Origin of the sequence: Burkholderia seminalis DSM 23518, assembly GCF_902832885.1 — a bacterium.
Taxonomy (GTDB): domain Bacteria; phylum Pseudomonadota; class Gammaproteobacteria; order Burkholderiales; family Burkholderiaceae; genus Burkholderia; species Burkholderia seminalis.
Genome location: NZ_CADFDK010000004.1, coordinates 210998 through 325139 on the forward strand (window position 1 = coordinate 210998; position 114142 = coordinate 325139).

Consider the following 114142-nt stretch of genomic DNA (forward strand, 5'->3'; position numbering starts at 1 on the left):
GGATTCCGAAAAGATGACGCAATGCGAGGGAAAATTTCCACTTCCTGTGCATTACAAAACGAAAGAGTGTCGAAATATGTAAGATTATTCGCAATGTGAAATCGTCAATTCGGATCGTGAATACGTGCAGCTTTCATGAAACCGTTTTAATCAGGCGATTAAAACATATTATGTATTTGAATTAAAACAAGAATATCGATTTTTCGAGCGCTTCTCCGGATTGCTCGCAAACGATTGCGTCCGCCCGCGTGGAGAATCCGCATACCATAGAAATTGACGAAAAAATTTGAATCATGGGCATTTTCTAACAGAGTAGAGGGGATCGTTGGAATGACTTGAGTAAGTAATATCGACCGTATTAGTATGGCGCCGCACCATCAGGAATCAATGAGCGCCGCCGGCATTTGCCGCGGTGCGTCGGCAATGGGCGCGATGACGGATCGCGCACGGGGCCGTCACCTGTCATTGCGCACCTGCAGCATGCCGCGACGTCGAGACGCCGCATCCACCGGAGAACGACGATGCCGACCGAAAAACACGTAGTCCCGCTACCGAATGGCCTGAAGGTCTACGTCGAACGGAACGTGTTCGACCCGGCGTTCGACACCGCGATGCTCGTCAACGGCGCGCTCGCGACGACGGCGTCGTTCGGGCAGACCGTCCAGTACCTCGGCGAGCGGATGAACACGATCTGCTTCGACCTGCCGTATGCGGGCCAGTCGCGTCAGTACAACCCGGGTTGCTGCATCCTGACCAAGGACGACGAAGCCGCGATTCTCCAGTACCTGGTCGAGCATTTCGCGCCGGCGTTCCTCGTGTCGGTGTCGTGGGGCGGCGTCGCGTCGCTGTTCGCGCTCGCGCGCGGCTGCCCGAGCGTGCGTCGCGCGGCGATCTGCTCGTTCTCGCCGTTCCTGAACGACGCGATGGTCGACTACGTGACGCGTGCCCGCGATCACATCGCGGCCGGCGAGAACCTGAAGGCCGCGCAGCTGCTGAACGACACCGTCGGCCGCTACCTGCCGCGCATCATGAAGCTGTACAACTACCGGTATCTCACGCGCCTGCCGCGCGACGAGCAGGACCAGGTCGCGTTCCACGTCGACCAGATCCTGTCGCTGCGGCCCGAGCGCTACTTCAGCGAGTTTTCGAACATCGGCTGCGAGCTGCTGTTCCTGAACGGCGAGCGCGACGAATACACGACGCCGGCCGACGTGCGCCAGCTCGGCGCGCACGTGTCGCGCGCACGGTTCGCGACGGTGCCGGACGCCGGCCATTTCCTCGACATCGAAGGCCGCGCGCAGCGCGAATGCACGCGCACGGCGCTGCTCGAGTTCTTCTGCGGCGATGCGAGCGTCGCGGCCGGCATGGCGCGCGCCGCCGCGCATGCGTGCGTGCCCGCGCCGATGCACGCGCTGTCGTCGTGACGCCAACCGTCGTGCACCGGGTTCGCCCCGCACATCCGAATTCCCATCCCAACGAGGCAGGCCAGCCGTGAATATCGTTCAGACCATCGCCATCGTCGTTCCGTGGGCCGCATGGCTCGCTTACTGGATCGCCACGTCGCAGGGCGTGAAGACGACCGTGCGCAAGGAAGCGTCGCGCTCGCGTACGCTGCAGTCGATTCCGCTGATCGTCGGCGGCGCGCTGATCATCCTGCCCGATCCGTCGTGGCAGGCGCTCGTGCCCGACTGGCAGCGCTTCGGGCTGCAGGCGCAGTGCGGGCTTGCGGTGCTGGCGGCCGGTCTGTTGTTCTCGGTGTGGGCGCGGTTGCATCTCGGCACCAACTGGAGCGTGTCGGTCACGCTGAAGGAGAACCACGAGCTCGTCCGCACGGGGCCGTACGCGTTGGTGCGCCACCCGATCTATACGGGCTGCCTGGTCGCGCTCGCCGGCGCCGCGCTGATCGGCGGCGAATGGCGCGGTGCGGTCGGCGTGCTGCTCGTGTTCGCGTCGCTCGCGTACAAGGTGCGCGTCGAGGAGAGCTGGCTCACCGGTCATTTCGGGCCGGCGTACACGCAGTACCGCCGCGAAGTGGCGGCGCTGATCCCCGGTTTCTACTGACCTCCGCGAGGCGCGCGATGGCGAAGATGATCGTGACCGCGATCGGCTCGGCGGGCGACGTGCATCCGCTGCTCGGTGTCGCGCGCACGCTCGCGGCGCGCGGTCACGACGTGGTGTTCTGCACGCACGCGCCGTTCGAGGCGGCCGTGCGCCGCTGCGGCTTCGCGTTCGTGCCGGTCGGTACCGCGGCCGAATACGACGCCGCGATGGAGAACCCGGCACTGTGGGATCCGCGCGCGTCGTTCCGCACGCTGTGGCAGGTGATCGCGCCGACGCTGCGCCCGCATTACGACGCGCTGCATGCGCTGACCGATGCCGACACGGTGCTCGTCGGCACGCTGTGGGCGTTCTCCGCGCGCTTCATGCAGGAACTGCATGGCACGCCTTACGTGTCGGTGCAGGTGTCGCCGTCGACGCTGCTGTCCGCGCATGCGCCGCCGACGCACCCGCGCCTGACGATTCCCGCGCGCTGGCCGCTGCCGGTGAAATCGGCGCTGATGACGCTGATCGAGCGCCAGGTGCTCGATCGTGTGTGCGGCCCGGCGCTCGACGCGGTGCGCCGCGAGCTCGGGCTCGCGCCCGCGCGGCGCGTGCTCGGCCGCTGGCTGCATTCCACCGACGGCGTGCTGTGCCTGTTTCCCGCCTGGTTCGCGCCGCCGCAGCCCGATTGGCCGTCGAACCATCTGCAGAGCGGTTTTCCGCTGTTCAACGATATTGCGACGCCCGACGATGATGTGGCACTCGATGCGTTTCTCGCGGCCGGCGAGCCCCCGGTCGTGTTCACGGCCGGTTCGACACGCGTCGATCACGCGGCCTACGCGCGCGCGGTGGCGGACGCGCTGCGCGCGACCGGCGCGCGCGGGATCCTGCTGACGCCGCACGATGCGGCGCCGGGCGACGAGCGGCTGCTCGTGCGCCGCTTCGTGCCGATGCGTACGCTGCTGCCGCGTTGCCGCGCGCTCGTGCATCACGGCGGGATCGGCACCGCGGCGCTCGCGTGCGAGGCGGGGATCGTGCAGGTCGTCACGCCGTTCGCGCACGACCAGTTCGACAACGCGCAACGCGTCGTCGCGAACGGCTGCGGCGTGCGCGTCGACGGCCCGGTCGACGGTGCGCGGCTCGGCGCGGCGCTCGCGCGCGCGCTCGACGAACCGGCGTTCGCGGTGCATGCGAAGCGCACGCGCGCGCTGCTCGCGGCCGCGCCGGACGGTTGCGAGGCGGCTGCCGATTTCATCGAACGATTCGTGCCGAAGCGCGGCCGGCTGGCCGCGCGGGCCGATCTCGCGGCGGCCGGCGCATGAGCACCGCGTCGCCGCTTCACGACGGGCCGGTCGCGCCGTCCGCGTTCGACACGCCCGCGCCCGCGCCGGCCGCGCAGCCGGTGCGCGGCATCCGCCTCGCGCTGCTGACGTTCGCGCTGTCGCTCGCGACCTTCATCGAGGTGCTCGATTCGACCGTGACGAACGTCGCGGTGCCGGCGATCTCCGGCAGTCTCGGCGTATCGAACAGCCAGGGTACGTGGGTGATCAGCTCGTACTCGGTCGCGGCGGCGATCGCGGTGCCGCTGACGGGCTGGCTCGCGCGCCGCGTCGGCGAGCTGCGGCTGTTCGTCGGCGCGGTGCTGCTGTTCACGCTCACGTCCCTGCTGTGCGGGCTGGCGCGCGACCTGCACGTGCTGGTGATCTGCCGCGCGCTGCAGGGGCTGTGTTCCGGGCCGATGGTGCCGCTGTCGCAGACGATCCTGCTGCGCACGTTCCCGCCGGACAAGCGCACGATCGCGCTCGCGCTGTGGGCGATGACCGTGCTGCTCGCGCCGATCTTCGGGCCGGTGGTCGGCGGCTGGATCGTCGACAACTTCTCGTGGCCGTGGATCTTCCTGATCAACCTGCCGATCGGGCTGTTCTCGTTCGCGGTGTGCACCGCGATGCTGCGCCCCGATGCGCAACGCGGCGCGGCCGGTCCGATCGACGTGCCGGGCATCGTGCTGCTCGTGATCGGCGTCGGTTCGCTGCAGGCGATGCTCGACCTCGGCCACGACCGCGGCTGGTTCGATTCGCCGCTGATCGTCACGCTGGCGGTGGTCGCGACGCTCGCGATCGTGTCGCTGCTGATCTGGGAAGCGGGCGAGGCGCACCCCGTCGTCGATCTCAGCCTGTTTCGCGACCGCACGTTCTCGTTCTGCGTGCTGATCATCTCGCTGGGGATGATGAGCTTCTCGGTGGTCGGTGTCGTGTTCCCGCTGTGGATGCAGGCCGTGATGGGCTACAACGCGTTTCATGCGGGGCTCGCGACCGCGTCGCTCGGCGTGCTCGCGCTCGTGTTCTCGATTCTCGTCGGGATTCACGCGCACCGCTTCGACGCGCGCGTGCTCGCGACCTTCGGCTTCCTCGTGTTCGCGGCCGTACTCGCGTGGGATGCGCACTTCACGCTGAAGATGACGTTCGCGCAGATCGCGGCGCCGGGGCTGATCCAGGGGATCGGGCTGCCGTGCTTCTTCATTCCGCTGACCGCGGCGACGCTGTCGCGCATTCCGGACGACCGGCTCGCCGCCGCGTCGAGCCTGTCGAACTTCCTGCGCACGCTGTCCGCCGCGTTCGGCACCGCGATGAGCGTCACGCTGTGGGAAAACCGCGCGACCTATCACTACGACACCGTGTCGCAATCGGTCACGCACGCGTCGGCGAACACGCAGCGCTTCGTGCACGCGCTGAACGCGATGGGCGTGGACGGCGTGCGCGAGTTGTCCACGCTGCACCACGTCGTGATGCAGCAGGCGTACATGATGGCGACCAACGACATGTTCTGGATGGCGAGCATGACGTGTCTCGCACTCGCGGCGATGATGTGGCTGACGCGGCCGAAGCGCGGCGCGGCCGCGTCGTTCGGGCATTGAGGAGAAGACCATGACGACACTCGGCGCACTCGTGATCCTGTATCACCCGAGCGATGCGCAGCTCGACGCGCTTCGCGCGTGGCGGCACGCGTGCGATGCGCTGCTCGTCGTCGACAACACGCCGCGGCCCGATGCGCGGGCGCGCGCGCTGTGCGACAGGGAAGGCATCGCGCTGCTGCATCACGGCAATCGCGGCGGGATCGCGGGCGCTTACAACGCGGGGCTCGCGGCGCTGTTTCGCGATCGCATCGACGCCGTCGCGCTGTTCGACCAGGATTCGTCGGTGCCGGCCGCCTATTTCCCGGCGATGCGCGACGTCTGTGCGGGGCTCGCGGGGCGCGCGTTCCTGGCCGGCCCGCGCATCTTCGACGAAAACGCGCGCAGCTTCCTGCCCGAACTCGCGACGAACGGCATCGGCCTGCGCCGCCTGCGCATCGAGCCAGGCGCGCCGCTGCAGCGCTGCGCGTTCCTGATCTCGTCGGGCTGCGTCGTGTCGCGCGACGCGTTCGACCTGCTCGGCCGCTTCGACGAGACGCTGTTCATCGATCACGTCGACACCGAATACAGTTTCCGCGCGCTGTCGCGCAACGTGCCGCTCTATGTCGTGCCGTCGCTGGTGCTGCCGCACCGGATCGGCGCGAAGCAGCGGCACGCGATCGGCCCTTTTGAAATGACGTCGATGAATCATTCGTGGCAACGGCGCTACTACAGCGCACGCAATGCGGTGCAGCTCGGGATGCAGTACGGGCTGCGCTTTCCGGTGGCGATCGTGCCGAACCTGCTGACCGTGTGGCAGGTCGTGCAGATCGCGCTCGTCGAGCGCGACAAGCGCGCGAAGCTGGCCGGCATCCTGTTCGGCGTCGCGGACGGCCTGTTCGGCCGGCTCGGCCCGCTCGAACGCACGCGGCCGCGTCTGGCCGCGCGTGCGCAGCGCGTTCGGCAGGGGTGACGATGCGGCGTTCGAGGAAAGCGGCGGGACCGGCGCGCGGCGTGAGGGGCGGCGCGACGATCGCGGCGGCCGCCGCGCTGCTCGCGTTGAGCGGATGCGTGCCGTCGGGGTTCCTGCCTTCGCTGTCGCTGCGTGCGCCGGCCGACGACGCGCTCGCGCATACGGCCGGGCCCGGTGCGAACGGCGCATGGCCGGCACCGGACTGGGTGAAGCAGCTCCAGGATCCGCAGCTCGACGAGCTGGTGGCCGAGGCGTCGCGGAACAGTCCCGATGTGCAGGTCGCACAGGCGCGGTTGCGGATCGCACAGGCACAGCTTCAGCAATTCGATTCGCTGACCGGGTTGACGGGCACGGCCGGCGCCACGATCAGCCGCGCGCGGATGCCGAAGCCGGGCGACATCGCCGACGTGACGGCCGGCGGCTATCGCGTGCCGGTGCAGATCTTCGGCGATCCGAACGTATCGCCGTCGTCGATCTTCGTCGGGCTGAACTACCAGCTCGACCTGTGGGGCAAGAACCGCGCGGCGACCAGGAGCCTGATGTCGCTGCGCGACGCGGCTGGCGTCGAAGCGGAGCAGGTGCGGCTGACGCTCGCCGTCGCGATCGTCACCGTGTACTGCCAGCTCGACCAGGCGTACGCGGTGCGCGACCTGTTGCAGCAGAAGCTCGCGATCAGCCAGCGCGTGACGGCCGTGCTGCGCGAGCGCACCGCGCGCGGCCTCGACAACGCGTACGACGCGAGCGACGCGTCGATCAAGCGCAGCCGCCTGCTCGAACAGATCGCGCTGAACGACGAGCAGATCAAGCTCGCGCAACTGCAGCTCGGCGTGTTGTCGGGTCGCGGCCCGGAGCGCGGGCTCGCGCTGCAGCGGCCGCGCGTCGGCGCGTTCGCGGGCGGCGCCGTGCCCGCCAAGCTGCCGGCCGATCTGCTCGGCCGCCGGCCCGACATCGTCGCCGCGCGGCTGCGCGTCGAAGCCGCGTTCGCGAATGCCGATTCGACGCGCGCGCAGTTCTATCCAGACGTGAACCTCGTCGCGCTCGGCGGCGTGTTCGCGCTGACGCCCGCGTCGCTGTTCTCGCGCGATTCGCTCGCGGGCTCCGTCGGCCCGGCGATCTCGCTGCCGATCTTCGATCGCGGCCGGCTGAAGGCGAAGCTTGGCGCGGACGTCGCGCAGGCCGACGTCGCGATCGGGCTGTACAACAAGACCGTCGACGACGCGCTCGGGCAGGTCGCGCAGCTCGTCACGTCGTTGCAGACGTCGCAGACGCTCGTCGCGCAGCAACAGGACGCGGTCGCGGCCGCGCAGAAGATCGTGCAGATCGCGGCCGACCGCCACCGGCGCGGCGTGCTGATGCAGAAGGACGTCGATGTCGCGGATCTCACGCTGATCGACGAGCGCACGCAGATGATCGCGTTGCTCGGCCGGCAGCGGGCGTTGCGCGTCGGTCTGATCGGCGCGCTCGGCGGCGGGTTCGATGCGGGCGCAACGGTGGCGCAGGCGCCGGCCGTGCATCGGGCGCGCAGCGGGGCGGCCAGGCGCGGGGCGCCGGCTCCGGTGGCGTCTGCCGCGGCGGGCGCACCGTCGAGCGATGCGCGTACGGGGAGCGCGTCCCCGTCGCCGGCCGCTACCGTCGCAAGTGTCGCAAGTGTCGCGGCCGTGCCTGCAACCGCACCCGTGCGGCGTGACGACGCGGCGTTGCGCGGCACGCCGGTTCTGGCGCGCACGGCAGCGACGAACTCGGCGCCGGCCCCGTCGGTTACCCAGCCGATCCCCTTGTTCCAGCACGATCGACTGATCGTTACGCAAAGCGACTGATGCACCACGACAACCTTCATACCGCCGCGCCGCCGGCCGCACCGACCGATCCGGCCCTCGATGCGCGCCGCGCGACGCGCCGCAAGCGCTTCACGGTGTTCTTCGCGATCGTGCTGCTGGCCGCGATCGCGTGGATCGCTTACTGGCTGTTGAGCGACCGCTACTACGAAGACACCGACGACGCATACGTCGCGGGCAGCATCGTGCAGGTTGCCGCGCAGATCCCGGGCGCGGTGACCGACGTGCTGGTGGCCGATACGCAGGCCGTGCGTGCCGGGCAGACGCTCGTGAAGCTCGACGACACCGAAGCGTCCGTCGCGTTCGCGCAGGCGAAGGCGCAGCTCGCGCAGGCCGTGCGGCAGGTTGCGAACGCGAGGATTTCGAACACGATGTACGTCGAGGCCGTGAATGCGCGGCGCGCCGATCTGTCGCTCGCGCAGCGCGCGCTTGCCGCCCGCTCGGGCGCGTCGGTCGAGATCGTTGCGCCCGAGGAACTCGCGCGTGCGCGCGCGGCGGTGGCCGGCGCGCAGGCGAACCTCGCGGCCGCGCAGGCCCAGCTCGACGCGGCGCGCGCGCTCGGCAGCAAGCTGCCCGTCGACGAAAGCCCGGCCGTCGTGCAGGCGGCCGCGCAGTTCAAGCTCGCGTACCGCAACCTGAAGCGCACGACGATCGTCGCGCCCGTCGACGGTACGATCGGGCAGCGCTCGGTACAGGTCGGCCAGCAGGTCGGGCCCGGCGTGCCGCTGATGTCGATTGTGCAACTCAACCGGCTGTGGATCGAGGCGAATTTCAAGGAAGGGCAGATCCGCCACATGCGCGTTGGCCAGCCGGTCGAGGTCGTGTCGGATCTCTACGGCTCGCGGATCACTTATCGCGGCCGCGTGCAGGGCTTCTCGGCCGGTACGGGCAGCGCTTTCTCGATGCTGCCGTCGCAGAACGCGGCCGGCAACTGGATCAAGGTCGTGCAGCGCGTGCCGGTCGTGATCGCGCTCGATGCCCGCGATCTCGCCGCGCATCCGCTGCGCGTCGGGCTGTCGATGCGTGCGACGGTCGACACGCACGACCGCAACGGCCATGCGCTCGACAGCGAGCCGCCGACGCCGGCCGTCAGCACGCGCGTGCACGATGGCGTCGCGAGCGACGCGGAGGCGGCGGCCGCTTCGATCGTCCGCGAGAATCTGGGCGGGTAGCGCCCGTCGCGGAAAGGGGTAGAGCCGGCCGCGAGGGCCGGTCCGACCCCCGCGCGTCTGGTCCGGATCCTGCCCGGCGGTTCCCGTCCGACTTTCGTATTTCCGCCATCGATGTCGGCGTCGATCAAACGCATGTCGCGTTTGAGACATCGGCGCCCCTGCCTCCGGGACTACTCTCGAACAGCACGTCGCGCGTGCGCCGCACGAGCCGGCGCGCCGCGGCGTCATCCAACGAGACATGGAGACAATACGATGAGCAGCAATCGAGGTGTCGTCTATCTTGGACCGGGCCAGGTCGAAGTCCAGAAAATCGATTATCCGAAAATGGTCGACCCGAGCGGCCGCGCGATCGGCCACGGCGTGATCCTGAAAGTCGTCAGCACGAACATCTGCGGCTCCGACCAGCACATGGTGCGCGGCCGCACGACCGCACCGGTCGGCCTCGTGCTCGGTCACGAGATCACCGGCGAAGTGGTCGAGGTGGGCCGCGACGTCGAGACGCTGAAGCTCGGCGATCTCGTGTCGGTGCCGTTCAACGTGGCCTGCGGCCGCTGCGCGATGTGCAAGGACACGCATACGGGCGTGTGCCTGAACGTGAACCCGTCGCGCGCCGGCGGCGCTTACGGCTACGTCGACATGGGCGGCTGGATCGGCGGCCAGGCCGAGTACGTGCTCGTGCCGTACGCCGATTTCAACCTGCTGAAATTCCCGGACCGCGACCAGGCGATGGCGAAGATCCGCGACCTGACCTGCCTGTCCGACATTCTGCCGACCGGTTATCACGGTGCGGTGAGCGCGGGCGTGAAGCCGGGCTCGACGGTCTATATCGCGGGCGCGGGCCCGGTCGGCATGGCCGCTGCGGCGTCGGCCCGCCTGCTCGGCGCGGCCGTCACGATCGTCGGCGACATGAACGCGGAACGGCTCGCGCATGCGCGCGCGATGGGCTTCGAGACGGTCGACCTGTCGAAGGACGCATCGCTCGGCGAGCAGATCGAGCAGATCCTCGGCGTGCCCGAGATCGACTGCGCGGTCGACTGCGTCGGCTTCGAGGCGCACGGCCACGGTTCGTCGGGCCACGCGGAGGAAGCGCCCGCGACGGTGCTGAACTCGCTGATGGAAATCACGCGGCCGGCCGGCGCGATCGGCATCCCGGGCCTGTACGTGACGGACGATCCGGGCGCGAAGGACAAGGCCGCGCAGCACGGCAGCCTGAGCATCCGTTTCGGCCTCGGCTGGGCGAAGTCGCACTCGTTCTTCACGGGCCAGACGCCGGTGCTGAAGTACAACCGCAACCTGATGCAGGCGATCCTGTTCGACCGGCTGCCGATCGCGAAGATCGTCAACGTCGAGGTGATTTCGCTCGACCAGGCGCCGGAAGGCTACAAGAAGTTCGACGGCGGCGCGCCGCGCAAATTCGTCATCGACCCGCACGGGTTGCTGGCGGCCTGATGCGCTAGCGTTCGTTCGCTGCGCATCGAAGGAAACGGGCGGCTCCGGAAACGGGCCGCCCGTTTTTGTTGCGGGCCCGAGGCGATCGAGGGGGGCGGAAGATCGGTTCGGAACGCGAATCGTCCAGCGCGAGCGACGAGGCCCGCGCTCAGTGGCCGCGATAGAGTTTCGCGATCTCGGCGTGGCCGGATGCGGTGTACCGCCGGTGGCGAACAGGCAGGCTCACGCGACGCATCGGATGCGTGCGATGCGCGGCATCGCGGCTGCTTTTCCAGTCCGCCACGCGAACCGTGTCGGCGCGTTTCCGGTCGGGGGCGCGCATCGACGGCGCGGCTTGTGCAACCTGCATCTTGCTTGCCGGCGGAGTGGCGTTCGCATCGCCGCGGGGCGGAATGGCCGCCTGCTGCGCGCCGTCAGTCGAATGAAACGGATAGGCCGGCGCCGGCAACACGGGCAGCACCGGATCGTTCGCCGCAAGCGGATGCGTCTCGGTCGCCGACGCGGACGGTGCGCCGGATCCTTTACAGACGGGATCGGTCTTGCAGGTGCGGTCGACCATCACATAACCGCCGACCAGCAGCACGAGTGTCACGATGCTCAGGATCGGTGCGCTCGACGCGCTCGGCTGCCGGAAGGCCGCGTCGCGCAACGTACGCGCGATGCGCGACGGCCACGTGTGTAAGGATCGCCGCGCATGCATCGCGTGTGCGTGGCGGGGCGTGCGGCGAACCGGATCGAACGGCCAGTCCCATTGGCCGCAGACGGGGCAATGCTCGAGTGCGTGGAGAGCCACGAAACCGCATTCCCTGCAGCGGCAAGCGGTGCACGGTCGCGATTCGACGCGCGCATTCAGCACGGCGCGCCACGCATCGCGCGCGCGAACGTGCCGGTTGGGCAGGACGCGCATCGTCAGCGGCGGGCGGGCGCCGCCGCCGGAGCACATGCTGGCCGTCGCTCGCAGTCGGTGTTCATGCGATTCTCCATAACATCGGACTTGTGGAACCCGTTCGTCCGCGGCTGCCCGACGTTCATTCTTGGCCGGTTGCACGCGAAACGCAAGGGCGATGTCGGTCGTCGCGGGCCGCATGTTTCGCGCTAACCGTCGTGTCGTTGCCGGGCCGCGAGCGTTCCGACGGTCTCCATCGCGCGCTCGACGGCCGGCGTCCACGGCCGGCCGTAGTTGAGCCGCAGGTAGCGGCGGAATCCGCCGGTCGCGGAAAAGATCGGCCCCGGCGCGATGCTGACGCCGCTTTCCATGGCAGCGTCGAACAGGTGCATCGCATCGACGTGCGGCGGCAGTTCGATCCATAGAAAATACCCGCCGCGCGGCGCGAACACTTCGGTGTCCGCCGGAAAATAGGCCCGTACGGCCGAGAGCATCTGCGCCTGGTGCGCGGCGAGATTGCGTCGCAGCTTGCGCAGGAAGCGGTCGTATGCGCCGTCGCGCAGGTAGCTCGAAATCGCCAGTTGCGCAGGGACGTCGGCAGCCGGCGCGCGCGTGATCTGGGCCTGCCGGATCTGCTGCGCGAAGCGTCCCGCCGCGACCCAGCCGATCCGGAACCCGGGCGCGAGGCACTTCGAGAACGACCCGCAATGCAGCACGAGCCCGCTGTCGTCATACAGTTTCGCGGGCCGCGTCGGCGACGGGCCGAAATGCAGCTCGCCATACACGTCGTCCTCGATCAGCGGCACGCCGCGCGACGCGAGCAGGTCGATCAGCGCGCGTTTGCGTTCGTCGGTCAACGTCGCGCCGGTCGGGTTGTGGAACGACGTCATGAACCAGCACGCGCGTACCGGATGCGCGTCGAGCGCCGCGGCAAGCGCATCGAGGTCGAGGCCCGCGCGCGGGTCGACCGGAATCTCGACGGCCTTCAGGTGCAGGCGCTGCACGGTCTGCAGCACCGCGTGGAACGCGGGCCGTTCGATCGCGACGAGGTCGCCGGGGCGCGTCAGCGCCTGCAGGCTGAGCGTCAGCGCTTCGAGCGCGCCGGTCGTGATGACGATTTCGTCCATCGGCAATGCGGCGCCCGCGTTCAAGTAACGCAGGGCAATCTGTCGTCGCAATGCATCGTTGCCGGGCGGCAATCCCGACAGCAGTTTCGTGAGGTCCATGTTGCGGGCCGCGGACGCGACGTGACGCCACAGGCTGCTCATCGGGAACAGCGAATAGCTGGCGAACGCCGAGCCGAGCGGCACGACGTCCTCGCGTCGGAGGGAGTCGAGCAGGCGGAACAGCACGTCTTTTTCGCCGGTTGGCGCGGTGCCCGGCTTGCGCGGCGGATCGTGGCCGAACCGCACGTGCTTGTCGTCGAGGTCCGCCACGAAATAGCCGGACCGTGCCCGCGCGACGATCAGACCCTCGCTTTCGAGCGCGTAGTACGCGCGAAACACGGTGGATGGACTGACCCGATGCGCGCGGCATGCCGCGCGCACGGTGGGGATACGCTCGCCGGCTGCCAGGTCGCCGCGCCGGATCGCGTCGGCGATCGTCTGTGCCAGCGCCGCATATCGCTTCATGCCTGCCCCCCGGCCGCTCGAAGCCTCGCTGAAAAACAGAGTAGGGCACGGCACCCGTCGCGTGCAAGCGCGCCCCCAATCGCTGATCCGCATGTTTTTTGAGTGCTCTGATGCTGTTCTTTCGTCTGATAAACGGGCATTCTCCAGCACGTTCCATTCCCGATGACCGACCGAGACGGAATCCACGCCGTACGGCCGTGGCTCCATGACCCAGTGGCGTGCGCGGGTTCTCGTCCGCGGCATCCTGACCCTACTCGGAAGCATCCAGCGTGAAATTGAAAACTCTCGTCGCCGGTCTCGTGGCCGGCCTCGCCCTCAACCTGTTCAGCGGCGCCGCAGCCGCAACCTGTACCAGCAATCCCGCCGCCCAGCCGAACGCGACGTTTCCCGCCGCGTTGACCGGCAAGCTTGTCTATCACAGCTATGTCAAGTACGGAGACGGCACGAGCCAGCTGTTCCTCTACGATTTTTCGGCGCATACGCTGACGCAGTTGAGCAAGAGCACGTGGGGCATCACCGATCCGATGAACGGCGTGTTCAGCCCCGACGGCAAGTGGCTCGCGTTCATGGGCATCAGCAACGGCGCATGGAACGTCTTCATGCTGCAGCTCGGCGCCGGCACGCCGCCCGTCAACATGACGAACAGCACGGGCGCCACGCGCAACGAAGACCCGAAGTTCAGCGCGGACGGCAAGACGCTCGTGTTCAAGCAGAACGGCGACATCAAGCAGGCGACGCTGTCGTATACGAGCGCGGGCCCGGCGTTCACGTCGGTGGTGAGCCTGACGAACGCGCTGGCCGGCGCCGAGTATTCGATGCCGTTCCTCGCGCCGGACGCGAGCGCCGTGTACTACGCGACCGGCACCGGCTCGAGCATGGGGCTGATGAAGCGCACGATCGCGACCGGCGCGACCGCCGTGTTCGATCATCCGGCCGGGCTGCAGACGTACTACCCGATCGTGCGTGCGGACGGCATGGTGTACTACGCGCGCTGGAAGGACAGCGGCGGGGCCGACCAGATCTATGCGAAGACGGCCGACCCGGCGTCGGTGCCGAATGCGCTGGCGCTCAACGACTGCATGAGCAACAACTCGGATCCGGCGCCGGCGAGCGGCACGAACTACCTGTTCTTCTCGTCGACGACCGCGGGCGGCTATCAGCTTTATGTGGGCGACGTGACGACCGGCCAGCGCTGGAGCCTGTCGCAGTTCGGCGTGAATGCCGACACGACGAAGGCGAAGCTCGGGTCGAGCTATTACGGCGGGCCGTCCACCGCCCAGATGACGCTGCTGTCGCAGGGCCGTCCGGCCGCGGCGTCGGCGAGCTACAACGCGTCGTTCACGGCGGACAAGGCGTTCGACGGCAACGCGACGGGCACGCGCTGGGATTCGCCGGAAGGCGCGGGCGTCGATCCGCAATGGATCTCGGTCGATCTCGGCGCGACGAAGCACATCGATCACGTCGACCTGTACTGGGATGCGGGCGCGCTTGTCTATCAGATCCAGACATCGAACGACAACGTCAACTGGACGACGCTCTATTCGACGAGCAACGGCGGTTCATATAACCACGTCACGCTGCCGAATCTCAACGGAAGCGGTCGTTACGTGCGGATGCTCGGCACGAAGCGCGCGACGCAGTGGGGCTATTCGCTCTACGAAATGCAGGTGTGGGGATCGTAAGCGCGGGAAGAAATCAGTCTGGCAAACCGGATGCCGTTCAGTTGATGAAACTGAACGGCATTTTTGTTTTTTGAGATCGTGACCTGCGGTGAAGACCCGCGCAGGATTCGCGTAAAAACGCCGCCCGACACTTTGCGATCCTGCGTCGCATCTGCCGGAACCTGTTCGAAGCGGATACGACGACCAGGTCCGGCATCAAGAACCGACGGCCCGAAGCGGGTGCGGGCGACGGTTACCGTGCTCCGTTTATAACGTTTCACGTAATGGCTCGGGAGTGCAGCCGGAAATTTCAAATATCGTACTTGTACTATTTATTTTCAAGAAAATATAGTTCGAGTTCCATAGATCGCAGATAGAGCGATCCCTAAAATTGCATACAAGAAATCGATATCGCTGTGCGACGTCTTCCGGAAAGCGGGACGACGATGGGGGATGGGGTTTGACGCAAGCTGTACGAATGTAATCAGGGCGTTTCCGTGCTCGCCACCAACGAGAACGGATGATCGTTCGCTCAACGCTTTCTCGGGGCCTGTCGAGCATCATCAGCAAGTTCGACGGCATCGGCCACATCGTCACGACGATTCACTGGAGTGATGGGTCGACAATTATTTGTCGACGGTAATCACACGCGTGTTCGATGACGAGATCGAGCCGCGCGGCGCTCGGCACGTTCGACATCCGCGAGTTGTACGTTCGCGGCGGGGCCCTGTCAGACGGGTAGGGATTCCATTCACTCATTTTCAGCCGGTGGAGGAAACGAAGGAATTGTAAATCTTCATGAAGTTAGTTGTACATATGATTGAGCGACGCGTATCCGATCGGAACGAGGCCGCTCAAGATTCTCATTTAACGATTGAGTGAACCAGAAATGAAAAAGATTGCAATGATGATGTCGGCAGCGGGGTTGGCATTCGCGGCGATGAACGCGGCTCACGCGGCGGACGGCACGATCAACTTCACGGGCGAGATCGTGGCCGCATCGTGCGGCATCACGGGTGGCAACGGCACGTCGGTGACCGGCGGCAAGGGCGAGCAGTCGATCGACGTCAAGCTGGGCAAGGTCAGCACCGACGCGCTGGGCGGCACGGCCGGCGGCGGCATCGCGGCCGGCACCGCGATCAACCTCGTCCTCGATTGCGGCTCGACCGCGAAGGGCCTGACCACGGTGAAGGTGCGTTTCGACCCGGCCAGCGGTTCGGGCGTCGACAGCACCAACAACAAGCTGCTGAAGACCACCGGCACGGCCGCGGGCGTCGGCATCGGTATTTACAACACCGCCGGCACGCTGCTGAACCTGAACGCCAACGAGACGTTCGACGCACCGCTGGTGAAGGGCGGGACGGATGCGGCGCCGACTTACACGGCGAACCTGGCGATGCGCGCCGGCTACGTGAAGAACGGCGTCGACATCGTGGCCGGCACCGCAAACGGCACGCTGCCGTTCACGCTGACCTACGAGTAATCCACCTCCGGGCGGGGAGGCGCTGCTTTCCCGCCCGATCAACGACTTTCTGTTCGACATGAAACGATTCCACTTTGCAGGACTGGCGCTGGCCGGCTCCCTGCTGTTGTCTTCGGCGGCTTCGCTCGCCGGCGTGACGCTCGACGGAACCCGCGTCGTGCTGGCCGCGCCGAGCAAGGAGGCGTCGATTCTGGTTCGCAACCGCGCGTCGGCCGACGTCATGATCCAGTCGTGGATGGACACGAGCGACGGCAAAGGGGACGTGCCTTTCGCGATCACGCCGGCATTGAACCGCCTCGGCGGCGAAAAGCAGCAGACGCTGCGCGTCCTTTACTACGGTCAGGGCCTGCCCGGCGATCGCGAGTCGGTGTTCTGGCTCAACGTGCAGGAGATTCCGCAGAAAGCGAGGGACGACAACACTTTGCAGATTGCGGTGCGTCAGCGCATCAAGTTCTTCTACCGGCCCGCCGGACTGCCCGGCAAGGTCGAGGAAGCGCCCGCGCAACTGCGCTGGAAGGTGGTTCAACGCGACGGCCAGACACAACTCGAAGTCAACAATCCGTCGCCCTTCTTCGTGTCGCTGGCATCGGTCAAGGTGCAGAGCGGCGGTCGTGACTATGACGCGCAAGCCGAGATGGTGCCGCCTTCCGCCACGCGTCATTTCGCCGTCAAGGGCCTGCCGGCCTCCGCCGCGGAAACCGGCGTCAAGGTCCACTTCGAATCGATCAACGACTACGGTGCCGTCGAAGCCCATGACGGCACTGCCGGCTGACATCGCCGGTTCCGCAGGTCGTATTGCTCCTCAACTTCGTCATCCCCGGGCCCTTGCCGTGGGGAGTGGACCGTTCGCGCCTGCGATGCCACTCGGGAGGTGAATCAACATAGAGAAAGGGTATGGAGAACGTCAGGAAGGAAGTCGATGTCAGGACCGCCGCGCAAATCGGCGCGCCGTGCCTTGCATTGATCGGTTTGGTACTGCCTGCGACCGGCCACGCGGTCGAGTTCAACGAGTCCTTTCTGCGCAAGGGCGAAGGGCCGGTCGAGCTGAGCTACTTCGAGAAGGGCAGCGCGGTGTCGCCCGGCCGCTACGACGTCGACATCTACCTGAATCACACGCTGGCCAAGCGCCAGGACGTCGCGTTCCGCGCGGACGCCGACGGCACCGTCAAGCCGATGGTGACGCTCGGGTTGTTGCGCACGGCCGGCGTCAACATCGCGAGGCTGGAAAAGGACGGGCGTATCGCTGCAGGCGCGGACGACGAGACGATCGTCGACTTGCCCGCCGTGGCGGATGGCGCTTCGGTGGAGTTCGAGTCCAATACGCTCTCGCTGAACATCAGCTTTCCGCAGCTCTACGTGTCGCGCACGTCGCGCGGCTACGTCGACCAGTCGCTGTGGGACGACGGCATCCCCGCGCTGTACACCGACTACCAGGCCAACTACAGCCGCAACGATGGCAGCGGCTACGGCAACGAGTCTTACTTCGTCGGTTTGCGCAGCGGCTTCAATGCCGGCGGCTGGCGCTTCCGCAACGAATCGACGCTTACCGGCACCAAGGGCGCGAAGAGCAGCTTCACCAGCAACCGTACCTACGTCGAGCGCGACATCCGGCGTCTGCGCAGCAAGGTGGCGGCCGGCGAACTGTATACGTCGGGCGACATCTTCGACAGCGTGCGCTTCGTCGGTGCGCAGGCCGGCACCGATCTCGGCATGTTGCCGGACAGCGAAGTCGGCTTTGCGCCGATCGTGCGCGGGATCGCCGAGAGCAACGCGGTCGTGGAGGTGCGGCAGAACGGCTACGTGATCTATTCGACGCCCGTGCCGCCTGGCGCGTTCGAAATCACAGATATCTATCCGAGCGGTTCGAACGGCGACCTCGAGATCCGGATTACCGAAGCCGACGGCCGCGTGCGCCGGTTCACCCAGCCGTACTCGTACCTGCCGGTGATGGTTCGGCGCGGCAGCCTGCGGTACGCGTTTTCCGCCGGTCAGTATCGCGTCCAGGGCCAGTCGAGCCCGAAGTTCACGCAGGGCACGCTGGTGTACGGCATGTCCGACAACTTCACCGGTTATGGCGGCATCATCGCCGCGGAAAACTATGTGGCGGCCGCTCTCGGTATCGGCGTGAATACGCGCATCGGCGGCATGTCGCTGGATGTCACGACGAGCCGGTCGCGCACGTCGTCGGGCACCCGGCAAGGGCAGAGCTTGCGGTTCCTGTATTCGAAGACGCTCCATTCGACCAACACGACGTTCACGATGGTCGGCTACCGCTATTCGACGGATGGCTACCGCACGCTGAGCCAGCACGTCGAAGACACGGATCGCACCTACGGGCCGCGCATCGCGCGTCAGAAAAGCCGGCTGGACGTGAACGTCAACCAGCCGCTCGGCAGTGGCTCGATGTTCGCCGGCATCGGCGACACGACCTACTGGAACGGTGAAGGACACAGTCGGCGCCTGCAGGTCGGCTACAGCAACAGCTACAAGAACGTCAGCTACAGCGTGTCGGCGTCGCACATCCAGGAGTCGGGGCCGTTCGGGCGCCCGGACACGCAGTTCAACGTGTCGGTGAGCATTCCGCTGGGCAAGGCGTCGAGTTCGCATCGCCTGTACGCGAACGCGGTGTCGTCGACGCGCGGCGAATTCAACGTGCAGACCGGCGCGTCGGGTTACCTGAACGACAGCAACACCATCAACTACGGCGTGCAGACCGGCTACAGCCGCAGCGGCGGCGGCTCGGGCGGCGTGAGCGCGGGCTGGGATACGCGGAACGCGAAGCTGACCGGCAACTTCACGCAGGATCGTTCGGGCCGCCATTTCGACGCGGGCGTATCGGGCTCCGTCGTCGTGCATGGCGGCGGCATCACGCTCGGCCAGCCGCTCGGCGAGACGTTCGCGGTGGTGGAGGTGCCGAAGGTGCGCGACGTGACGTTCGGCGGAGCGTCGACGATCCGCACCGACCGGCGCGGCTACGCGGTCGTGCCGTATCTGCAACCGTATCGCCAGAACTGGCTGAACATCGATCCGTCGAGCATCGGCACGCAGACCGAGATCACCGACAACGCGAAGTCGGTGGTCCCGACTCGCGGGGCCATCGTGAGGACCCGCTTCGAAGCGGAATCGGGGCGCCGGGTGCAGTTCGAGCTGGGTCAGGACGGAGGCGGCAAGGTGCCGTTCGGCGCGCAAGCCTACGACGCGAAGGGCAAGCTGCTGGGCATGGTGGACAACCAGTCGCGGTTGCTGGTGTTCGGCATCGAGGACAAGGGCAGCATCGACGTGCTGTGGGGCGACAACAGCTGCAAGCTGTCCTATCAATTGCCGATGCAGAACAAGGAACTGGCCTACGAGCGGCAGGCGGCGATGTGCATGCGTGCCGGTACGGTTGTTGGCGCAAGGTGATCGGCCTCCGGAAAGCCTCTGCTTTGTCGTTCACCCAGGGCAGCGATGGCGAAGGGTCTTGTCACCTTCGTTGTAGCGATTCAAGATCGAATGGAAATGTGGATGATTATCCGAAATAAGGTATTTATTGCACTTTGCTTGGCGCTTGCGCCGGTGTGCGCTTCGGCGGCTTGCCAAGCGGATACGACGGATGGAAAGGATTACTATGTTGTGTCGGTAAGTGGATTTAATCCCCCTCCCTTTGACCCCACCCAGACTTACGTCGGCGGGGTGATCTATACGGCAGAGGCGACGGGGATGCAGTTCACGAACGTTAAAGGTTTCCTCCCTTTTACGAGCTGCTCTTCCGCGACAAGGGAGGTTTACACCGGCATCGGCGTTCAGGGAAACAACAACGTCTACCCGACGGACATCCCGAACATCGGGATACGGGTACGGTCCCCAATGGGGCAGCCGTACCCCTTTATTACTAATGGTAATGGATGGACCAATAAGACCTGGGAGTTAATTTTCGCCCCGAAGATATTCGAGTTGGTGAAGACAGGAGACATCACCGCGGGCGGCATATTGACCGGCGCCTACGCCCGCTACACTGCGGACAGCGCCGCCGGCCAGACACTTGTCGAATTCCGATTCGCTTCGCCACTCATCATCAAGCCCAGGGTTCCATCCTGCACCGTCCAGAGTCCCTCCAACATTCCTGTATCCATGGGGCGCGTGATGGCGACGAGTGCCTTCTCGGGCGTCGGATCGACGGCTCCTCCCCAATCGTTCTCGATCAAGCTGCAGTGCTCGGGGGGCGCCGCGGGAACCAGGACCCGGGCTTTCGTCACGTTGACGGACGCAACGAATGCTGCAAACACTTCGAAGACCCTCTCGCTGTCGAAGAGTGCGAAGGCGGCCACCGGGGTGGGCATCCAGATCCTCAAGGATGATGTCGTGCTGGGATACGGGCCGGATTCCAGTGCCGTCGGCAATACCAACCAATGGTATGCAGGTACCGTCAAGCAGGGTCAGGACGGCATGTCCATTGACCTAAAGGCGCGCTACGTACAGATCAGCCCGCGTATTACACCAGGGAGCGCGAATGCCGCCGCGACCTTCACCCTGAGCTATCAATGACCGATCCAGACCGAGAGCGCCGCTCATGCCGAAGGGACCCTCGATTGTGTTGGGTTGCCGTTTGTGAAAGAGCGGGCATGGGCGATGACCTGGACGTCCAGTGGCACCAATAGCGAGTTCCACCGATTTCAGGGCAAGGCTCGCTACGTCGCCAGCGGTGGCGAAATCAAGGCAAGGAAGGCGGACGCGACGCCGACACATGTGCTTCAGTACAACTGATTTTGATAGACGAAGCGGTGAACGACAGCGACTCGCCCGCGATACCTGATTCAAACATTCCTCACGCCGACGAACCAAGGTGCCAAACGATATCGCCCTTGAGGCGCCATGCCGTCACTGTCCAACCGTTGCGTGACGCATTTGGCACGTTTCAACATCACGGATTTTGTCGAAATGAATGGCATTTTTGATAAAAAGCTTCGCTGGCTTCGAGCGGCAATGGTTGTCGGCTCGTTGATCTGGTCGGGGACCGCATTGGGCTATTGTTTAAACGACGGCAATTGGGCCGGGGGCACCTACAACGTGACGTTTCCCGCAACGATGAACGTCGCGGCGGCGCCTGTTGGCGACGTGCTGGCGCGCGCCGAGGTTACGTTTGCGGCGGCGGGGACCGGAATCAGCACCGCGTGTTGGGACACCAAGGCTACATTGTCGATGACGGTACCGGATGGTCAACTGGTTTCCGGATACAAAGGCGTATACAAAACCAGCGTGGACGGCATTGGCGTGAGATTTGTATTTGTCGACTTCGGTAACGCGGCAGGAGATATTCCGCCGATGACCTATCCCAGTGGATCCACGATTCTGGGAGGCGGTGCGCCCGTTTTGTATCCGCCGCACAAGGTGAGAGCGGAACTGGTCAGAACGGCGAAGAATGTGGGGCCGGGCGGCACCGTATCGCTCGCGTTCAATGCGGTCTTCGATGCCGCCAAGGATCCGTCCGGCAAGATCCTCCGTCGCCTTATCAATGGGAGGGGCACGACACAGGTGACGAACAACATCTATTTCGGCGGCTGCCAGACCACGACGCCCGTCACCAATGTGCGGATGGACAAGGAGCCGATCGAACGGATCAAGGGCGGCCGGGCAGCGGAACATCCGTTCTCGCTTGAAGTCGCGTGCGGGACCAACAAGCCGAGCAATCCGCTGCCGGTGAAGGTGTACTTCGAAGGCGACAAGGAGGCTGCGGGCCTGTTGCGTCTGACTGGACGCGGCACGCCGGGTGTCGCCGCCGGTGTCGGCATTGCGTTGACGAGCGACAAGGGCGTGAAGCTGCCATTCACCCAGGCCGACGCGCTGACGATGGACTGGAACCGCTCGAGCCCGGACGGCGAGGTCTACCGCTTTTCGGGCAAGGCGAAGTATGCGCCCACGACAGGCACGATCACCGCAGGCAGCGGCAATGCCACGCTGAACTTCGTGATCCAGTACAACTGAGCGAGAGCGACAGGCCGGCCGGATGTACCGGCAAGGTAATCGGCATCGCAAGCCGCGGCGGCAGCGCGCGCTCGATGTCGTCCGAAAAATCCGGTTCAACCGCCTGATTGCACACCCGGCTCGGCTCCGGCTTCAGGCATGGAGCGAATGGACCGGAAAACTCGACCCGCCGCTCGCGGCACCCTGCGACAGCGGCGCGACCTGCTTGCGGCGCTCGCGCGTCGGCGCGACGCCGAACGCGTCGCGATAGCTCTTGCTGAAGTGGCACGCCGACTGGAAGCCGCACGCCATCGTGATGTGCATGATCGACATGTCGGTCTGCAGCAGCAACTCGCGCGCGCGGCGCAACCGCAGCGTCAGGTAGTAATGCGTGGGCGTCATGCCGAGGTGCTCGCGGAACAGGCGCTGAAGTTGCCGCTGCGACATGTTCGCGAGCCGCGCGAGTTCCTCGCGCGACAGCGGCTCCTCGATGTTGTTCTCCATCAGCGAGATCACTTCGAACAGCGACTTGTTCGCCGAGCCAAGCCGCGCGACGAGCGGCATGCGTTGTTGCGCGCTCGTGTCGCGCACGTGTTCGACGATGAATTGCTCGGCGATCTGCGTGACGCGCGCGGTGCCCACGCGCGCGGCGATCAGGTTCAGCATCATGTCGAGCGGCGCGACGCCGCCCGTGCACGTGATGCGGTCGCGATCGATCACGAACAGTTCCTTCAGGAAGCGCGTGTCCGGAAACTCTTCCTTCAGCGCCGACATGTTCTCCCAGTGGATCGCGCACGCGTAGCCCGCGAGCAGTCCCGACTTCGCGAGTGCATAGGTGCCCGTGCACAGGCTGCCGAGCGGGATGCCCGAGCGCGCGAAACGGCGCAGCGTCGACAGATGGGCCGGCGTCGTCGCGCGCTGCACGTCGACGCCGCCGCACACGAACACGATGTCGGGCTGCCCCGCGCATTCGGCCGGGCCCGTGTCGACCGTCAGGCCGTTGCTCGCCGTGACCGGGCCGCCGTCCGGGCTGATCACCGACCAGCGGTAGAGCGGCTGGCCGCTCAGGTAGTTCGCCATCCGAAGCACCTCGATCGCAGTGGTGAACGCGATCATCGTGAAATTCGGTAACGGCATGAACGCGAAGTGGGACAGCGACGCTGTGCGGTCGGGCGACATGGGGAGCGTTCCTAGAATCTCTAATAGCTTTATGCCCGAAGGGCACGCATCGGGCTGCGGTATTGTGTGAGCGAGCGCAACAAGCGTGCCATACGGCTAAACCCTAGCTCCATACGTTGCCTGGGCGTCAGGCCCATGCTGCACTGCACCGTAACCGTGACATGCCGCACCCCGACCGGGCGGCAAACGCACTGCCGGTGTGCGTATCCATAGGTGAACGGCCGATACCGTTTGGGTTGGTCATCCCGAAAAGCACGACCGGTCACTTGTACAAAACGGACGCGCATGGCGGAAAAGGCAAAGAACGCGTCTAAATTCATCAATCCGCCGAAAATCCGAACGACAAGAATAGAGCCGTCGGCAGCCTTGCACTGGCGTAGCGGGAAACCCAGGCAGGGCGGGCCTTGAGCTTCGGTTGCAGCCCTTTATTCTTCGTCACGGACGCACTATGTCGAACACCCAGCCTTTCTTCTCGCAGCCCCTTGCCGAGCGCGACGCGCCGGTGCGCAGCGCCATCCTGAAGGAACTCGAGCGTCAGCAGTCGCAGGTCGAGCTGATCGCGTCGGAAAACATCGTGTCGCGCGCCGTGCTCGAGGCGCAAGGCTCGGTACTGACCAACAAGTACGCGGAAGGCTATCCCGGCAAGCGTTACTACGGCGGCTGCGAGTTCGCCGATGAAGTCGAGGCGCTGGCAATCGAGCGCGTGAAGCAGATCTTCAACGCCGGTTATGCGAACGTGCAGCCGCACTCGGGCGCGCAGGCGAACGGCTCGGTGATGCTCGCGCTGGCCAAGCCGGGCGACACGGTGCTCGGCATGTCGCTGGATGCCGGCGGCCACCTGACGCACGGCGCGAAGCCGGCGCTGTCGGGCAAGTGGTTCAACGCCGTTCAGTACGGCGTAAACCGCGACACGATGCGGATCGACTACGACCAGGTCGAGGCGCTTGCCCACGAACACAAGCCGAACCTGATCATCGCCGGTTTCTCGGCCTACCCGCGTGCGCTCGACTTCGCGCGCTTCCGCGCGATCGCCGACAGCGTCGGCGCGAAGCTGATGGTCGACATGGCGCACATCGCCGGCGTGATCGCCGCCGGCCGCCACGCGAACCCGGTCGAGCACGCGCACGTCGTCACGTCGACCACGCACAAGACGCTGCGCGGCCCGCGCGGCGGCTTCGTGCTGACCAACGACGAGGACATCGCGAAGAAGATCAACTCGGCCGTGTTCCCCGGCCTGCAGGGCGGCCCGCTGATGCACGTGATCGCCGGCAAGGCCGTCGCGTTCGGCGAAGTGCTGCATGCCGATTTCAAGACCTACATCGACAACGTGCTCGCGAACGCGCAGGCGCTCGGCGAAGTGCTGAAGGCCGGCGGCGTCGATCTCGTCACGGGCGGCACCGACAACCACCTGCTGCTGGTCGACCTGCGCCCGAAGGGCCTGAAGGGCGCGCCGGTCGAGCAGGCGCTGGAACGCGCGGGCATCACCTGCAACAAGAACGGCATCCCGTTCGACACCGAGAAGCCGACCGTCACGTCGGGCATCCGTCTCGGCACGCCGGCGGGCACGACGCGCGGTTTCGGCGTGGCCGAGTTCCGCGAAATCGGCCGCCTGATCCTCGAGGTGTTCGACGCGCTGCGCGCGAATCCGGAAGGCGACCCCGCGACCGAACAGCGCGTGCGCCGCGAGATCTTCGCGCTTTGCGAGCGCTTCCCGATCTACTGATCGATCCCACAAGAACAGACCCACGAGCGAGAGCGGATATGAGCACGCTGCATCAGGACAGCATCATCATCGACGGACTGAACATTTCGAAGTTCGAGAAGCCGGTGTTCGAGGACATGCGCAAGGGCGGCATCACGGCCGCGAACTGCACGGTGTCGGTGTGGGAGAACTTCACCAAGACCGTCGACAACATCGGCGTGATGAAGAAGAAGATCCGCGACAACGGCGAGCTGCTGACGCTCGTGCGCACGACGGACGACATCTTCCGCGCGAAGAAGGAAGGCAAGACCGGGATCATCCTCGGCTTCCAGAACGCGCATGCATTCGAGGACAACCTCGGCTACATCGAAGCGTTCGCCGACATGGGCGTGCGCGTGGTGCAGCTCTGCTATAACACGCAGAACCTGGTCGGCACCGGCTGCTACGAGCGCGACGGCGGGCTGTCGGACTTCGGCCGCGAAGTGATCACCGAGATGAACCGCGTCGGCATCATGGTCGACCTGTCGCATGTGGGCGGCAACACGTCGTCGGAAGCGATCGCGTTCTCGAAGAAGCCGGTGTGCTACTCGCACTGCCTGCCGTCGGGCCTGAAGGAGCATCCGCGCAACAAGAGCGACGCGCAGCTCAAGGAGATCGCCGATGCGGGCGGCTTCGTCGGCGTGACGATGTTCGCGCCGTTCCTGAAGCGCGGGATCGAAGCGAACATCGACGACTACATCGAGGCGATCGACTACGTCGTGAACCTGATCGGCGAAGACGCGGTCGGCATCGGCACGGACTTCACGCAGGATTTCGCGAAGGAGTTCTTCGACATGCTGACGCATGACAAGGGCCGCTATCGCCAGCTGACGAACTTCGGCAAGGTGATCAACCCGGACGGCATCCGCACGATCGGCGAATTCCCGAACCTGACCGCGGCGATGGAACGCCACGGCTGGAAGGAGTCGCGGATCCGCAAGATCATGGGCGAGAACTGGGTGCGCGTGTTCAAGGACGTGTGGGGCGCGTAAGCGCCGCATCGCGCCGAACCGCTACCCGCGATTCAACATTAGAAAAATCGGGACGCGCCCGCGCAAGCCGCGCGGGCGCGCGGACGATGTCGCGCCTGCGCGCTGAACCGCGCGGCCAATTTCCTCACGGAGTCACCACGATGCAACCGCAACTGCCGATCAACGTCGATCCCGATACCGGCGTCTGGACCACCGACGCGCTGCCGATGCTGTACGTGCCGCGCCACTTCTTCACGAACAACCACGTCGCCGTCGAGGAAGCGCTCGGCGTCGACGCGTATGCCGAGATCCTCTACAAGGCCGGCTACAAATCCGCCTACCACTGGTGCGACAAGGAAGCGAAGCTGCACGGCCTGACCGGCATGGCCGTGTTCGAGCACTACCTGAAGCGCCTGTCGCAGCGTGGCTGGGGCCTGTTCTCGATCATCGAGGCCGATCCGGCCGCCGCACGCGCGAAGATCGAGCTGCGCCACTCGTCGTTCGTGCTCCAGCAGCCGGGCAAGGAAGGCAAGCTCTGCTACATGTTCGCGGGCTGGTTCGCGGGCGCGATGGACTGGGTCAACGACACGACGCCGGAAGGCAAGGGTGCACCGCGCGCGCAGTCGAAGGAAGTGCAGTGCGCGGCCGAGCATCACGACCACTGCGTCTTCGAAGTGTCGCCGATCGCGCACTGACGCCTCGTTTCACTGAAGCAGAACAACACCCGCAACACGAGACATTCGAACGCCAGAGGTCGCCAGCGATGCGTTATCCCCACCTGTTCAAACCCATGCAGCTGAACCAGCTGACGCTGCGCAACCGGATCGTCAGCACCGCGCACGCGGAGGTGTATGCGGAGCCGGGCGGCCTGCCGGGCGACCGCTATATCCGCTACTACGAGGAAAAGGCCAAGGGCGGCGTCGGCCTGGCCATCTGCGGCGGGTCGAGCCCGGTGTCGATCGACAGCCCGCAAGGCTGGTGGAAATCGGTGAACCTGTCGACCGACAAGATCATCGATCCGCTCACGCGCCTGGCCGACACGATGCACAAGCACGGCGCGAAGATCATGATCCAGGCGACGCACATGGGCCGCCGCTCGTCGTTCCACGGCGAGCACTGGCCGCACCTGATGTCGCCGTCGGGCGTGCGCGAACCCGTGCACCGCGGCAACGCGAAGATTATCGAGATCGAGGAAATCCGCCGCATCATCGGCGATTTCGCGGCGGCCGCGAAGCGCGTGAAGGCGGCCGGCATGGACGGCATCGAGATCTCGGCCGCTCACCAGCACCTGATCGACCAGTTCTGGAGCAAGCGTTCGAACCATCGCACCGACGAATGGGGCGGCAGCCTCGAAAACCGCCTGCGCTTCGGCATCGAAGTGCTGACGGCCGTGCGCGTGGCGGTCGGCAAGGATTTCTGCGTCGGCCTGCGCATGTGCGGCGACGAATTCCACGAGGACGGCCTCGATCACGAAGCGCTGAAGGAAATCGCGCAGGCGATGTCGGAGACGGGCCTGATCGACTACCTGAGCGTGGTCGGCTCGGGCGGCGACACGCACAACACGATCGCGAACTGCATGCCGCCGATGGCATTGCCGCCGGAGCCGTTCGTGCACCTCGCGGCCGGCATCAAGTCGGTCGTGAAGATTCCGGTGATGCACGCGCAGAGCATCCGCGACGCGGGCCAGGCCGAGCGCCTGCTCGCGACCGGCATGATCGACCTGGTCGGCATGACGCGCGCGCAGATCGCCGATCCGCACATGGTGATCAAGATCCGCGACGGCCGCGAAGACGAAATCAAGCAGTGCGTCGGCGCGAACTACTGCATCGACCGCCAGTACAACGGCCTCGACGTGCTGTGCATCCAGAACGCGGCGACGTCGCGCGAAGCGACGATGCCGCACATCATCGAGAAGTCGCGCGGCCCGAAGCGCAAGGTCGTGGTGGTCGGCGCGGGCCCGGCGGGCCTCGAGGCGGCGCGCGTCGCGAAGCTGCGCGGCCATGATGTCGTGCTGTTCGAGAAGAACGCGGAAGTGGGCGGCCAGGTGATGATCGCCGCGAAGGCGCCGCAGCGCGAGCAGATGTCGGGGATCATCCGCTGGTTCGACATGGAGACGAAGCGCCTGGGCGTCGACCGCCGTCTCGGCGTGGCCGCCGACGAGAAGATGATCATGGCCGAGAAGCCGGACATCGTCGTGCTCGCGACGGGCGGGTCGAGCTTCACGTGGCAGGTGCCGGGCTGGGGCGTGGCCGAGGGGCTCGCCGTCAGCTCGTGGGACATCCTGACCGGCAAGGTCGAGCCGAAGCAGAACGTGCTGCTGTTCGACGGCGTGAGCACGCATGCGGGTGCGGGCGTGGCCGACTTCATGGCGAGCCGCGGCTCGAAGGTCGAGGTCGTCACGCCGGACGTGAAGGTCGCCGACGATTGCGGCGGCACGACGTTCCCGATCTTCTACCGACGCCTGTACGCGTTCGGCGTGATCCCGACGCCGAACACGATGCTCGACCGCGTCTATGAAGAGAACGGCAAGATGATCGCCGTGCTGCGCAACGAGTACACGGAAGAACTGGAAGAGCGCGCCGTCGACCAGGTGGTGATCGAGAACGGTTCGTCGCCGAACGACGAGCTGTACTGGAAGCTCAAGCCGGAATCGGTGAACCGCGGCCAGATCGATCCGCACACGCTGTTCGCGGCCGAGCCGCAGCCGTGCCTGTCGGAAGAACTCGGCAACGGCCGTTTCCTGCTGTTCCGTGTCGGCGACTGCATCTCGATGCACAACGTCCACGGGGCAATCTACGACTCGCTGCGTCTCGTGAAGGATTTCTGAACGATGAACCCGTCCTTCCTCATTACCGCCCTGTTGTGGCTGTCGGTGGCGGGGCTCGCGTTCGCGGTCGCGAAGCGCTCGTCCTACTGGCGCCTGGGCCGCGCCACGGCGCCCGGCTCGTTCGGCGTCGCGAACCTGTTCGCGATTCCGAAGCGCTATTTCGTCGACCTGCACCACGTGGTCGCCCGCGATCCGTACATCGCGAAGACGCACGTCGCGACGGCCGGCGGCGCGATCGGCGCGCTGGCGCTGGTGTTCGTCAACTACGGCCTCGCGATCTATTCGCCCTGGCTCGACAAGCTGATTTTCCTCGCGGCGCTCGCGATGCTGGTCGGCGCGGTGTTCGTGTGGCGCCGCCGCGCGGCCCGGGACGTGCCCGCGCGACTGTCGAAAGGCCCGTGGAACACGCTGCCCTGGCTGCTCGGCTCGTTCGCGCTCGGCCTCGTGCTGTTCATGCTGGTGCCGACCGGCGCGATGTCGGGTGCGTTCGCGGTGCTCTGCGCGCTGCTGATCGGCGTCGGCGCGTTCACGATGACGATCGGCGCCGCGAAGGGCGGCCCGATGAAGCATGCGATCGCCGGCCTGCTGCACCTCGCGTTCCACCCGCGCCAGGAGCGTTTCGCCGCCACGCGCGAATCGTTCACCGGCAACGGCACGGCCACGCCGCCGACCGCGCTGAAGCTGCCGGACATCGAGCATCAGGAATACGGTGTCGCGAAGCCGGTCGAATTCCGCTGGAACCAGCTGCTGAGTTTCGACGCCTGCGTGCAGTGCGGCAAGTGCGAGGCCGCATGCCCCGCGTTCGCGTCGGGCCAGCCGCTGAACCCGAAGAAGCTGATCCAGGATCTCGTCGTCGGGATGGCCGGCGGTACCGATGCGGCATACGCGGGCAGCCCGTCGCCGGGCCTCGCGGTCGGCCAGCATCGCGGCGAGCCGAACGGCCCGATCGTGTCGGGGCTGATCGAGGAGCAGACGCTGTGGTCGTGCACGACCTGCCGCGCGTGCGTGCAGGAGTGCCCGATGCTGATCGAACACGTCGACGCGATCGTCGACATGCGCCGCAATCGCACGCTCGTGCACGGCACGGTGCCCGGCAAGGGCCAGGAAGTGCTCGCGAACCTGCGTGAAACGGGCACGATGGGCGGCTACGACACGGCCGCGCGCTACGACTGGTCGGTCGACCTGAGCGCGCCCGTCGCGCAGCCGGGCAAGCCGGTCGACGTGCTGTTCGTCGCGGGCGAAGGCGCATTCGACATGCGCTACCAGCGCACGCTGCGCGCGTTCGTCAAGGTGCTGAACAAGGCGGGCGTCGACTACGCGGTGCTCGGCTCGACCGAGACCGACACGGGCGACGTCGCACGCCGGCTCGGCGATGAAGCGACCTTCCAGCAGATGGCGAAGCGCCTGATCGGCACGCTCGGCACGCTGTCGTACAAGCAGATCGTGACGGCCGACCCGCACGTGATGCACAGCCTGCGCAACGAATACCGTGCGCTCGGGCTGCGCGTGACGGTCAAGCATCACACGACCTATCTCGCCGAACTCGCCGACAGCGGCAAGATCGCGCCGAAGGCCGTCGAGTCGCTGCAGGAAAAGCGCACGACGTATCACGACCCGTGCTACCTCGGCCGCTACAACGGCGAGACGGAAGCGCCGCGCAAGCTGTTGAAGACGATCGGCATCCAGGTCGTCGAGATGGAGCGCAACGGCATGCGCGGGCGCTGCTGCGGCGGTGGCGGCGGCGCGCCGCTGACCGACATCCCCGGCAAGCAGCGCATTCCCGACATCCGCATCGCCGACGCACGCACGATCGGCGCGGACGTGGTCGCGGTTGCATGCCCGAACTGCACGGCCATGCTCGAAGGCGTCGTGGGCCCGCGCCCCGACGTGCTCGACGTCGCCGAACTCGTCGCCGCCTCGCTGGAGTGAATCGATGAATACGATCAAACGAATCGATCCGCGCCGGCCGTTCATCATCACGGCCGCCGGCCTGAAGCGCATCACGCTCGGCGAGGAAGGCAGCGCCGATGCGAACGCCGCGCACGGGTCCGTGCACGGCCATGGCGCGGTGGTCGCGAAGCCGCGCCGCGCGCTGCAGGATCCGAAACACGTGATGCTGGTGGTCGCGCACAGTGAGCGCGGCGCACTCGACGACCATGCGCGGCAGGCGATCGCCGCCGCCGCCGTGCTCGCCGATGCGCAAACCGAAGTCGCGCTGCTCGCGTTCGGCGAATTGAAGGACGATGCGGCCGAACTCGGCGTCGACAAGCTGCTCGAGCTGACCGGCTTCGATCGCCGCGCGTTCGATCCCGAAAGCGAATTGCAAGCGTTGCAGGCCTGTGTGGCCGCGCTCGCACCGAAACACGTGTTCGTGCCCGACAACGCGACGGGCGACGGCGATCTTGGCCGGCGTTACGCGGCGGCCGCCGGCGCGAGCGTCGCGACCCACGTCGTCGAGATCGACGCGAAGCATGTCGGCGCATATGCGCAGGCCGGGCGGGCGTTTGCCACGCGTGCGCTGCCCGACGTGATCCTGCTTGCGCCGAACGCGGCCGACGCGAAGCTGCCGTTCGTCGGTGCGGGCGAACGGCTGGCCGCCGATTTCATCCGCCCGGCGCATGACGCCGCGCAGCCGTACCGCGATCTCGGCCTGGAAGAAATCGACGCGGCCCAGGTCGCGCTCGAGGAAGCCGACTTCATCGTGTCGGCCGGCAACGGCGTGTCGGACATCGGCGCGTTCGAGCAGCTGGCCGGTGCGTTCGGCGCGGCGATCGGCGCGAGCCGTGTCGCGGTCGACAACGGCCACTTCACGCGCGACAAGCAGGTCGGCGCGACCGGCAAGACGGTCGAGGCAAGCGTGTACATCGCGTTCGGCATCTCCGGTGCGGTACAGCACTTGCAGGGGATCAAGGACTGCCGCCACGTGATCGCGGTGAACCTCGACGGCAGTGCGCCGATCGCGAAGCGCGCGAACCTGACGGTGGTCGGCGACGCGCAGGCGACGATCGCCGCGCTGATCGAACAGGTACAGGCCGCGCGTGCTGCGCGCGGCGAATCGCCGGCCGCGGTCGGCGCCCGTGAACCGGAAGGAGTGGCCGCATGAACGCCCCCCGCCTCTTGCAACGCATCGCGGTGCTCGTGTCCGTCGGCCGGCATCCGGTCAGCGGCGTCGCGCGCTACAGCCGTAACGACGCGGCCGCGCTCGAAACCGGTCGCCAGCTCGCCGAGCAGCATCGCGCGACGCTCGACGTGATCCATGCCGGCGATCCCGCGAATGCGGCGCTGGCCGAATATCTCGCGCTCGGCGCGCGGGAGGTCGAAGTGCTGGCCTGCCGCGACGGCGACGATGCCGTCCACGCGCTCGCCGCGCGTATCGAAGGCTACGACCTCGTGCTGACCGGCACGCGCGCCGAGGGCGCGTACGACACCGGGATGCTGCCGTACCGCATCGCCGCGGCGCTCGGTTATCCGCTGGTCGGCTCGGCCGTCGACGTGACGGTCGAAGGCGGCCGCGCGGCTGTCCGGCAATTTTTGCCGAAAGGGTTGCGGCGGCGCGTCGATGCCGCGCTGCCGGCCGTGATTGCCGTCCATCCGCTCGCCAATGCCGAGCCGCGCTACGCGTATGCGCGGCTGCGCGCCGGCGCGATCCGGCCGGCGCTCGCGGCGCCCGGCGCGGACGCCGACGCGGCCGCGTGGACGGTCGGCCCGGTCGAGCGTAAGCCCGTCAAGCTGGTCGCCGCCGAGAAGCGTTCCGGGCATGCCCGGATGCTGTCCGCGACGACGACCGAAAGCCGGGGCGGCAACGTCGTAAATGAAGGGAGTTCGGTCGAAAAAGCACAAGTGATCCTCGCGTATTTGCGCGAGCATCAGCTCATCGACTACTGATTTTGATGCCTGTCGGCAAGAACCCAGGGATGCAAGGAATCCGGAGCAAACGATGAAAGTATCGGCAGACATTCGTGCACTGATCGAGCGGCGCAAGGAAGGGCACAGCCTCGAGGCGCCGTTCTACACGAGCGAGGACATCTTCGCGCTCGACATGGAGGCGATTTTCCGCCAGCACTGGATCCAGGTGGCGGTCGAACCGGACATTCCCGAGCCGGGCGACTACGTGACGGTCCAATTGGGGAGCGATTCGATCCTGATCGTGCGCGACGACGACATGGCGATCCGCGCGTTCCACAACGTGTGCCGTCACCGCGGCGCGCGCCTGTGCAACGAGGACAAGGGTTCGGTCGGCAACATCGTGTGCCCGTACCACAGCTGGACCTACAACCTGACGGGCCAGCTGATGTTCGCCGAGCACATGGGCGAGAAGTTCGACCGCTGCAAGCACAGCCTGAAGTCGGTGCACGTCGAGAACCTCGCGGGCCTGATCTTCATCTGCCTCGCCGACGAGCCGCCGGTCGACTTCGCGCAGATGCGCGCCGAGATGGAGCCGTACCTGCTGCCGCACGATCTGCCGAGCACGAAGATCGCCGCGCAGATCGACATCATCGAGGAAGGCAACTGGAAGCTCACGATGGAGAACAACCGCGAGTGCTATCACTGCGTCGCGAACCATCCGGAGCTGACGATCTCGCTGTACGAATACGGCTTCGGCTACCAGCGTTCCGACGCGAACGCGGAAGGCATGGACGCATTCGCCGAAACGTGCGTGCGGCGCGGCAAGGAGTGGGCCGAGATGGGCCTGCCGTCCGCCGAAATCGAGAAGCTGCTCGACGTGACGGGTTTCCGCACGCAGCGCCTGCCGCTCGACCGCAGCGGCGAATCGCAGACGCTCGACGCGAAGGTCGCGTCGAAGAAGCTGCTCGGCGGCTTCGACAAGGCCGACCTCGGCGGCCTGTCGTTCTGGACGCAGCCGAACTCGTGGCACCACTTCATGAGCGATCACATCGTGACGTTCTCGGTGATCCCGCTGTCGGCCGGCAAGACGCTCGTGCGCACGAAGTGGCTCGTGCACAAGGACGCGAAGGAAGGCATCGACTACGACGTGAAGAACCTGACGGCCGTGTGGAATGCGACCAACGACCAGGATCGCGCGCTCGTCGAGTTCTCGCAGCGCGGCGCGAACAGCAGCGCGTACGAGCCGGGCCCGTATTCGCCGTACACGGAAGGTCTCGTCGAAAAATTCTCGGCATGGTACATCGGCCGGCTCGCCGAAAAAACCGGCGAATAGGTCATAGCAGCGGACAAGCGGAGCAACTGATGAAACGATCCCCACGCTCACTGCGTTCCCTGCCCCCCACGGGGGCGGTCAGCCTCCTTGGGGCGGCCCTGCGGAGGCTGACATGATGCGAGACGCGGCCAATTTCGAGCCGACGGACAGCCGGGTCACGCGCCCGGCGTTCTGGAACGGCCTGCCCGAGCGCTGGACGAGCGACGTCGAGGAAACGCTGGTGTGCTGCCACGTGCGGCAGGAAACGCACGACGTGAAGAGCTTCTTCTTCCGTTCGCCGCAGGGCCGCACGTTCTCGTTCGAGCCCGGGCAGTTCCTCACGCTCGAGCTCGACATCGACGGCGAAACGATCAACCGCTGCTACACGATCTCGTCGTCGCCGGCGCGACCGCACACGGTGTCGATCACGGTGAAGCGCGTGCCGGGCGGCAAGGTGTCGAACTGGCTGCACGACAACCTGCAGCCCGGCGCCTCGGTGCGCGTGCTCGGCCCGGCCGGCGAGTTCACGTGCGCCCGGCATCCGGCGCGCAAGTACCTGTTCCTGTCGGCCGGCTCGGGCGTCACGCCGCTGATGTCGATGAGCCGCGCGCACCACGATCTCGCGGAAGATCGCGACATCCTGTTCGTGCACAGTGCGCGCACGCCGGACGACATCATCTTCGCGCGCGAGCTGGACCTGATCGCGTCGAACCATGCGAACTTCCGCACGTCGTTCGTCGTCGAGCGCGTGGGCGCGCGCACGAACTGGCCGGGTGTCACGGGCTTCCTGACGCTGCCGCTGCTGAAGCTGATCGCACCGGACTTCATGGAGCGCGAGGTCTTCACGTGCGGCCCCGCGCCGTACATGAAGGCCGTGCGCGACCTGCTCGACGAAGCCGGTTTCGATCGCAAGCAGTATCACGAGGAAAGCTTCTCGTTCGAGACGCTCGCGCAGACCGCGAGCGACGAGCTGCTCGCCGATCTCGTACCGCCGGCCGAAGGCGGCGACACCGACACGAAGCAGTACACCGTCAGCTTCGCGAAGAGCAACCGCGAGATTTCGTGCGGCTCGGAGCAGCACGTGCTCGACGCGGCGCGCCAGTCGGGCGTGCGGCTGCCGGCCTCGTGCACGCAGGGCATGTGCGGCACCTGCAAGGTGAAGCTCGTGTCGGGGCAGGTCGAAATGAAGCACAACGGCGGCATCCGCCAGCGCGAGATCGACCAGGGGATGGTGCTGCTGTGCTGCAGCAAGCCGCTGTCGGATCTCGTGATCGACAAGTAGTCGCGATGTGTCGGCGCTTGTCCGGACACGTCGCGTCCGGACAAGCATCCGTCGGAAAACAACGATACCGCGGATTTGTGGTTGAAGAACCTAGAGAGACAACGCGCACGGTGCGCTTATCAAGGAGATCGACCATGAAACTGTTCGGAAAACTGTTGTGGACCGGCGCACTGTCGGCGATGGTGGCGCTGAGCACGTCGGCACTCGCCGATACGAAGCCGACGCTGAAGATCGGCTACGTCGAAGGCTGGGACGACAGCGTCGCGACGTCCAACGTCGCGGCTCGCGTCATCGAGAAGAAGCTCGGCTACGAGGTGAAGCTCGTGCCGGTCGCGGCCGGGATCATGTGGCAGGGTGTCGCGCGCGGCGACCTCGATGCGACGCTGTCCGCGTGGCTGCCGGTCACGCACGGCTCCTACTGGGATGAATACAAGGCCAAGGTCGTCGACCTCGGCGCGAATTTTCCCGATGCGAAGATCGGCCTGATCGTGCCCGCGTACGTGAAGGCGAAGAGCATCGACGACCTGAATGCGGAGAAGGCCAGCTTCGGCGGCCGGATCGTCGGCATCGATGCGGGCGCCGGCGTGATGCGCAAGACCGACGACGCGATCAAGAGCTACGGGCTGAACTACACGCTGATGCCGAGTTCGGGCAGCGCGATGACGGCCGAGCTGTCGCGTTCGGTCGGTGCGAGCAAGCCGGTCATCGTGACGGGCTGGGCACCGCACTGGATGTTCGCGAAGTGGAAGCTGCGCTTCCTCGAGGATCCGAAGAAGGTGTTCGGCGGTGCCGAGCACGTCGACAGCGTCGTGAATCCGGGGCTCGAAGCCAAGGCCAAGCCGGTCGTCGCGTTCCTGAAGAAATTCCAGTGGAAGCCGGGTGAAATCGACAGCGTGATGCTGGCGATCCAGAACGGCTCGAAGCCGGAAGCGGCCGCGGACGCGTGGATTGCCGCGCATCCGGACCGCGTGAATGCGTGGACGGAAGGCGCGCAGTAAGCGTCACCCAATACGTCGTACGAATCATCATAAAAACATGCCGGGAATGGTTTGCAGGAATCCGAAATAATCGAGATGCCATGCGGCCATATCCCGGAATTCTTTTTCGGATTCTGCAAAAAAGCCCGTAAATTGTTACACTACGGCGCTTGTGCAAAATCATCACAGCTTGCATCGAACCAGAGTAAGCGCTAAAGCGCCAACTCCGATCGAGAGGAGGAATTGGATGAGTCAGGCAGGACTGCGTGCGAATCGCACCAGTGACGTTGAGGCAACCATCTCACATGATTCGACGGGCCACACGCTGCATCGTGGCCTGACCTGGAAAGACGCATTTTGGGTGACGAGCGGCGTGCCGGCAGGCGTGCTGTTCACGATCGGCGGCGTATGCGCGACGATCGGCCAGCCCGCGTGGGCGATCTGGATCGCCGCGATCACGATGGGGCTGATTCAAAGCGCGACTTATGCGGAAATCTCGGGGCTATTTCCTCATAAATCGGGTGGCGCGTCCGTATATGGCGCGATCGGATGGGTCCGTTACAGCAAGCTGATTGCCCCGGTTTCCGTGTGGTGCAACTGGCTCGCGTGGTCGCCGATGCTTGCGCTCGGCTGCGGCCTCGCGGCGAGCTATGCGCTCACGAGTCTCTTTCCCGCCAACGCGGCGGTGCTGCAATGGCAGCTCAAGATCGCGGATCTCGGTTTCATCAAGCCGGGTTTGTCCCTGCGGATCAATGCGACGTTCATCATCGCGACGATCCTGCTTCTCATCACGTTCAAGCTTCAGCACAGCGGCGCATCGAAGGCGGCACGCACGCAGCGCATCCTCGGCATCGCGTCGCTCACGCCGCTGCTGATCGTCGGCATCGTGCCGTTCGTCACCGGCGACGTGCCGATGTCGAACCTGCTTCCGCTGCTGCCGCTCGGTCACGACGCGCAAGGCAACCTCACGACCGCGACGTTCGGTTCGTGGAACGGGCAGGGCGTCACGATGGCGCTCGGCGCGATGTTCATGGCCGGCTGGGCGTCGTATGGTTTCGAGACGGCCGTCTGCTACACGCGTGAATTCCGCGATCCGCGCCGCGATACCGCGAAGGCGATCTTCTGGTCGGGCGCGCTGTGCCTCGTCGTGATGACGCTCGTGCCGATGGCGTTCCAGGGCGCGCTCGGCACGCAGGCGATGCTCGATCCGTCGATCGGCGACGGCACGGGTGTCGCGGCCGCGATGGCGAAGATCGTCGGCGGCGGCGCGTGGGTCGCGAATGCGGTCGTCGTGATGCTGATGCTGTCGATCCTGCTGATCGTGATGACGTCGATGATGGGCTCGTCGCGCACGCTGTACCAGGCATCGGTCGACGGCTGGCTGCCGAAGTACCTGTCGCACGTGAACGAGCACGGCTCGCCCACCCGCGCGATGTGGACGGACCTCGGCTTCAACCTCGTGTTGCTGATGATGTCGGACTACATGACGGTGCTGTCGATCTCGAACGTCTGCTACATGCTGTTCGTATTCCTGAATCTCCAGTCGGGCTGGATCCACCGGATGGATCGCGGCAACTGGGATCGGCCGTTCCGCTGCCCGACCTGGCTGCTCGTCGCAGGCTCGATCTGCGGCTACGCGAACCTCGTCTACGTCGGCGCGGGTGCGAACCTGCAGGGCGAAGGCACGTTGCGCAACGGACTGATCGCGATGCTGCTGATCGTGCCGGTCTTCCTGTATCGCCACTACTGGCAGGATCGCGGCCGCTTCCCCGAGCAGATGCAGCGCGACATGGAGCTCGAAGTGCCGAAGCGCGCGATGTGGCTGAACCTGATGCCGTATGCCGCGCTGATCGGCGCGGGGCTGACGATCTGGCTGTCGTATTACCTCGCATGGGTGAAATGACGCGTCAGGCCGTGTAACGGCGCCCATCACCCGGAAACCGCACACGGCGGTGCGATCTCGCCGCCCGCAACGAAGCCCGACCGGCTGCAACCGGCCGGGCTTTCGTCATTCAGGGCCGGCGGCATGGCCGGCGTGCACGGCGCCCGCCCGCGAGCGACGACGCTTGATTTTGAGAATGATCGGTTCTAATATCCTGACTCATGAGTCCAACTTCTCCCGGCTCCCGTGACAGGGGGCGCCCACGCGAATTCGACACCGACGAGGTGATCGACGCCGCGGCGCGCGTGTTCTGGGCGCAGGGATATCACGCGACGTCGATCGATACGCTGTGCGAGGCGACTGGCGTGTTTCGCGGCAGTCTGTACCGGACGTTCGGCGACAAGCACGGGCTGCTGGTCGCCGCGTTCGACCGTTATGCGGAAGGCGCGATCGCGCGGCTCAAGGAACGTCTCGCGGCGGACTTGCCGCCGCGTCAGGCCCTCAGGGAAGCGCTGCTGTACTACACGGAAATCGGCGTGCGGCTGTCGGAGCGCCGCGGCTGCCTCATCACGAATTCGGCCGTCGAATTGCTACCCGGCGACGACGTGTTGCGACCGTACATCGAATCGACGCTGCTGCGCATCGGCACGCAATTCAGCCTTGCGGTCGCACGCGGCCAGCAATCGGGCGATTTCGACCGGAACCTCGATCCGGAAGAGGTTGGCCGGTTCCTGCTGTGCCTGATCCAGGGTATGCGCGTGCTGGGCAAATCGAGTGCGTCGGAGGCGGAACTGGCTTCGATCGTCGAAATCGCGATGCGGGCGCTGACCTGATTTTTTTGATTATTTTGAGAATGATCAGTTTCAAATGATGCGTGTTCCACGGACGGCAGTCGAAACCTTGACGGGCAAGCCGATTCGAAAAAGCAGCTGAAAAAACGCCGCCGCTGCGCGCAGCCGCACCGGCCTCATTGTTCAATTAATTTGGGAATGATTGGTCATGAATGGCGCAAATAACGCAGTGCCGGCCGCGGGCGCGTACGGGAAGGGGATCGCGGCATGTGTCGGTGCGACGATCCTGATGGGCGTGATGTTTCCGGTGATGACCGACGCGTTGCGACACATCGATCCATTCACGTTCACGTCGCTGCGCTACCTGATCGCGGGCAGCGCATTCCTCGTGTTGTTGCGGGTCGTCGAAGGGCCCGGCGCATTCCGCGCGGCCGGCGAATCGGTGCCGCTTGCATGGCTGCTCGGCTCGATCGGCTTTTGCGGGTTCGGGTCGTTCGTGTTCCTGGGCCAGCAGCTGGCCGGCGACGAAGGCGCGCTGACCGCGTCGGTCATGATGGCGACCCAGCCGATGATGGGGCTGCTGCTCAACGCGCTGGTGCGGCGCGTCCCGCCCGCGCCGGTGTCGGTGCTGTTCGTGGTGCTGTCCTTCACCGGCGTGGTGCTCGTCGTCACGCGCGGCGACGTGGCGGCCGCGCTGCACGAACCGCAGCACTATGCTGCCAATGCGCTGATCGTCGTCGGTGCGTTGTGCTGGGTCGTCTATACGTTCGGCGCGGCGCGTTTCTCCGGCTGGTCGGCATTGAAATACACGACCTTCACGACGTGGCTCGGACTGACCACGATCGTCACGGTCAATCTGATGCTGGTCGCAACGCACCGGATCGCGGCGCCGTCATGGGCCGCCGTGCACGCGGTGCTGCCGCATCTCGCGTACATGGGGCCAGTGGCCGGCTTCGGCGCGATCCTGCTGTGGATGACGGGCAACCGGATCCTGGGGCCGATGAACGGCGTGCTGTTCATGGACGTCCTGCCCATCACCGCGTTCATCGTGTCCGCCGCCACGGGCGTGGTGCCCACTCGCGCGCAAATCGCGGGCGCCGGCTTGACCGGCGCGGCGCTGATTCTCAACAACCTGTATCTGCGGCGCCGGGCGCGGGGAATCGGCACGGCGCCGGCGCGCGTGCCTTCCGCCTCGGCGTGAGGCACGGGGCGAGCCGGCCGCCGTTTCGCATGCCTACGAAAACACCACCGTCCTATCGCCGTTCAGGAACACGCGCCGTTCGATGAACGCCTTCACCGCGCGCGCGAGCGTGAGGCTTTCGACGTCGCGCCCGACCGCGAGCAGTTGCTCGGGGCGCAGCGCATGATCGACGCGCTCGACGACCTGCTCGATGATCGGCCCTTCGTCGAGATCGTCGGTGACGAAGTGTGCGGTTGCGCCGATCAGCTTCACGCCGCGCGTGTGCGCCTGGTGATACGGCTTCGCGCCCTTGAAGCCGGGCAGGAACGAATGATGGATGTTGATCGCGCGGTTCGCGAGCTTCGCGCTCGTTTCCTGCGACAGCACCTGCATGTAGCGCGCGAGGATCACGAGTTCGGCGCCGCTCGATTCGAAGAAGTCGAGCCACTGCGCTTCCTGCTGCGCCTTCGTGTCGGCCGTGATCGGGAAGTGCCGGAACGGCAGCCCGTGCTGGGCGGCGAGCGGCTCGAAATCGGGGTGGTTCGACACGATGCCGACGATGTCCATCTTCAGCTCGCCCATCCGCCAGCGGAACAGCAGGTCCGCGAGGCAGTGCTCGAGCTTCGACACCATGATCAGCACCTTCGGCCGTGCGTTCACGTCATGGATCGCCCATTGCATGTCGCCCTGCGCGCCGCCGAGGCTCGCGGCGATCGGCGTGAATTCCTGGCGCAGCGCGTCGATCTGCAGCGTTTCATCCGTCGGATGAAACACGCAGCGTACGAAGAAGCGGTTGCTGAGGTCGTCGTCGAACACGTTCAGCGCATCGACGTAGCAGCGATGGCGATCGAGAAAGCCGACGACGGCGGCGACCTGGCCGGCCGCGCTCGGGCACGACAGCGTCAGGACGAATTGATCGGGGCGGTGCTCGGCGGTCATGAGACTCCTCGGTTGGCATGGGCGCACGGCCGTGCGGCGGCGCACGACGGCGCCGCACCGCGCGGGTAGCGGGAGGCTCAAGTAAATCAGGACGATTCCGGGGCGGATAGAACCAACGCGCCGTGTGGCTGGTATCGGCGCGCCAGCGCGTGCGGGCCGGCCGGGCCCGTCAGGCGCCGGCGCAGGCGTCGAGCAGCCAGCGCCGGAACACGTGGGTCGCATCCGGCTCGGGCCGCTGCGGCGGGCGCACCAGGAAGTAGCCGCGCGACGTGACGACGGGCGCGTCGACGAGCTTCACGAGCTGGCCGGACGCGACGAGCTCGTCGACGAGCGGCGACCAGCCGAGCGCGACGCCTTCGCCGAGCAGCGCCGCATGGATCACGAGCGCGTAGCTGTTGAAGGTCACGCCGCGCGCGGCGGGTGGCGGCTCGAGGCCATGCGCGTCGAACCAGCCGGACCACGACAGCCAGCGCTCGGGGCGCGTCGGCTGCACGTGCAGCAGCGGCAGTGCGAGCAGGTGGTCGGCCCGCGCGACGTCGCGGTGCGCGGCGCGGAACGCGGGCGAGCACACGGGCGTGACCGATTCCGGAAAGAGCCGTGCGGCCGTGCACGACGGCCAGTGACCGTCGCCGAACAGGATCGCGATGTCGGCGTGGTCGCGCTGCGGGTCGTAATCCTGTGACGTGACGACGCGCACGTCGACGTCCGGCATCACGCGCTTCAGGCCGGCGAGCCGCGGCATCAGCCAGTAGGTCGCGAAGCCGAAGTCGGTGACGATCGTGAGCGCGCCGTGCTCGCGGCGCGCGCGCAGCGTGGCGGTCGCGCCGCGCAGCGTGTCGAGGCTCAGCCGCACCGCTTCGTACAGGCACTGGCCGTCGGCCGTCAGCGTGACGCCGCGCGGGCTGCGCTCGAACAGCGGCACGCCCAGTTCGGCTTCGAGCTGGTACACCTGCTGGCTCACGGCCGGCTGCGTCGAGCCCAGCTCGCGCGCGGCGGCCGTGAAGCTCGCGAGCCGGGCGGCCGATTCGAACGCGCGCAGCGCCTGCATCGACGGTAACGGTTCCGGTTTCGACATAAGTCTCTCTAATGGCCCCATAAGGGCCGGACGCCTACCCGCGCGAATTCGGGCGGGCGATAGTGCATCGGACGGTGCGGCACACGCGCTTCGCGGCCGCCGGGCAATGCGTTCCGCGATTCTAGCCAGCGCGGCCCGCGTGCGCGGCGGTTTCTGCGGGCCGTCTCCGTCATGCCGGACGTCCCGCCGCCGGAGCGGCGCGCCGCTCCGTTCGAACACCGCTTTCCCCACGACCGCTCATGACGAACCCGACACCCAACATCCTGATCCTGATGGCCGACCAGTTGACGCCGTTCGCGCTGCCGGCCTACGGCAACCGCGTCGCACGCACGCCGACGCTCGACCGGCTCGCCGCGCAAGGCGTGGTGTTCGACGCCGCCTACTGCGCGAGCCCGCTGTGCGCGCCGTCGCGGTTCTCGCTGCTGACCGGCAAGCTGCCGTCGGGGATCGGCGCCTACGATAACGCCGCCGAGTTGCCGGCGCAAACGCTGACGTTCGCGCACTACCTGCGCGCGGGCGGCTACCGGACGATGCTGTCCGGCAAGATGCATTTCTGCGGGCCCGACCAGTTGCACGGCTTCGAGGAACGGCTCACGACCGACATCTATCCGGCCGATTTCGGCTGGGTGCCCGACTGGGACCAGCCGGGCGAGCGGCCGAGCTGGTATCACAACATGAGCTCGGTGCTGGAGGCGGGCCCGTGCGTGCGCACGAACCAGCTCGATTTCGACGACGAAGTCACGTTCGCCGCGAAGCAGAAGCTCTACGACGTCGCGCGCGAGCGCGCGGCCGGGCACGATGCGCGGCCGTTCTGCATGGTCGTGTCGCTGACCCATCCGCACGACCCGTACGCGATCACGCGCGAATACTGGGATCTGTACCGCGACGACGAGATCGACATGCCGGCCGTGCGGCTCGATGCGGCGGAAAGCGATCCGCATTCGCAGCGGCTGCGCGTCGTCTGCGAGAACGATCGCACGCCGCCCACCGACGCGCAGATCCGCGCCGCGCGCCATGCGTACTACGGCGCGACGTCCTATGTCGACGCGCAGTTCGGCAGCGTGCTGGCCGCGCTGGAGCAGTGCGGTTTCGCCGACGACACGATCGTGATCGTCACGTCCGACCATGGCGACATGCTCGGCGAGCGCGGGCTCTGGTACAAGATGACGTTCTTCGAGGGCGGCTGCCGCGTTCCGTTGATCGTCCATGCGCCGGGCCGCTTCGGCGCCGCGCGCGTGCGCGGGCCCGTGTCGCATCTCGACCTGCTGCCGACGCTCGTCGACCTGGCCGGCGCCGCGCCCGCCGGCGGCTGGCCCGACCCGGTCGACGGTGCGAGCCTCGTGCCGCACCTGCACGGCACGCCCGCGCACGATGTCGCGCTCGGCGAATACCTCGCGGAAGGCGCGCTCGCGCCGGTCGTGATGATCCGGCGCGGCGACTGGAAGTACGTGCATTGCCCGCTCGATCCCGACCAGCTCTACAACCTGTCGGACGACCCGCGCGAGCTGACGAACCTGGCCGGCGTGCCCGAGGCCGCCGACGTGCTCGCCGCGTTCCGCGCGGAAGCCGCGGGGCGCTGGAACCTGCCCGAGCTCGACCGGCAGGTGCGCGCGAGCCAGCGGCGCCGGCGCTTCCATTACGCGGCGACGACGCAGGGCCGCATCCAGGCGTGGGACTGGCAGCCGTTCACCGACGCGAGCCAGCGTTACATGCGCAATCACATCGAACTCGACACGCTCGAGGCGATGGCGCGTTTTCCGCGGGCCGGGCGCTGAGTGTCCCGCCTCGCGAACATGAACGAACGACGGAGGAAGCGGACGATGAAACGGCAATGCAATGCAGCAATCCGGATCGGCGCGGCGCTCGCCGCGGCCGCGTGCCTGGTGACGACGCAGGGCGCACGGGCGGCCGACCCTCGGACGTGCGGCGACGTGAAGATGGCGGCGCCCGGCTGGACCGACATCGACGCGACGAACGCGATGGCGGGTGTCGTGCTGAAGGCGCTCGGCTACCGGCAGGAGGTAGCGAACCTGTCGGTGCCGATCACGTACCAGGGGCTGAAGAAAGGGCAGGTCGACGTGTTCCTCGGCAACTGGATGCCCGCGCAGGCGCCGCTCGTGAAGCCGTTCGTCGACGACAAGTCGATCGACGTGCTGCACGCGAACCTGAGCGGCGCGAAGTTCACGCTCGCGGTGCCCGACTACGTGGCGGCCGCCGGCGTGCATACGTTCGCCGATCTCGCGCGTCATGCGGACCGCTTCGGCGGCAAGATCTACGGGATCGAGCCCGGCGCGCCCGCGAACCAGAACATCAAGCGGATGCTCACCGACCACGCGCTCGGCCCGTCGAACTGGTCGCTCGTCGAATCGAGCGAGACGGGCATGCTCACGCAGGTCGAGCGGGCGGTGCGCGACAAGCGCTGGATCGTGTTCCTGGCCTGGGAGCCGCATCTGATGAACACGAAGTTCCATCTGACCTATCTGTCCGGCGGCGATGCGTACTTCGGCCCGAACTACGGCGGCGCGACGGTCAACACGGTCACGCGTGCCGGGTTCGCCGGCCAGTGCGCGAACCTCGCACGCCTGTTCCGGCAGATGACGTTCTCCGTCGACGTCGAGAACCGGATGATCGCCGACATGCTCGACAACAAGACGTCGCCCGCGCTCGCGGCGCAGCATGCGCTGAAGGCCGACCCGGCGCTGGTCGCCGGCTGGCTGGACGGCGTGACGACGGCGGCCGGCGCACCGGGCCTGCCGGCGGTGCGCGCGGCCCTCGACGGCCGCTGATTCCCTCCCGCCGGGCGGCCGTTTTCGCCGTGCCGCCCGTCTACGTGTTTTCCCGACCGGTCGCATCGTGACCATTTAGTGTCGCCTTCAGACGGGTGGCGAGAAATATGGGTTTGTATTTTTCGCCAATGGCTGCGTTATTGCGGAAAACGAAATGCCGAAGCCAGCTGGCGGTCTGAATTCGAATCCGCCGGCGCATCGCGGCACGCGCCGGGACGAGATTCTATCCATCGAACGGTTCAGGGAGGGTGGTCGACAATGAAGCACACGAAAGTTGCCGTAGCCGCCGCGCTTGCATGCGCGGCCTGCATTCCCGCCATCGGGCACGCGCAGAGCAGCGTGACGCTGTACGGGATTCTCGACGCGGGCATCACGTACGTGAACAACACGGGCGGCTCGCACGTCGTCAAGTTCGACGACGGCGTCGCGTACGGGAACCGCTTCGGGCTGAAGGGCACCGAAGACCTGGGCGGCGGCCTGAAAGCCGTGTTTACGCTCGAGAGCGGCTTCCGCCTCGGCAACGGTCAACTCGGCTTCGGCGGCGCCGAATTCGGCCGGCAGGCGTATGTCGGCCTGCAGAACGACTGGGGCACGCTGTCGTTCGGCAACCAGCTCGACATCACGAACGAACTCGTGTCGATCTACAACATCTCGGCGTGGGGCAGCGGCTATGCGATCCACCAGGGCGACTTCGACCGCTTCAACGGCGACCGCCTGCCGAACTCGGTGAAGTTCCTGTCGAACGACCTCAACGGCTTCAAGGTCGGCGCGATGTACTCGTTCGGCAACGTCGCGGGCAACTTCCATCGCAACAGCGCATGGAGCGCGGGCGCGAGCTTCACGAAGGGCGACTTCTCGATCGGCGCCGCGTACACGCGCCTGAACAACCCGAACGGTATCTACGCGTTCGACCCGTACGCGATGATCGGCACGCACACGTTCCTCGGCCAGCAGACCGTCACCGTCGACCCGGCGACCGGCGCGCGCACCGACCTGTTCGCCAACACGCCGATGGACGTCGACAGCCAGGGCACGTTCGGCATCGGCTCGAGCTACACGATCGGCAAGCTGACGCTCGACGCCAACTTCTCGTACACGACGATCAAGGGCTTCGGCCAGTCGTCGCACATGCAGGTGTATGAAGGCGGCGGCCTGTACCAGTTCACGCCGGCGCTCAGCCTGATCGCGGGCTACCAGCACACGCGCTTCGAAGGCCATCACTGGAACCAGGGCACGGCGGGCCTGCATTACCTGCTGTCGAAGCGCACCGACGTGTATATCTCCGGCGACTACCTGCGCGCGTCGCAGGGCGTCGATGCGGTGGTCGGCTACAGCTTCACGCCGTCGACGACGCAGACGCAGGCCGACGTGCGGATCGGGATGCGGCATTCGTTCTGAGCGGGGTGGAGCAGGGCAGCGACGTCTTCAGCGAGATCTCTCTTTGGCGCGAACCGAGGTTCGCGCTTTTTTTTCATGGTGCGATTCGATGCGGCGTCGCGCGGCGCATGCCGGCCGCGCCTGCCTCGGCCGGGTGTGCGGCAGGGTTTCGGCGGTTGAAGCTATCATCGCGGTTTGGCCGCATCGCGTATCGGCGATCGCCGGCCTTCCTTCGATGACGTCTCGCCGATGACCGCCCCGTTACCCGACTCCAGTTCGCCGTCTCCGTTACCCGCCAACCTGTTCCGCCACGCACCGTTCCAGCGTTTCTGGGGCACGCGCGTGATGTCTTCGCTGGCTTTCCAGATCCTGTCGGTTGCGATCGGCTGGTATGTCTACGCGCTCACGCACAGCGCGTTCGCGCTCGGCCTCGTCGGGCTCGCGCAGTTCGTGCCGATGTTCGCGCTGACGCTCGTCGTCGGGCAGGTGGCCGATCGCTACGACCGCCGGCGCATCGCGACGATCTGCCAGGGTGTCGAGGCGCTGGCCGCCGGCGTGTTCCTGCTCGGCGCCGTGCAAGGGTGGCTGGCCGCGCCGGCCGTGTATGCGCTCGCGGCGATCGTCGGCACGGCGCGCGCGTTCGAGTCGCCGTCGGTGTCGTCGCTGCTGCCGGCCGTCGTGCCGCGCACCGACCTGCCGCGCGCGACCGCGCTGTCGACGTCCGCGAACCAGGCCGCGCAGATCCTCGGGCCCGCGTTCGGGGGGCTCCTCTATGGCGTCGGTGCGCCCGTCGCGTTCGGGACGAGCGTCGCCGCATTCGCGATCGCGGCCATGCTGAGCAGCACGATTCCGTTGCGCGGCGCGCCGCCTGCCCGCGAGCCGGTCACGCTGCGCTCGGTGTTCTCGGGGATCGCGTTCATCCGGCGCGAGCCGGCGATCCTCGGCGCGCTGTCGCTCGACCTGTTCGCGGTGCTGTTCGGCGGCGCGACCGCGCTGCTGCCGATCTACGCGCGCGACATCCTGCAGGTCGGCCCGTGGGGGCTCGGCGCGCTGCGCGCGGCGCCGGCGGTCGGTGCGCTCGCGGGCACGCTGTGGCTCACGCGCTTTCCGCTGAAAGGGCGGCCGGGCCGCGCGATGTTCGGCGGCGTGATCGCGTTCGGCATCGCGACGATCGTGTTCGGGTTGTCGCGGCACTTCGCGCTGTCGCTCGTCGCGCTGGCCGCGCTCGGCGCGTCGGACGTGATCAGCGTCGTCGTGCGCCTGTCGCTCGTGCAGTTGCGCACGCCCGACGACATGCTCGGTCGCGTGAGCGCGGTCAACGCGCTGTTCATCGGCACGTCGAACCAGCTCGGCGAATTCGAATCGGGCGTGACGGCCGCGTGGTGGGGCGCGCCGACGGCGATCGTCGTCGGCGGCGCGGCGACGATCGCGGTTGCGCTCACGTGGATGCGGCTGTTCCCGCAGCTCACGAACATGAAATCGCTCGAGCGCGACGCGTGACGGGCGTCACGCGTCCTGCGTCACGCGCACGGCCGTGCCGTAGCAGATGACTTCCGTGACACCCGAGCCGATTTCGGTCGAGTCGTAGCGCATCGCGACGATCGCGTTCGCGCCGAGCTTGCGCGCGTCGGTCAGCATCTTGTCGAAGGCCTGCTGGCGCGCTTTCTCGCACAGCGACGTATAGAGCGTGATGTTGCCGCCGAAGATCGTCTGCAGCGACGCACCGAACGAGCCGACGATCGAGCGCGAGCGTACGACGATGCCCTGCACGACGCCGAGCGAACGAACGGTCGTGTGGCCGGGCAGGTCGAACGCGGTCGTGACGCGCGCGGGCGACAGATCGTCGACGGAGCGGGAAAAATCGGTCATGGCGGAGCACCGGGGTGCGGTAGTGGTCGAACGGCGATTCTATCCGGAAGGGCCCGCGGCATCGGAACGGGGGCGCGCGGCGCCACCCGTTCCGGCGTGACGGTGAACGGCCGCGCGCCGCGGATCGGTCAGGGCTTGGCCGTCGTTGCGGCGTTCCCGCCGAGATCGACCGCATAGGCCAGCGCCAGCTTGCCGAACTTCAGCGCGTGGTTCGCCTGCCGGTCCGAGTTCTCCAGCGTGTCGTTCACCGTGTGGATATACGGGCTGTCGTTCTGGTCGGCCTCGAACGGGAACGATGCCGGATAACCCTGCGCATTCCACGACGCGTGATCCGAGCACGCGTACCCGCACTGCGACGTGCCGATCGCGAGTTCCGGCAGGTAGGTCTTCGCCAGGTTCGTCAGGTAGGTGTTCTGCGCCGCGCTCGTGTAGTCGGTGATCAGGTAGATATCCTTCGGATCGCCCTTGTAGTTCGTCATGTCGAGCTGCAGCACGCCGACCACGTTCGCGTTCTGCGTGCGGAACTGCTTCGCGATCGCCTTCGAGCCGAGCAGGCCGGCTTCCTCGGCCGCATACCCGACGAACTTGATCGTCCGTTTCGGCCGGTAGTCGTTCGCGATCAGCACGCGCAGCGCTTCGGTGAGACTCGCGATGCCCGATGCATCGTCGTCCGCGCCGGGCGAGCGCGTGTTCTCCGTCGTGCGGCCGACCGTCGAATCGAGGTGGCCGCCGAGCACGATCGTGCCGGCGGCGGGATCGCTGCCGCGAATCGTCAGGATCACGGATTTCTGCGGAAAGCCGGTGTGCGCGAACTGCTCGACGGTGATGTCGGCGCGTGGGCCGGCCAGTTGTTTCCACTGCAGCGCGAGCCAGTCCGACGCGGCGACGCCGTGCGACGTCGTGTAGTAGCGGTTCGTGAAGCCGGACAGCGACGTGATCGTGCCGACGATGTTGCTGGCCTGCAATTGCTGGATCCAGGTACCGATCTGCGGCGCGTTCGACACCTTGTACGCAGGCGCCGCCGCCTGTTTCGCGAGCGTCAAGGGCAGCGGCTGCAGTGCCTGCCGCGCGTCGTCGAACGAATCGTGCACGACGTAGCCGGGCCCGTGGCCGCGCGTATGGTGGACGGCATGGGCGAGGTCGCCGAGCCGTGAATCGTCGATCTCGACGACGTGAACGGTTTCGCGGCGCGCGGCGCCGTCGGCCGTCTTGCCGGCATCGACGGTCGTGCTGTATTGCACGGTGACGCTTGCATCGATGCGCTGAAGCTGGCGCAACGCGGTGTCGCCGAGCGTGATCCAGACGGGGGTCGCGTGCGCGGCGGCGGTCAGCAGCATGCCGCCCAGCGCGGCGCTCAGGCGGGTCGGTTTCAGAGTAGGCATGTTCGATCTCGTGAGGATGGCGATGTCGATGTCGATGAAGGGAGCGCGCCGCAGGTCGTGCGCCGCACTCCCGCCTGCTGCGGAATTACGACTTCTGCGGGACGGTCACGCCGTACGTGCAGCTCTTGTTGTACGCGTTGCCGATCGCGGTGAGCTGCGCGTTGCTGTAGCCGAGCGCGGATGCGGCCGTCAGCACGGCCTGCGCGGCGGCCTTCTGGTTGGTCGAGCTGTTGGTCATCGACAGCCCCTTCAGGAACGCCTTGTCCATCGCCTGCGCGCCGATCGCGTCGCGCGCGACGAGGTTGCACGACGCCCAGTACTGGCCGGCCGTATGGATCTCCGCGCCGCGTGCCTGCGCATAGGTGCGCCCGACGTTCCAGTTGGTCACGCGGCCGCCCCAGTATTCGTTGTGGCCGTCCCAGTTGTAGACCCAGTGGTACTGCGCGTCCGACGGGCTCCACTGGTTGAAGTCGCGGCTGTACGCGGCGGCGAGATAGTCGCCGGTGCCTTCGGACAAGCCTTCCTGTTGCGACAGGCCGCCGTTCGTCACCCAGTCGTGGATGCCGTGGCCGAGTTCGTGGATCACGACGTCCGCATCTTCCGCGTCGTCGACGCCGCCCTGACCGAAGGTCAGCCGGCCGCTGCTCGACGAGTACGACGAGTTGTCGTCGCCCGATTCGCCGTGCGGGTCGTACTGCACGCCGCCGGTGTACTGGTACGGGAGCGCCTTGATGCCGAGCGTCTGGTTCACGTAACGCAGGAACGTGTCGATGTGGTAGTACGCGTTCACGGCCTCGAAGTACAGGTTGCCGCGCGTGAACTCGAACGTGGGCGTCGATTGCGACGGGCATGCCTTGTCGAGCGGCGCATCGAAATCGATGCACGCCGCGTACGGGCCCGTCAGCGTGTAGCGCGAACCCGACTGCGCGAGATCCTTCAGCGTCACGCGCACGCGCGCGGCCGTGAGCTGCGTCGAATCGGCGTCGTTGTTGTCCTTGTAGCCCGTGCTGCCGTAGCTGCTCTTCGTCGGCGACAGCGGATCGGGCCGGAACACGAAGCCGGTGCCGTCGGTTGCGTAGAACGCCTTGTCCTCGGCGCGCAGCACTTCGCCGCTGCCCGAATCGATCAGCAATTCCCAGTCGCCCTTCGGCCCGTCCTGCGGGCGGCCGCGCACCTTCCACGCGGTGTGCGTGCCGGCCTGGTCGACGAACGCGACGAGCCGCGCGTCGAGATGCGTGAAGCCGCTCACGCCGAGATACGCACGGGCGCGGTCGAGCGCCTGCTGCTGGTCGACGGCCTGCGACTTGCGCGTCGTCGCGACCACGCCGTTGATCGTGTTGCTCGCGACGTACAGGATGCGGCCATCCTTCGCGACCGTCACCGCGATGTCGCTGCCGTACACGGGCAGTCCGGCGGCCTGCTGCTGCAGGCGTACGACGGTGAAGTCGGCGTCGTTGCGCTCGGACGTGACGACGAGGCTCGCGAGCGCGGTCGCGTCGAGCCCGAGTTGCGCCGCCTGCGATGCGACGAAGTCGCGTGCGGTCGCGGCGGGCGTCGCGGCGGCCTTCCTGGCGCGATAGGCCGGGTTGTACAGCGTGACGGCGACGCCGTCCGCGCGGAACTGCCCGCCGGCCGTATCGGATTTCGCGGCCGGCGGCGCGACGCCGCGCGTCAGGCTTTCGCGCAGGCTCGCGGCCTGCGGGTTCGACACCTTCGTATCGGCCAGGGTGCCGCCGACGATGCCGAAGCCGAGCGCAAGACCCAGGGCGAGCGGCAATGCGTTGCGTGATGTCTGCATACGTGATCCTCATCTCAACGGTTGGACACGCCCGCGCGTTCGTGGCGCGCAGGCACGACACGGCCCGCGCGCCGGTTCGATGGAACCGGTGCGGCGAAGCGGTGTTGGGAGTGTCGACTGACTAAGGAAACCTAAATGTCAGGTCGAAAAGAAACAGGCGGAAGAGGCGATGGAGAAGCGAACGGCAGGCAGGTGCGGCGACGGCGAATCGAGCATCGTCATGTCTTACCCCTCGGATCGATATTGATATCGGTGGCGGCCCGTGCGGGACGAGATGCGTCGCGCACGTCGCGCGCCTCGTTAGGCTGCCTATCTAATTGCGAGGTATGTTACAGAATATTTTCAGCGACATTCCAAATTATTTTCGATGATCGCCTCGGTTGGCCGATCAATCGCCGGCATTGTTCAGCGAACGGCGGGAAACGCTGCCGGAACGCGTAATACCGCGCCGGATTGTGATTAAAAGCCGCGACGATCAGCGCGTCGCGCGGCGATCGCTGCGCGGGCTGACGCCGAACCGTGCGCGATACGTGCGCGAGAAATGCGACGGCGATTCGAACCCGCAGGCGACGCACACCGACGTGATGCTCATGTCGGTCTGCTGCAGCAGTTCGCGCGCGCGATCGAGGCGCAGGTTCAGGTAGAAGTGCGTCGGCGTGTCGTTCAAGGTCGCGCTGAACAGCCGTTCGAGCTGGCGCCGCGTGATCGACACATCCTGCGCGAGCGCGTCGGAGCCGAGCGGGTTCTCCATGTGCTGCTGCATCGTGCCGATGACCTGGATCAGCTTGCGGTTGTGCACGCCGTAGCGTGCGGCGATCTCGAGCCGCTGGCTGTCCGAGCGCTGCCGGATGCGGCTGACGACGAACTGCTCGGAGATCGCCGCCGCGAGGTCGCCGCCATGCCGGCGGCCGATCAGGTCGAGCATCATGTCGATCGACGCGGTGCCGCCCGCGCACGTGATGCGCCGGTCGTCGATCTCGAACAGTTCCTGCGTCGCATTCAGGCCCGGATAGCGCTCGCGGAATGCGGCGAGCGCTTCCCAGTGCAGCGTGAGCGGTTGCGACGCGTCGAACAGCCCGGCTTCCGCGAGCACGAAGCTGCCCGTATCGATGCCGCCGAGCGTCGCACCGTGGCGGTGCTGGCGGCGCAGCCAGTCGCCGAGCGCGCGCGTGTAGCACACGAGCGGATCGAAGCCCGCGACGACGAACACCGTGTCGACCTGCTCGACGTCCGCGCACGCGGCTTCGGCCGCGACCGGAATGCCGTTGCTCGCGGCGACGGGCGCGCCGTCGGCGCTGATCACGTGCCAGCGATAGAGTTCGGTGCGAAAGCGGTTCGCGACGCGCAGCGGTTCGACCGCCGACATGAAGCCGAGCGCGGAGAAACCGGGCAGCAACAGGAAGTGAAAATCCTCGGGCATCGGGGCAGGGGATCGAATCCGGTGGTCGTCTCGCGTCGCACGGGGAGGCGATCGGGCGGGCCTGCGCCGCGCCGGTTCGCTCGCGCCGAACGGTCAGCGGGAGATTATCGCGGGTTTTGCGCGCGTCAGCGCGTTTTTGTGCCGCGCATGGAACGGCGCGCGGTGGTCGACGGCAGTTCGCCGAATTGCGCCTTGTACGCGTTCGCGAAATGACCGAGATGGATGAAGCCCCAGCGCGCGGCGGCATCGCTGATCGGCACCTCGGCCTGCCGCGTGTCGAGCAGCATCCGTCGCACCTGCGACAGGCGCAGCGAGCGCACATAGTGCAACGGGCTCGTCTGGACGACCGACTGGAAGCTGTTCTGCATCGTGCGCCGGCTCACGCGCAACTGCGCGCACAGGCTCAGCACGTCGACCGGCGCTTCGGGGTGCCCGATCACGTAGTCGTGCACGCGGCGCACGATGTCGGCGCGGCATGCATGCGTGAGCCGGTTCGACGGCTCGGGCATCCGGTACGTGAGCAGATCGACGAGCACGTTGCCGACTTCGCCGCGCAGCTCGCGCTGCACGCGTGCGTCGGCGTATGTCTCGGGGGAGGACAGCACGCGTTCGAGCTGCGTCGCGATCTGCACGCTCGCGCGCATCAGCACGGCCGTCGGCATGTCGACGACGCCGCGCCGCAGCGTCGCTTCGTCGAGGCGCACATCGGCGGCATCCTCGACCTGCTGCAGCAGGTCGGCATCGGCGACGACGCCGATCAGCGACATGTCGTCGGGCGAATGCAGTTCGAACGGGACGCCGCCGCGTGCCACCACCATCGTGCCGCGTTCGATCCGTGCGCCGCCAAACGCGAACGCGCCCGCGCCGGTGAGCGGCATGCCGAACACCGTATCGCCGGGCGGCAGCCGGCCGCGCTGGATGATGCGCACGTTCGCGGCTTCCTGGAACAGCTGCAGGCCGTCGAGCATCGCGTGCTTGACCGCGCTGCGGTACGAACCCGGGCCGATCTGGTCGTAGCGCTGGTTCCAGCCGCGCAGCGCCTCGGCATGCCGGTCCGCGTCGTCGAACATCTCGTGAAACACGAACACAGCGCCTCCGGGGGTGTCGAGCAGGACCGCGAAAGATTAAACCGGCCGAGCGGTCGGCGCAATAAGGGGGAGCGCGATTCCGCGCGCATTCTTCAGAGGGTCGGAAGGCGTCCCGCCGCCGAGGCTTTCACGCGCATTTCCAATATCCCGAATCGGCACGCACGCGTTGCCGGTCCGGGTGCTGACCGGATTTATTGTCGAACTACAGTCGCCCCACATTACGTGAATCCCCAACTGGAGGCGACATGAGGACAAGGCGACGAAGCGCGGCGCTCGCGGCGACGCTGGCGTGCGCGGCGGCGTGGGCCGGCAGCGCGAACGCGACGGAACAGCCCGAGGAGCTGGTCGTGCAGAAGATGCCGCCATGGCATCCGCACGAGGTCTATATCGTCGACATCTCGATGCCGTCGATGACCGACGGACGCATCTACGTGTACGACGCCGATGCGAAGAGGCTGCTCGGCCAGATCGACGGCGGCTTCGGCCCCGGCCTCGCGATCTCGCCGGACCACAAGACGAGCTTCGTCGCGACGACCTACTTCTCGCGCGGCTCGCACGGCACGCGCACCGACGTCGTCGAGATGACCGACAACACGACGCTCGATCACGCGGGCGAGATCGTGATTCCGGCCAAGCATGCGCAGCATGTGCCGTCGCCGTGCAACACCGCGTTCAGCGCCGACGGCAAGCGGCTGTACGTCGCGAACATCACGCCGGCCGCGTCGGTGACGGTGATCGACGCCGTCACGAAGAAGGTGCTGTCGGAGATCGACACGGCCGCCTGCGTGCTCGCGTATCCGTCGGGCAACGACCGCTTCACCGCGCTGTGCGAGAGCGGCAAGGCGCTGAGCGTCACGCTCGACGCGAACGGCAAGGAAACGAAGCGCACGATGTCGGACGCGTTCATCGACGTCGACAAGGATCCGGCCTTCGTGAACGCGTCGCGGTACAACGGCGGCTATCTGTTCACGACATACGGCGGCAACGTGCGCAGCGCGGATTTCGGCGGCGACCAGCCGGCGTTCGGCAAGCCGTGGCCGTTGCTGACGGACGCCGAGCGTACCGAAGGCTGGCGCCCCGGCGGCATGCAGCAGACGGCCGTGCAGGCGAGGCAGAACCGCTACTACGTGCTGATGCACAAGGGCGCCGACGGCTCGCACAAGGATCCCGGCACGCAGGTGTGGGTGTACGACCTGAAGTCGAAGCAGCGTGTCGCGCGCTGGGATCTCGCGCAGCAGAAAGTCGATCCGCTCGTGTCGATCCAGGTCAGCGAGGACGACAAGCCGCTGTTCTACGGGCTGACGGCGACGTCCGACCTCGTCGTGATGGATGCGCGCACCGGCAAGCTGCAGCACGTCGAGAAGCAGATCGGCAATACGTCGTCGCTGCTCGTCAACCCGTGAGGCCGCGATGACCCTCGATCCCGTACTCGCCACCAGCGCGCAAGCCGGCGCGGCCGTCGTCGTGCTGCTCGGCGCCTTCGCGAAGATGCGCCGGCCCGCCGCGTTCCGTCGGGCGCTCGCCGGCTACCGGCTGTTGCCCGATACGCTGACAGCGCCCATCGCGTTCGCGATTCCGCTCGCGGAAGCGATCGGTGCTGCAGCGCTGCTGTTTCCCGATACGCGCATGGCCGGTGCGCTCGGCCTGATCGCGCTGCTGCTGGCCTTCGCGGCCGGGCTCGCGATCAACCTGCTGCGCGGCCATACCGACATCGACTGCGGCTGTTCCGGCTTCACCGCCACGCGCGCGGACGCGCCGCGCGGCATCGGCTGGCTGCATGTCGGCCGCGTGCTGCTGCTCGTCGCGCTGGCCGCGACCGCGTTCGTCGAACCGGGCACGCGCGCCGTCGTGTGGTTCGACTACCTGACGCTGTTCTTCTCCGCGCTGCTGATCGTCTGCGCGCTGCTCACCGTCGACGTGCTGCTCGCCAACGTCCCGCGCCTTGTCCACTTGAGGAATTCATGATGCAAACCGCTCTCACCGTTTCCACCGCCCTGCTGTGGGTGGCCGCCCTCGCGCTCGGCGCGATCTGCCTCGCGCTGGTGCGCCAGATCGGCATCCTGTACGAACGCATCATGCCGGCCGGCGCGCTGATGATCGACAAGGGGCCGGCGGTCGGCGCGATCGCGCCGACATTCGAACTGACCGACATTCGCGGCGCGCAGGTGAAGGTCGGCGGCTTCGATGCGACCGGCAAGGCGACGCTGCTGTTCTTCCTGTCGCCGACGTGTCCGGTCTGCAAGAAGCTGCTGCCGCTGCTGCCGTCGCTGCAGGCGAGCGAAGCGACGCCGGTGAACATCGTGCTCGCGAGCGACGGCGACGTCGACGAACACGCGCGCTTCGCGCGCAAGCACGACCTCGGACGCTTCCCGTACGTGCTGTCGCAGGAACTCGGACTCGCCTACCAGATCGGCAAGCTGCCGTACGCGGTGCTGCTCGACGAAACCGGCACGGTGCGCGCGAAGGGGCTCGTCAACACACGCGAGCATCTCGAGAGCCTGTTCGAGGCGAAAGAGCGCGGCGTCGCGTCGCTGCAGGCGTTCGTGCACGGCGATCACAGCCACGACGCGCATGCGCAGCACGCATGACCGGCCGACCCACTTACAACGTCATGGGAGAACAACGACATGGGCCTGTTTGATTCATGGTTCGAGCGGTCGGCGCGCGGCGTCGCGCAGCACAGTTCGCGGCGCAGCGCGATGGCGAAGCTCGGCAAGGTGCTGGTGGGATCGGCGCTGCTGCCGTTGCTGCCGGTCGACCGCACCGCGTACGCGGCCGATGCGGCATCGGGCGCGTCAGGCGCCGCCGCGGGGGCGAGCGACGACCCGATGAGCTGCGACTACTGGAAATACTGCGCGATCGACGGCTGGCTCTGCAGTTGCTGCGGCGGCACGTCGAGCAGCTGCCCGCCCGGCACGACGCCTTCGCCGATCACGTGGATCGGCACCTGTCGCAACCCGCACGACGGTTCGGACTACATCGTGTCGTACAACGACTGCTGCGGCAAGACGTCGTGCGGCAAGTGCTTCTGCAACCGCAACGAGCGCGAGAAGCCGCTGTACAAGCTGTCGCTGAACAACGACATCAACTGGTGCATGGCGAACGGCAATTCGAATTACCACTGTTCGGTTTCGGTTCTGCTGGGAGCGGCAAAACAATGAACGTGATGCAGGCAGGAAAGATCGTCTTGACATGCATGACCGCGATGGCGGCCTTCGCGCTGCCGGGTGCGGCCGGCGCGCAGGAAACCGTGCATGACCCGGCCGGGAAAAGCCTGTTCGATGCGCAGTGCGCGGTGTGCCACCAGGCCGGCGGGAAAGGGCAGGACGGCCTCGCGCCGCCGCTGACCGAGTATCCGGGCAAGTACGCGGCGGCCGAGCCGGGGCGTGCGCAACTGATCGCGACGCTGCTGCACGGGATGTTCGGCGAGATCACGGTGCACGACAAGCGCTACAACTTCAAGATGCCGTCGTTCGCAAGCGCGAGCGACGACGACATCGCGCACCTGCTCAACTACGTCGTGTTCGACCTCAACGCGCAGCACGGCGACGCAAAGCCGTTCACGGCGGCCGATATCCGCGCGGCGCGGGCGAAGCAGATGGACGGCACGGCCGTGCATGCGCAACGCGCGGTGGTGATCAAGGGGCTCGGCCTGTGAACGGCGCCGACGCGTCCCGCGCGCACGCCGGTGCCCCGGGAAGGCGGGGCGCGTCGGCGCGGCTCGGCGGGGTATCGCGTCGCCTGTCGTCGTGGCTGCTGCTGGCGGGTGCCGTCGCGTCGGCGGTCGCACCGCCCGCGCATGCCGACGGCGCGGCCGACGCGACGCGCGCGCGACAGCACTGGGTGCTCAACTGCATGGGCTGCCATACGGCGACGGGCGGCGGCATTCCCGGCAAGGTGCCGCCACTCGCGAATTCGCTCGGCTATTTCACGCATCTGCCGGCAGGGCGCGAGTACGTGATGCGCGTGCCCGGCGCGTCGAATTCGGCGCTGTCGGACCAGGATCTGGCCGACGTGCTCAACTGGGTGCTCGTGACGATGAACCGCGATGCGCTGCCGCGCGACTTCCGGCCCTATACGGCCGCCGAAGTCGCCGCGCATCGCCGCCCCGCCTTCGCCGACGTCGCGACCGTGCGCGCCGGACTGGTCCGTGCGCTGCAGGCGCGCGGGATCGACGGCGTCACGGACCGTTACTGACCGGCTCATTCGACGAATCAAGGAAACGTGGACATGGAGACGAACGAAACCTTTGCGTTGCTCGACGCGACGCGCGCATTTCTCGCGAAGCCGAAGAAGATGCTGATCGGCGCGGAGTGGAGCGATGCCGCGTCGGGCCGCCAGCTCGATGTCGTGAACCCGGCCGATGGCACCGTGATCGCGCGCGTGCCCGCAGCGGACGAGCGCGACGTGCAGCAGGCGGTGGCCGCCGCGCGGCGCGCATTCGATGCGGGCCCGTGGCGCACCGCGAAGACCACCGACCGCGAGCGCCTGCTGCTCGTGCTCGCCGACCTGATCGAAGCGAACGCGCGCGAGCTCGCCGAGATCGAGTCGCTCGACAACGGCAAGCCGGTCACGGTCGCGCAGGGGCTCGATGTCGCGATGGCCGCGCAGTGCTTCCGCTACATGGCCGGCTGGGCGACGAAGATCGAAGGCAGCGTGATCGACGCCGGCATGCCGTACCTGCCGGACAGCGAGATCTTTACCTATACGCGCAAGGAGCCCGTCGGCGTGGTCGGCGCGATCATCCCGTGGAATTTCCCGCTGCTGATGGCGGCGTGGAAGATTGCGCCGGCACTCGCGACCGGTTGCACGGTCGTGCTGAAGCCCGCCGAAGACACGCCGCTGAGCGCGCTGCGACTGGGCGAACTGATCCAGGCGGCCGGGTTCCCGGACGGCGTCGTCAATCTCGTCACGGGCGACGGCCGCACGGCCGGCGCGGCATTGTCGCGCGATCCGCGCATCGACAAGATCGCATTCACGGGTTCGACGCAGACGGGCAAGACGATCGGCCACGCGGCGCTCGACAACATGACGCGGATGTCGCTCGAACTCGGCGGCAAGTCGCCGGTGATCGTGCTGCCCGACGTCGATCTCGACAAGGCCGCGCTGGGCGTCGCGAACGCGATCTTCTTCAACCAGGGGCAGGTGTGCACGGCCGGTTCGCGTGCGTATATCCACTCGAAGGTGTTCGACGGCGTGATCGAGCGCGTCGCGCAGATCGCCGCGAGCCTGAAGATCGGCCCGGGGATGGACCCGTCGACGCAGATCGGCCCGCTCGTCTCCGCGAAGCAGCGCGAACGCGTGTGCGGTTACATCGATTCGGGGTTCGGCGAAGGGGCGCGCGCGGCGGCGGGCGGCCGCGCGATCGACGGCCCCGGCTTCTTCGTCGAACCGACCGTGCTGGTCGATGCGACGCAGGCGATGCGCGTCGTGCGCGAGGAGATCTTCGGGCCGGTGCTTGTCGCGATGCCGTTCGACGATCCCGATACGGCCGTGCAACTCGCGAACGACACGCCGTACGGCCTCGGCGCGAGCATCTGGTCGAACGATCTGTCGGCGATCCACAAGCTGATCCCGCGTATCGCGGCCGGCACGGTGTGGGTCAACTGCCATTCGCTGCTCGACAACGCATTGCCGTTCGGCGGGATGAAGCAGTCGGGCTTCGGCCGCGAACTCGGCCGCGCCGTGATCGACCAGTACACGGAAAGCAAGTCGGTGATGATGAACTACGCGTGAGCGTCGTCGCGGGCGCGTGCGTGGCCGGCGGGTCGGCACGCACGCGCGCGCCGACGGCCTTGCGTTCACGCGCGGATCAGCACGACCCCGAGGATCAGGCACGCCGCGCCGGCCATGCGGACCGGGCTGGCCGAATGCCGTTCGATGCCGAGCACGCCGAAGTGGTCGAACACGAGCGCGCCCGTCATCTGCCCGACGACGATCAGCGCGAGCGTCGTGGCCGCGCCCAGTCGCGGCACCATCAATATCGCGATGCCGACGAATAGCGCGCCGCAGAATCCGCCGGTCCAGCTGAACCACGTGCCGGCGCCGGGGAAGGGGCCGTTCAGGCGCGGATGCGGCGACAGCAGCGCGACGGCCAGCATCGCGGCCAGGCCGACAAGGTAGCTGACCGACCCGGCCCACCACGGCGAGCCGAGCTGCGCGCGGAGGTTCGCGTTGAGCACTTGCTGCAACGCGACGCTGATGCCGGCCGCCACGACCAGCAGATAGGACAGGAGGGTAGTCACGTCGATGAACGCTCCGTATCAACGGCCGGAACGGGGATGCCGGCACGGAAGGCTTTCATTCTGCGGAGCGCGCCGGTATAACACAAATATCGAATTCGGCGCGTATCCATCTCGTTTCGGCATGCCATCACTCCGGCAAATCCAGTATTTCCTGACCGTGGCCGATCTCGGCGGCTTCACGCCGGCCGCGGGCGCGCTCCATGTCGCGCAGTCGGCGCTCAGCCGGCAGATCGGGCAGCTCGAGGAGGAACTCGGTTTCCTGCTGTTCGACCGGGAGCCGAGAGGCGTGCGGCTCACGCCCGCCGGCGCGATCTATCGTGAACGCGTGGCATCGATCCCGGCCACGCTGACGGCCGCGGCCGAAGAGGGTTCGCAGCTGTCGCGCGGAGCGGCCGGCGTGCTGCGGCTTCTGCATTCCAGCACCGTTCCCGTCAGCAGCCTGATGCCCGATCTCGAGCGTTTCATGAGCGATTGCCCGGGCGCGCGCATCGATCTCGATCGCGCGTCGTCCGAGGATCAGGTATCGGAAATCGCGAGCGGCCATGCCGACATCGGGATCGTCCGCTTGCCGGTGCTGCGGCGCGACGCGCGTGTGCGTTTCGTCGAATGGGCCGCGGAACGCCTGTGCGTGGCGGTGCCCGCCGATCATCCGCTCGCGGGCCGCAAGCGCGTCGCGATCTCGCGGTTGCGGCGCGAGCCGTTCGTGTCGGCGGTGTATCGGGAGCGAGGCGGGCTCGCGCGCGTCGTGATCGATCTGTGCCTGAAGCGGGGCTTCGTGCCGGCCGCGGCGCGGATCGTATCGCCGAAGACGTCGATGCTGAATCTCGTCGCGGCGGGGCACGGCGTGGCGATCGTGCCGGAGCGGATGGCGAGTCTCGGGATCGACGGCGTCGTGTTCGTGCCGATGTCGGACGAAGACGCGAGATCGGCGTGCGCGCTGCTGCTGCCGGTCGAGCCGACGGTGCTGGCGGCGGCGTTCGTGCGAGTGGTGACGGCCGGCTGAGCGCGGCACGTCGCCACCGTGACGGCCAGCGCGGGCTCAGACGCGGTATCCCGATTCACGCATCAACCGGCGCGAGGCATCACTGCGCGGGCCTTCCGCGTCGAGCCGCGCGCGCAGCCGCGTGTCGGCCTTGACGAGCACGGCGCGGTGCATGACCGCAACGATGGCGAAAACGGTCACGACGAAAAGAGCGGTAAGGATCATGGGGTTCCTGAGTGGCCGGACACGCTGACGGCACCAGCATAGAGCCGATCCGCGGCACCCGGCGAGGCGTCGGAAATCTGTCAGCGTCGCCAGCGCCGAATCGAAAGCCGCACGCCGCATCGGGGCAACCCGGTTTCGCCCCGAATCCGCGTCAAACACCCGCCCACCAAGCCTTGGGCAAAACCTAGTGGTTTCCACTCATAGTCGCAAACAGTCAAGAACAGGTCGCCGGCGGTCTTCTCGCGGCGAATATGGCTCGTTACTTTTACTCCCACGATGCAGGCCGGCGCCACTCCGCGCACCGGCTGCCGCGAGACCAACCGGGAGAACCGAACCATGAAGTCGACGAAGATCGCCGCGCTTGCCGCGGCCGTGCTGGCGACCGGCGCGTTCACGAACGCGGCGCTGGCCGAGACCGAGGCCGCGACCTGCCGCACCGTGCGTTTCGCGGATATCGGCTGGACCGACATCACGTCGACCACGGCGCTCGCGTCGACCGTGTTCGAGGCGCTCGGCTACAAGCCGACCACGACGATCGCATCGGTGCCGATCTCGTTCGCGGGTCTCAAGAGCAAGCAGCTCGACGTGTCGCTCGGCTACTGGTGGCCGGTGCAGCAGAAGCAGCTCCAGCCGTTCCTCGACAGCAAGTCGATCAACGTCGTCGAGCCGCCGAACCTGTCCGGCGCGAAGGCGACGCTCGCGGTGCCGAGCTACGAATACCAGGCCGGCCTGAAGACCTTCGAGGACATCGCGAAGCACCGCGCGGAACTCGACGGCAAGATCTACGGGATCGAGCCGGGCAGCAGCGCGAACGCGACGATCCAGAAGATGATCGACACGAACCAGTACGGGCTCGGCGGCTTCAAGCTCGTCGAATCGAGCGAGGCCGGGATGCTGGTGACGGTCGAGCGCGCGATCCGCGAGAAGAAGTGGGTCGTGTTCCTCGGCTGGGAGCCGCACCCGATGAACATCCAGCTCAGCATGAACTACCTGTCCGGCGGCGACGCGGCGTTCGGGCCGAACTACGGCGAAGCGCGCGTGTACACGCTGACGGCACCCGACTTCATCGCACGCTGCCCGAACGCGGGCAAGCTCGTGACGAACCTGCGCTTCTCGACGCAGCTCGAGAACCAGCTGATGCAGTCGGTGATGAACAAGACGAAGCCGGCCGAGGCCGCGAAGGCCTACCTGAAGAAGAATCCGCAGGTGCTCGATCCGTGGCTCGCGGGCGTCAAGACGTTCGACGGCAAGGACGGCCTGCCCGCCGTGAAGGCGTATCTCGGCCTGTGACGGCCGGCGCCCGCGCCACCCCCGCAATGCGACACAACTTGAATCAAGCGAGGCACCCAGCATGAACCATGAAGTCATCATCACCTGCGCCGTCACCGGCGCGGGCGATACGGTCGGCAAGCATCCGGCGATTCCGGTCACGCCGAAGGAAATCGCGGCAGCCGCGATCGAAGCCGCGAAGGCCGGTGCGACGGTCGCGCACTGCCACGTGCGCGATCCGCAGACGGGCCGCGGCAGCCGCGACCCGAACCTGTACCGCGAAGTGGTGGACCGCATCCGCTCGGCCGACGTCGACGTGATCATCAACCTGACGGCCGGCATGGGCGGCGATCTCGAGATCGGCCCCGGCGAAGACCCGATGCGCTTCGGCAAGGGCACCGATCTGGTCGGCGGCCTCACGCGCCTCGCGCACGTCGAGGAACTGCTGCCCGAGATCTGCACGCTCGATTGCGGCACGCTGAATTTCGGCGACGGCGACTACATCTACGTGTCGACGCCCGCGCAGTTGCGCGCCGGCGCGAAGCGCATCCAGGCACTCGGCGTGAAGCCGGAACTGGAGATCTTCGACACGGGCCATCTGTGGTTCGCGAAGCAGTTGCTGAAGGAAGGGCTGCTCGACGATCCGCCGCTGTTCCAGCTCTGCCTCGGCATTCCGTGGGGTGCGCCGGCCGATACGGGCACGATGAAGGCGATGGTCGACAACCTGCCGCCGGGTGCGCATTGGGCCGGTTTCGGGATCGGCCGCATGCAGATGCCGATGGTCGCGCAGGCGATGCTGCTCGGCGGTCACGTGCGCGTCGGCCTCGAAGACAACATCTGGCTCGACCGCGGCGTGCATGCGACCAACGGCACGCTGGTCGAGCGCGCCCGCGAGATCGTCGAACGGCTCGGCGGCCGCGTGCTGACGCCGGCCGAGGGCCGCCGCAAGCTCGGCCTGCCGGCGCGCGGCGAGCGTCTGCTCGAACGTCGTGCGATCGCCGAATTCGCTTGAGGTTTCTTGCAAACCGACTGACACGGCGGCGCGCACCCAAGCGCGGCCGCCCACCGATTTCCCCTGATTTGAAGGATGCGTTGACATGGCTGTGAAGACCGACATCAAGACGTTCGCCGCCATCGGCACCGGCGTGATCGGCAGTGGCTGGATTTCCCGCGCGCTCGCGCACGGTCTCGACGTGGTCGTGTGGGACCCGGCGCCGGGCGCGGAGGAGCGGTTGCGCGCGAACGTCGCGAACGCGTGGCCCGCGCTCGAACGCGTCGGCCTCGCGCCGGGCGCCGATCCCGCGCGGCTGCGTTTCGTCCCGACGATCGAGGCATGCGTCGCCGACGCCGATTTCATCCAGGAAAGCGCGCCCGAGCGCGAGGCGCTGAAGCTCGAGCTGCACGAGCAGATCAGCCGCGCGGCGAAGCCCGACGCGATCATCGCGTCGTCGACGTCGGGGCTGCTGCCCACCGATTTCTACGCGCGGGCGACGCATCCGGAGCGCTGCGTGGTCGGTCACCCGTTCAATCCCGTCTACCTGCTGCCGCTCGTCGAGGTGCTCGGCGGCGCGCGCACGTCGCCGGAAGCCGTCGAGGGCGCGATGGAGGTTTACCGCAAGCTCGGCATGCGGCCGCTGCACGTGCGCAAGGAGGTGCCGGGCTTCATCGCCGGTCGCCTGCTCGAGGCGCTGTGGCGCGAGGCGCTGCACCTGGTCAACGAAGGCGTCGCGACGACCGGCGAGATCGACGATGCGATCCGCTTCGGCGCGGGCATCCGCTGGTCTTTCATGGGCACGTTCCTGACCTACACGCTGGCCGGCGGCGATGCGGGCATGCGACACTTCATGCAGCAGTTCGGCCCCGCGCTCGAACTGCCGTGGACGAAGCTGGTTGCGCCGACCCTGACCGACGCGCTGATCGACAGCGTCGTCGAAGGCACGACCGAACAGCAGGGCACGCGCAGCATCAAGGAACTCGAACGCTATCGCGACGAGTGCATCACCGAGGTGCTGAAAGCGATCGCCGCGGTGAAGGCGCGGCACGGCATGCGATTCGAGGACTAAAGGACAGGCGATGACGGGCGATACCCCGCTGACGATTTACCGCGACGTGGTGCGGCCCGAATGGGTCGACTACAACGGCCACCTGCGCGATGCGTTCTACCTGCTGATCTTCAGCTTCGCGACCGATGCATTGCTGGATCGCATCGGGCTCGACGACGCCGCGCGCCGCGAGCGGGGGCGCTCGGTCTACACGCTCGAAGCGCACGTGAACTACCTGCACGAGATCAAGGAAGGCACGCCGGTGCGCGTCGATGCGCGCGTGCTCGCGCACGACGCGAAGCGCCTGCACCTGTATCTCGAACTGTTCGCGCCAGGGCATGACGATCCGGTATCGGCGAGCGAGCAGATGCTGCTGCACGTCGACACGCGCGACGGTGCGAAATCGGCGCCGTTCGACGACGACGTGGCCGCGCGCGTGGCCGACTTGCATGCGTTGCAGCGCGATTGCGCGGCGCCTGCGTATGCGGGCCGCGTGATCGGCTTGCCGCCGCGCCGCTAGCGGCGACTTGCGTCCTTCAACGTTCGATCGCGGAGCGCGCACGATGCTCGAACCGGAAATCGCGGCGTTCGTCGCAGCCGTCGACGCGTGGTATCCGGCCGATGCGGCGGTGCGCTCGCCCGACGAGCAGCGCCGCCTCTACGACCGCTTCGCGGCCGCGTGGACGCCGGCCGCGCTGCCGTCCGGCATCGTGCGGCAGGACGCCGTGTGGCGCGCGGCGGACGGGCGCGCGATCGCGCTGCGGCGCTACACGTCCGCGCGCGGCGCATCGCGCGGCACGGTGCTGTTTTTTCATGGCGGCGGCTTCGTCGTCGGCTCGCTCGACAGCCATGCGCTGATCACCGCGCAACTCGCGGCCGACACGGGGCTCGACGTGATCGCCGTCGACTATCGTCTGGCGCCCGAACACCGCGCGCCGGCCGCGCTCGAGGATTGCCTGGACGTCACGCGCGCGGCGCGCGATGCCCGCTGGCCGTTCGGCGTGTGCGCGTATCCGCTGACGCTCGCGGGCGACAGCGCGGGCGGGATGCTCGCGGCGGCCGTCGCCACCGCGCTGCGCGATGCGGGCGAACGCAACGTCGACGGCATCGCGCTCGTTTATCCGATGCTCGGCTTCGAACCGCAATCGCCCGCGCGCGAGATCGAAGCGCGGGCGCCGATGCTGACGCTCGACGACGTGCATCGCTATCGCGCGCTGTACTGGGATGGGAACGTGTCCGACGTGCTGCGGGGCGGCGACCCGCTATTGCGCGCGTCGGTGCCGCTCGAAGCGGCGCGTTTCGACGGCTTGCCGCCGGTGCTCGCGATCGGCGCGGAACACGATCCGCTGCGCGACGACGCGCGCGTGTACGTCGAACGGATTCGCGCGGCCGGCGGGGTCGCGCGCGACTGGATGGGACAGGGGCTGGTGCACGGCTGCTGGCGCGCGCTCGGGACGAGCCCGCAGGCCGCGCGCATGCACCGGATGGTCGGCGGGTTTTTGCTCGCACCACACGCGTAGCGGGCGTTTCCGGGAGGCAACGATGCAGGCAGCAGCGCAACACCGTATCGAGGACTGGCGGACGTTTTCGGCCGACGCGGCCATCGCGGCGGCGACGATCGGCGAGGGGGCGGTCGAGGTCGAATGGCGCGACGCGCGACGATCGCCGTTCCATTTCGACTGGCTGCGCGACAACTGCGCGTGTTCCGCATGCGTGCATGCGCTCACGCGTGAACAGGTGTTCGAGATTGCCGATGCGCGCGACGATTTGTCGGCGCTCGCCGTGCACGTCGAACCCGATGGTGCGCTGCATGTCGAGTGGAACGACGGGCATCGCAGCGCGTGGTCGCCGGGCTGGTTGCGGGCGCATGCATACGACGATGCGTCGCGCGCCGAGCGGCTGGCCGCGCACGAGCGGCACATCTGGGCCGGCGACGATGCGACGGCGATCGGCCTGTTCGCGTGGCGCGACGTGATGGAGGACGACGGTGCGCTGCTCGCGTGGCTCGCCGCGCTGCGGCGCACGGGGCTGACGCTCGTCGAAGGCGTGCCGGCCGAGCGCGGCCGCGTGGACGAGATCGCGCGTCGCGTCGGCCTGATCCGCGAAAGCAATTTCGGCGTGCTGTTCGACGTCGAATCGAAACCGCGCCCGGACAGCAATGCGTATACGTCGCTGAACCTGCCGCCGCATACCGACCTGCCGACACGCGAACTGCAGCCGGGCGTGCAGTTCCTGCATTGCCTGGCCAACGAGGCGACGGGCGGCGACAGCATCTTTCTCGACGGCTTCGCGCTCGCCGATGCGCTGCGGCGCGAGCATCCGGCCGATTTCGAACGACTGGCGTCGACGCCGTTCGAGTTCTGGAACAAGAGCGCGAACAGCGACTACCGCTGTTCGGCGCCGGTGATCGGGCTCGATGCGCGCGGCAACGTGACGGAGGTGCGTGTCGCGAACTTCCTGCGCGGGCCGCTCGATGCGCCGGCCGGCTCGGTCGCGGCCGTCTATCGCGCGTACCGGCGGTTCCTCGCGCTCGCGCGCGAGCCGCGTTTCCGCGTACACCGCCGGCTGCGGGCGGGCGACATGTGGGCGTTCGACAACCGACGCGTGCTGCATGCGCGCACGGCGTTCGATCCGTCGACCGGCCGCCGGCACCTGCAGGGCTGCTACGTCGATCGGGACGAGTTGCTGTCGCGGTGGCGCGTGCTGTCGCGCTCGGTGCCTGCCGCCGTTGCGGCGCGCTGATCGGCGCACGCGGTTTCTTTTCGCCTGCCCGCCGGGAAGGGAAAAAGCACCCGGACGCCAGGCGCCCGGGCGAAGCCACCCGCTGCCGGGAGGCGGAGGTATGCGTTTCACAAACAAGACGAGCCCCGCGAAGGGGCTCGTCCGGACTGCGTTGCTTCATCGCGCGACGCGCGGCGCCCGCCGGGGGCGCATCGGCTTACTGGCCGAAGAAGATCGAGTCGCGTGCGTTCGACGATGCGGCTGCCGGGGCGCCCGAGTGGACGAGCGGAGCCGGCTGGGCGCCGTAGCCGCTGGTGTCGGCACCATGAATACGCGCTTCGGCGCTCTGGATGTCGTTCGGGTAGTACGGGCTCGACACGCCCGGCTTGTAGCCGGCTTGTTCGAGCTGGACCAGTTCGCCACGCACCTGGGCGCGGGTCACGGTGCTTTGAGCGAATGCGCCGAACGAAGCGGACAGGGCGACAGCGGCGACGACTGCGGAAACGAGCGATTTCATGGTGACCTCCGGTGTTTTATTGAGTTCGCTCTCGACACCATGTCTTGAGCGATTGATCAAATCTTAGTCACCGGCGTGTTCAGGGTAAACGCTGATTTTGACGATAGATTGTTTCCGGCTCGGTAACAGTGGCGCGATGAATCAGTCTTTCAACGGGCTTTCTTTTCGACTTGCGCAATAAGTATGAAGAATATGGCGGGTAGCGTCGTGCGGTTCAGCGCGCTTCGGCCGCCGTGTCGAGCGGCCGGCCGGGCACGCATCCGGCGGGCGCGCCCGAACTGAGGAAGCGCACGCCTGTCGCGGCTTCCGACGCTTCCCACAGCAGCGCCGCCGAGGCGACGTCGCGCGCCGCGCGCGGCACGCTCGCGGGCGCCGGCAGCCCGCGCGACTCGAACCAGCCGGACGGCCCGATGTATGCGCCGCCCGCGAGATCGGGCGACGTGGCGGCATGGATCGCGGGCAGCGCGCCCTGGTCGGCCGGTTGCGCGAGATAGCGGTTCGCCGCGCGCATCAGCGCGGCGCGCGCGGGCGAACGGTCCATCGCGGGGCCCGCGAACTGCAGGTTGGTCGCCGCATAGCCGGGGTGCGCGGCCACGCTGATTCCCGCGAACGCCGCGCGCTCGAAACGGCGCTGCAGCTCGATCGCGAACACGAGGTTCGCGAGCTTGCTGTCGCAATAGGCGAGATAACGGTTGTAACGATGCTCGGCACGCAGGTCGTCGACGCGAATCCGGCCGCCGCGGTTGAAGCCGCTCGACATCGTCACGACGCGCGCCCGTCGCGCGGCGCGCAACGCGGGCAGCAGATGGCCGGTCAGCGCGAAATGGCCGAGGTGGTTGGTGCCGAACTGCATTTCGAAGCCGTCGTGCGTATGCCGCAGCGGCAGGAACATCACGCCGGCGTTGTTGCAGAGGATGTCGACGTGGCCGTGGCGTTCGGAGACGTCGCCCGCGAAGCGGGCGATCGAGGCGAGATCGGCAAGGTCGAGCGGATCGACCTCGACGCGGGCGTCGGGATGGAGCCGGCGGATCGCGTCGGCCGCCCGGGCGGCGCGCGCGGCGTCGCGGCAGCCCATCACGACCGTCGCGCCTTTCGCGGCCAGCGTTTCCGCGAGCTGCCAGCCGAGACCGCTGTTGGCACCGGTCACGACCGCGACCTTGCCGCCCTGCGCCGGGACGTGGCGCGCGCTCCATGCATGCATGTCTGTCTCCATCGGCACGGCCGACCGGCCGCGGCACGTAATCGTTACATTGCGTGGTGTAACGATAGTGCGGGCGGGCGTGACAGACAAGCGGGGGAATTAGACCGGCGCTTCTAGGGCGGGCGCAGTGCGTGGCGCGGCCAGCCCCGGCGCGCGGCCGGCAGGTTTTACCTGCTTCCGGCCAGCGCGAGCACCTCGGCGGCGGAGATCATCGCGGCCGCATTCGCGGGTGCCGGACGTTCGGCCGGGCGGAACACTTCGTCGCCGCGATGGATGACCTGGCGCGACAGCGCGCAGGTGCCGGTGCGTTGCGCGAAGCGGCGGCGCCAGCGCTGTTCACCGTAGTGACAGCGGCCGGGCTCGACCCAGCGGACGACGAGCAGCGTATCGGAACGTTCGAGGATTTCGACGTGGACGTCGGCGGGATCGAGCACAGGCAGGGATTTGGAGGCCTTCATTTTGCCGTTTCCTAAAGCTCGTGCGGTTTCGGCCTTGGCAGTGGATGTCACTACCCGATGGCGAATCCGTAGCGGTTTCCATGAGTGGTGCGCTAAATGTAAGCGTCTGTGACCGGAAAAAACATCCTGTCTGGCTCAAATTACCTTTTGCCGATTTAGAAACAATCCACGCTTATTTTCGTGGAAACCACAGACAAAAACGCCCCGGACGGGAAGTCCGGGGCGGAAAATCGGCCCGCGCACCGTGTCTGCTCGCCCAGTCACGGTGTCCATCGCCGGGGGACGGAGTGCCCGCAGGGATCGAAGGCGGGCGGAGAGGCGATGGGTGAAAAGCGCGGTCCGGCAACGCCATGATGGCGTGCTGATCCCGTTGAGACCCTGACGCGAACATGACTTTTTTGTCAGTTTGGCGAAGTAGCTGCGCGGGACGAGCCCGAAGATTCGGCTGAGAGGCCTGTCAGTATTGGGTTTGTACGATTTACGGGCGGGATTTTTAGGACTTGTCTTCGCCGGATTTTTCTTCGTCCGCCCGATTTCTCCGCCCGGGTAAATACTGAATCCCGATTTCGTGACAAACGCGCGATTGCTTTCTATGATTGGTTGGACCTTTAGTCCTTTGTGCCAATCGGCCGACGGGTGGCCGGTTTTTTCGGGAGACGTGCTCATGAGATTGCAGGGCAAACGCGCGCTGGTGACGGCGGCCGGGCAGGGCATTGGCCGCGCGACCGCGCTGCGGTTCGCGAGCGAGGGCGCCGACGTGCTGGCGACCGACATCAACGAAGCCGCGCTCGTGCGGCTCGAGGCCGACGCCGAACGCGCGGGCGCCCGGCTGGCCACGCGGCGGCTCGACGTCACCGGTGCGAACGACGTCGCGGCGCTCGCCGCGGGCGAACGTGCGTTCGACGTGCTGTTCAACTGCGCGGGCTACGTGCACCACGGCTCGATCCTCGACTGCGACGACGACGCGTGGGCGTTCTCGATGAACCTGAACGTCACGTCGATGTACCGGCTGATTCGCGCGCTGCTGCCCGCGATGCTCGAAGCCGGCGGCGCGTCGATCATCAACATGGCCTCGGCCGCGTCGAGCGTGAAGGGCGTGCCGAACCGCTTCGTCTACGGCACGTCCAAGGCGGCCGTGATCGGGCTGACCAAGGCGGTCGCCGCCGATTTCGTCGAGCGCGGCATCCGCTGCAACGCGATCTGCCCGGGCACGATCGAATCGCCGTCGCTGGAGCAGCGCATCGCGGACCAGGCGCGCACGCGCCACGTGTCGACCGACGAGGTGCGCCAGGCATTCGTCGCGCGTCAGCCGATCGGCCGCATCGGCCGCGCCGACGAAGTGGCCGCGCTCGCGCTGTACCTCGCGTCCGACGAAGCGTCGTTCACGACCGGCGCGATCCACCTGATCGACGGCGGCTGGTCAAACTGACCGTCTCAAACTGACCGCGCCTTCCCATTCACTTTCCGTTTCCGTTCCGACGACGCTATGAAACTGCTCAGATTTGGCGACAAACACCATGAAAAACCGGGCCTGCTCGATGCGCAGGGCCACCTTCGCGACCTGTCCGGCGTGATCGACGACATCGCCGGCGATGCGCTGACCCCCGCGTCGCTCGCGCGGCTGCGCGACATTCCGCCGTCGTCGCTGCCGCGCGTCGAGGGCGCGCCGCGGATCGGCGCGTGCGTCGGCCGCGTCGGCAAGTTCATCTGCATCGGGCTCAACTATTCGGACCACGCGGCCGAGTCGGGCATGGAGGTGCCGAAGGAGCCCGTCGTGTTCGGCAAGTGGACGAGCGCGATCTCGGGCCCGAACGATGACGTCGAGATCCCGCGAGGCTCGCGGAAGACCGACTGGGAAGTCGAGCTCGGCGTGGTGATCGGCCAGGGCGGCCGCTACATCGACGAAGCCGATGCGCTGTCGCACGTGGCCGGCTACTGCGTCGTGAACGACGTGTCGGAACGCGAATACCAGCTCGAACGCGGCGGCACGTGGGACAAGGGCAAGGGCAACGACACGTTCGGCCCGCTTGGGCCGTGGCTCGTGACGGCCGACGAAGTGCCCGATCCGCACGCGCTGCGGCTGTGGCTCGACGTCGACGGCCACCGCTACCAGAACGGCACGACCGCGACGATGGTGTTCCGCGTGCCGCACCTGATCAGCTACCTGAGCCGCTTCATGAGCCTGCAGCCGGGCGACGTGATCTCGACCGGCACGCCGCCGGGCGTCGGCCTCGGGCAGAAGCCGCCCGTCTATCTGCGCGCCGGACAGGTGATCACGCTCGGCATCGACGGGCTCGGCGAGCAGCGCCAGCGCACCGTGCAGGCCTGATCTCCTTTTACGGACGGTTCGTCATGCCTATCATTCGATCGATGCGCGTCCTCGACGTGCGCTTCCCGACCTCGCGCCAGCTCGACGGTTCCGATGCGATGAATCCGGACCCCGATTATTCGGCGGCCTACGTCGTCCTCGAAACCGATCGCGACGGGCTCGAGGGGCACGGGCTCACGTTCACCATCGGGCGCGGCAACGAAATCTGCTGCGCGGCGATCGACGCGATGCGTCACCTCGTCGTCGGCCTCGACCTCGACTGGATTCGCGAGGACATGGGCCGCTTCTGGCGTCACGTGACGTCGGACAGCCAGTTGCGCTGGATCGGCCCCGACAAGGGCGCGATCCACCTCGCGACCGGCGCCGTCGTCAACGCGGTGTGGGATCTGTGGGCGAAGGCCGTCGGCAAGCCGCTGTGGCGGCTCGTCGCCGACATGAGCCCCGAGGAACTGGTACGCACGATCGACTTCCGCTACCTGACCGACTGCCTGACGCCGGATGAAGCGCTCGAACTGCTGCGCCGGCAGGCGCCCGGCAAGGCCGCGCGGATCGCGGCGCTCGAGCGCGACGGCTACCCGTGCTACACGACGTCGGCCGGCTGGCTCGGCTACAGCGACGACAAGCTGCGCCGGCTGTGCCGCGAGGCGGTGGACGCCGGTTTCGACCATGTGAAGCTGAAGGTCGGCGCGAACCTCGAGGACGACATCCGCCGCGTGACGATCGCGCGCGAAGTGATCGGACCCGATCGCAAGCTGATGATCGACGCGAACCAGGTGTGGGAAGTCGACGAGGCGATCGACTGGGTGCGCGAGCTCGCGTTCGCGCGGCCGTGGTTCATCGAGGAGCCGACCAGCCCCGACGACGTCGAAGGGCATCGCAAGATCCGCAAGGCGATCGCGCCCGTGCAGGTCGCGACCGGCGAGATGTGCCAGAACCGCGTGCTGTTCAAGCAGTTCATCGCGCGCGGCGCGATCGACGTCGTGCAGATCGATGCGTGCCGGCTCGGCGGCGTGAACGAGATTCTCGCGGTGATGCTGATGGCCGCGAAGTACGGGCTGCCCGTATGCCCGCATGCGGGCGGCGTCGGGCTGTGCGAGTACGTGCAGCACCTGTCGATGATCGACTACGTGTGCATTTCCGGCACGAAGGAAGGGCGCGTGACCGAGTACGTCGATCACCTGCACGAGCATTTCGTCGAGCCGTGCATCGTGCGCGGCGCGGCGTACCTGCCGCCGACGGCACCCGGCTTCTCGATCGAGATGAAGCCCGAATCGCTGGAGCAGTACCGGTTCCGCGGCTGACACGCATCGAGCGTGCCGACAACATGAACGACGGAGACGCGAAGTGGATCTGAATCTGCAGGACAAGGTCGTGATCGTGACCGGCGGTGCGTCGGGCATCGGCGCCGCGATCTCGATGCGGCTGGCCGGCGAAGGCGCGATACCGGTGGTGTTCGCGCGGCACGCGCCCGACGACGCGTTCTGGCGCGCGCTCACGCGCGAGCAGCCGAACGCCGCGTGCGTGTCGGTCGAATTGCAGGACGATGCGCAGTGCCGCGACGCGGTCGCGCGGACCGTCGCGCGATTCGGCCGGCTCGACGCGCTCGTCAACAACGCCGGCGTCAACGACAGCATCGGGCTCGATGCGGGGCGCGACGCGTTCGTCGCGTCGCTCGAACGCAATCTGGTCCACTACTACGTGATGGCGCATTACTGCGTGCCGCACCTGAAGGCGGCGCGCGGCGCGATCGTCAACATCTCGTCGAAGACGGCCGTGACCGGGCAGGGCAACACGAGCGGCTACTGCGCGTCGAAGGGCGCGCAGCTCGCGCTGACGCGCGAATGGGCCGTCGCGTTGCGCGACGACGGCGTGCGCGTGAACGCGGTGATCCCGGCCGAGGTAATGACGCCGCTGTACCGGAAATGGATCGACGGCTTCGACGATCCGGAGACGAAGCTCGCGGCGATCGCGGGCAAGGTGCCGCTCGGCCGGCGCTTCACGACGGCCGACGAGATCGCCGACACGACGGTGTTCCTGCTGTCGGAGCGCGCGTCGCACACGACGGGCCAGTGGCTGTTCGTCGACGGCGGCTATACGCATCTCGACCGTGCGATCAGCTGAGGGCCGCGAGCGATGCAACCCGACCTCCACCCGAACCTCGCGCCGCCGCTGATTGCATTGACCGGCATCGGCAAGCGCTTCCCGGGCGTGCAGGCGCTCGATGATTGCCGCTTCGACCTGCGCGCGGGCGAAGTGCATGCGCTGATGGGCGAGAACGGCGCCGGCAAGTCGACGCTGATGAAGATCCTCGCGGGCGTGTACCCGCGCGACGACGGCGAGATCCGGATGGACGGCCATCCGGTCGAGATCGCCGATCCGCGCGCCGCGCAGGCGCTCGGGATCGGCATCATTCATCAGGAACTGAACCTGATGAATCACCTGAGCGTCGCGCAGAACATCTTCATCGGCCGCGAGCCGCGCGGCCGTCTCGGCGTGTTCGTCGACGAAGACAAGCTGAATCGCGATGCCGCCGCGATCTTCCGGCGGATGCGGCTCGATCTCGATCCGCGCACGCCGGTCGGCCGGCTGACGGTCGCGAAGCAGCAGATGGTCGAGATCGCGAAGGCGCTGTCGTTCGATTCGCGCGTGCTGATCATGGACGAGCCGACCGCCGCGCTGAACAACGCGGAGATCGGCGAGTTGTTCCGCATCATCCGCGACCTGCGGGCGAACGGCGTCGGCATCGTCTACATCTCGCACAAGATGGACGAACTGCGCCAGATCGCCGATCGCGTGACCGTGATGCGCGACGGCAAGTACGTCGCGACCGTGCCGATGGCCGGCACGTCGATGGAGACGATCATTTCGATGATGGTCGGACGCCAGCTCGAAACGGAAACCCGCACGCCGCCCGATACGTCGTCGAACGACGTGGCGCTCGAGGTGCGCGGGCTGTCGCGCGGGCGTGCGATCCGCGATGTCGGCTTCACGCTGCGGCGCGGCGAGATCCTCGGCTTCGCGGGGCTGATGGGCGCGGGCCGCACCGAGGTCGCGCGCGCGGTGTTCGGCGCGGACCCGATCGATGCCGGTGAAATTCGCGTGCACGGCCGCACCGTGACGATCCGCACGCCGGCCGACGCGGTGAGGCACGGGATCGGCTACCTGTCCGAGGATCGCAAGCACTTCGGGCTCGCGGTCGGCATGGACGTGCAGAACAACGTCGCGCTGGCGAGCATGCGCCGCTTCTTGCATCGCGGTGCGTTCCTGGATGCGCGCAAGATGCGCGACACCGCGCAGTCGTACGTGCGGCGGCTCGCGATCCGCACGCCGTCGGTCACGCAGCCCGCGCGGCTGCTGTCGGGCGGCAACCAGCAGAAGATCGTGATCGCGAAATGGCTGCTGCGCGACTGCGACATCCTGTTCTTCGACGAGCCGACGCGCGGCATCGACGTCGGCGCGAAAAGCGAGATCTACAAGCTGCTCGACGCGCTCGCCGCCGACGGCAAGGCGATCGTGATGATCTCGTCGGAACTGCCCGAGGTGCTGCGCATGAGCCACCGGATTCTCGTGATGTGCGAAGGGCGCGTGACCGGCGAATTGCGTGCGGCCGACGCCACGCAGGAGAAGATCATGCATCTCGCGACGCAGCGCGAGTCGACCGTATTGTCCTGATTCAGACGCTTACCATGTCCAACGATACGCATCCCGTCCCGCCCCTCGCTTCCGGCGACACGCCGGCCGCCGCGCCCGGTTTTCGCGCGCGCTTCTTCAACCCCGCCGCGCGCCAGAAGCTGCTCGCGTTCGCGAGCCTCGTGCTGCTGATCGTGTTCTTCAGCTTCGGTTCGCCGAACTTTCTCGAAGTCGACAACCTCGTGTCGATCCTGCAGGCCACCGCGGTCAATGGCGTGCTCGCCGTCGCCTGCACGTACGTGATCATCACGTCGGGCATCGACCTGTCGGTCGGCACGCTGATGACGTTCTGCGCGGTGATGGCCGGCGTCGTGCTGACGAAATGGGGGATGCCGCTGCCGTTCGGCATCCTGGCCGCGTTGTGCTTCGGCGCGTTGTCGGGCTGCGTGTCGGGGTTCGTGATCGCGAAGATGAAGGTGCCGCCGTTCATCGCGACGCTCGGCATGATGATGCTGCTCAAGGGCCTGTCGCTCGTGATCTCGGGCACGCGGCCGATCTACTTCAACGACACGCCGGGCTTCACGTCGATCGCGCAGGACTCGCTGATCGGCAACCTGATCCCCGCGCTGCCGATTCCGAACGCGGTGCTGATCCTGTTTCTCGTCGCGATCGGCGCGTCGATCGTGCTGAACCGGACGATCTTCGGCCGCTACACGTTCGCGCTCGGCAGCAACGAGGAAGCGCTGCGGCTGTCCGGCGTGAACGTCGATGCGTGGAAGATCGCCGTCTACACGTTCAGCGGCGCGGTGTGCGGGATCGCCGGCCTGCTGATCGCGTCGCGGCTGAACTCCGCGCAGCCGGCGCTCGGGCAGGGTTACGAGCTCGATGCGATCGCGGCCGTCGTGATCGGCGGCACGTCGCTGTCGGGCGGCGCGGGCAGCATCGTCGGCACCATCATCGGCGCGTTCATCATGAGCGTGCTGACCAACGGCCTGCGCATCATGTCGGTCGCGCAGGAATGGCAGACGGTCGTGACCGGCGTGATCATCATCCTCGCCGTGTACGTCGACATCCTGCGCCGGCGCCGCCGCTGACGCACGCCTGCACGCAGGCATCCGCTTCACCGCCGGCCCGGCCGGCGTCCAGAAGAATCCAACCAAGGAGACGCGAAGTGATCAGGAGCAAGGTGTTGAACGCGATCGTCGGGCTGACGTTCGCCGTCGGCGTCACGGCCGGCGCGCAGGCGCAGGAAGCCTATATCCCGCTGATCTCGAAAGGCTTCCAGCATCAGTTCTGGCAGGCCGTGAAGTCGGGCGCCGTGCAGGCCGCGAAGGACTACAAGGTGAAGGTGACGTTCGAGGGGCCGGAAACCGAGGCGATGGTCGACAAGCAGATCGACATGCTGTCGGCCGCGATCGCGAAGAAGCCGGCCGCGCTCGGCTTCGCGGCGCTCGACAGCAAGGCCGCGCTGCCGCTGCTGAAGAAGGCGCAGGCCGAGAAGATCCCGGTGATCGCGTTCGACTCGGGCGTCGACAGCGACATCCCGGTGACGACCGCCGCGACCAACAACAAGGCGGCCGCCGCGCTCGCCGCCGACAAGCTCGCCGCGCTGATCGGCGACGAAGGCGAGGTGGCCGTGGTCGCGCACGACCAGACGAGCCGTACCGGCATCGACCGCCGCGACGGTTTTCTCGAGCGGATGAAGGCGGCGCACCCGAAGGTGCAGGTCGTGACCGTGCAGTACGGCGAAGGCGACCAGCTGAAGTCGACCGAGGTGACGAAGTCGATCCTGCAGGCGTATCCGAAGCTCAAGGGGCTGTTCGGCACCAACGAAGGATCGGCGATCGGCGTGGTCAACGGCGTGCGCGAGATGAAGCGCAAGGTCGTGATCGTCGGCTACGATTCCGGCAAGCAGCAGAAGGACGCGATCCGCAGCGGGCTGATGGCCGGCGCGATCACGCAGAACCCGATCGGGATCGGCTACAAGACCGTCGAGGCGGCCGTGAAGGCGATCAAGGGCGAGAAGCTGCCGAAGGTCATCGACACCGGTTTCTACTGGTACGACAAGACCAATATCGACGATCCGAAGATCGCGGCGGTGTTGTACGACTGAGCGTTGCGCGCGAGCGGCGGCGATGACGCGCGCCGCCGCGACAGCGGCGACTGAACACGAGGGCACCATGGGCGCAGTGCGCATCGATTCCCATCAGCACTTCTGGCGTTATCGCGCGGCCGACTATCCGTGGATCGGCCCCGGGATGGGCGTGCTCGCACGCGACTACCTGCCCGACGTGCTGTGGCCGCAGATGCATGCGCAGGCGCTCGGCGCGTCGATCGCGGTGCAGGCGCGCGCCGGGCGCGACGAGACGGCGTTCCTGCTCGATCTCGCGCGCGACGACGCCCGCATCGCGGCGGTGGTCGGCTGGGAGGATCTCGGCGCGCCCGGGCTGGCCGAGCGGGTCGCCGCGTGGGGCAGCGCGAAGCTGCGCGGCTTTCGTCATCAGGTGCAGGACGAAGCCGACGTGGCCGCATTCGTCGCCGATCCCGGTTTCAATCGGGGCATCGCGTGGCTGCAGGCGAATGGTTACGTGTACGACGTGCTCGTGTTCGAGCGCCAGTTGCCGGACGTGCGCGCGTTCTGCGCGACGCACGATGCGCACTGGCTCGTGCTCGATCATGCCGGCAAGCCGGCGCTCACCGAGTTCGAGCGGGACGACACGGCGCTCGCACGCTGGCGCGCGTCGCTGCGCGAGCTGGGCGCGTTGCCGCACGTGGCATGCAAGCTGTCGGGGCTCGTGACCGAGGCGGACTGGCGGCGCGGCCTGCGCGCGCGGGACATCCGGCACATCGAGCAGTGCCTCGACGCGGCGCTCGACGCGTTCGGGCCGCAGCGGCTGATGTTCGGGTCGGACTGGCCCGTGTGCCTGCTGGCGGCCTCGTATGACGAAGTGGCGTCGCTCGTCGAACGCTGGGCCGAATCGCGGCTGTCGGCGGCCGAGCGCAACGCGCTGTGGGGCGGCACGGCCGCGCGTTGTTACGCGGTGCCGGGCGATGTGAGGCGCGGCATATAAAATAGGCGCGAACGGTCTGTGCGATTCGTCAGACCGTCCGGAACGAAACCGATTACCGGCGTCAACGTATGTCCATCCAGCCGATTCAGAACCGCCGCCTCTACCAGCAGATCGCCGACAAGCTCAGTGCGATGATCGAGTCCGGCGATTTTCCGCCGGGCAGCTATCTGCCGCCCGAGCGCGAACTGGCCGAGCAGTTCGGCGTGTCGCGCACGTCGGTGCGCGAGGCGCTGATCGCGCTCGAAGTGAGCGGGCTCGTCAGCGTGCGCGTCGGCGACGGCGTGAAGGTGCGTCATCCCGAAGCGGTCGCGGCGCCGGAGCCCGCGCCCGAACCCGCATCCCGTGCGACGGTCGCGCCGTTCTCGATCGTCGAGATCGATCCCGAACTCGGCATCGCGCTCGACCTCGATACCGAGGTCCCGCCGTTCGCGCTGTTGCAGGCGCGCCGGCTGATCGAACCGGAAGCGGCATCGCTCGCGGCAAAGCACGGCTCGGACGCGCAGATCGAAGGGATTCACGAAGCGTTCCTGCGCAACCAGGAAGACAACCGCAGCGGCTCGCTCACGCACCCGGGCGACCGGCTGTTCCATATCCGCATCGCGGAAGCGAGCGACAACGCCGCGTATGCGCTGATGATCAAGCAGCTGCTCGCGCACAAGTACGACCTGATGTTCCAGCGGCTGCAGTCGCTGTACATGCCGAACGACATGCCGCACCGTTCGGAGCTGGAACACCGCGCGATCCTCGACGCGATCCGCGCGCGCGATCCCGACGCCGCGCGCCGCGCGATGGCCGAGCACCTCGACGAAGTCATCCGGATCTTCGGCCGCGCGCTCGACTGAGCGCGCGGTGACGGGTCATCTGTTCAGAAACGATCGGCGCGATACGGCGCCGGATCGGTGAACGGCGCTTCGCCCGTCATCATCTCGGCCAGCAGGCGGCCGGTGACGGGGCCGAGCGTGAGCCCGTGGTGGTTGTGGCCGAACGCGAACCACAGGCCGCGATGCGCGGGCGCGGGGCCGATCACCGGGCGCATGTCCGGCGTGCACGGCCGGAAGCCGAGCCACGGCTGCGGGTCGAGCCGTTCGCCGAAACCGAACACGGGCCGCGCGACGCGTTCCGCGCGTTCGAGCTGCACGCCGGTCGGCGGCACGCGGCGCCGCGCGATCTCGACCCCCGTCGTCAGCCGCAGCCCGCGCCGCATCGGCGCGATCACGTAGCCGTATTCGCGATCGACGATCGGCGCCGACGGCACGCCGCGCGCGGACGGCGCGTAGTGCATGTGATAACCGCGCTTCTCGCGCAGCGGGATCTTGTAGCCGAACTTGCCGAACACGATGTCGGACCACGGGCCGAGCGCGACGACGACGGCCGGTGCGGCGGCCGGGCCGTCCTGCGTGTGAACCTGCCAGCCGGGCGACAGTGCGTCGAGGCTGGCGGCGTCGCCGCCGAGCAGCGTGCCGCCGCCCTGCACGAACAGTTGCGCATACGCTTTGACGAGCGCGGACGGATCGACGACGCTTTTCGGATCGAGCCAGTGCAGCGCGCCGCAGAAGCCGGGTGCGAGGCTCGGCTCGTGCGCGTGCAGCGCGGCCGCGTCGAGCGGCGTGATGCCGAGCCCGTGGCGGCGCGCGGTGAGGCCGGCCTCGGCCACGCCGCGTTCGAAGGCGGCCGGCGTTCGGAACGCTTCCAGCCAGCCGGTCGCGCGGATCAGTTCGCCGGCGCCGGCCCGCGCGATCAGCGCGTCGTGCTCGACGATGCAGCGCTCGATCAGCGGCAGCATGTCGCGCGAAGCGGCCGCGTGGCGCAGCGGCGCCGATTCCCACCAGAACCGTGCGAGCCATGGCGCGAACGCGGGCAGCGATGCGCTGTGCCAGTAGAGATCGGTCGAGCGGTTCAGCGCATAACGCATGAGCGTGAACGGGCTGCGCGGGAACGGATACGGCTCGACCGACGAGCGTTCGATCAGCCCGGCGTTGCCGAAGCTCGTGCCTTCGCCGGGCGCGCCGCGATCGACAAGGGCAACCTTGCGTCCGCGATCCTGCAGATGCAGCGCGGCGGACACGCCGACGATGCCGGCGCCGAGAACGATTACGTCGAAATCCATCGATGGTGAAGGGCGGTTGGCGGGGCAGGGGGCGTGGTGTCGCGATCGTCGTGCCGCCGCGTGTTGGAGAACGTTCGATGTACAAGCATACTCGCCGCGGCGTGAAGGACCAAGCCGGCGGCGGTGCCGATACGCGGAACGTGGCCCGTGCACGATGATTCGCGATCGTCGCGGCGAGGCGGGCAGCATGGGTCGACGACTCGGCCACTCGTGTCGTGCCGACGATTGCCGACGGCGATTCCGCGAAGGCGAAAGCGGCCCGCGCACGTACGATCGAGGCGTCGTATTCGATGGCGCACAAGGTCACATCCGCTGGAGCCGATCAACATCATCGTGTGCACGCGTAACGGCGGCACTCCCGCGCATCGCGTGACGCTGCACGAACGCGTGTCGGGCCGCAGTTTCGGTGCGCACGAATCGACGTACTGGCTGTTCGAGGCGGCATGGTGTGCGGTGAAGGCGAGCAGGCCCGTGAAGCTGATGAACAGTCGCAAGGACGGCGCGGTGAAGATGGAGAGGCTCACGTGCGTGGCCGACTGCGGGAGCGCGGTGTCGCCGGCCGGGGGCGACGAGTAATGGTACGGCGGGCTGATGTGGGGGCTCGGCCATGCGACGGTCGATCGCATCGATTTCCGGCACGGCCGCGTGCTGCAGTCGAACTTCGACACGTATCGCGTGATGCGGATGAGCGACATGCCAGAGACCGACATTCACATCGTGCCGGGCGGCGTCGGCGAGCTGTCGAGCCCGGCGGTGACGCCGGCGATTGCGAATGCGGGGTTCAGGCTGACGGGGACGCGCCTGCGGGAGACGCCGTTCGATTTGTCGGCGATCGCATAGCGCGCATGAACGTATGAAGTTTGCCGCCCGCGGGCATCCAATCCGCTGACCAATCTACCGGCGTCGACACCGGATCGACGCCGGTCATCGCCTTCGCTCGCATCGTCGTGACGCAGTACCGATTCCGCATACTTTCCGACGTTTTATCGGGTGTTTCCCACTGCTTGGTCATCCGAATTTTTACCTAAGATGAAGCCATCATGCGCGTAATTCGGTGCCTGCACGCGCATGGGAAGAGGCGAGGGGCAGCGCCGGAGCGACGCCAGCGGATGTTGCCATCATGGATGCGAAAGTGTGCGCGTCGGCTGTCGGTCTCGCGACTGCAGCGACGTCAGCGGGCGCGGCGCCCATCGCCGCGCGGACGGTGTCCGGCCGTCTCGGCCGAGCCGCTTCGTTGCGCCACGCGCTGTTCGCAATCGTTTGCTGGTTGGGCGCGGCACCCGCCGTGCTCGCAGGGGCGCCCGTCGATACCGACGTTCCGGTCGATCCCATGCACCTCGCCGCCGCCGCAAGCCCTGCCGATCATGTCGATCACGCCGACCCGGCCCATTCCTCACACGACTCCGCCGTGCGCCAGGTCGTGCTCGGCATCGTCAGCTTCACGCGCTGGCCGACCACGCCCGTTCGCCTGCATCTGTGCGTCACGGGCCGGCCCGACTACGCGCGCGGCCTGACCGACACGCTGGAGGCCGGCTCGACGCTGGTCGACGTGCAGCGCGTACGTCCCGACGATCCGGCGCTCGGCATCGCATGCGACATCGTCTACCTCGGCACGCTGAGCAACGACGAACGCGCGCGGGTGAGAACCGCGGTGGCCGGTCATCCGGTGCTGACGATCTCGGAACACGATCCGTCCTGCACCGCGGGCGGCATGTTCTGCCTGAGTGTCGACGGCGATCGCGTGTCGTTCGACATCAATCTCGACGCCGTCGCGCGCAGCGGCGTGCGCGTGCACCCGAACGTGCTCAACCTCGCCCGGCGGCCGGTGACGCCATGACACGGTCCGCGCTCCCCGTTTCCGCTTCCCGCATGCCGCGCCCGACGCTGCAAAGCGTGCTGCGTCGGGCGCACCTGCGCCTCGCGTTCATCGCGGTGACGATGGCGGCCGTGTCGTTGATCGTCGTCGCCGTGATCGCGTTGCGCGCGTACGCGGGCAACAACCTGAACCTGCTCGCGCGCTCGCTCGGTTACACGGTCGAGGCGGCGCTCGTGTTCGGCGATCGCGTCGCGGCGAACGAGGCGATCGGATTGATCGCCAGCGACGAGGATGTCGCACAGGTGGTCGTCACGGACAGCAAGGGACAACTGTTCGCGACGTGGCAATTGCCTGCCGGCAACGGCATCGCGCGGCTCGAACGCGCCGTGGCGGATGCGGCGCTGCCCGGGCCGGTGACCGTCCCGGTGCTGCACGACGGCATCATTGTCGGACACGTCGTCGTGCGCGGGCGCGGCCATCAGTTCTTCGGCTTCCTGCTTGGCGGCGTGGGCGGCATTCTCGGCTGCCTGGCCGTCAGCGTGTTCGGCGCGTATGTCAGCTCGAAGCGTCTGCTGCGCAACATCGTTTCGCCGCTGCGCGCGCTGGCGGGCGTCGCTCACGCGGTGCGGCGCGAGCGCGCCTTTGCGCGGCGCGTCGAACCGGTGGCGATCGCCGAACTGAACCAGCTCGGCGACGACTTCAATGCATTGCTCGACGAATTCGAGGACTGGCAGAACACGCTGCGCGACGAGAACGCGTCGCTCGAGCACAAGGCGACGCACGATGCGCTCACGGGGCTGCCCAACCGCGCGCAGTTCGAATCGCGCCTCGCGCTTGCGCTGTGCGACGCGACTTTGACGGGGCAGCGGGTTGCCGTCCTGTATCTCGACTGCGACCGCTTCAAGGAAATCAACGATTGTCTCGGCCACGATGCCGGCGACGCGGTGCTGGTCGGCATCGCGTCGCGGCTGCGTACGCAGGTGCGCGAGGCCGATCTCGTCGCCCGTCTGGGCGGCGACGAATTTGCGGTGATGCTGGCGGCGGTGCCCGAAGCGGGCAGCGTATGCCGGATCGCCGACGGGATTTTGTCCGGCATGGCGCCGTCGATCGAGCTGTCCGACGGCCGCATGGTGGCCACCATGATGAGTGCCGGCGTTGCGCTGTATCCCGATCACGCGTCGGACGCGAGCGGCCTGCTGCGGGCGGCGGATGCCGCGATGTACCGCGCCAAGCGTGCGCGGCCGGGCTCCTGGCAATTGGCGGAGGGGGTGGTCGGATCGGCTTGAGGATGAACGTTTCGCGCCGCGGGCGAGGCCGCGGCAGCGATTGACAAGAAGCGCGTTCAACAAGGGCGCACTCGAAGGGGATGCGAAATGAACCACTCGTTTCCTGTAAGCATGGAGCGGCTGTGCGTGGGAAGCGCATTGCTGCTGGGCATGCTGCTGGGGGGGCTGCAAGACGCCGCCGCCGCCGCTTCATCGCGGGCTGACGCAGACGCAGGTCACGGCGCTGAAATCAGCCGGGTTCCAGGAGACTGGACAGGGGTTCGAGTTCGGGTCCACCGGGCCCATTCTGTTTGATTTCGACCGGTACAACCTCAAGCCGGACGTGCGGCGGATCGTCGAACGGATCGGGCGGACGCTGCGGTCGTCGGGGATCAACGGCGTGCGGGTGTATGGCTACTCGGATGACAGCGGGACGGAGAAATACGATCTCGAGTTGTCGAAGCGGCGGGCGGAGGTGGTGGCCGCCGAGCTGGTCGACGTCGGGCTGGATGCGAAGCAGATCGCGATCGCGGGGAAAGGGAAGCGTGATCCGGTAGGGGATAACCGGACGCCGGCCGGGCGGGCGCAGAATCGGCGGGCGGCGATTGTGATTTCGCCGAGGTGACGGGCATCGTTGTTCTGCGTGAAGCGCGATGCCGGCAGGCAAGACAGTCCGCGTTGGCACGCTACGCACGCGTAGCGGAATGGCGCTGTATCGCCAGTTCCAGTCGTCAGCTCGAACCAACGCGCGGCGACTTGGGCAACCGCTGTTGCTTCAGCGCCGACCTGAACCATGCGTTGGTCGCCGCGAGGATCAGGTGCCGTAGATGTTTTCGCAGAGCGCGACACTCGCGCCCAGCTTCCGGGACAGATCGGCGGCCGCATCCAGTTGCGGTCGATCCAGCTCGCCCGACTCGTATGCGGCGCTGAGACGAGACGCAGGACCGGAAAGCGTCAGTGCCGCCATGAACTTGTCGCCGGCGCCGAAGATCGGCACCGCGAACGCTGCCGTGTGCACGTCGCGCGCACCCGCGGTGAAGAGGGGCAGCGCAGGCGGCTTGTCATAGATCGGTTCGCCGAGTCCCCAGAAGCGGATCACCTGGCTGATGGCCGTGTCGTCGAGCGGCAGCATCGTCCCCGCGAGCCGCGTTTCACGCAGGCCTTCGGACGGCTCGGCCCGAAACAGGCAAAGCCGCTGCCCGCTGTCGTGCACGTAGTACGATGCGCTTTCCTTCGTCAGCGCGGCCAGCGCGTGCAGCGCCGGTTCAACCACCGTGGACAGATGGAACGACTGCTCGTACAGCTTGCCGAGGTACAGCACACGATGTCCCAGCGAATAGTTGCCGGATTGCGCTCGCACGACATAGCCCATTCGCTCCAGCGAGTTCATCAGCCGATAGACCGTCGTCTTGTGCATGCCGGATGCCTGCGACAGCATCGCGAGTGACTGCGATTCGGCACCGGGCTTGAAGCAGTCCAGCAGCGAAAGCGCCTTTTCCACGGCAACGACCCCTTCATTTCCCATCTCTTCTCTCCTGTCGACATGCAACACGGATTGTACAGAGTAAAATGATGGTTTACCACGTAAAAGGGTAAACGCCAGTGCCATGATGCTCGCCCTCTGGTTATAGTGATTTCACTATGTACACCACTGTTGTACAGAGTACAACGCACAACCCGAGGTCGAATCATGAGCAAGCCACCCGTCAGCACTTCCCCGATCATTCGCGACATCGAACGCGTGTCGCCCGAACTCGTTCAGGCCGCCGCCCGCTATCAAGCGGCGATCCTGGCCGACGTCGCCGGCCGCCGCGGCACCGTGCATGGCCGCGTGCGGCCGCTGTCGCCGAAGATGAAGGTCGCCGGCCCCGCGATCACGGTCGAAGTCCGCGTGGGCGACAACCTGGCGATCCATGCGGCGCTCGCCGTCGCGAAGCCGGGCGACGTCGTCGTGGTCGACGGCAAGGGCGACATCTCGTGCGCGCTGCTCGGCGAAATCATGGCGGCGCAGGCGAAGGCGAGCGGCATCGCCGGCATCATCATCGATGGCGCGGTGCGCGATGCGCATGAACTGGCCAACGGCGACTATCCGATCTTCTCGGCCGGCCTCAATCCGTGCGGCCCGACCAAAAGTGTCGCGGGGCGCGTGAATGCGCCGATCTCGCTGGGCGGCACGGCGGTCAATCCGGGCGACCTGGTGGTCGGCGACGCCGACGGCGTCGTCGTCGTTGCGCGCGCCGACGTCGCGCGCATCGTCGATCTGGCGCAGAAAAAGCTCGATGCCGAAACGGCGCGTATCGCGGCGATCCACAAGGGCGACGTTCGTCCGGGCTGGATCGAGAAGGAACTGCGCGCAGCCGGCATGCTGGCCGAAGGCGAGGCGCTGTGATGCAGACCGCTTCGCATAAGCCCGTCGTCCTCGTGACCGCCGCCGACCTTGCGGCTCAAGCGCTCGACATGCTCACGCAGTTCGACGTCGTGTTCGCCGGCAAGCAGCCGACCGAAGACGACATCGTCGCGCTCTGCATCGCGCACAAGCCGGTCGCGATCATCGTCCGGTACGGCAAGATCAACGCGCGCATCATGGACGCCGCCGAAAACCTGCAGGTGATTTCGAAGCACGGCAGCGGCATCGACGTGATCGATCAGGACGCCGCCGCCGCACGCGGCATCGCGGTGCGTGCCGCGGTCGGCGCGAATGCGGCCGCCGTCGCCGAGCACGCATGGGCGCTGCTGCTCGCGTGTGCGAAGTCGGTTCCGCAGCTCGATTCCCGCATGCGCGAAGGCCATTGGGACAAGTCGACGCACAAGTCCGTCGAACTCGACGGCCGCACGCTCGGCCTCGTCGGGCTTGGCGCGATCGGCCGGCGCGTGGCCGCGATCGGCGCGGCGTTCGGCATGAAGGTTGTCGCGTTCGATCCGTTCGCGAAGGAAGTGCCCGCCGGTGTGAAGCGGGTGCCGCTCGACACGCTGTACGCGGAGTCGGACGTCGTGTCGCTGCATTGTCCGTTGACGGCCGACAACCGCCGGATGCTCGACCGCGACACGCTCGCGCGTTTCAAGCGCGGCGCGATCCTCGTCAATACCGCCCGCGGCGGCTTGATCGACGAAGCCGCGCTTGCCGACGCACTGACGAGCGGCCACTTGCGCGCGGCCGGGCTCGACAGCTTCGACGTGGAACCGATGACGGTGCCGCACCCGTTCCAGCAGATCCCCAACGCGATTCTGTCTCCGCATGTCGGCGGCGTGAGCGATGCCGCCTACGTGAACATGGGCAAGGGCGCGGCCGCCAACCTCCTCGCGGTGCTGGACGAACGCGCGCACAGCGCGGCTTGAACCCTGGACATCGAGGTACGCATGTTTTATCTGACGAGTCCCGACGTGCGCGAAGCCGAAGTCTTCACGCGCATGCCGGAGAAGTTTCGCAAGCCGGACGTCCGCACGGAATGGGCGCGCGCGAATCGCGGCGGAATGGTCACGGATTCCTTTCTCGAAGGGCCGGTCTGGGATCCGGACGGTTACCTGTTCGTTACCGACATTCCGCACGGGCGCATCTTCCGCATTTCACCGTCAGGTGACTGGGAACTCGTCGCCGAATACGACGGCGAGCCCAACGGGATGAAGCGCTTCGATGCATCGCATCTGATCATCACCGACTACCGGAACGGCGTGATGCTGCTCGATATCGAGCGCGGTGAAGTCCGCCCGTATCTCGAGCGCCGCAACACCGAGCGCTTCAAGGGCGTGAACGACCTGACGTTCGACTCGGCCGGCAACCTCTATTTCACCGACCAGGGGCAGACCGGACTGCACGATCCGACGGGCCGCGTGTACCGGCTGTCGCCCGACGGCAAGCTCGACATGCTGCTCGATACCTGCCCGAGCCCGAACGGGCTCGTCCTGTCGCGCGACGAGAAGGTGCTGTTCGTCGCGATGACGCGCGGCAATGCCGTGTGGCGCATGCCGCTGCAGGCCGACGGCTCGGTCACGAAGGTCAGCCAGTTCTTCACGTCCTACGGACCGAGCGGCCCCGACGGCCTCACCGTCGATCTCGATGGCCGCCTGTTCGTCGCGAATCCGGGGCTCGGCCGCGTGTGGGTGCTCAACCACTGCGCGGAGCCCGTCGAGATCCTGACCGGACCGAAAGGCGCGTCGCTCACGAGCGTGTGCTTCGGCGGCCCGGACATGAAGACGCTTTTCATCACCGAAGCGACGTCGGGTTCCATCCTGAAAGCGGACATGACCGTTGCCGGCCCGCTGCCGAAACAGGCAGCGAAGCAGGACTGAGACCACGAGCCGGGAAGCCGCGCGTCGGCTTCCCGCCCGCATGCCGAAAGATCGCGCCGCCAGCCGCGCGACGAAGGAGACAAGCATGACCATTTCGCACGTGCTGCATGCCGGCGAGGACGCACCGCGCGCCGCCGCGCAAGCCGCGGAGCGCCTGACCGCCGACGATTACGCGGCCAGCGAGCGCACGCTCGCCAAGGCGTTCCGGCGCATTCTGCCGTTCATTTTCGTCTGCTACGTGATCAGTTATCTCGACAGGACCAACGTCGGTTTTGCCGCGCTGACGATGAACAAGGATCTCGGTCTCACGGCCGAGCAGTTCGGCATCGGCGCCGGCCTGTTCTTCATCGGCTATTTCCTGTTCGAGATTCCGAGCAACCTGATCATGCAGAAGGTCGGCGCGCGCGTGTGGATCGCGAGAATCATGATCACGTGGGGCCTGTTCTCGATGGCGACGGCGTTCGTCGTCGGCCCGAAGAGCTTTGCGGCCGCGCGCTTTCTGCTCGGGCTCGCCGAGGCAGGATTCACGCCCGGCATCTATCTGTATTTCACGCACTGGTTTCCCGGCAAGTGGCGCGCGAAGGTGACGGCCGCGTTCCTCGTCGGCATTCCCGTCGCGAACATGATCGGCTCGCCGATTTCCGGCGCGCTGCTCGAACTCGGCGGCCTGCACGGGCTGCGCAGCTGGCAGTGGCTGCTGCTGATCGAAGGCGTGCCGGCCGTGGTGCTCGGCATCGCGTGCCTGTTCGTGCTGGCCGACCGTCCCGAGAAAGCGGCGTGGCTCGGTGACGAAGAGAAGGCGTCGCTCGCGAAGCGCCTCGCGTTCGAGCAGCGCGACATCGGCGCGAAGCATGGCAGCGACCTGCGCGACGCCATGACGAACTGGCGCGTGTTCGTGCTCGCGTTCATCAACTTCTGCGGGATCGTCGGCTCGCTCGGCGTCGGCTTGTGGATGCCGCAGATCATCCGGCAGTTCGGCGTCGAACACGCGGTGGTCGGCTGGCTGACGGCGATTCCGTATGCGATCGGTGCCGGCGCGATGCTCTGGTGGGCGCGGGTCGCCAATCGCGCGGCCAACCGCATTCCGTACGTCGCCGGTGCACTGGCCGTCGCCGCCGGAGCGCTGTGCGCGAGCGCCTTCATTCACGCGCCGGCTTTCAAGCTGATCGCGCTGTGCGTCACGGTGAGCGGGATCCTCGCGTTCCAGGCGACTTACTGGGCCATTCCGTCCGGATTCCTCACCGGGCGGGCCGCCGCCGGCGGCCTCGCGCTGATCGTGTCGGTCGGCAACCTCGGCGGCTTCGTCGGACCGTCGCTGATCGGTGCGCTCAAGCAGTTCTCCGGCGGTTTCACCACGCCGCTCGTCGCCGTGTCGGCCGTGCTGCTGCTCGGTGCGCTGACCATTGCATGGCTCGGCGATCCGGGCTCGTGCGCCGGCGAAGCGCCCGCCGCCCGCAGGACGTGAATATTTCTTCGTCAGACCCACCCACAAAAAACAGTTTGGAGACTCCATGTTGTCGAATCAGGCCAGCCAGAATGCCCGCCCGAAATCCCGCTTCGTGCTCGGCGCCGTCACCGTCGCGAGCGCGGCGTTGGGGGGGGGGCGGTGTCGCACATGCGCAAAGCAGCGTCACGCTGTACGGCATTGCCGACGTCGGCATCGAACACATCAACAATACGAGCACCGGCGGCGCGCAGACGCGCGAAGCATCGGGCAACCTGTCCGGTTCGCGGTGGGGACTGAAGGGCGTCGAGGAGCTCGGCGGCGGCATGAAGGCCATTTTCCAGCTGGAAGACGGCTTCAACATCAATGACGGCACGACCGCGCAGTCGACGAAAGGCCTCGGTGCGAACGCCGCCACGACATCGCGGATTTTCGGCCGGCAGGCGTGGGTGGGGCTGTCTTATCGAGGGCAGCAACTGACGTTCGGCCGCCAGAACTCGCTCTTCTACGAACAGGCCGTGGCGTTCGACCCGATGGGCGCGTCGTCGCGCTATTCGGTGCTGTCGCTCGACTACGCGGCGGCCGCGCGTATCGACAATTCGGCGAAATACACCGGCGTGTTCGGTCCGCTGACGGCGCAAGCGATGTACAGCACCCGCTACGACACCGGATACGGCGCCGAGGTGCCGGGCGCGCAGCTCACCGGCCGCTTCTTCAGCGGCGCGCTGAGTTTCGCGCAGGGGCCGCTCGCCGCGAGCGTGTCGTACGAGCAGCGCAACAGCAACACCGTCGCGACGAACACGGGCACCGAGCGTCGCGCGACGGCCGCCGCGTCGTATGCGATCGGACCGGTGAAGGGATTCGCCGGTTATCGCTACCTGCATGCGTCGAACGCGTTCCTGCCGGCGAACCCGATTCGTGTCGCGAACGGGTCCGAAGCCAGCGCGGCGAACCTGTACTGGGCCGGCGCGCAATACGCGGTGTCGCCGGCGTTCGTGGTCACGGCAACGGCGTATTACCAGGACGTGCATTCGACCAGTGCCGATCCGTGGCTCGCCGTGCTCTGTGCGGACTATCTGCTGTCGAAGCGCACCGATGTCTACGCGACGGCCGGTTTCGCGCGCAACAAGGGCGGCTCCGCACTTGGCGTGAACGGCTACGGCACGGTTGCACCCGATCACAACCAGACGGGCGTGGTGATCGGCATGCGCCAGAAATTCTAAGGCGATTGCGATGCAGACCGTTCACGCGCCCCATCTGCCCGTCAGGCCCGAGTGGCTCGCATTGCGCGACGAGCCGGTGCTCGAAGCCGAGCTTGCCATCGTCGACGCCCATCATCACCTGTGGGGCCGCCAGACCGGGCGCTATCTCGCGGACGAATTCGGCGCGGACGTGCGCAGCGGGCATCGGGTCGTGTCGACGGTCTATGTGCAGTGTCGCTCGATGTTGCGTGCCAGCGGGCCGGATGCGCTCAAGCCGGTCGGCGAAGTGCAATTCGCGAGCGGCATCGCCGCGATGTTCGAAAGCGGCGCATACGGCCCCGCGCGGTGCTGCGAGGCCATCGTCGGCGGCGCCGATCTGTCGCTCGGCGCGGCGCTCGATGCGGTGCTCGACACGATGCTGCAGGTGTCCGGCGGACGACTGCGCGGGATCCGCAATCCGCTCGCGTGGCATGCGAGCCCCGACGTGCGATCGAGCCCGGTCACGCCGCCGCGCGACCGGATGTCGGATCCGGCTTTCCGGCGGGGCGTGACGACGCTCGCTCGCTACGGATTGTCGCTCGACGCCTGGGTCTATCACACGCAGCTCGACGACCTGTACGAACTCGCGCGCGCATGCGAGGACGTCGTCGTGGTCATCGACCATTTCGGCGGCCCGGTCGGCGTGGGCCCGCATGCCGGCCGGCATGCGGAAGTCCGTGCGCAATGGCAACGGCAACTCGCGCGTCTCGCCGCGCTGCCGAACACGCGCATGAAGCTCGGCGGCGCGGGCATGAGCGTGTTCGGTTTCGATTTCGCCGCGCGCGACCTGCCGCCGTCGTCGCAGGAACTGGCGGCCGCGTGGCAGCCGTATTTCGATACCTGCGTCGAATGCTTCGGCGTCGATCGCTGCATGTTCGAGAGCAACTTCCCCGTCGACAAGGGGATGTTCGGCTATCGCGTGCTGTGGAACGCCTTCAAACGACTCGCGTCGGCGATGTCGGCCGACGAAAAGGCCGCGCTGTTCAGCCGGACGGCCGCATCGACGTATCGCATCGCAATTCCCGGAGACAACCCATGAAGACGAGTGCAACCGTGGCGACGCAGGAGAGGGCGTCCGCTGCCGCGGAAAAAGGCGGTACGCGCATGACCCGTATCGAGCGGCGTTCGCTGACGCTCGCGGGGCTCGGCTGGACCTTCGAGAGCTACGACTCGTTCCTGCTTTCGCTGCTGCTGCCGACGCTCGCGCTGCAGTTCGGGCTGAGCAAGGCGCAGCTCGGTTTGTTCACGAGCGTCACGGCGGCCGGACAGATCGTCGGCGGCATTCTGTTCGGCTTCGTGTCGGACCGGATCGGGCGCGTGCGCACCGCGTTGCTGTGCGTCGGCATCTACTCGCTGTTTTCCGGCCTGATCGCATTTGCGCCCGACGCGCATTCGTTCGCCGCGTTGCGCTTTTTCGGCGCGCTCGGCATGGGCGGCACCTGGACCGCCGGCGCGGCGCTCATCGCGGAGACCTGGCACCCGAGCCGGCGCGGCAAGGGCGGCGCGCTGATGCAGATGGGCTTGCCGGTCGGCGCGATCCTCGCGATCGTGATCTCGGGCATCGTCGGCGCCGCGCATGGCGGATTGGCCGGCGACAGCTGGCGTCTGCTGTTCCTGATCGGCGCGTCGCCGTTCTTCATCCTGTTCTGGGTCGCGCGCAAGACGCCGGAATCGCCGATCTGGCTCGAACGCCGGCACGCGAAGCCGCACGCCCGCAAGCTCGACGCGGCCAGTCACGAGAAGCTGAACGTGCGCGGCCTGCTCACAGCCTTCTGCTTCATCTTCTTCCTGCAATACCTCTACTGGGGCGTATTCACGTGGACGCCGACGTTCCTCGTCACGGTGAAGCACCTCGACTTCGTGCATAGCCTCAAGTTCGTGCTTGCGCTGCAGTTCGGCGCGATTGCCGGGTTTCTGCTGTTCTCGGCATGGGTCGACCGGCTCGGCCGGCGGCCGATGTTCCTGGCCTATCTGCTGGTCGGCGCGATGGCCGTGGGCGTGTACATCGTGTCGGCGAATCCGTGGCTGCTGATGACCGCGATCTTCCTGACCGGCTTCAGCGTGAACGGCATCTTCGCGGGCGCCGGCCCGTTCCTCGCGGAGATCATCGGCAACACGGCATCGCGCGGGTTCTTCATGGGCCTCGCGTACAACGGCGGGCGGCTCGGCGGCTTCATCGCGCCGTTGATCATCGGCGCGCTGGCGTCGACGTCGGGCGGTTTCGTGCTCGGGCTCGCGACGACGATCGTCGCGTTCGTCGCCGCGGCCGCGGTCGTGCTGTTCGCGCCCGAAACGCGCGGAAAGGCGCTGTCATGAGCGTGGCAACGCGAGCGGGGTGGGTGAGCACGCTGTTTCCGGCGCTGTCCGAGGCGTCGCTGCGGCGCTATCTGAGCGGGCAGGTCGCGTCGGTACTCGGCAGCTGGACGCAGAACGTCACGCTGAATCTGCTGGTCTATCACCTGTCCGGCTCGGGGGCGATCCTCGCGCTGCTCAACTTTCTGCTGTACGGGCCGCAGTTGATCGTCGCGCCGGTGGCGGGCTCCCGCATCGGCGCGGCCAACGCGCGCCGCGTGACGCTCTGCGTGCTGACGGCGTCGCTGCTGCTGACCGGCAGCCTCTTCACGTTGTCGCTGCTCGGCCTGCTCGGCGTGAAGCTGATCCTCGCGCATGCGCTCGCGATCGGCGTGTCGAGCGCGGTGGAAACGCCCGCGCGGCAGGTGCTGCTGCTGACGAGCCTGCAGGACGCGACGCACACCTCCAACGCGGTCGCGATGAACACGATGGTCTACAACGTCGGGCGCATGGTCGGCCCGACCATCGCCGGATTCGTCTATCCGACGCTGGGGCCAAGGACGTCGTTTGCGATCTATGCGCTCGCGCTGTGCTTCATGGCGGCGTGCGTGCGGTCGATCCGGACCGCGTCGGCGGGCCGCCCGTCGCGCGCGGAGAGCGGCCTGCGCGATGCGGTCGGCTATGTCCTGTCCGATGCGTTCTCGGCCCGCTATCTGCCGATTCTCGCGTGCATCGGCCTGTTCGCCGGCAGCTACCAGACGCTCGTGCCGCTGCTCGCGGACCAGGGCTTTCACGATGCGGCGCGCTTTACCGGCGTGTTCTTCGCGTGCGCCGGCGCCGGCTCGTTGAGCGCGGCGGTGCTGCTGTCGTCGGCATTCGGGCCGCGCGCGTCGCACCGGTTCATCGCGTATGCACCGTGGACGGCGGTCGGCGCGCTTGCCGTGCTGGCCGCGACGACCGATGCGGCCGGATCGATTCCCGCGTTTTATGCGCTCGGCTTCAGCCTCACGTTCGCGGCCACGTCGACGAACGCGACCATTCAGCGCCAGTGCCCGGATCACGTGCGCGGCGGGCTCGTCGGGATGTACGGCATGGCCTACAACGGCACGATGCCGTTCGGTTACCTGCTCGTCGGCAGCGCATCCGAGGCGCTCGGCGTGCGACACACCTTCGCGGCAATGGCCGCCGTGCTCGCGTGCGGCGTCATGGCGGTCATCGCGTGGCAACGGTTCACAGGAACGCGCCCAGGCGCACAATAAACGGAGACAACATGCAAACCGGGTTCATGGAAGCGTCCGCGATCGAGCGCCGGACCATACGAAAGGTCGTCTGGCGACTCATTCCCTTTTTGATGATCTGCTACCTGCTTGCCTTTATCGACCGGGGCAACGTGGGGATGGCATCGCTGCAGATGAACCACGACCTCGGGATGTCGGCGACGGTCTTCGGCTTCGGCAGCAGCCTGTTCTTCATTTCCTACTTCTTTTTCGAAGTGCCGAGCAATCTCGCGCTGCAGAAATACGGCGCGCGGATCTGGATCGCCCGGATCATGATCACGTGGGGCATCGTGTCGGCGGCGACCGCGCTCGTGCACAACGCGACGACGTTCTACGTGCTGCGTTTCCTGCTGGGCGCGGCCGAAGCCGGCTTCTTCCCGGGCGTGCTGCTTTATTTGTCGTACTGGATTCCCGCGCAGTATCGTGCGCGCATCGTCGCGACGTTCATGGTCGCGATTCCGGCCGCGAGCTTCATCGGCTCGCCGATCTCCGCGCTGCTGTTGCAGATGGACGGCGTCTGGGGGCTGCGCGGATGGCACTGGCTGTTCATCCTCGAAGGCATTCCGACCGTGCTGCTCGGCATCGCATGCCTGTTCATGCTGACGAACAAGCCGGAAAACGCGAAGTGGCTCGACGACGACGAGCGCGCGTGGCTCTCGGGCGCGCTTGCCGCCGGCCACAAGACCCGCAAGAAGGTGCCGTCGCTGCCGCTCACGCAGCTGTTCCGCAACCGCTACGTGCTGTGCCTCGCGCTCGTCGACACGTGTGCGTCCGCGGCGGGCAGCACGCTGTCCGTGTGGCAGCCGCAGCTGCTCAAGTCGTTCGGCCTGACCGTCATGCAGACCGGCCTGCTGAACGCGGTGCCGTACGCGGTGGCCTCCGTGCTGATGGTTTACTGGGGCCGGCGCTCGGACCGTGTCGGCGAACGGCGCTGGCACACGGCCGTGCCGATGCTGCTGATCGGCGTGGGCCTGTTCGCGACGTCGCTGAGCGGCTCGCTGCTGCCGACGGTCTGCATGCTCTGCGCGGTGCTGGTCGGCGCGTATTCGTTCAAGGGGCCGTTCTGGGCACTCGCGACCGACATGCTGTCCAACAGCACCGTGGCGGCCGGGCTCGCGACGGTCAATGCGATCGCGAACCTGCTCGGCGGCGGGCTGATGGTGAACGTGTACGGGTGGGTGAAGGCCGCGACGGGCAGCTACGCGCTCGCCTTGATGCCGCTCGCGATCCTCACGCTCGTGAGCGTCGCGACGCTGCTGCTGCTCACGCGCAATCATGCGGCCGGCAAGCTGGTCGGCAAGACGGGGACCATCTGATCATGGCACGCATGGCGAGGCGTGAATTCCTCCGGATCGCCGGCGCGACGCTGGCTTCGGCTGCATTGCCGAGGCCGGCCGCCGCCGACGAAACGTGGTCGAGCGGCATCGAGCCGCCGGCGTTCCGGCTGCCCGACGGGGCGATCGACTGTCACATGCACATCTACGACGACCGGTTCCCGGTCGCGCCGGGCACGACGCTGCGACCGCCGAATGCGACCGTCGCGCAATACCGGCGCGTGCAGGCGCGGATCGGCGTGAAGCGCAACGTGGTCGTGACGCCGTCGACGTACGGGACGGACAATCGCTGCACGCTCGCGGCGATCGCGCAGTTCGGCGGCGACGCGCGCGGTGTCGCCGTCGTCGACGGCACCGTGAGCGACGACGAACTCCGGGTGCTCGATCGCGGCGGCATCCGTGCGATCCGGTTCAACCTGAGCTATCCGGGCGCGACGACGCTCGACATGCTGGCGCCGCTCGCCGCGCGTATCGCGAACCTCGGATGGCACATCGAGCTGGTGGTGCAGGGCGCGCGGCTGCCGGAGCTGGAGCCGCATCTCGCGGCGCTGCCTTGTCCGCTCGTCATCGACCATATCGCGCACGTGCCGCAGCCCGGCGGGCTGGCGTCGGCCGCGCTTCGTACCGCGCAACGCCTCGTCGACAAGGGCCATACGTGGATCACGTTGTCCGGCCCGTACGTCGACAGCAAGACGGGCGCGCCTGCCTACGAGGACGTCGCCCCGGTCGCGAAGGCGCTGATCGGCATGGCGCCGGAGCGCATGCTCTGGGGCACCGACTGGCCGCACCCGACGCAGAAGACGGACAAGCCGGACGACGCGAGCCTGCTGGACGTGATCGCCGGCTGGATCGGGCGTCCGGACTGGCAGCAGCTGATATTCGTTGCGAACCCCGCGAAGCTGTACGGGTTTGCATAGCGCGGACAGGATGAGGTCGCGAACGGGCGCGCATGCGCGGACTTGGATTGACGCGCCGCGCGGCGTTACCACCCTGCGTCACCAGGCGATATTGCAGGACGACCACGACGTCCCCGCGCCTCCGGTAGCCGTGCAATGCGTGCCCGCGCCGTTGTCGAAAAACGTCCGTGTTTCCGGTTGCGGTACGGACGGATCGTACGGATTCGGCGTCCCGTGCGGACCGCGTGCGGCATCGTACGGCCGCGTCGGCGCATACGCCCCGCCGCTGCCGACCGGTTTCGAACCGTTGTTCCGCAGGTATTCGTTCCAGTTCCGTGCGCGCTGTTCGGATCCGGGCAACGCGCGCCCGAGGCTGTCGCTGCCGCCCGCGCCGAGCGCGACGCGATTCGCAGGCAAGACGAAGCCGGATGCATGTCCGGCCGGCGTTTTCGCTTCGAGCGTATTGCCGGACACTCGCAACGGCCGCGTATCGGGCGTATCGAACGGGCTGCGTTCCGCGGGCACGGCATACTGCGCGCGTCGAGTGACGCGCCGCGCACGCACCTCGTCGCGACCGGCAGCACGACGCTCCGAGCGAAACACATTGGCGCCGGCCGACCGATCGGCCAGCGTGCCGCGCTCCGAGGCGTCGGCTACGGAAACGGAAAGCGTCCACACGAACGCAGCGGCGAAAGACAAGCGAAGAGCGTGACTCATCAGCGATCCCAATCAGGTGATGTGCATGGAGAAAAACGGCAGATCACTGGCTGGCGAGACTGAACGACGGACGGGCGTTGGTGCGGCCCTGAAGCGACGCGGCGAAGCGCGGTGGCGCGGTTCGCGGGAAGGCTGGCTGGATTGCAGAAGCGAGTTCGTATTATTTCATGAAAATAACAATTTGCTTTCTGTGACGATGAAATCGTCGGTGAATGGAAGGTTTTACCGCTTCGCGCGAACGCCCCTCATTGGTGCTTGCTGCCCCAATCGTCAGTTGATTGATTTTTCGCGATCGGCCTCCTGGCACCCTCCGATCGTGCCGGACTCGGCGAAGAATCGCCCAAACCCTTGCACGACAAGGCACCGATCTATCCCGCCACCTGTTATCGCAACCCGATTGCACCCCACGCAAACGTTCCCGCCCCACCGGGGTTGCGCCCTCGTCGCCACCGTACAACACCCAAACCCTACGTGTTTTCCCTCAGTCGACAGGCATTTTTGACAGACGATTTAAAAACGCCCATATAATTTCGACTGCCTTGCCAATGGCTGTCGGACCATCCCTCCGAACCAGCGATCTGGCAAGCGGGGCAGGCGAAACGCTTGCGCAATGCAAGACGCATCACGATGTCTTTCCGAACCAGACGTCCCCCTCCGGGGACTGCAAGAGCCGGGCCCCGCTACGCAACATTCCGCTGGAGTTCCGTCTTCTATGTGTCTCGGGCGTGTCCCATGTCCTCGCCCCGGGTGCTGTTCGATTGCGCAAGTCATGCCGCCTTTGCCCGTATGACTAAACAACATCGAGGAGCTCCCAGATGACGCTGTCCCGTCTTACGTCCATTTCCGTTGCCGCCGTGCTGTTCGCCGCCGGCGCCGCCGCCGCGCAAGCGGAAACCGTGAAGATCGCCATTGCTGGTCCGATGAGCGGCTCGGTCGCCCAGTATGGCGACATGGTGAAGGCCGGCGCGCTGACCGCGATCGAACAGATCAACGCGGCAGGCGGTGCGGGCGGCAACAAGTTCGAAGTGGTGATGATGGACGACGCGTGCGAACCGAAGCAGGCCGTCGCCGTCGCCAACAAGATCGTCAGCCAGAAGATCAAGTACGTGATCGGCCACGTGTGCTCGGGTTCGACGATCCCGGCCTCGGACATCTACGAGAACGAAGGCATCGTGATGGTCACGCCGTCGGCGACCGCGCCGCAGCTGACCGAAGGCAAGAAGCGCCACTTCATCTTCCGCACGATCGGCCGCGACGACCAGCAAGGGCCGGCCGCCGCGCACTACATCATCAACAACGTGAAGCCGAAGAAGGTCGCCGTCCTGCACGACAAGCAGTCGTACGGCCAGGGCATCGCGTCGTCGGTGAAGAAGGACCTCGAGGCCGCGAAGATCCCGGTCGTGCTGTTCGAAGGCATCAACGCCGGCGATTCGGACTACTCGGCGATCATCACGAAGCTGAAGTCGCAGGGCGTCGATTTCGTCTACTTCGGCGGCTACCACCCGGAAATGGGCCTGCTGATGCGCCAGGCGCGCGAGCAGGGCGTGAAGGCCACGTTCATGGGGCCTGAAGGCGTGGGCAACAAGGACGTGACGGCGATCGCCGGCCCGGCCTCGGAAGGCATGCTCGTCACGCTGCCGGCCGACTTCTCGGCCGACCCGGCCAACGCGGCGCTCGTGAAGGCGTTCGCGGACAAGAAGCGCGACCCGAACGGTCCGTTCCAGATGCCGTCGTACGCAGCGGTGAAGATCATCGCCGACTCGATCGCGGGAGCGAAGACGACCGACCCGACGAAGGTCGCCGCGTACATGCACAAGACGACGTTCGACACGCCGATCGGCAAGGTCGCGTACGACGCGCAGGGCGACCTGAAGGCGTTCAAGTTCGTCGTCTACACGTGGCACAAGGACGCGACGAAGACCGCCGCCAAGTAATACGGCGTACCCGCCCGCGCGCCCGCCCTGTCCGAGACCCGGACGGGGCGGGCGCGTATTGGCCGCGCATCGGCCCATCGCGCGGCCAACGGGCGGCCCGAGACGACACCGTGCGTTGCGCGCGGCCGAACGCCGTGATCCGGCGGCGGCAGGCGACCCAGCGCCAACGGGAGCTTCCCGCACATGACTGACTTCTTTCCGCAATTCGCCCAGCAGCTGGTCAACGGCCTGACGCTGGGCGCGATCTATGCGTTGATCGCCATCGGCTACTCGATGGTCTACGGCATCATCGGCATGATCAACTTCGCCCACGGCGAGATCTACATGATCGGCGCGTACGTGGGCCTCGTGACCCTCACGGCCATCGGCATTTCCGCCGGTTATCCGCTGCCGCTCGTGCTCGGCGCCGCACTGATCGTGTCGGTGATCGTCACCGGCCTGTACGGTTTCGCGGTCGAGCGCGTCGCGTACCGCCCGCTGCGCGGCGGCCCGCGCCTCGTGCCGCTGATCTCCGCGATCGGCATGTCGATCTTCCTGCAGAACTACGTGCAGATCGGCCAGGGGGCGCGCGACGTGTCCGTGCCCGTGCTGATCTCCGGCGCGTTCGACATCCATCTCGGCGGCGACTTCGACGTGACCGTCCCGTATTCGCGCCTGATGATCGTCTGCGTGACGCTCGTGCTGATGATCGCGCTCACGCTGTTCATCTCGCATTCGCGGATGGGCCGCGCGTGCCGCGCATGCGCCGAGGACATGAAGATGGCGAACCTGCTCGGCATCGACACGAACCGCGTGATCTCGTTCACGTTCGTGCTCGGCGCGATGCTGGCGGCCGTCGGCGGCGTGCTGATCGGGCTGACGATCGGCAAGCTGAATCCGTATATCGGTTTCGTCGCGGGCATCAAGGCGTTCACCGCCGCGGTGCTCGGCGGGATCGGCAGCATCCCGGGCGCGATGCTCGGCGGCGTGCTGCTCGGCCTCGCCGAAACCTTCGCCGCGGGCTACATGCCGGCCGAGTACAAGGACGTCGTCGCGTTCGGGCTGCTCGTGCTGATCCTGCTCTTCCGCCCGACCGGCCTGCTCGGCAAGTCGGACATCGAAAAGGTCTGAGGGAGACGCAGATGAGTCAAGTCATTTCCGTTCGCCGCCCGGCCGCCGACGCTTCGCTCGGCCAGGCGCTGAAAAATGCCGTGGCCGCCGCGTTGCTGACGGCGATCCTCACGATCCCGGTGCTCGGCCTGCAGCTGAAGCTCGACGGCTACCAGGTCGTGCTGACGCCGCATTGGCGGCCGGTGTGGATCGCGGTCGCGGCCGTGTTCCTGTTCCAGTTGTTCAAGCCGTGGCTCGTGCGCGCGAAAGCGGCCGTGAAACTGCCGGCGGCGCCCGCGATGGGCGCGCGGCAGCAGCGCGCGATCATCTGGGTGCTGCTCGCGGTCGGGCTCGTGTGGCCGTTCTTCGGTTCGCGCGGTGCGGTGGACGTCGCGACGCTCGCGCTGATCTACGTGATCCTCGGCCTCGGGCTGAACATCGTGGTCGGTTTCGCGGGCCTGCTCGATCTCGGCTATGTCGGGTTCTACGCGGTCGGCGGTTATACGTACGCGATGCTGAACCAGTATTTCGGGCTGTCGTTCTGGGCGTGCCTGCCGATCGCGGCGATCGCCGCGGCGACGTTCGGCTTCCTGCTCGGCTTCCCGGTGCTGCGCCTGCGCGGCGACTATCTCGCGATCGTCACGCTCGGCTTCGGCGAAATCATCCGCCTGCTCGCGAACAACCTGACGAGCCTCACCGGCGGCCCGGACGGCATCTCGGGCATTCCGAAGCCGACGGTGTTCGGCTTCGAGATGGCGCGCTCGGCGAGCGTCGAAGGCGCGAAGACCTTCCATGAACTGATCGGGCTGGAATACAGCGGCGAGCACATGGTGATCTTCCTGTACCTGATCGCGCTGGTGCTGGTCGGCTTCACGCTGTTCGTGACGAGCCGCCTGATCCGCATGCCGATGGGCCGCGCGTGGGAAGCGCTGCGCGACGACGAGATCGCGTGCCGTTCGCTCGGCCTGAACCCGACGCGCATCAAGTTGTCGGCATTCACGCTCGGCGCGGCGTTCGCGGGGATCGGCGGCGCGTTCTTCGCGGCGCGCCAGGGCCTCGTGAATCCGGAATCGTTCACCTTCATCGAATCGGCGCTGATCCTCGCGATCGTCGTGCTCGGCGGGATGGGGTCGCAGCTCGGCGTGATTCTCGCGGCGATCCTGCTGACCGTGCTGCCGGAAGTCGCGCGCGGGTTCGCCGAGTACCGGATGCTGATCTTCGGTCTCGTGATGGTGTTGATGATGATGTGGCGTCCGCAGGGCCTGCTGCCCGCGAGCCGTCCCCACGTGGAGCTGCCGCGATGAGCGTGAATACGGAACTGTTGAAGGTCGCCGGGCTGCAGATGCGCTTCGGCGGGTTGCTCGCGGTGGACGGCATCGATTTCGACGTGCGCCGCGACGAGGTGTTCGCGATCATCGGGCCGAACGGCGCGGGCAAGACCACGGTGTTCAACTGCGTCGGCGGCTTCTACAGGCCGACCGGCGGCGCGGTCGAACTCGACGGCCACCCGATCGCCGGGCTGCCGAGCCACAAGATCGCGCTGAAGGGCCTCGTGCGGACGTTCCAGAACATTCGGCTATTCAAGTCGCTGACCGTCGTCGAGAACCTGCTCGTCGCGCAGCATCGCAAGGTGAAGGCGGGGTTGCTGCACGGGCTGTTCGCGACGCCCGCGTATCGTCACGCGGAGAAGGAGGCGCTCGAGCGCGCGGCCGTGTGGCTCGACCGGATGGGGCTGACGTCGGTCGCCAACCGCCCGGCCGGCACGCTGTCGTACGGGCACCAGCGGCGTCTGGAGATCGCGCGCTGCATGATCACCGATCCGCGGCTTTTGATGCTCGACGAGCCGGCAGCCGGCCTCAACCCGCAGGAAAAGATCGAGCTGCAGCACCTGATCGACACGCTGCGCCGTGAATTCGGCGTATCGGTGCTGCTGATCGAACACGACATGAGCCTCGTGATGGGCGTGTCCGACCGCATCCTCGTGATGGAGCACGGCCGGCCGATCGTGATCGGCACGCCGGAAGCGGTCCGCAACGACCCGCGCGTGATCAAGGCGTATCTGGGGGAAGAGTGATGCTGAAGCTGGAACAGGTCCATACGCACTACGGCGCGGTCGAGGCGCTCGCGGGCGTGTCGATCGAGGTGAACAAGGGCGAGATCGTCACGCTGATCGGCAGCAACGGCGCCGGCAAGACGACGCTGATGATGACCGTGTGCGGCACGCCGCGCGCCTCGTCGGGCCGCGTGCTGTTCGAGGGCAACGACATCACCGCGATGTCGACGCACCAGATCATGCGGCAGGGGATGGCGATCTCGCCGGAAGGGCGGCGCGTGTTCCCGAGCCTGACGGTGCTCGAAAACCTGAAGATGGGCGGCTTCTTCGCGAGCCGCCACGAGATCGACGACGGCATCGAGCACGTGTTCAAGCTGTTTCCGCGCCTGAAGGAGCGCGCGGCGCAGCGGGCCGGCACGATGTCGGGCGGCGAGCAGCAGATGCTCGCGATCGGCCGCGCGCTGATGAGCAAGCCGCGCCTGCTGCTGCTCGACGAGCCGACGCTCGGCCTCGCGCCGCTCGTGATCGCGCAGATCTTCGACATCATCCGGACGATCCGCGACGAAGGCGTCACGGTGTTCCTCGTCGAGCAGAACGCGAACAAGGCGCTCGGTGTGGCCGATCGCGGCTACGTGCTCGAAACGGGGCGCGTGGTGCTGGCGGACACGGGCGCGAACCTGCTCGCGAACGACCGTATCAAGCAGGCGTATCTCGGCGGCTGAGCGACGGGAAGCCGCCGGCCTGCAACGGGCCGGCGGTGTCCGGCTCTCGACGTTTCCGCATGCAGGGCCGGTTCCCGGCCTTGCTTTTCCTACCCGATCCTGAACGTGCTTTTCAGCACGTCGCGCAGATGCAGCGCGGCGCGATTGCTGTCGTCCGTCAGGATCGTGATCAGATGCGGCGGCAGATCGGGCAGCACGATCCCGGCGACATGGCTCGTCAGGTTGCCCGACACGCGATCGTGCTCGATCAGCCCGACCGCGAGGCCGTTCGCGATGCAGGCTTCGACCGCGGGCGAGCTGGCGCTCTCGAGCAGCATCCGGTGCGCGATCTTCGCCTTCTTCAGCGCGTTCAGCGCGGTGTCGCGATACGGGCAGCCCTGCAGCTGCACCGCGATCGGCAGCGGCGCATCGGGATTGAACTTGAACGTGCGCGCGGCGACCCACACCGGATGGGTCTTGCTGAGCAGCTCGGCGTGCGGCGGCGCTTTCGACACGACGGCGATCGTGATGTCGAGCTGGCCGCGCGCGAACAGCTGCTGCAATTCTTCGCTGGAGCGCGCCTCGACGGTCAGTTCGAGCAGCGGCCGGTCGGCGGCGAAGCGCGGCAGGAATTCCGCCATGAAGTGCGCCGCGTACGAATCCGGGATACCGAGCCGCAGCTTGCCGGTCAACATCTGCGGCGACAGCGATTCGACGAGCCGGTCGTGGCTCAGCAGGAACTCGGTGGTGTCGCTCAGCAGCTTGTGGCCGAACTGCGTGAGTTCGACGGCCTGGTTGTTGCGCGTGAACAGGCGCTGCGCGACCATTTCCTCCAGCTTCTGAATCTGCGCGGTGACCGACGACGGGCTGCGGTTCACGTGAGCGGCCGCATCCTTGAAGCGGCCGAGCTTCGCGACGGCGTGGAAGGTTCGCAGCAGGTCGACGTCCAGGGTGCGCGGCATGATTTGGTTTTTCCGAATCAGTGATTCAGGTAATGTCGATTGACGGAATTATTGGGCATCCCATATTCTCGGGTCAACAGGCAGACAACGGCAGGCAGCCGGTCGGGCGTTGCACGCATCCGGGGAACGATTCATGTCGATCAATGATTTTGTCGTAGATGCATTGGTGCGGGACAGGAAGCTGAAGGCGGAGTCGGTATGGACGGTCGAGAATCACGAAAAGTATTCGACGCTGAAGCGCACGGACGATGACGCGCGGCGCAGGGCAGCGGGGCGCGAAGTCTTCTCGCTGATGCGAAACCTGAACGAGCTGGGCGTGCGGAGCCCGGCGCTGTGTGCGGATCGCGACGGCAACGGTTCGTTGCGCGAAGCGATCGGCGCGTTGAGCGAGCGGCTGGCCACGTTGTCGCGCGGCCGCGATGTCCACTACATCGAGCTCGGGCCCGAGCCGGTCAAGACGACCGAGCTGATGAGGGCCGTCAGCGGCGGCGGGCCGGACCATCTGCGCTACACGGCCGTCGACATCAACGAGTCGTCGGAAGACACGATGCGGCACGCGATCATGCCGTTCCTGAAAACGCCCGGCTGTTTCAACTACATCGCCGACGATTACCGGAACGTGCAGTGGAACCACATCCACTTGGGCCAGGACGTGACGTTCATCACGATGCTCGGGTTCCAGGAGGGCAACGAGTTGCCGGTGACGATCGGCCGGCTGATCCGCACGCTCGGCGGGAAGTCGACCTACGTCGTATCGGAGATGCAGTTGCTCGTGGAGGGGCGCGAAGAGCCGATCTACAACTTCTACCGCAACGAGAACATGGTGCGGTTCTCCGAAATCGTCAGCCGGCAGCAGGGCTTCGAGCCGCTCGGCGAGCATCATGTGTCGATCGTGCGGCTCAATCTGCTCGGCGACCAGTTTCACGTCGCGGTCACGCTGCAACCGGTGTCGAGGGCGGGCGCCGACGGGCACCTGATCACCAACGTCTGCCTGAAGTACACGCCGGAGCAATTCCGCAACGTGCGCCTGAGCCACGGCAATTGCCGCGTGATCGAGGAGCTGCGCAGCGGGGGCGGCAGCGTTGTCTACCAGATCGCGCAGTTCAAGGGCTGAATGCCGGAATGCCGACAGCGAGGCACGCGATGAACAAGGGAAATGCATTGCCGGTGTTTGCGCGCGGGTTCGACCGGGTGAGGCTCGCGTTGCGGACGTCGCTGTCGGCCGGCGTGAACGTCGACGGCACGCTGGACGCAGCGACGGAACCGATGCGCTGGACGAGCGCATGCCTGCGCGACGGTTACGAGGTGCGATACCGCCGCAACCTCGACGATCTCGGCTATCGCGAGGTGCCGATGCGCGGCACGCGTTCCGATTCGCTGAACGCGGTGTGCCATCTGCGCGGGCTGTTCTCCGACGAGGCGGTGAGCGCGTTGCGCGAGATCGGCCGCGCGCTGGAGCGCAGCGCGTCGAGCAGCGACTGGATCATCTCGAAGCGCGTGCGCGCGGTGACGAACCGGTCGCGCTTCATCGACGACATGATGCACGACCGCGCGTTCCTGATGCGGGTGTCGCGTCTTGCCGGCGCCCCGCTGATTCCGTATCCGATGGTCAATGCGCGGTCGCAGTTCAATTACTACTATCCGACGGACTCGCGCGAAGGCGGCAACGCGCCGCTCGGCATGTGGCATACCGACGGCACGAGTTTCGTGCTGAACGTCGTGCTGTCGGATCGCGCCGATTACGAGGGCGGCAACTTTCTGTTCTACGAATCGACCGCGGAAACGTTCGATCGTCACGACAAGGAACGCCGGCATGTGAAGACCGCGAACCTGGACCGCGCGGGCGACGCGCTGCTCATCTACGGCAGCAAGCTGTTCCATGGCGTCGAGCCGGTCGAGGCCGGACGCCGCATGTCGCTGGTGCTGTCGTTTCATTGCCCGTACACGCGCGAGGACGACAACGGGTTCTGGCATCTCGCGTCGGACGACGGCATTCCCCGCACGATCGTCAACTGGCTGGCGCTGCAGCGCGCCCTCCGGGACGACGCCGAATTGCAGTACCGCCGCCTGGGGCTCGAACCGATTCGCCCCGAAGACCTGGACGACCAGCGCCTGTCTCCGGCCCCCTTCTGAGAGCCGTCGCCCCATGCAGCTATTCCTGCTTCAGCTCGTTTTCGTGTTGTCGTGGAGTTCCGGTTTCATCGGCGCGAAGCTCGGCGCGGAGACGGCCGGTGCGTTCAACCTGCTGTTCTGGCGGTTCCTGCTCGTCACGCTGTGCCTGGCGGTCGTCCTCAACCGGCGGCTGGGGCGCCTGACGCTCGAAAAAATCCGCTATCACGCGGTGATCGGCTTCCTGTCGCAGTTTCTTTACCTGACCTGCGTGTACATCGCGATTCAGCATGGGCTGCCGCCGGGCATCGCCGCGATCGTCGCGGCGTTGCAGCCGCTCATCACGGCCGCGATGACGTCGCTCGAGGGCAGCGAGCGCAGCGGGGCGCGCCAGTGGGCCGGGCTCGTCGTCGGGTTCGTCGGCGTGGGCATCGTGATCGGCGGGCAATATGCGTTGCCGGCCGGGTCGGTCGGGATCGTCATGTACCTGTTGCCGCTGGTGTCCGCGCTGGGGCTGTCGATCGCGACGATCTATCAGCGGCGGCGCGCGCTGACGGCCGCGCGCAGCAACGAGGACGGGCTGTTCCTGCCGCTGTTCGTGCAAGGGTGCGTGAGCCTCGTGCTGTTCGCCGCGTGCGGGATCGTCACGGGCAATCTGCATGTGCCGACACAGCCGAACGTATGGGTGTCGGTCGTGTGGCTGACGGTGTTCTCGACCTTCATCGCGTACCTGTCGCTGTGGGCGCTGCTCAAGCGCATGCCTGCGACGCGCGTGGCGACCCTCGTCTATCTCGAGCCGCCGGTGACGCTGTTGTGGGCCGCATGGATGTTCGGCGACCGGATCGAGGTGACGACCTATCTCGGCATCGTCGTCGTCGCGATCGGTGTGTGGCTGGCGGGCAGGCGCGTCGAGCGGCCCCCGCGGGCGCGGCGGGCGGAGATGAAGGCGGCCGGGCGCTGACGGGCTGGCCGCGCGGGCGATTCCGGTGTAGCGTCGCGAGACAACCCGACTCGCGAAGGAACCCGATGAAAGTCAAACGGATCGTCGCCAACATCGACACACGGTCGGTCGACGACGCAACGCGTTTCTACCGGCAGATCTTCGGTCTCGACCTGCTGATGGATCACGGCTGGATCGCGACCTACGGCAATGCCGAGCAGATGGACGTACAGATCAGCTTCGCGTCGCAGGGCGGATCGGGCACGCCGACCCCCGATCTGTCGATCGAGGTCGACGACGTCGACGAAGCGCTCGAACGGGTTCGCGCGGCCGGCATTCCCGTCGAATACGGGCCGGCCGACGAGCCGTGGGGCGTGCGGCGCTTTTACGTGCGCGATCCGTTCGGCAAGCTCGTCAACGTGCTCGCGCATCGCTGACCCGACGCGTCGGGCAAGCTTCCGCGCGGCGACGTTCAGGCATGCAACGCCAGCCCCTTCACCGCCTTGTCCACGGCCTTCTTCGGCCCGTGCAGCGCCAGACCGACCAGATCGGGATTGGCCGCATCCTCGGCGCGAAACGCCGCGCGGTTGGCTGCGTCGTGGCCGGTCGAAAACATCGCACGCACGTAGGGCACGATCGTCAGTTCGCGCGATAGCGCCTGCCGGTGCGCGGCCTGCAACCCGTTCAGGTCGGCCGCGAATACCAGCATCGGCTGGCCGAGCATCCGGCCGTAGCGGCGGCCGGCCGCATCCTCGTAAGGTTCGCCGAGCGCGTCGGGCGCGCCGGCCGCGACCCCCGTCGCGAGAAACGCGACCACGTTGAGTTTTTGCCATGCGGCGAGATCGTCGCGCACGATCAGCGCTACTTTCGTATCGAACATGCTTGCTCCTGGTTGGAGCGTCCATGATCGGATGCCGCGCGCGATCGGTCTGGAACGTTTGTGCAGAGTTGTCGGTACGCGGCCGGCGTGATCCGGTACGCGCGGCGGAACCAGCGGCCCAGATGGCTCTGGTCGGCAAACCCGACGTCCGCGGCCGCCTGCGCGGGCGTGCGGCCGGCCGCCAGCAGCCGGCGCGCGGCGCGCAGCCGCAGGCGGACGAGGTACGCGTGCGGCGACGTGCCGAAGGCGCGCTGGAACATCCGCGTCAGCCGGAATCGGTCGATGCCGGCGACGCCCGCCAGTTCATCGAGGCCGATATTGCCGTCCATGTGTGCATGCAGCAGGTCGCGCACGCGGGCAATCGCGGGCGGCACGACGCCGCTTTCCAGCGCGGGCGGGCCGCGCAGTTCGCCGCCGAGCCGCGTCAGCAGGCGGTCGAGCGTCTGGTCGCGGGCGAGCCGGCCTTCGCTGTCGTGGATCGCGAAGAATGCGTTGCGGATCGCGTCGACGAGGCTGCGGTCGTCGACGAGCGTATGGCCGAACGTGGCTTCGACGCCGCCGAGGCCCGGCAGGTTCAGCCGGCGCGCGGCGCGCTCGACCCACGCTTGCGGCAGGTACAGCATGCCGTAGGTGAAGCCGCCGGCCTCGGGCGCGTGGCCGTCGTGCATCGCGCCCGGCTCGATCAGGATCGCGCGGCCCGGCACGCTGGTATGCAGCGACCGGTGGCACTGGAAGCGCTGCACGCCCTGTTCGGTGAAGCCGACCAGCATGTCGTCGTGATCGTGCGCGTCGTACGCATGGCCGGTGAAATGCGCGTGCAGGCTTTCGATGCCGGTTTCCGCATCGCGCCGTGCGACGAGCCAGTGGTCGGTCGTGGCGGTTGTCGTCATCGGATGCCTCGCGCGTGGTCGTTGCGTGACGGATAGTGTACGCAGGTCGCGGGATGGCGGCGGCGGGCGCGGCTCATGCGTCGTTCGCCGCCGCCTGTGCTTCACGCGCATATTGCGCGGGCGGCCGGCCGACGTGCCGCGTGAAGGCGACGCTGAACGTGCTGGCCGAGCTGTAGCCGACGCGCCCCGCGACCTCCGCGATGCGGCCCTCGTTGCGGCGGAGCAGGTCCTTCGCGAGCGCCATGCGCCACGTCAGCAGGTATTCCATCGGCGCGACGCCGACCGCACGGCTGAAGCGTTCGAAGAACGTCGAGCGCGACAGCGCGGCTTCCTTCGCGAGTTCGACGATCGTCCACGGGTGCGCGGGGCGTTCGTGCATCTGGCGGAGTGCCGCGGCCAGGCGGTTGTCGGCAAGGCCGCGCACGAGGCCCGGCGACGCGTTCGTGCCGGACGTGAAGCGCAGCGCCTCGATCAGCAACACTTCGAGCAGGCGCGCGAGCACGATCTCGCGGGCAGGCCGCTGCGCGCGCGATTCGTCGCGCACCAGTTGCACGAGCGTGGTCAGCCGCGGTTCGCCGCGCACGTGCACGAAGCGGGGCAGCAGTGACACCAGCAGCGAGGCGTCGGGCGAACCGAAGCTGCAGTTGCCCGCCATCATCCGCGTGTCGACCGGGTTGGCCGGATCGCCGATCCGGTATTCGCCGTGCTCGAGCGCGACGGGCGGTGCGGTCTCGACGCCCGGCGCCGGCGGTTCGAGGCTGGACATCGCGACGCCGTGCGCGGCCGGAATCAGCATGAAATCGCCGGGCAGCAGCTCGATCGGCGCATGCCCGTCGATCGCGATCCGGCACCCGCCGTCGAGGATCGCGCAGTAGAACGGCTCGCCGGCGACCGTGCGGCTGATCGCCCACGGGCTCGCGCCGCGCACGTACTTCGAGTGCCGCGCGCCCGGTTGCAGCAGCGTCACGACTTCGGTCAGCGGGTCGATCATCGCCGGACTCTCGCAAATGAAAAGCGGATTTTAGATTGTAGCGAATACGGATCCAGCCATCTATCGTACGAACACCTGCCCCACCCGTCACAGGAGTTTGCATGAAGACCGTATTGATCACCGGCTGTTCCTCCGGCTTCGGCCTCGAGATCGCGCGCCATTTCCTGGCCCGCGACTGGCGGGTCGTCGCGACGATGCGCACGCCGCGCGAGGACGTGCTGCCGCCGTCGGCTAACCTGCGCGTGCTGCCGCTCGACGTGACGAACGCGGACAGCATCCGCGCCGCGATCGACGCGGCCGGCCCGATCGACGTACTCGTCAACAACGCCGGCTTCGGCGCGGCCGCACCGGCCGAACTGACGCCGCTCGACACGGTGCGCGCGCTGTTCGAGACCAACACGATCGGCACGATCGCGCTCACGCAGGCCGTGCTGCCGCAGTTTCGCCAGCGCGGCGCCGGCGTGGTCGTGAACGTCACGTCGAGCGTCACCCTGAAGGCGCTGCCGCTGGTCAGCGCTTACCGCGCGAGCAAGGCGGCGGTCAATGCGTTCACCGAATCGATGGCGGTCGAACTTGCGCCGTTCGGCGTGCGCACGCATCTCGTGCTGCCGGGCCGTGCGCCCGACACGCGTTTCGGCGACAACGCACGCGCGAACATGCACGGTTTCGAGCACGAGGCGTATGCGGAATTCGTCGGGAAGGCCGTCGCGCGGATGCTCGATGCGACGGGGCCGATCACCCATGCGCAGGATGTCGCCGAAGCCGTATGGCGTGCGGCGACCGATCCGTCGAGCCCGCTGCACATGCCGGCCGGTGCCGATGCGCACGCGTGGGCGGCGGAAGCAGGCTGATCGATCGGGCGGGCGTCCGTCGTGCCGGTCGGGCAACCCGGCACGACGGTTCGTGCGAGGCGGGGACGCGCGTTACAGCGCGCGCGTGATCGCCTGCTCCAGCAGCGACAGGCCGAGGGCGATCTCCGCCTCGCTGACGGTCAGCGGCGGCGCGATCCGGAACACGCCGCCCATGCCGGGCAGCTGCACGATGTTCATGCTGAGCCCGAGGTTCATGCACTCGCGCGTGATTTTCGCGCCGAGCCCGTCCGCCGGCTCCTTCGTGCGGCGATCCTTGACGATCTCGACGCCGAGCAGCAGCCCGCGCCCGCGCACGTCGCCGATGCAGTCGAACCGCTCCATCAGGTCGAGCAGCCCGCGCCGGAGCCGGTCGCCCATCGTGTTGGCGCGCGCGACGAGCCCGTCGCGCTGCACCACGTCGAGCACGCGCAGGCCGACGGCCGCCGGCAGCGGGTCGGATACGTGCGTCGTGTAGAACAGGTAGCCGAGTGCGTGCGCACGCTCCTCGATGGCCGCGGACGTGACGATCGCCGCGAGCGGCAGGCCCGCGCCGAGCGTCTTCGACAGCGTCAGGATGTCGGGCGTCACGCCGTCGCGCTGGCACGCGAACATCGTGCCGGTGCGGCCGACGCCCGTCTGCGCCTCGTCGAGGATCAGCAGCATCCCGCGCTGCTCGCACTTGCGCTTGAGCGCCGCCATATAGCCTTCCGGCAGCTCGATGATCCCGCCCGAGCTGAGGATCGGCTCCGCGATGAACGCGGCGAGGTTGCCGCTCGACTGGCGGTCGATCAGGTCGAATGCGTAGTCGAGTTCGGCGAGCGGGTCGTACGCGCCGTTGCGCTCGAAGCGCGGCCGGTACGCGAACGGCGCCGGAATCGCGAACGACCCGACCGACGCCGGGCCGACACCCTTGCGGCCCGCGCTGTACGTGGCCGACGCGGCCGCGCCCGTCATCCCGTGCCACGACTGCGCGAAGCCGACGATCTCGTACTTGCCGGTGACGAGCTTCGCCATCCGGATCGCCGCTTCGTTCGATTCCGCGCCGGTGCTGAGCAGCAGCGCGCGGTCGAGCCCGGGCGGCGTGACGTCGGCGAGGCGCGTCGCGAGATCGACGACCGGCCGCGACAGCATGCCGCTGAACAGGTGGTCGAGCTTGCCCGCGTAGTCGCTGATCACCGACACGATCTCCGGATGGCAGTGGCCGAGCACCGCGCTCATCTGGCCCGACGTGAAATCGAGGATCGCGCGGCCGTCGGCGTCGTAGACGAAGCTGCCTTTCGCGCGCTCGATGATCATCGGCTCGAACGTGCCGCCGTAGCGGACCAGGTGCTGCCTGGCGTTGCGCCAGAAGGTTGCGTCGTCGTTCAGGGACATCGGGCGTCTCCGCGCAAAAGGGCTGGGATCGCTTGCAGTCTAGGCGCGCGTCTGGTTTGATGGAAACGAATAGTTCTTATGCAAGGTAGAAAAGGAGCTAATACCTTGGGACTTTCGCTTGAAATCGACCTGCTGCGGTCGTTCGTCGTGATCGCCGAGGTGCGCGCGCTCAGCCGCGCGGCGGCGCGCGTCGGCCGGACCCAGTCCGCGCTCAGCCAGCAGATGAAGCGGCTCGAGGAAGTCGTCGACCAGCCGCTGTTCCAGCGCACCGGCCGCGGCGTGGTGCTGACGCATCCGGGCGAGCGGCTGCTCGTGCACGCGCAGCGCATCCTGCGGCTGCACGACGAGGCGATGGCCGATCTGTGCGGCACGGGGTTGTCGGGGTCGATCCGGTTCGGGTGCCCGGACGATTACGCGGCGGTCTGGCTGCCGTCGCTGCTGCGGCAGTTTTCGAGCCAGCATCCGCAGGCGATCGTCGAGGTCGTGTGCGGGCCGACGCCGCGGCTGCTCGAACAGCTGGAGAAACGCGCGGTCGATCTCGCGATGATTTCGCTGCCGGACGACGGCGCGCACGCCGACATCATTCGCCGCGAGCAACTCGTGTGGATCGGTTATCCGGGGCTGGAGCCCGAGCATTTCGATCCGCTGCCGCTCGCGCTGTCCGATCGCGACACGCTCGATCACATCGCGGCGTGCGACGCGCTGGATCGCGTCGGCCGCGATTACCGCGTCGCGTATGCGAGCAGCAGCCTCGCGGGGTTGATCGCGCTGGTGCGCTCGGGGCAGGCGTTCGCGGTGATGACGCAGACGGCCGTGCCGGCCGACCTCGCGATCGTCGTCGGCGGCCCGCGGCTGCCGCCGCTGCCGGCTGTCGGCATTACGCTGAAGTTCGACCGGAAACGGCCGTCGCATCTGACGGCAGCGTTTGCCGAGCACATCCGGAATGCGTTGCCGCTGTTGTGACGCGCGATGTCCGCGGGTTTTCGAGAATGGATTTCCGGATCGATTCGGTCCGTCTGCGGATGGATTGTCAATGAATGTCAGCGCGCCTTGTGCGCCGGAATATGAAACGGGAGGATCGGGTATCCGGCGAAGCAGGCGGTGCCTTCCACGCAGGTACGGAAGCGATCTGTAAGGCGCCGGTGCGACCGGCCCGATTCGGCGGAGACGGATCGAAGCGACCCCGTGGCGCTGGATCGCGGCGGGTCGGCCAATCAATTTCGACGAGGTTCACTCGTTCCTGATGAAAAGGAATCCTTATCATGAAGAGAAGGGGAGGCGCGGCCGTCTGGATCCTGGCCGCCATGGTGATGGGGATCATCATCGGCTACATGATTTACACCAATTTTCCGGACAAGAAGGCCGCGACCGAGATCGCCGGTTATATCTCGCTGGTGTCCGACGTGTTCCTGCGCCTGATCAAGATGGTGATCGGCCCGCTGGTGTTTTCGACACTGGTGGTCGGCATCGCGCACATGGGCGATGCGGCGTCGGTCGGACGCGTGTTCACGAAGGCGCTGGGCTGGTTCGTGACGGCGTCGCTGCTGTCGCTGCTGCTCGGCCTGCTGATGTCGAACCTCCTGCGGCCCGGCGAGAACCTCGGCCTGCCGCTGCCCGATATCGGCGCGACGGCGAATCTCGCGACGGCGAAGTTCACGCTGAAGGACTTCATCGGGCACATGGTGCCGAAATCCTTCGCGGAATCGATGGCCAACAACGAGATCCTGCAGATCGTCGTGTTCTCGATGTTCTGCGGGGTGGCGCTGGCTTCGCTCGGCGAACGGGCCGCGGCGCTCGTGGCCGTGATCGAACAGACGTCGCACATGATGCTGAAGATCACCGGCTACGTGATGAAGCTCGCGCCGCTCGCGGTGATGGCCGCGATGGCGGCGACGGTCGCGGTCAACGGCCTGTCGATCCTGTACAAGTTCGCCGTGTTCATGGCCGACTTCTACCTGAGCCTGACGTTGCTCTGGACCTTGCTGGTGCTGGCCGGGCTGCTGTTCATCGGCCCGCGCGTATTCAAGCTGCTGGTGCTGATCAAGGAAGCGTTCATGCTGTCGTTCGCGACCGCGAGCTCGGAGGCCGCTTATCCGAAGATCCTCGACGCGCTCGACCGTTTCGGCGTGAAGCGCAAGATCTCGAGCTTCGTGATGCCGCTGGGCTACTCGTTCAATCTCGACGGCTCGATGATGTACTGCACGTTCGCGTCGCTGTTCATCGCGCAAGCCTACGGCATTCACCTGTCGCTCGGCACGCAGGTGTCGATGCTGCTCGTGCTGATGCTGACCTCGAAGGGCATGGCGGGCGTGCCGCGCGC

The 114142-nt window shown here is 67.1% G+C and carries 101 protein-coding genes and 4 pseudogenes (1 of these 105 only partly in view); 81 read left to right on the forward strand and 24 right to left on the reverse strand.

What is annotated here, in order from left to right:
- Positions 1-521 precede the first annotated feature (521 nt).
- The 8 genes from HWX00_RS15145 to fdhA all read left to right on the forward strand — a co-directional run bounded on the left by HWX00_RS15145 (position 522) and on the right by fdhA (position 10359).
- Entirely contained in the window at positions 522-1424 is a 903-nt protein-coding gene (locus HWX00_RS15145; protein ID WP_175026753.1) for an alpha/beta fold hydrolase, read from the forward strand.
- 67 nt (positions 1425-1491) lie between these two features.
- On the forward strand, positions 1492-2061 hold the full coding sequence (locus HWX00_RS15150; RefSeq protein ID WP_034186073.1) for a methyltransferase family protein: 570 nt from the start codon (positions 1492-1494) through the stop codon (positions 2059-2061).
- A gap of 17 nt (positions 2062-2078) precedes the next feature.
- Positions 2079-3362 (forward strand): glycosyltransferase, encoded by a 1284-nt coding sequence (locus HWX00_RS15155; protein ID WP_175026754.1) that lies wholly within the window; start codon positions 2079-2081, stop codon positions 3360-3362.
- On the forward strand, positions 3359-4954 hold the full coding sequence (locus HWX00_RS15160) for a DHA2 family efflux MFS transporter permease subunit (RefSeq protein ID WP_034186075.1): 1596 nt from the start codon (positions 3359-3361) through the stop codon (positions 4952-4954). Before HWX00_RS15155 ends, HWX00_RS15160 begins: the two co-directional genes overlap by 4 nt.
- 10 nt (positions 4955-4964) lie before the next feature.
- On the forward strand, positions 4965-5903 hold the full coding sequence (locus tag HWX00_RS15165) for a glycosyltransferase family 2 protein (protein WP_059556911.1): 939 nt from the start codon (positions 4965-4967) through the stop codon (positions 5901-5903).
- 2 nt (positions 5904-5905) lie between these two features.
- The gene (locus tag HWX00_RS15170; protein ID WP_175026755.1) at positions 5906-7720 is read left to right on the forward strand and encodes an efflux transporter outer membrane subunit; all 1815 of its coding nucleotides are present in this window, start codon (positions 5906-5908) and stop codon (positions 7718-7720) included.
- Entirely contained in the window at positions 7720-8910 is a 1191-nt protein-coding gene (locus HWX00_RS15175) for an HlyD/EmrA/EmrK family protein (RefSeq protein WP_049029605.1), read from the forward strand. The genes HWX00_RS15170 and HWX00_RS15175 overlap by 1 nt, the downstream gene beginning before the upstream one ends.
- 252 nt (positions 8911-9162) lie before the next feature.
- Positions 9163-10359: a formaldehyde dehydrogenase, glutathione-independent gene (fdhA, locus tag HWX00_RS15180; protein ID WP_006488979.1), complete on the forward strand. Its 1197-nt coding sequence runs from the start codon at positions 9163-9165 to the stop codon at positions 10357-10359.
- A gap of 148 nt (positions 10360-10507) precedes the next feature.
- Here fdhA and HWX00_RS15185 read toward each other — a convergent pair whose 3' ends face one another.
- Both HWX00_RS15185 and HWX00_RS15190 read right to left on the reverse strand, forming a co-directional pair.
- Positions 10508-11266, reverse strand: coding sequence for a hypothetical protein (locus tag HWX00_RS15185; protein WP_124607593.1), 759 nt, complete (start codon positions 11264-11266; stop codon positions 10508-10510).
- Positions 11267-11454: 188 nt separating this feature from the next.
- Positions 11455-12876: an aminotransferase-like domain-containing protein gene (locus HWX00_RS15190; protein ID WP_124607768.1), complete on the reverse strand. Its 1422-nt coding sequence runs from the start codon at positions 12874-12876 to the stop codon at positions 11455-11457.
- Positions 12877-13145: 269 nt separating this feature from the next.
- Here HWX00_RS15190 and HWX00_RS15195 point away from each other — a divergent pair, with 269 nt between their 5' ends.
- Complete coding sequence (locus HWX00_RS15195; RefSeq protein ID WP_175026756.1) at positions 13146-14558, forward strand: discoidin domain-containing protein; 1413 nt, start codon at positions 13146-13148, stop codon at positions 14556-14558.
- Here the strand turns inward: HWX00_RS15195 and HWX00_RS15200 are convergent.
- Entirely contained in the window at positions 14531-14818 is a 288-nt protein-coding gene (locus HWX00_RS15200) for a hypothetical protein (RefSeq protein ID WP_124607595.1), read from the reverse strand. The genes HWX00_RS15195 and HWX00_RS15200 overlap by 28 nt on opposite strands.
- 608 nt (positions 14819-15426) lie before the next feature.
- Here HWX00_RS15200 and HWX00_RS15205 point away from each other — a divergent pair.
- The 6 genes from HWX00_RS15205 (at position 15427) to HWX00_RS15225 (ending at position 21981) form a co-directional block, all read left to right on the forward strand.
- Positions 15427-16020: a fimbrial protein gene (locus HWX00_RS15205; protein ID WP_034186082.1), complete on the forward strand. Its 594-nt coding sequence runs from the start codon at positions 15427-15429 to the stop codon at positions 16018-16020.
- Positions 16021-16078: 58 nt separating this feature from the next.
- On the forward strand, positions 16079-16792 hold the full coding sequence (locus tag HWX00_RS15210; RefSeq protein WP_034186083.1) for a fimbrial biogenesis chaperone: 714 nt from the start codon (positions 16079-16081) through the stop codon (positions 16790-16792).
- 122 nt (positions 16793-16914) lie between these two features.
- Positions 16915-19422: a fimbria/pilus outer membrane usher protein gene (locus HWX00_RS15215; protein WP_175026757.1), complete on the forward strand. Its 2508-nt coding sequence runs from the start codon at positions 16915-16917 to the stop codon at positions 19420-19422.
- Positions 19423-19467: 45 nt separating this feature from the next.
- Positions 19468-20544 (forward strand): fimbrial protein, encoded by a 1077-nt coding sequence (locus tag HWX00_RS15220; protein ID WP_226194120.1) that lies wholly within the window; start codon positions 19468-19470, stop codon positions 20542-20544.
- A gap of 84 nt (positions 20545-20628) precedes the next feature.
- Entirely contained in the window at positions 20629-20763 is a 135-nt protein-coding gene (locus HWX00_RS37160; RefSeq protein ID WP_264166377.1) for a hypothetical protein, read from the forward strand.
- 108 nt (positions 20764-20871) lie between these two features.
- Entirely contained in the window at positions 20872-21981 is a 1110-nt protein-coding gene (locus HWX00_RS15225) for a fimbrial protein (RefSeq protein ID WP_175026758.1), read from the forward strand.
- 132 nt (positions 21982-22113) lie between these two features.
- Here HWX00_RS15225 and HWX00_RS15230 read toward each other — a convergent pair whose 3' ends face one another.
- Positions 22114-23139 (reverse strand): GlxA family transcriptional regulator, encoded by a 1026-nt coding sequence (locus HWX00_RS15230; protein ID WP_175026759.1) that lies wholly within the window; start codon positions 23137-23139, stop codon positions 22114-22116.
- A 448-nt stretch (positions 23140-23587) separates the two neighbouring features.
- Between HWX00_RS15230 and HWX00_RS15235 the strand changes: the two genes are divergently transcribed.
- The 13 genes from HWX00_RS15235 (at position 23588) to HWX00_RS15295 (ending at position 39969) form a co-directional block, all read left to right on the forward strand.
- Positions 23588-24862, forward strand: a complete 1275-nt coding sequence (locus tag HWX00_RS15235; protein WP_034186087.1) for a serine hydroxymethyltransferase — start codon at positions 23588-23590, stop codon at positions 24860-24862.
- 38 nt (positions 24863-24900) lie between these two features.
- The gene (locus tag HWX00_RS15240; protein WP_034186088.1) at positions 24901-25872 is read left to right on the forward strand and encodes a dipeptidase; all 972 of its coding nucleotides are present in this window, start codon (positions 24901-24903) and stop codon (positions 25870-25872) included.
- Positions 25873-26012: 140 nt separating this feature from the next.
- A complete protein-coding gene (locus HWX00_RS15245) occupies positions 26013-26546 on the forward strand; it encodes a DUF5943 domain-containing protein (RefSeq protein ID WP_034186089.1) in 534 nt (177 codons plus the stop codon).
- 68 nt (positions 26547-26614) lie between these two features.
- Positions 26615-28678, forward strand: coding sequence for an NADH:flavin oxidoreductase (locus HWX00_RS15250; protein ID WP_175026760.1), 2064 nt, complete (start codon positions 26615-26617; stop codon positions 28676-28678).
- A 3-nt stretch (positions 28679-28681) separates the two neighbouring features.
- Positions 28682-30607, forward strand: coding sequence for a (Fe-S)-binding protein (locus HWX00_RS15255; RefSeq protein ID WP_124607599.1), 1926 nt, complete (start codon positions 28682-28684; stop codon positions 30605-30607).
- 4 nt (positions 30608-30611) lie between these two features.
- Complete coding sequence (locus HWX00_RS15260) at positions 30612-31781, forward strand: electron transfer flavoprotein subunit alpha/FixB family protein (protein WP_124607600.1); 1170 nt, start codon at positions 30612-30614, stop codon at positions 31779-31781.
- Positions 31778-32563 carry an electron transfer flavoprotein subunit beta/FixA family protein gene (locus HWX00_RS15265; protein WP_034186093.1) on the forward strand — a complete coding sequence of 262 codons (786 nt, stop codon included), beginning with the start codon at positions 31778-31780 and terminating at the stop codon, positions 32561-32563. Before HWX00_RS15260 ends, HWX00_RS15265 begins: the two co-directional genes overlap by 4 nt.
- Positions 32564-32615: 52 nt before the next feature.
- Positions 32616-33857 carry an aromatic ring-hydroxylating oxygenase subunit alpha gene (locus HWX00_RS15270; protein WP_175026761.1) on the forward strand — a complete coding sequence of 414 codons (1242 nt, stop codon included), beginning with the start codon at positions 32616-32618 and terminating at the stop codon, positions 33855-33857.
- A 112-nt stretch (positions 33858-33969) separates the two neighbouring features.
- A complete protein-coding gene (locus tag HWX00_RS15275) occupies positions 33970-35118 on the forward strand; it encodes an FAD-binding oxidoreductase (protein WP_124607601.1) in 1149 nt (382 codons plus the stop codon).
- A gap of 134 nt (positions 35119-35252) precedes the next feature.
- Positions 35253-36116, forward strand: a complete 864-nt coding sequence (locus tag HWX00_RS15280) for a glycine betaine ABC transporter substrate-binding protein (RefSeq protein WP_034186096.1) — start codon at positions 35253-35255, stop codon at positions 36114-36116.
- Positions 36117-36342: 226 nt separating this feature from the next.
- Positions 36343-37998 carry a trimethylamine N-oxide permease gene (locus HWX00_RS15285; RefSeq protein ID WP_034186097.1) on the forward strand — a complete coding sequence of 552 codons (1656 nt, stop codon included), beginning with the start codon at positions 36343-36345 and terminating at the stop codon, positions 37996-37998.
- Between the two features lie 200 nt (positions 37999-38198).
- On the forward strand, positions 38199-38810 hold the full coding sequence (locus HWX00_RS15290) for a TetR/AcrR family transcriptional regulator (RefSeq protein ID WP_069705485.1): 612 nt from the start codon (positions 38199-38201) through the stop codon (positions 38808-38810).
- A 166-nt stretch (positions 38811-38976) separates the two neighbouring features.
- Positions 38977-39969 (forward strand): DMT family transporter, encoded by a 993-nt coding sequence (locus HWX00_RS15295; RefSeq protein ID WP_175026762.1) that lies wholly within the window; start codon positions 38977-38979, stop codon positions 39967-39969.
- 33 nt (positions 39970-40002) lie between these two features.
- Here the strand turns inward: HWX00_RS15295 and purU are convergent, their stop codons facing one another.
- Positions 40003-40887, reverse strand: coding sequence for a formyltetrahydrofolate deformylase (gene purU / locus HWX00_RS15300; RefSeq protein WP_034186100.1), 885 nt, complete (start codon positions 40885-40887; stop codon positions 40003-40005).
- Positions 40888-41056: 169 nt separating this feature from the next.
- The gene (locus HWX00_RS15305; RefSeq protein ID WP_175026763.1) at positions 41057-41962 is read right to left on the reverse strand and encodes a choline sulfate utilization transcriptional regulator; all 906 of its coding nucleotides are present in this window, start codon (positions 41960-41962) and stop codon (positions 41057-41059) included.
- A gap of 239 nt (positions 41963-42201) precedes the next feature.
- Here HWX00_RS15305 and betC point away from each other — a divergent pair, with 239 nt between their 5' ends.
- From betC to HWX00_RS15325, 4 genes are all read left to right on the forward strand, one after another.
- Positions 42202-43737, forward strand: coding sequence for a choline-sulfatase (gene betC / locus HWX00_RS15310; RefSeq protein ID WP_175026764.1), 1536 nt, complete (start codon positions 42202-42204; stop codon positions 43735-43737).
- Between the two features lie 45 nt (positions 43738-43782).
- A complete protein-coding gene (choX, locus tag HWX00_RS15315; RefSeq protein ID WP_034186214.1) occupies positions 43783-44748 on the forward strand; it encodes a choline ABC transporter substrate-binding protein in 966 nt (321 codons plus the stop codon).
- Between the two features lie 258 nt (positions 44749-45006).
- Complete coding sequence (locus tag HWX00_RS15320; protein ID WP_034186103.1) at positions 45007-46146, forward strand: porin; 1140 nt, start codon at positions 45007-45009, stop codon at positions 46144-46146.
- A 228-nt stretch (positions 46147-46374) separates the two neighbouring features.
- Complete coding sequence (locus HWX00_RS15325) at positions 46375-47625, forward strand: MFS transporter (protein ID WP_034186104.1); 1251 nt, start codon at positions 46375-46377, stop codon at positions 47623-47625.
- 6 nt (positions 47626-47631) lie between these two features.
- On the opposite strand, the gene HWX00_RS15330 is transcribed toward HWX00_RS15325, so the two are convergent.
- From HWX00_RS15330 to HWX00_RS15350, 5 genes are all read right to left on the reverse strand, one after another.
- On the reverse strand, positions 47632-47994 hold the full coding sequence (locus HWX00_RS15330) for a YbjQ family protein (RefSeq protein ID WP_034186105.1): 363 nt from the start codon (positions 47992-47994) through the stop codon (positions 47632-47634).
- 128 nt (positions 47995-48122) lie between these two features.
- The gene (locus HWX00_RS15335) at positions 48123-49376 is read right to left on the reverse strand and encodes a M20/M25/M40 family metallo-hydrolase (RefSeq protein ID WP_175026765.1); all 1254 of its coding nucleotides are present in this window, start codon (positions 49374-49376) and stop codon (positions 48123-48125) included.
- An 85-nt stretch (positions 49377-49461) separates the two neighbouring features.
- Complete coding sequence (locus tag HWX00_RS15340) at positions 49462-51174, reverse strand: M36 family metallopeptidase (protein WP_124607607.1); 1713 nt, start codon at positions 51172-51174, stop codon at positions 49462-49464.
- A 475-nt stretch (positions 51175-51649) separates the two neighbouring features.
- Complete coding sequence (locus HWX00_RS15345) at positions 51650-52594, reverse strand: GlxA family transcriptional regulator (RefSeq protein WP_175026766.1); 945 nt, start codon at positions 52592-52594, stop codon at positions 51650-51652.
- A gap of 125 nt (positions 52595-52719) precedes the next feature.
- Complete coding sequence (locus HWX00_RS15350) at positions 52720-53682, reverse strand: helix-turn-helix domain-containing protein (protein ID WP_034186109.1); 963 nt, start codon at positions 53680-53682, stop codon at positions 52720-52722.
- A 245-nt stretch (positions 53683-53927) separates the two neighbouring features.
- Between HWX00_RS15350 and HWX00_RS15355 the strand changes: the two genes are divergently transcribed.
- The 7 genes from HWX00_RS15355 to HWX00_RS15385 are packed head-to-tail and all read left to right on the forward strand — an operon-like array spanning position 53928 to position 59418.
- Complete coding sequence (locus HWX00_RS15355) at positions 53928-55085, forward strand: amine dehydrogenase large subunit (protein WP_175026767.1); 1158 nt, start codon at positions 53928-53930, stop codon at positions 55083-55085.
- Between the two features lie 7 nt (positions 55086-55092).
- On the forward strand, positions 55093-55647 hold the full coding sequence (locus HWX00_RS15360; RefSeq protein WP_175026768.1) for a MauE/DoxX family redox-associated membrane protein: 555 nt from the start codon (positions 55093-55095) through the stop codon (positions 55645-55647).
- Positions 55644-56270 (forward strand): methylamine dehydrogenase accessory protein MauD, encoded by a 627-nt coding sequence (gene mauD / locus HWX00_RS15365; protein WP_175026769.1) that lies wholly within the window; start codon positions 55644-55646, stop codon positions 56268-56270. The genes HWX00_RS15360 and mauD overlap by 4 nt, the downstream gene beginning before the upstream one ends.
- A gap of 39 nt (positions 56271-56309) precedes the next feature.
- Positions 56310-56843, forward strand: a complete 534-nt coding sequence (locus HWX00_RS15370; protein ID WP_034186113.1) for a methylamine dehydrogenase light chain — start codon at positions 56310-56312, stop codon at positions 56841-56843.
- On the forward strand, positions 56840-57340 hold the full coding sequence (locus tag HWX00_RS15375; RefSeq protein ID WP_034186114.1) for a c-type cytochrome: 501 nt from the start codon (positions 56840-56842) through the stop codon (positions 57338-57340). The genes HWX00_RS15370 and HWX00_RS15375 overlap by 4 nt, the downstream gene beginning before the upstream one ends.
- A complete protein-coding gene (locus HWX00_RS15380) occupies positions 57337-57879 on the forward strand; it encodes a c-type cytochrome (protein WP_175026770.1) in 543 nt (180 codons plus the stop codon). The genes HWX00_RS15375 and HWX00_RS15380 overlap by 4 nt, the downstream gene beginning before the upstream one ends.
- Positions 57880-57912: 33 nt before the next feature.
- Entirely contained in the window at positions 57913-59418 is a 1506-nt protein-coding gene (locus HWX00_RS15385) for an aldehyde dehydrogenase family protein (RefSeq protein WP_175026771.1), read from the forward strand.
- A 65-nt stretch (positions 59419-59483) separates the two neighbouring features.
- Here the strand turns inward: HWX00_RS15385 and HWX00_RS15390 are convergent, their stop codons facing one another.
- Positions 59484-59927, reverse strand: a complete 444-nt coding sequence (locus HWX00_RS15390) for a DMT family transporter (protein WP_175026772.1) — start codon at positions 59925-59927, stop codon at positions 59484-59486.
- A gap of 121 nt (positions 59928-60048) precedes the next feature.
- Here HWX00_RS15390 and HWX00_RS15395 point away from each other — a divergent pair, with 121 nt between their 5' ends.
- On the forward strand, positions 60049-60930 hold the full coding sequence (locus HWX00_RS15395; protein ID WP_034186117.1) for a LysR family transcriptional regulator: 882 nt from the start codon (positions 60049-60051) through the stop codon (positions 60928-60930).
- Between the two features lie 36 nt (positions 60931-60966).
- On the opposite strand, the gene HWX00_RS15400 is transcribed toward HWX00_RS15395, so the two are convergent.
- On the reverse strand, positions 60967-61134 hold the full coding sequence (locus tag HWX00_RS15400; protein ID WP_175026726.1) for a hypothetical protein: 168 nt from the start codon (positions 61132-61134) through the stop codon (positions 60967-60969).
- A gap of 336 nt (positions 61135-61470) precedes the next feature.
- Here HWX00_RS15400 and HWX00_RS15405 point away from each other — a divergent pair, with 336 nt between their 5' ends.
- From HWX00_RS15405 to HWX00_RS15430, 6 genes are all read left to right on the forward strand, one after another.
- Positions 61471-62424: a choline ABC transporter substrate-binding protein gene (locus HWX00_RS15405; RefSeq protein ID WP_034186118.1), complete on the forward strand. Its 954-nt coding sequence runs from the start codon at positions 61471-61473 to the stop codon at positions 62422-62424.
- 61 nt (positions 62425-62485) lie between these two features.
- A complete protein-coding gene (cdhC, locus tag HWX00_RS15410; RefSeq protein WP_034186119.1) occupies positions 62486-63415 on the forward strand; it encodes a 3-dehydrocarnitine:acetyl-CoA trimethylamine transferase CdhC in 930 nt (309 codons plus the stop codon).
- Positions 63416-63500: 85 nt separating this feature from the next.
- Positions 63501-64466 carry an L-carnitine dehydrogenase gene (locus HWX00_RS15415; protein ID WP_175026773.1) on the forward strand — a complete coding sequence of 322 codons (966 nt, stop codon included), beginning with the start codon at positions 63501-63503 and terminating at the stop codon, positions 64464-64466.
- 10 nt (positions 64467-64476) lie between these two features.
- Positions 64477-64965, forward strand: a complete 489-nt coding sequence (locus HWX00_RS15420; RefSeq protein WP_034186121.1) for a thioesterase family protein — start codon at positions 64477-64479, stop codon at positions 64963-64965.
- 43 nt (positions 64966-65008) lie between these two features.
- Complete coding sequence (locus tag HWX00_RS15425; RefSeq protein WP_175026774.1) at positions 65009-65965, forward strand: alpha/beta hydrolase; 957 nt, start codon at positions 65009-65011, stop codon at positions 65963-65965.
- A 22-nt stretch (positions 65966-65987) separates the two neighbouring features.
- Positions 65988-67187, forward strand: coding sequence for a TauD/TfdA family dioxygenase (locus HWX00_RS15430; RefSeq protein WP_059556890.1), 1200 nt, complete (start codon positions 65988-65990; stop codon positions 67185-67187).
- A 196-nt stretch (positions 67188-67383) separates the two neighbouring features.
- On the opposite strand, the gene HWX00_RS15435 is transcribed toward HWX00_RS15430, so the two are convergent.
- The 3 genes from HWX00_RS15435 to HWX00_RS15445 all read right to left on the reverse strand — a co-directional run bounded on the left by HWX00_RS15435 (position 67384) and on the right by HWX00_RS15445 (position 69342).
- Positions 67384-67683 (reverse strand): DUF4148 domain-containing protein, encoded by a 300-nt coding sequence (locus HWX00_RS15435; protein WP_034186124.1) that lies wholly within the window; start codon positions 67681-67683, stop codon positions 67384-67386.
- 214 nt (positions 67684-67897) lie between these two features.
- Positions 67898-68884 (reverse strand): oxidoreductase, encoded by a 987-nt coding sequence (locus HWX00_RS15440; RefSeq protein WP_175026775.1) that lies wholly within the window; start codon positions 68882-68884, stop codon positions 67898-67900.
- Between the two features lie 167 nt (positions 68885-69051).
- Positions 69052-69342, reverse strand: a complete 291-nt coding sequence (locus HWX00_RS15445; protein WP_034186125.1) for a DUF3331 domain-containing protein — start codon at positions 69340-69342, stop codon at positions 69052-69054.
- Positions 69343-70006: 664 nt separating this feature from the next.
- Between HWX00_RS15445 and HWX00_RS15450 the strand changes: the two genes are divergently transcribed.
- From HWX00_RS15450 to HWX00_RS15490, 9 genes are all read left to right on the forward strand, one after another.
- Positions 70007-70771: an SDR family oxidoreductase gene (locus HWX00_RS15450; RefSeq protein WP_175026776.1), complete on the forward strand. Its 765-nt coding sequence runs from the start codon at positions 70007-70009 to the stop codon at positions 70769-70771.
- Between the two features lie 57 nt (positions 70772-70828).
- Entirely contained in the window at positions 70829-71671 is an 843-nt protein-coding gene (locus tag HWX00_RS15455; RefSeq protein WP_034186127.1) for an ureidoglycolate lyase, read from the forward strand.
- A gap of 23 nt (positions 71672-71694) precedes the next feature.
- Positions 71695-72972 (forward strand): L-fuconate dehydratase, encoded by a 1278-nt coding sequence (locus HWX00_RS15460; RefSeq protein ID WP_049028840.1) that lies wholly within the window; start codon positions 71695-71697, stop codon positions 72970-72972.
- A 43-nt stretch (positions 72973-73015) separates the two neighbouring features.
- The gene (locus HWX00_RS15465; RefSeq protein ID WP_175026777.1) at positions 73016-73792 is read left to right on the forward strand and encodes an SDR family oxidoreductase; all 777 of its coding nucleotides are present in this window, start codon (positions 73016-73018) and stop codon (positions 73790-73792) included.
- 12 nt (positions 73793-73804) lie between these two features.
- Entirely contained in the window at positions 73805-75343 is a 1539-nt protein-coding gene (locus HWX00_RS15470; RefSeq protein WP_175026778.1) for a sugar ABC transporter ATP-binding protein, read from the forward strand.
- Positions 75344-75357: 14 nt separating this feature from the next.
- Positions 75358-76395: an ABC transporter permease gene (locus HWX00_RS15475; RefSeq protein WP_034186131.1), complete on the forward strand. Its 1038-nt coding sequence runs from the start codon at positions 75358-75360 to the stop codon at positions 76393-76395.
- Positions 76396-76472: 77 nt separating this feature from the next.
- Positions 76473-77414 carry an ABC transporter substrate-binding protein gene (locus tag HWX00_RS15480; RefSeq protein WP_049029304.1) on the forward strand — a complete coding sequence of 314 codons (942 nt, stop codon included), beginning with the start codon at positions 76473-76475 and terminating at the stop codon, positions 77412-77414.
- Positions 77415-77481: 67 nt separating this feature from the next.
- Complete coding sequence (locus HWX00_RS15485; RefSeq protein WP_175026779.1) at positions 77482-78372, forward strand: L-fucono-1,5-lactonase; 891 nt, start codon at positions 77482-77484, stop codon at positions 78370-78372.
- Between the two features lie 68 nt (positions 78373-78440).
- On the forward strand, positions 78441-79214 hold the full coding sequence (locus tag HWX00_RS15490; protein WP_175026780.1) for a FadR/GntR family transcriptional regulator: 774 nt from the start codon (positions 78441-78443) through the stop codon (positions 79212-79214).
- 23 nt (positions 79215-79237) lie between these two features.
- Here HWX00_RS15490 and HWX00_RS15495 read toward each other — a convergent pair whose 3' ends face one another.
- A complete protein-coding gene (locus HWX00_RS15495; RefSeq protein ID WP_059556886.1) occupies positions 79238-80479 on the reverse strand; it encodes an NAD(P)/FAD-dependent oxidoreductase in 1242 nt (413 codons plus the stop codon).
- Between the two features lie 167 nt (positions 80480-80646).
- Here HWX00_RS15495 and HWX00_RS15500 point away from each other — a divergent pair.
- From HWX00_RS15500 to yfiB, 4 genes and pseudogenes are all read left to right on the forward strand, one after another.
- Positions 80647-81319: pseudogene (locus tag HWX00_RS15500) on the forward strand (molybdopterin cofactor-binding domain-containing protein); the annotation flags it as partial.
- Positions 81320-81599: 280 nt separating this feature from the next.
- The gene (gene yfiR, locus HWX00_RS15505; RefSeq protein ID WP_049028291.1) at positions 81600-82316 is read left to right on the forward strand and encodes a regulatory sequestration protein YfiR; all 717 of its coding nucleotides are present in this window, start codon (positions 81600-81602) and stop codon (positions 82314-82316) included.
- The gene (gene dgcN, locus HWX00_RS15510; protein ID WP_034186138.1) at positions 82313-83581 is read left to right on the forward strand and encodes a diguanylate cyclase DgcN/YfiN; all 1269 of its coding nucleotides are present in this window, start codon (positions 82313-82315) and stop codon (positions 83579-83581) included. Before yfiR ends, dgcN begins: the two co-directional genes overlap by 4 nt.
- Positions 83582-83668: 87 nt before the next feature.
- Positions 83669-84185, forward strand: a pseudogene (gene yfiB / locus HWX00_RS15515) (outer membrane lipoprotein YfiB).
- Between the two features lie 189 nt (positions 84186-84374).
- Here the strand turns inward: yfiB and HWX00_RS15520 are convergent.
- A complete protein-coding gene (locus tag HWX00_RS15520; protein WP_034186140.1) occupies positions 84375-85085 on the reverse strand; it encodes an IclR family transcriptional regulator in 711 nt (236 codons plus the stop codon).
- Positions 85086-85250: 165 nt separating this feature from the next.
- Between HWX00_RS15520 and HWX00_RS15525 the strand changes: the two genes are divergently transcribed.
- From HWX00_RS15525 to HWX00_RS15570, 10 genes and pseudogenes are all read left to right on the forward strand, one after another.
- Positions 85251-85949 (forward strand): RraA family protein, encoded by a 699-nt coding sequence (locus tag HWX00_RS15525; RefSeq protein WP_034186141.1) that lies wholly within the window; start codon positions 85251-85253, stop codon positions 85947-85949.
- On the forward strand, positions 85949-86896 hold the full coding sequence (locus HWX00_RS15530) for a hydroxyacid dehydrogenase (RefSeq protein WP_175026781.1): 948 nt from the start codon (positions 85949-85951) through the stop codon (positions 86894-86896). The genes HWX00_RS15525 and HWX00_RS15530 overlap by 1 nt, the downstream gene beginning before the upstream one ends.
- Positions 86897-86917: 21 nt before the next feature.
- Positions 86918-87847 (forward strand): SMP-30/gluconolactonase/LRE family protein, encoded by a 930-nt coding sequence (locus HWX00_RS15535; protein WP_175026782.1) that lies wholly within the window; start codon positions 86918-86920, stop codon positions 87845-87847.
- An 85-nt stretch (positions 87848-87932) separates the two neighbouring features.
- Positions 87933-89312, forward strand: a complete 1380-nt coding sequence (locus HWX00_RS15540) for an MFS transporter (protein WP_175026783.1) — start codon at positions 87933-87935, stop codon at positions 89310-89312.
- A gap of 46 nt (positions 89313-89358) precedes the next feature.
- A pseudogene (locus HWX00_RS15545) lies at positions 89359-90514 on the forward strand (porin).
- 10 nt (positions 90515-90524) lie between these two features.
- Positions 90525-91571 carry an amidohydrolase family protein gene (locus HWX00_RS15550; RefSeq protein WP_175026784.1) on the forward strand — a complete coding sequence of 349 codons (1047 nt, stop codon included), beginning with the start codon at positions 90525-90527 and terminating at the stop codon, positions 91569-91571.
- Positions 91568-92848, forward strand: coding sequence for an MFS transporter (locus HWX00_RS15555; RefSeq protein ID WP_034186145.1), 1281 nt, complete (start codon positions 91568-91570; stop codon positions 92846-92848). Before HWX00_RS15550 ends, HWX00_RS15555 begins: the two co-directional genes overlap by 4 nt.
- On the forward strand, positions 92845-94083 hold the full coding sequence (locus HWX00_RS15560; protein WP_059556879.1) for an MFS transporter: 1239 nt from the start codon (positions 92845-92847) through the stop codon (positions 94081-94083). The genes HWX00_RS15555 and HWX00_RS15560 overlap by 4 nt, the downstream gene beginning before the upstream one ends.
- Positions 94084-94094: 11 nt before the next feature.
- Complete coding sequence (locus HWX00_RS15565; protein WP_059556878.1) at positions 94095-95417, forward strand: MFS transporter; 1323 nt, start codon at positions 94095-94097, stop codon at positions 95415-95417.
- 2 nt (positions 95418-95419) lie between these two features.
- Entirely contained in the window at positions 95420-96352 is a 933-nt protein-coding gene (locus HWX00_RS15570) for an amidohydrolase family protein (RefSeq protein ID WP_175026785.1), read from the forward strand.
- Between the two features lie 78 nt (positions 96353-96430).
- Here HWX00_RS15570 and HWX00_RS15575 read toward each other — a convergent pair whose 3' ends face one another.
- A complete protein-coding gene (locus HWX00_RS15575) occupies positions 96431-97030 on the reverse strand; it encodes a hypothetical protein (RefSeq protein WP_226194115.1) in 600 nt (199 codons plus the stop codon).
- Positions 97031-97863: 833 nt separating this feature from the next.
- On the opposite strand from HWX00_RS15575, the gene HWX00_RS15580 reads away from it, so the two are divergent.
- The 5 genes from HWX00_RS15580 (at position 97864) to HWX00_RS15600 (ending at position 102846) form a co-directional block, all read left to right on the forward strand.
- A complete protein-coding gene (locus tag HWX00_RS15580) occupies positions 97864-98982 on the forward strand; it encodes a branched-chain amino acid ABC transporter substrate-binding protein (RefSeq protein WP_006484706.1) in 1119 nt (372 codons plus the stop codon).
- Positions 98983-99165: 183 nt separating this feature from the next.
- Entirely contained in the window at positions 99166-100092 is a 927-nt protein-coding gene (gene livH / locus HWX00_RS15585; protein WP_034186151.1) for a high-affinity branched-chain amino acid ABC transporter permease LivH, read from the forward strand.
- A gap of 11 nt (positions 100093-100103) precedes the next feature.
- Positions 100104-101375, forward strand: a complete 1272-nt coding sequence (locus HWX00_RS15590) for a high-affinity branched-chain amino acid ABC transporter permease LivM (RefSeq protein ID WP_049035043.1) — start codon at positions 100104-100106, stop codon at positions 101373-101375.
- Positions 101372-102145: a high-affinity branched-chain amino acid ABC transporter ATP-binding protein LivG gene (gene livG, locus HWX00_RS15595; protein WP_059556876.1), complete on the forward strand. Its 774-nt coding sequence runs from the start codon at positions 101372-101374 to the stop codon at positions 102143-102145. Before HWX00_RS15590 ends, livG begins: the two co-directional genes overlap by 4 nt.
- Positions 102145-102846, forward strand: coding sequence for an ABC transporter ATP-binding protein (locus tag HWX00_RS15600; RefSeq protein ID WP_006484776.1), 702 nt, complete (start codon positions 102145-102147; stop codon positions 102844-102846). Before livG ends, HWX00_RS15600 begins: the two co-directional genes overlap by 1 nt.
- 89 nt (positions 102847-102935) lie before the next feature.
- Here the strand turns inward: HWX00_RS15600 and HWX00_RS15605 are convergent, their stop codons facing one another.
- On the reverse strand, positions 102936-103787 hold the full coding sequence (locus HWX00_RS15605; protein WP_034186154.1) for a LysR substrate-binding domain-containing protein: 852 nt from the start codon (positions 103785-103787) through the stop codon (positions 102936-102938).
- Positions 103788-103920: 133 nt separating this feature from the next.
- Here HWX00_RS15605 and HWX00_RS15610 point away from each other — a divergent pair, with 133 nt between their 5' ends.
- The 4 genes from HWX00_RS15610 (at position 103921) to HWX00_RS15625 (ending at position 107273) form a co-directional block, all read left to right on the forward strand.
- Positions 103921-104901 carry a hypothetical protein gene (locus HWX00_RS15610; protein WP_175026787.1) on the forward strand — a complete coding sequence of 327 codons (981 nt, stop codon included), beginning with the start codon at positions 103921-103923 and terminating at the stop codon, positions 104899-104901.
- A gap of 29 nt (positions 104902-104930) precedes the next feature.
- Positions 104931-105920: a 2OG-Fe(II) oxygenase gene (locus HWX00_RS15615; RefSeq protein WP_175026788.1), complete on the forward strand. Its 990-nt coding sequence runs from the start codon at positions 104931-104933 to the stop codon at positions 105918-105920.
- Positions 105921-105933: 13 nt separating this feature from the next.
- Positions 105934-106857 carry a DMT family transporter gene (locus HWX00_RS15620; protein WP_175026789.1) on the forward strand — a complete coding sequence of 308 codons (924 nt, stop codon included), beginning with the start codon at positions 105934-105936 and terminating at the stop codon, positions 106855-106857.
- Between the two features lie 65 nt (positions 106858-106922).
- Complete coding sequence (locus HWX00_RS15625; protein WP_034186157.1) at positions 106923-107273, forward strand: VOC family protein; 351 nt, start codon at positions 106923-106925, stop codon at positions 107271-107273.
- A 35-nt stretch (positions 107274-107308) separates the two neighbouring features.
- Here the strand turns inward: HWX00_RS15625 and HWX00_RS15630 are convergent, their stop codons facing one another.
- The 3 genes and pseudogenes from HWX00_RS15630 to HWX00_RS15640 all read right to left on the reverse strand — a co-directional run bounded on the left by HWX00_RS15630 (position 107309) and on the right by HWX00_RS15640 (position 109597).
- Positions 107309-107716: a DUF2000 domain-containing protein gene (locus HWX00_RS15630; RefSeq protein WP_034186158.1), complete on the reverse strand. Its 408-nt coding sequence runs from the start codon at positions 107714-107716 to the stop codon at positions 107309-107311.
- Between the two features lie 47 nt (positions 107717-107763).
- A pseudogene (locus HWX00_RS15635) lies at positions 107764-108606 on the reverse strand (AraC family transcriptional regulator); the annotation flags it as partial.
- A 73-nt stretch (positions 108607-108679) separates the two neighbouring features.
- On the reverse strand, positions 108680-109597 hold the full coding sequence (locus tag HWX00_RS15640; protein WP_175026790.1) for an AraC family transcriptional regulator: 918 nt from the start codon (positions 109595-109597) through the stop codon (positions 108680-108682).
- 101 nt (positions 109598-109698) lie between these two features.
- Between HWX00_RS15640 and HWX00_RS15645 the strand changes: the two genes are divergently transcribed.
- Entirely contained in the window at positions 109699-110448 is a 750-nt protein-coding gene (locus tag HWX00_RS15645) for an SDR family oxidoreductase (RefSeq protein ID WP_034186161.1), read from the forward strand.
- Positions 110449-110520: 72 nt separating this feature from the next.
- On the opposite strand, the gene HWX00_RS15650 is transcribed toward HWX00_RS15645, so the two are convergent.
- Complete coding sequence (locus tag HWX00_RS15650; protein WP_175026791.1) at positions 110521-111822, reverse strand: aspartate aminotransferase family protein; 1302 nt, start codon at positions 111820-111822, stop codon at positions 110521-110523.
- A 78-nt stretch (positions 111823-111900) separates the two neighbouring features.
- Between HWX00_RS15650 and HWX00_RS15655 the strand changes: the two genes are divergently transcribed.
- Positions 111901-112785 carry a LysR family transcriptional regulator gene (locus HWX00_RS15655; protein WP_175026792.1) on the forward strand — a complete coding sequence of 295 codons (885 nt, stop codon included), beginning with the start codon at positions 111901-111903 and terminating at the stop codon, positions 112783-112785.
- 299 nt (positions 112786-113084) lie between these two features.
- Positions 113085-114142 carry the 5' portion of a dicarboxylate/amino acid:cation symporter gene (locus tag HWX00_RS15660; RefSeq protein WP_069245982.1) on the forward strand. It continues 250 nt past the right edge of the window, so 1058 of the gene's 1308 nt are visible here — the first part of the coding sequence; it begins with the start codon at positions 113085-113087; its stop codon lies beyond the right edge, outside the window.

Bases quoted from the DNA above. Each gene is read 5' to 3' on its own strand.
- HWX00_RS15455 (WP_034186127.1), top strand. From the start codon at position 70,829: ATGAAACTGCTCAGATTTGGCGACAAACACCATGAAAAACCGGGCCTG.
- HWX00_RS15235 (WP_034186087.1), top strand. From the start codon at position 23,588: ATGTCGAACACCCAGCCTTTCTTCTCGCAGCCCCTTGCCGAGCGCGAC.
- HWX00_RS15610 (WP_175026787.1), top strand. From the start codon at position 103,921: ATGTCGATCAATGATTTTGTCGTAGATGCATTGGTGCGGGACAGGAAG.
- HWX00_RS15375 (WP_034186114.1), top strand. From the start codon at position 56,840: ATGAACGTGATGCAGGCAGGAAAGATCGTCTTGACATGCATGACCGCG.
- HWX00_RS15550 (WP_175026784.1), top strand. From the start codon at position 90,525: ATGCAGACCGTTCACGCGCCCCATCTGCCCGTCAGGCCCGAGTGGCTC.
- HWX00_RS15425 (WP_175026774.1), top strand. From the start codon at position 65,009: ATGCTCGAACCGGAAATCGCGGCGTTCGTCGCAGCCGTCGACGCGTGG.
- cdhC (WP_034186119.1), top strand. From the start codon at position 62,486: ATGAACCATGAAGTCATCATCACCTGCGCCGTCACCGGCGCGGGCGAT.
- betC (WP_175026764.1), top strand. From the start codon at position 42,202: ATGACGAACCCGACACCCAACATCCTGATCCTGATGGCCGACCAGTTG.
- HWX00_RS15305 (WP_175026763.1), bottom strand. From the start codon at position 41,962: ATGTCGAAACCGGAACCGTTACCGTCGATGCAGGCGCTGCGCGCGTTC.
- HWX00_RS15240 (WP_034186088.1), top strand. From the start codon at position 24,901: ATGAGCACGCTGCATCAGGACAGCATCATCATCGACGGACTGAACATT.
- yfiR (WP_049028291.1), top strand. From the start codon at position 81,600: ATGGATGCGAAAGTGTGCGCGTCGGCTGTCGGTCTCGCGACTGCAGCG.
- HWX00_RS15155 (WP_175026754.1), top strand. From the start codon at position 2,079: ATGGCGAAGATGATCGTGACCGCGATCGGCTCGGCGGGCGACGTGCAT.
- fdhA (WP_006488979.1), top strand. From the start codon at position 9,163: ATGAGCAGCAATCGAGGTGTCGTCTATCTTGGACCGGGCCAGGTCGAA.
- HWX00_RS15405 (WP_034186118.1), top strand. From the start codon at position 61,471: ATGAAGTCGACGAAGATCGCCGCGCTTGCCGCGGCCGTGCTGGCGACC.
- HWX00_RS15275 (WP_124607601.1), top strand. From the start codon at position 33,970: ATGATGCGAGACGCGGCCAATTTCGAGCCGACGGACAGCCGGGTCACG.
- HWX00_RS15625 (WP_034186157.1), top strand. From the start codon at position 106,923: ATGAAAGTCAAACGGATCGTCGCCAACATCGACACACGGTCGGTCGAC.
- HWX00_RS15370 (WP_034186113.1), top strand. From the start codon at position 56,310: ATGGGCCTGTTTGATTCATGGTTCGAGCGGTCGGCGCGCGGCGTCGCG.
- HWX00_RS15400 (WP_175026726.1), bottom strand. From the start codon at position 61,134: ATGATCCTTACCGCTCTTTTCGTCGTGACCGTTTTCGCCATCGTTGCG.
- HWX00_RS15495 (WP_059556886.1), bottom strand. From the start codon at position 80,479: ATGGATTTCGACGTAATCGTTCTCGGCGCCGGCATCGTCGGCGTGTCC.
- HWX00_RS15555 (WP_034186145.1), top strand. From the start codon at position 91,568: ATGAAGACGAGTGCAACCGTGGCGACGCAGGAGAGGGCGTCCGCTGCC.
- choX (WP_034186214.1), top strand. From the start codon at position 43,783: ATGAAACGGCAATGCAATGCAGCAATCCGGATCGGCGCGGCGCTCGCC.
- HWX00_RS15485 (WP_175026779.1), top strand. From the start codon at position 77,482: ATGGGCGCAGTGCGCATCGATTCCCATCAGCACTTCTGGCGTTATCGC.
- HWX00_RS15220 (WP_226194120.1), top strand. From the start codon at position 19,468: ATGGCGAAGGGTCTTGTCACCTTCGTTGTAGCGATTCAAGATCGAATG.
- HWX00_RS15475 (WP_034186131.1), top strand. From the start codon at position 75,358: ATGTCCAACGATACGCATCCCGTCCCGCCCCTCGCTTCCGGCGACACG.
- HWX00_RS15385 (WP_175026771.1), top strand. From the start codon at position 57,913: ATGGAGACGAACGAAACCTTTGCGTTGCTCGACGCGACGCGCGCATTT.
- HWX00_RS15435 (WP_034186124.1), bottom strand. From the start codon at position 67,683: ATGAAATCGCTCGTTTCCGCAGTCGTCGCCGCTGTCGCCCTGTCCGCT.
- HWX00_RS15325 (WP_034186104.1), top strand. From the start codon at position 46,375: ATGACCGCCCCGTTACCCGACTCCAGTTCGCCGTCTCCGTTACCCGCC.
- HWX00_RS15145 (WP_175026753.1), top strand. From the start codon at position 522: ATGCCGACCGAAAAACACGTAGTCCCGCTACCGAATGGCCTGAAGGTC.
- HWX00_RS15630 (WP_034186158.1), bottom strand. From the start codon at position 107,716: ATGTTCGATACGAAAGTAGCGCTGATCGTGCGCGACGATCTCGCCGCA.
- HWX00_RS15215 (WP_175026757.1), top strand. From the start codon at position 16,915: ATGGAGAACGTCAGGAAGGAAGTCGATGTCAGGACCGCCGCGCAAATC.
- HWX00_RS15560 (WP_059556879.1), top strand. From the start codon at position 92,845: ATGAGCGTGGCAACGCGAGCGGGGTGGGTGAGCACGCTGTTTCCGGCG.
- HWX00_RS15170 (WP_175026755.1), top strand. From the start codon at position 5,906: ATGCGGCGTTCGAGGAAAGCGGCGGGACCGGCGCGCGGCGTGAGGGGC.
- HWX00_RS15615 (WP_175026788.1), top strand. From the start codon at position 104,931: ATGAACAAGGGAAATGCATTGCCGGTGTTTGCGCGCGGGTTCGACCGG.
- HWX00_RS15565 (WP_059556878.1), top strand. From the start codon at position 94,095: ATGCAAACCGGGTTCATGGAAGCGTCCGCGATCGAGCGCCGGACCATA.
- HWX00_RS15225 (WP_175026758.1), top strand. From the start codon at position 20,872: ATGCCGTCACTGTCCAACCGTTGCGTGACGCATTTGGCACGTTTCAAC.
- HWX00_RS15160 (WP_034186075.1), top strand. From the start codon at position 3,359: ATGAGCACCGCGTCGCCGCTTCACGACGGGCCGGTCGCGCCGTCCGCG.
- HWX00_RS15265 (WP_034186093.1), top strand. From the start codon at position 31,778: ATGAACGCCCCCCGCCTCTTGCAACGCATCGCGGTGCTCGTGTCCGTC.
- HWX00_RS15460 (WP_049028840.1), top strand. From the start codon at position 71,695: ATGCCTATCATTCGATCGATGCGCGTCCTCGACGTGCGCTTCCCGACC.
- HWX00_RS15205 (WP_034186082.1), top strand. From the start codon at position 15,427: ATGAAAAAGATTGCAATGATGATGTCGGCAGCGGGGTTGGCATTCGCG.
- HWX00_RS15655 (WP_175026792.1), top strand. From the start codon at position 111,901: ATGCAAGGTAGAAAAGGAGCTAATACCTTGGGACTTTCGCTTGAAATC.
- HWX00_RS15640 (WP_175026790.1), bottom strand. From the start codon at position 109,597: ATGATCGACCCGCTGACCGAAGTCGTGACGCTGCTGCAACCGGGCGCG.
- HWX00_RS15260 (WP_124607600.1), top strand. From the start codon at position 30,612: ATGAATACGATCAAACGAATCGATCCGCGCCGGCCGTTCATCATCACG.
- HWX00_RS15415 (WP_175026773.1), top strand. From the start codon at position 63,501: ATGGCTGTGAAGACCGACATCAAGACGTTCGCCGCCATCGGCACCGGC.
- HWX00_RS15245 (WP_034186089.1), top strand. From the start codon at position 26,013: ATGCAACCGCAACTGCCGATCAACGTCGATCCCGATACCGGCGTCTGG.
- HWX00_RS15535 (WP_175026782.1), top strand. From the start codon at position 86,918: ATGTTTTATCTGACGAGTCCCGACGTGCGCGAAGCCGAAGTCTTCACG.
- HWX00_RS15570 (WP_175026785.1), top strand. From the start codon at position 95,420: ATGGCACGCATGGCGAGGCGTGAATTCCTCCGGATCGCCGGCGCGACG.
- HWX00_RS15440 (WP_175026775.1), bottom strand. From the start codon at position 68,884: ATGCATGCATGGAGCGCGCGCCACGTCCCGGCGCAGGGCGGCAAGGTC.
- HWX00_RS15270 (WP_175026761.1), top strand. From the start codon at position 32,616: ATGAAAGTATCGGCAGACATTCGTGCACTGATCGAGCGGCGCAAGGAA.
- HWX00_RS15175 (WP_049029605.1), top strand. From the start codon at position 7,720: ATGCACCACGACAACCTTCATACCGCCGCGCCGCCGGCCGCACCGACC.
- HWX00_RS15395 (WP_034186117.1), top strand. From the start codon at position 60,049: ATGCCATCACTCCGGCAAATCCAGTATTTCCTGACCGTGGCCGATCTC.
- HWX00_RS15490 (WP_175026780.1), top strand. From the start codon at position 78,441: ATGTCCATCCAGCCGATTCAGAACCGCCGCCTCTACCAGCAGATCGCC.
- HWX00_RS15470 (WP_175026778.1), top strand. From the start codon at position 73,805: ATGCAACCCGACCTCCACCCGAACCTCGCGCCGCCGCTGATTGCATTG.
- HWX00_RS15335 (WP_175026765.1), bottom strand. From the start codon at position 49,376: ATGCCTACTCTGAAACCGACCCGCCTGAGCGCCGCGCTGGGCGGCATG.
- mauD (WP_175026769.1), top strand. From the start codon at position 55,644: ATGATGCAAACCGCTCTCACCGTTTCCACCGCCCTGCTGTGGGTGGCC.
- HWX00_RS15255 (WP_124607599.1), top strand. From the start codon at position 28,682: ATGAACCCGTCCTTCCTCATTACCGCCCTGTTGTGGCTGTCGGTGGCG.
- HWX00_RS15520 (WP_034186140.1), bottom strand. From the start codon at position 85,085: ATGGGAAATGAAGGGGTCGTTGCCGTGGAAAAGGCGCTTTCGCTGCTG.
- HWX00_RS15360 (WP_175026768.1), top strand. From the start codon at position 55,093: ATGACCCTCGATCCCGTACTCGCCACCAGCGCGCAAGCCGGCGCGGCC.
- HWX00_RS15450 (WP_175026776.1), top strand. From the start codon at position 70,007: ATGAGATTGCAGGGCAAACGCGCGCTGGTGACGGCGGCCGGGCAGGGC.
- dgcN (WP_034186138.1), top strand. From the start codon at position 82,313: ATGACACGGTCCGCGCTCCCCGTTTCCGCTTCCCGCATGCCGCGCCCG.
- HWX00_RS15165 (WP_059556911.1), top strand. From the start codon at position 4,965: ATGACGACACTCGGCGCACTCGTGATCCTGTATCACCCGAGCGATGCG.
- HWX00_RS15620 (WP_175026789.1), top strand. From the start codon at position 105,934: ATGCAGCTATTCCTGCTTCAGCTCGTTTTCGTGTTGTCGTGGAGTTCC.
- HWX00_RS15250 (WP_175026760.1), top strand. From the start codon at position 26,615: ATGCGTTATCCCCACCTGTTCAAACCCATGCAGCTGAACCAGCTGACG.
- HWX00_RS15445 (WP_034186125.1), bottom strand. From the start codon at position 69,342: ATGAAGGCCTCCAAATCCCTGCCTGTGCTCGATCCCGCCGACGTCCAC.
- HWX00_RS15645 (WP_034186161.1), top strand. From the start codon at position 109,699: ATGAAGACCGTATTGATCACCGGCTGTTCCTCCGGCTTCGGCCTCGAG.
- purU (WP_034186100.1), bottom strand. From the start codon at position 40,887: ATGACCGCCGAGCACCGCCCCGATCAATTCGTCCTGACGCTGTCGTGC.
- HWX00_RS15320 (WP_034186103.1), top strand. From the start codon at position 45,007: ATGAAGCACACGAAAGTTGCCGTAGCCGCCGCGCTTGCATGCGCGGCC.
- HWX00_RS15280 (WP_034186096.1), top strand. From the start codon at position 35,253: ATGAAACTGTTCGGAAAACTGTTGTGGACCGGCGCACTGTCGGCGATG.
- HWX00_RS15600 (WP_006484776.1), top strand. From the start codon at position 102,145: ATGCTGAAGCTGGAACAGGTCCATACGCACTACGGCGCGGTCGAGGCG.
- livH (WP_034186151.1), top strand. From the start codon at position 99,166: ATGACTGACTTCTTTCCGCAATTCGCCCAGCAGCTGGTCAACGGCCTG.
- HWX00_RS15340 (WP_124607607.1), bottom strand. From the start codon at position 51,174: ATGCAGACATCACGCAACGCATTGCCGCTCGCCCTGGGTCTTGCGCTC.
- HWX00_RS15540 (WP_175026783.1), top strand. From the start codon at position 87,933: ATGACCATTTCGCACGTGCTGCATGCCGGCGAGGACGCACCGCGCGCC.
- HWX00_RS15605 (WP_034186154.1), bottom strand. From the start codon at position 103,787: ATGCCGCGCACCCTGGACGTCGACCTGCTGCGAACCTTCCACGCCGTC.
- HWX00_RS15290 (WP_069705485.1), top strand. From the start codon at position 38,199: ATGAGTCCAACTTCTCCCGGCTCCCGTGACAGGGGGCGCCCACGCGAA.
- HWX00_RS15525 (WP_034186141.1), top strand. From the start codon at position 85,251: ATGAGCAAGCCACCCGTCAGCACTTCCCCGATCATTCGCGACATCGAA.
- livG (WP_059556876.1), top strand. From the start codon at position 101,372: ATGAGCGTGAATACGGAACTGTTGAAGGTCGCCGGGCTGCAGATGCGC.
- HWX00_RS15530 (WP_175026781.1), top strand. From the start codon at position 85,949: ATGCAGACCGCTTCGCATAAGCCCGTCGTCCTCGTGACCGCCGCCGAC.
- HWX00_RS15190 (WP_124607768.1), bottom strand. From the start codon at position 12,876: ATGAAGCGATATGCGGCGCTGGCACAGACGATCGCCGACGCGATCCGG.
- HWX00_RS15210 (WP_034186083.1), top strand. From the start codon at position 16,079: ATGAAACGATTCCACTTTGCAGGACTGGCGCTGGCCGGCTCCCTGCTG.
- HWX00_RS15650 (WP_175026791.1), bottom strand. From the start codon at position 111,822: ATGTCCCTGAACGACGACGCAACCTTCTGGCGCAACGCCAGGCAGCAC.
- HWX00_RS15355 (WP_175026767.1), top strand. From the start codon at position 53,928: ATGAGGACAAGGCGACGAAGCGCGGCGCTCGCGGCGACGCTGGCGTGC.
- HWX00_RS15590 (WP_049035043.1), top strand. From the start codon at position 100,104: ATGAGTCAAGTCATTTCCGTTCGCCGCCCGGCCGCCGACGCTTCGCTC.
- HWX00_RS15330 (WP_034186105.1), bottom strand. From the start codon at position 47,994: ATGACCGATTTTTCCCGCTCCGTCGACGATCTGTCGCCCGCGCGCGTC.
- HWX00_RS15230 (WP_175026759.1), bottom strand. From the start codon at position 23,139: ATGTCGCCCGACCGCACAGCGTCGCTGTCCCACTTCGCGTTCATGCCG.
- HWX00_RS15580 (WP_006484706.1), top strand. From the start codon at position 97,864: ATGACGCTGTCCCGTCTTACGTCCATTTCCGTTGCCGCCGTGCTGTTC.
- HWX00_RS15295 (WP_175026762.1), top strand. From the start codon at position 38,977: ATGAATGGCGCAAATAACGCAGTGCCGGCCGCGGGCGCGTACGGGAAG.
- HWX00_RS15420 (WP_034186121.1), top strand. From the start codon at position 64,477: ATGACGGGCGATACCCCGCTGACGATTTACCGCGACGTGGTGCGGCCC.
- HWX00_RS15185 (WP_124607593.1), bottom strand. From the start codon at position 11,266: ATGCGCGTCCTGCCCAACCGGCACGTTCGCGCGCGCGATGCGTGGCGC.
- HWX00_RS37160 (WP_264166377.1), top strand. From the start codon at position 20,629: ATGACCTGGACGTCCAGTGGCACCAATAGCGAGTTCCACCGATTTCAG.
- HWX00_RS15345 (WP_175026766.1), bottom strand. From the start codon at position 52,594: ATGCCCGAGGATTTTCACTTCCTGTTGCTGCCCGGTTTCTCCGCGCTC.
- HWX00_RS15285 (WP_034186097.1), top strand. From the start codon at position 36,343: ATGAGTCAGGCAGGACTGCGTGCGAATCGCACCAGTGACGTTGAGGCA.
- HWX00_RS15430 (WP_059556890.1), top strand. From the start codon at position 65,988: ATGCAGGCAGCAGCGCAACACCGTATCGAGGACTGGCGGACGTTTTCG.